The following is a 115,343-nucleotide window of genomic DNA, read 5'->3' on the forward strand; positions in this document are numbered from 1 at the left end:
CGCGCGGCGCCGCCGACAAGTCGCGCCGAGCTGCGCTCGAGCGCGAGCGTGCGCTACTCAAGACGCGGCTGCAATTGCTCGAACGCCAGGGCCAGGGCATCCGCTCGGTGATCGGCGGCGATGTCGCGAGCGACCCTGATGAGCTGGCGCGGCTGCAAGCCCAGCTCGAGGAAAACGCGTGCGAGCTGGCCGGCCTGGGGCTGCGCGAAGACGCGCTGGAGCGCGAACTCGAGCACGTGCGCGCAGTGTTCGCCCAGCCCGACCGGCATCTGTCGGTGTCGACCAGGCGCTTGAGCCTGGACCGGATGAATGTCGTGGTCGAGCCGGGTACGCCGGCGGGCACGCCAATGAGCGAGCTCGAGTTCCGGATCGCCCGCCTGCCGACCCTGCCGCCGCGGGTGCGCGCATTCTCGCTGGTGCGCTTTGCACGGACCAGCCTGCTGCCGGAAAAAAGCGTGTTCGAGGAAGCCGAGCAGTTGCTGTCGTCGGGCCTCTGGTCCTGATGCTGGGCCAATTTATAGGGAGTACATCATGGCTGGAGGCAAGGAAATACGCGACAAGATCAAGAGCGTGGAAAGCACGAGAAAGATCACCAAGGCGATGGAGATGGTCGCCACCTCCAAGATGCGCAAGGCGCAGGAGCGGATGCGCACCGCGCGTCCCTATGTGCGCAAGATCCGCAACATCACGGGACATTTGGCCGAAGCCAGTCCCGAATACAGCCATCCCTTCCTCATCCCGCACAGCGAGGCCAAGCGGGTCGGCTTCATCGTGGTCACGACCGACAAGGGCTTGTGCGGCGCCATGAACACCAATATCCTGCGCGCCGTGACGCACGCCATGCATGAACACCAGGAGCGGGGCATCGGCAGCGACCTGGTTGTCATCGGGAGCCGCGGCCTGTCGTTCATGACCCGCATCGGCGCCAGGGTGGTCGCCCACGCCGTGCAGCTGGGCGACACGCCGCACCTCGAACGGCTGCTGGGCCCGGCCAAGGTCCTGCTCGACGCCTACCAGAATGCGCAGATCGACGCCATCCACCTGTGCTATACGAAATTCATCAATTCGATGAGCCAGCAAGCCGTCATCGAGCAGCTGGTGCCGCTGGTGCCGGAGAACGTGCGGGCCGAGCGGGGCACCCATGCCTGGTACTACCTGTACGAGCCGGACCCGGCCCAGGTGATCGACGAACTGCTGGTGCGCTATGTCGAGGCGCTGATCTACCAGGCGGTCGCCGAAAGTTTCGCGTCCGAGAATTCGGCGCGCAGGATGGCGATGAAGGCGGCCAGCGACAACGCGGCCAGCATCATCGACGACCTCAAGCTGGTCTACAACAAGACCCGCCAGGCGGCGATCACGAAGGAACTTTCCGAGATCGTCTCCGGCGCGGCGGCGGTCTGAGCGAGGACATCATGGCAACTCCCACGATCCGCGTCAGCGTCGTCTCGGCCGAGGAAGGGGTGTTCGAAGGCGACGCGGAATTCGTCGCACTGCCCGGCGAGAGCGGCGAACTCGGCATCTATCCCACGCATACGCCCCTGATGACGCGGATCCGGCCGGGCGCCGTGCGCATCAAGGTGCCGGGGCAGGAGGACGAAGAGCTCGTGTTCGTCGCTGGCGGCATCCTGGAAGTCCAGCCGGACGAAGTGACGGTGCTGGCGGACACGGCCATCCGCGGGCGCGACCTGGACGAAGCGGCCGCGAATGAGGCGCGCAAGCAGGCCGAGGAAGCGCTGCGCAACCGGGACACGAAGATCGATTACGCCAAGGCGCAGTCGGAACTGGCGATCGCCATCGCGCAGATCCAGGCCTTGTCGCGGCAAAAGAAACGGCGCTGAAATGAAAGACGACCCAGCCGACAGATCGGGGCTGCCGGCCCGGGCCCGGCTGCGCGACGGCCGCACGGTGCTGCTGCGCGAGATCCGGGCCCAGGACGAAGACGAGCTGCGCGACGCCTTCCACCGGCTGTCGGCGGATTCGCGTTACGCGCGCTTCATGATGCCGGTGCGCGAACCGTCGCCCGCCATGCTGGCGGCGGCCACGCGCCCCAACCCGGAGCATGACCTGGCGCTGGACGCCGTCAGCGGGGAGGGCGGCCCGGAGCAGGACATCGTCGCCGGCGCTCGCTATGTGGGTTCGCCTGGCGTTGACACCTGCGAGTTCGCCGTCACCGTCGCCGACGACTGGCACGGACTCGGCCTGGCGCGGCGTCTGTTGGAGATGCTGATCGCGCACGCCAGGGCGCGCGGCTTTCGCTGCATCGAAGGTTATGTGCTTGCCGCGAACGCCCCGATGCGGCGGCTGGCCAGGCGGCTCGGCTTCGTCGATCGGCAGTGCGAGGACGACGCCACCTTGAGGGTGGTCAGCCTCGACCTGGCCTGAGGCCGGTGGCGCCGGTCACGCCGCGGCGGCGCGGCGCTCGGTGCGCCCGTTGGTCAGGAAGCGCTCCAGCGTTTGCTGGAACTGCATCGAAATATTGACGAAGCTGCAGCCGATCTGCACCTGCTCGCCGAGCAGGAAGGTGCGGAAGGGTCGCATCAGGCGCACTTCGAGGTCGGCCGTGATGACCAGCGCCGGCCCCAGTTCCAGCCGTACGCCGATCAGTTTCTTGCCGACGTGAAGCCCGAAACACTGCTCGGGCGTGGCGCGCATACCGACGCCGCCCTGGGAAAAATCGTAGAGAGGTAATTCATACTGGCGGCCCGACAGGCCAAAGCTGGCCGTATAGTTGGCGCCGACCGGCGTTTCCACCCGGCGCGCCGAGCGCCGGTTCAGCACCAGGCAGTGTTCCGGGAAGTCCGCCGGCACCAGATGCGGCTGGCCGGGCAGGCTCTTCCAGTCGCTTTCCAGCTCGAACTGCAGCTTGGCATTGCCGCCGATCGCGCTGACGAAGGTGGCGTGGTGAGTGACCGGCATGTCGCTGCCAGTAAAATCCAGCACGAAATGTGGCGATTCCGGGTCGACCGACTCGATCCGCACCAGGATCGGTTCCTGGATGCCGGAATAGACGGTGACCGGATCGCCGCTGAGCGCCAGGGCGGTCAGGGCTTCGCCGATGTCGAACGGATCCGACATCTGGTGTGGCGCGGCATTGCCGGGAATGCGGCTCAGTTGGTCTGATGGCTTGGGCGGGCCCTTGCGGGCAATGGCGACGGCATCGGAGACGTTCACGGCGGGGTCCTGGACGTGATTGTAAAATGCTGCTGCACGGAAGTATAACCCTCTTTGCAATCTTGTTGCAAACCGGAAATCAATCGTGCAGCATTAGCACGAATCAAACTTCCAGGTTATCGATCAGGCGGGTCGCGCCCAGTTTGGCGGCCGCCAGTACCACCAGTGGCTCACCACGTTCGAGATCTGCGCCATGCGGCGCCTGCAGGTCGATGCGCTTGCGCACGGAAACGTAGTCCGGTTTCCAACCGCGTCCGGCCAGGGAAGCCATCGCGCGCGCTTCGACGGCTTTGATGTCGCGCTCGCCGCTGCGGACGGTGTCGGCCACCGCGTTCAGCTCCCGGTACAGCACCGGCGCCTCGGCACGCTCGTCGCTTGAGAGGTAGCCATTGCGCGAGGACAGGGCCAGGCCGTCGTCGGCGCGGAAGGTCTCGGCGCCGATGATCTCGGTCGGCAGGGCGAACTGGCGCGCCATATTCCGCACGATCATCAGTTGCTGGTAATCCTTCTTGCCGAACACGGCGACGCGCGGCTGCACGCACGAGAACAGCTTGGTCACGACGGTGCACACGCCCTCGAAGAAGCCGGGGCGGAATTCGCCTTCCAGCGTATTGCCCAGGCCATCTGGCGGACGTACGCGGTATTCCTGCGGCTCGGGATACAAATCCTTCTCGGTCGGCGCGAACAGCACGTAGACGCCTTCCTTTTCCAGCTTGGCCACGTCTTCCTGGAAGGTGCGCGGGTATTTGTCGAAATCCTCGTTGGGGCCGAACTGCAGGCGGTTGACGAAGATCGAGGCGACCACCGGGTCGCCGTGGCGGCGCGCCAGGCGCATCAGCGACAGGTGGCCTTCATGCAGATTGCCCATTGTCGGCACGAAAGCAGTGCGCAGCTGGCCGCGCAACTGATCGCGCAATTCGTCAATGGAAGAAATGATTTTCATGGGTGAACAAAGGGAGAATAAAACGGCATCAAGCCGGCGAATAGGCGAGGCGCACGTAGATCGGCGCAAAAGGTTCGGCCTGAGTAATTTCGATCAGTGTTTCTTTCGCCAGTTCGAGCATGGCGACAAAGTGTACTACCACGATCGGCACCGTGTGCTGCCCGGCGAACAGGTCTCCGAACTCGACGAAGCGCTGCGATTGCAGGGTGCGCAGGATGGCCGACATATGCTCGCGCACCGACAGTTCCTGGCGTCCGATCCGGTGGTGCTGGGTCAGCTTGGCGCGGCGCAGCACGTCGAGCCAGGCGCGCTGCAAGTCCCAGGGATCGACGTCGGGCAGGGCGGTGTTCAGGCCCTGTTCCACGAATAGCTGCGGGCGCACGAAGTCCCGGCCTTCCTGTGGCACATTGCCCAGCGCTACCGCAGCGGATTTGATCTGTTCGTAGTCCAGCAGTCGGCGCACCAGCTCGGCGCGCGGGTCGCCGGCGTCCTCGACCAGGTCGTCCTGGCGCTTGGGCAGCAACATGCGGGATTTGATCTCGATCAGCATCGCAGCCATCAACAGGTATTCCGCCGCCAACTCGAGGTTGCTCTTGCGGATCTGCTCGACATATTCCAGGTATTGCAGGGTCACCTGCGCCATCGGGATGTCGAGGATGTTGAAGTTCTGCTTGCGGATCAGGTACAGCAGCAGGTCGAGCGGACCTTCGAAGGCGTCGAGGAAGATCTCGAGCGCGTCGGGCGGGATGTACAGGTCGTTCGGCAGGCGCGTCAGCGGTTCGCCATACAGGCGCGCGATCGCGGCGTCTTCCGACGCGGATGGCGCGGCATGCTGGTCGTCCACGGCGGCTTCCAGAGGAATATCTTCTCCCTCGGCCGCCCCCTGGGGCATCATGCGCGCGCCTCCGTCCTCAGACCTTGGTCTGGTACGGGTAGGCCTGCTGGCGCAGGCGCGATTCCTGGATGCGGGCCTGCTCGTCGAGCGAGACCGGCTCCTTGTCCCACAGCAGGGCGCGGCCGGCGACCTGGCCTTCGTCCAGGTGCGGGTTCTGCTTCTTGAGCTCCGAGATGAACTTGGTGTGCTCGGATTCGTACATCACGTGTTTTTTCGAGAAGATCATGATTCGCTTGAGATAAATGACGGCTGAGTGCCGGCGACGGGCAGATTCTTCTGCCACGCGCCGCCGGCGTCAAGTCTTACTTGTGCAACTCGTTCAACTGGCGGGCGATGATGTCGTGGTTGAGCCACAGTACCGGCGCGATTTTTTCCGACGCGCCATGGAACATCAACGGGCCGGCGCCTTCCAGCACCAGGCTCGACAGGTGATCGGTGATCAGCGCCTTCTTGTCCTTGTGCAGGGCGGTGATGGCTTCCGAGGTGCCTATCATGACCTCGGCCAGTTCCGGGGTGTTGTCCATCGGCCAGGCTTCGAAATTGCGGAAGGTGGCGCTGGTCGCATCGTTATTGTACCCCTCGATGGTGTCGAGCAACTGTTGCAGCGAAGTGCCTTCGCCCAGCAGCTCTTCGCAGATGCGCCACTGCTCGTCGGCCCAGGCGCCACCGCCTTCTTTCTTCAGCGCGCGCAGCAGCGGGAACAGCGACAGCTCGACGCCGACGAAGATGTCGGACGAGTTGGTGCGGATTTCCGGGCAGTTGAACACGGTCGCGAAGGTGCCATTCTTCCAGGCCGCTTCGGCGATCGACTCCAGGCGCATCTTGGCGTAGCCCTGGGTGTAGTTGGTGTAGGTCTGCCACTGGTACTCGTCGCCGATCAGGATCTCGGTGCCGTGGTAGCCGTAGGCGGTGTAGCGCACTTCGCCGCCGGCTTGCGTCACACGCTCGCGGATCGCGCTCGACGCGTCGATCAGGTACTTGAGCGTGTTGGCCGAGACTTCGTCGAAGTTCATCAGGATCAATTTGCCCAGGTCGCTGTCGAGCAGGGCGCGCGAGGACATGAAGCGCTCGCCGCGGCCTTTGTAGATGCGGTTGGCAATGGCCAGGAAGGCCTTGATCTTCGGGATGCCGCCGGCCATAGTGTGGGCGAAGAAGACGTTGGCGCCTTGCGGCACCAGCTTGTCGATCTCGGCCATCACGGTGGCGGCCGAACCGGTGAAGCGGGCGACGCCTGCCGCGCGGCAGCGCTCGATGCGTTCCCAGTCCAGCTTTTCTTCCTGCCAGTTCTTCAGGGTGATACCGGACAGCATTTCGGTCGGGTTCTGTTCGCCTTCCGGAGCGTCCATGTCGAAGCCGGCCATCAGCGGCACGTTGATGATGCGGCCGCCCAGCTTCTCTTCCGCCTCGGCCAGTTCTTCGTCGTTCAGCTTGCGCAGCGCGCCGCTGTCGTCGCGGCGGCCCACGGTGACGCCGACGATGGTCATGCCGGCGGCGCGCGCCTGGTCGATCAGGCCGTTGACATAGCCGCGGCCGAACAGTTCGCCGAACAGGACGAAGACGTCGCCCTTACGGAACACATTGGCTTCTGGGATATGGCGGAGAGGATTCAATTCGGTCATATTATTAGCTACCTATCAAAAGAGTTTGTGGCGGCGTTTTGTCATATTTAAAACATGGCATTGTACACACACGCCACACCCTCGGGAATGCTTCCCGAGGCTTGCATGAGGCCCCTCTACGACCGGCGTTGCCGGCGTCGAAAGGGCCTCGTGCCTTGCGGATTTAGCGGATACGCATGCCTGGCGTCGCGCCCGGCATCGGGTCCAGCAGATACAGTCCCGGGTTCGTTTTCTCGTCGGCTGCCGAGGCGCACAGTACCATGCCTTCGGAAACGCCGAACTTCATCTTGCGCGGCGCGAGGTTGGCGACCAGCACGGTCAGCTTGCCGATCAGGTCTTCCGGCTGGTAGGCCGACTTGATGCCCGAGAATACATTGCGGTGACGGCCTTCGCCCACGTCCAGGGTCAGGCGCAGCAGCTTGCTCGAGCCTTCGACGTGTTCGCAGTTGACGATCTTCGCCACGCGCAGGTCGATCTTGGTGAAGTCGTCGATCGAGATTTCCGGGGCCAGGGCTTCGATGTCGCTGTCGCTGGCGGCTTCCGCGGCCGGGGCTTGCGCCGCCTCAGTCTTCGCTGCCGGGGCAGGAACTGCGGCCACGGCCGGCTTGTCGAACAGGTTCTCGACCATCTTCGCATCGACGCGCTGCATCAGGTGGGCATAGGTGCCGATGGTGCGGCCGAGCATGGTTTCATAGACGGCGGCGCCATGGGTGTCGGCCCAGCTCAGTTCGGCATCGCCCAGGAATTCGGCCACGCGCGCAGCCACGTTCGGCAGCACCGGCGCCAGCATGACGGTCAGCTGGCGGAACAGGATGAGCGCCGTGGTGCACACATCGTGCAGATCCGCGGTCTTGCTCTCGTCCTTGGCCAGCAGCCATGGCTTGTATTCGTCGACGTACTGGTTGATGACGTCGGCGATTTCCATGATTTCGCGCAGGGCGCGGCCGTATTCGCGCGCCTCGAAGCCGGCGGCGATGCTGGTCTGGCGCTCGGCGCCATCCGCCATCAAGGCCTTGCAGATGGTGTCGCGGGCGGTCTGCGACAGGCTGTCGGCCAGCTTGCCGTCGAAGCGCTTGGCGATGAAGCCGGCGCAGCGGCTGGCGATATTGACGTATTTGCCGATCAGGTCGCTATTCACGCGGGCCACGAAGTCGTCGCCATTGAAGTCCAGATCTTCCACCTTGGCATTGAGCTTGAAGGCCAGGTAGTAGCGCAGCCATTCCGGGTTCATGCCCAGTTCCAGGTAGCGCAGCGGCGAAATGCCGGTGCCGCGCGACTTGGACATCTTTTCGTTGTTGACGGTCAGGTGGCCGTGCACCGCGACCTTCAGCTTGTCGATGATCGGGTGGCCCGAGAAATTCAGCATGGCCGGCCAGAACAGCAGGTGGAACGAAACGATGTCCTTGCCGATGAAGTGCAGCTGCTCGGCGTCGGGATCGTTCAGGAAGGCGTCGAAGTCCTGGCCCTGCTTGGCGAAGTAATTTTTCAGGCTGGCCAGGTAGCCGACCGGCGCGTCCAGCCACACGTAGAAGAATTTGCCCGGCGCATCCGGAATCGGGATGCCGAAGTAGGGCGCGTCGCGCGAGATGTCCCAGTCGGCCAGCTTTTCGCCTTCTTCGCCCAGCCATTCCGAGACCTTGTTGACCATCTCGGGCTGCAGGCGGCCGGGCGTGTTCAGCCATTCCTTCAGGAACTGGAAGCAGCGCGGGTCGGACAGCTTGAAGAAATACTGCTCGGACGGCTTCAGGACCGGGGTCGAGCCGGTGAATACCGAGAACGGGTTGATCAGCTCGGTCGGCTGGTAGGCGGCGCCGCACACCTCGCAGTTGTCGCCGTACTGGTCCTTGGCGTGGCAAACCGGGCATTCGCCCTTGATGTTGCGGTCGGCCAGGAACATGCCCTTGGCGGTATCGTAGAAGCGGTCGACGGTCTTGGTGACGATCAGGCCGGCGTCAACCAGCTTGCGGTAGATGCCCTGCGACAATTCGACGTTTTCCGGCGAATCGGTCGAATACCAGTTGTCGAAGGCGATATGGAAGCCGTCCAGGTATTGCGGGCGGCCGGCGGCGATCTTGGCCACGAATTCCTGCGGCGTGATGCCTTCCTTCTCGGCCGCGATCATGATCGGCGTGCCGTGGGTATCGTCGGCGCAGACGAAATGCACCTCGCGCTGCATACCATTGTCGCGCTGCATTCGCTGGAAGCGGACCCAGATGTCGGCCTGGATGTATTCCATCATGTGGCCGATATGGAAGGCAGCATTGGCGTAGGGCAGTGCGGTGGTGACGAACAGCTTGCGGGTCATGGTGTCGAAACGCTCGGGTTATATGAAAAGAAGCATTTTACCAGTGGATGGCCCTGCGCGCTCAGGGGGTATTGGCCAACTTTCGGCCCTTCGGGCCAGCTTGCAGGCCGTTTTGCGCTACACTTCGCCCCAATATCATCCGGAGAGCACCATGAGCATCACTGAGAACGACGTCAAGACCGCTTTGTCGGAAGTCATCGATCCTAACACCCAAAAAGATTTTGTCACGACCAAGTCGGTCAAGAACATCAAGATTGACGGCGCGCAAGTGACCTTCGAGCTGGAGCTGGGCTACCCGGCCGCCAGCCAGGTCGAAATGCTGCGCGGCATGGCCGCCGCCGCCGTGCTGGAACTGCCCGGCGTCGAAGGCGTCGCCATCCGCGCCTACAGCAAGATCGTGTCGCACACCGTGCAGCGCGGCATGAAGGTCATGCCGAACGTCAAGAACATCATCGCCGTCGCCTCGGGCAAGGGCGGTGTTGGCAAATCGACCACGGCCGTCAACCTGGCCCTGGCCCTGGCCGCCGAGGGCGCCAGCGTCGGCATGCTGGACGCCGACATCTACGGCCCGTCGCAGCCGATGATGCTGGGCGTGTCCGGCCGTCCGGTCAGCCATGACAACAAGAGCATGGAGCCGCTGGAAAACCACGGCATCCAGGTGTCGTCGGTCGGCTTCATGATCGATCCGGACGAACCGATGGTGTGGCGCGGCCCGATGGCCAGCGGCGCGCTGCAGCAGTTGCTCGAGCAGACCAACTGGCGCGACCTGGATTACCTGATCGTCGACATGCCGCCGGGCACCGGCGACATCCAGCTGACCCTGTCGCAGAAAGTGCCGGTCACAGGCGCCGTGATCGTCACCACCCCGCAAGACATCGCCCTGCTCGACGCGCGCAAGGGCCTCAAGATGTTCGAGAAGGTCGGCATCCCGATCCTGGGCGTGGTCGAGAACATGAGCACCCACACCTGCTCCAACTGCGGCCATACCGAAGCGATCTTCGGCCATGGCGGCGGCGAGAAGATGTGCGCCGACTTCGGCATCGATTTCCTTGGCGCGCTGCCGCTGACCATGGCGATCCGCGAACAGGCCGACGCCGGCCGTCCGACCGTGGTCGCCGACCCGGACGGCCAGGTCGCTGCCGTCTACAAGCAGATCGCCCGTAAAGTTGCGATCAAGATCGCCGAGAAGGCGAAGGACATGAGCAGCAAGTTCCCTAGCATCGTCGTCAAGAACGACTGATCGGGCAGCGGGGCCACGCCCCGCGATCCGTTAGCACTGCGCATCATACCGACGCGCGCCAGCACTTGTTGTTGGCGCGCGTCGTTCATTTCGCATCCCGAAACCGTGCCGGGCGGTCAGCTTTTTCCTGCTAACTATCTGTTTGAAAATAAAGTCGTTAGGAAATTCCCTACCTACACTCTGACCTTGAGCGAGCACCGCACAAGTGTGCAGAACGGGTATCGGGAATCACATGAAAGACGACAGCACACAGCGGTGGAGCGGGCGCTACCTGGGCCTCGCGCAGCGCTTCATCCCCGCCGCGCTGCAGCAGGATGCGGCCCAGGCGGCGCGCGCCGCCAATGTGGTGAATGCGGCGGTGATGGCGGGCACCGCCGGGCCGCTGTACGCGCTCGCCTATTGGACGCTGGGCCTGGAGACGGCCGCGGTCGAGATCCTGCTGTGCTGCGCGGTGATGCTGTCGGCGCCGCCGGTGCTGCGCCTGACCGGCAGCGTGGTGGCGGCGCGCGAAGTGTTCCTGTGCGCGCTGTTCTTCAACTTCAGCTGGCTCAGCTGGCACCTGGGCGGCATCGTCTCGCCCACCGTCAGCTGGCTGATCACGGGGCCGGTGGTGGCCATGTTCCTGGGCGGGAAGCGCTGCGCGGGCTTCTGGCTGACCATGAGCTGCGCCAGCGCCACCCTGATCTACCTGCTGGAGGCGAATGGCCTGGCCCAGCCGCTGGCGCCGCGGACCGACATGCCGCTGCTGCACCTGGTGTGCGACCTCGGCCTGTACGTCGTGGTGCTGGTGTTCGTGCTGCTGTTCGAACTGACCAAGAACGACGGCTTTTCGCGCCTGCGCCAGGCGCTGGCCACGATCAACGAACTGGCGATCCGCGACGAGCTGACCGGCATCCACAACCGCCGCTTCCTGCTCGACCTGGTGGAAAAGGAAAAGGAGCGCGCCGACCGCAATGGCAGCGAGTTCTGCCTGTGCCTGTTCGACATCGATTTCTTCAAGCGTATCAACGACACCTATGGCCATGCGGCCGGCGACACCGTGCTGCGCGCCTTCGCCCGCACGGTGCAGGACCAGCTGCGCGCGCTCGACGCCTTCGGGCGCTATGGCGGCGAAGAGTTCCTCCTGATGCTGCCGGAGACGCCGGCGGCGAGCGCGATCGCGCTGGCCGAGCGGGTACGCGGCGCGGTCGAGGGCCTGCGCTGCACGGACGGCGAACGCACGATCACCTTGACGGTGTCGGCCGGCGTGGCCGAGTACCGGCTGGGCGAGAAGGTGCCGCAAACCATCGTGCGCGCCGACCAGGCCCTGTACCTGGCCAAGTCGGGCGGGCGCAACCGTGTGCTGTGCCACGGCGAGGATGGTCCGGCCGAAGTCGCCAAGGCCCTGGCCGCGCCGGTGACGGACGCGCGTGCGCCGGTGGACGGCGCCGACGGCTTCCAGCGCGACCAGCTGACGGGCCTCTTGAACCGGCGCCTGCTGCGCGACCGGCTGCGCCATGCGATGGACCGGGCGCGCCGCAACGGCCGCCTGGTAGCGCTGCTCCTGCTGAACATCAACCGTTTCAAGGAAGTCAACGACGCCCTCGGCTACGAGGCCGGCGATGTCCTGCTGCACCAGGCCGGCGGCGCGATCCGGCGCTGCCTGCGCGACTGCGACACGGTGGCGCGCTGGGGCGGCGACGAATTCGTGGCTTTGCTGGAAGACCTGGGCAGCCAGGCCGATGCTCAGCTGGTGGCCGACAAGATCCTCGACCGCTTCACGGCGCCGTTGTCGGTTGCCGGACGCGATTGCTACGTGACGCTGGCGGTCGGGATCGCGCTCTATCCGGCGCCGGACTGCGACGTCGACGCGCTGCTCAAGCGCGCCGACATCGCGAGGCGCAGCGCCAAGGGCTGGGGCCAGAACATCGTGCGCTTCTATGCGGGCGGCGCCAATGCCGACGCCGCCGGCGCGCTGCCGCCGCCGCAGAGCGAGCGCCTGGCGCTGAAGAACGGCTTGCGCGACGCCCTGGCCCAGGGCCAGCTGTTCATCGAATACCAGCCGCAGGTCGAGCTGCGCGAGCGGCGCGTGATCGGGGTCGAGGCGCTGCTGCGCTGGCAGCATCCGGTCTACGGCCGGATCGACCCGGGCCGTTTCATTCCCCTGGCCGAGGAGACGGGGATGATCGTCCCGATCGGCGAGTGGGTGCTGCGCTGCGCCTGCCTGCAGAACCGCGCCTGGCGCGCCGCCGGCCTGCCGGAGATGAAAACCGCGGTCAACCTGTCGGCGCGCCAGCTGCGCGAGCCGGGCCTCGCCGGGCGCATGCTGGCCATCCTGGCCGAGACCGGGATGCCGCCCGCCTGTCTCGACCTCGAGATCACCGAAGGCATCCTGATCGAGGATTTGGCCGCCAATTGCGCCGTGGTGAGCCAGTTGCGGCAAGCCGGCGTGCTGGTCTCGATCGACGATTTCGGCACCGGCTATTCGAGCCTGAACTACCTGTGCGAGCTGCCGGTGGACATCCTCAAGATGGATGGCCTGTTCGTGCGCCGCCTGGGCGCCGCCAGCGGCCGCGCACGCGCCTACGCCGTCGCCGACAGCATCGTGGCCATGGCGCACCGCCTTGGCCTTCCCGTGATCGCCGAGTCGGTCGAGACGCCGGAGCAGCTGGGCGACCTGTGCGCGATGGGCGTCGATGCCGCCCAGGGCTATCTGTTCGACCGCCCCCTGGCGCCCGAACTGGTGGCGGCGCTGCTGGCGCGCCAGGGGCGCGAGTGCGCCGATGCCATGCTCGCGCCAACCCGTATTCTTGAATCCGTAACTGGAGGACGCCGTGCAGAATGAATCGATTCCCTTCGACCCCGTGCGCGACCCGGCGGCCCTGGGCGCATCCGGGGCCCTGGACGGCAACGTCGCCCAGTATGCCCAGCCGCGCGGGCCCGACCTGCTGCGCCGCGGCGGCGCGCTCGACGCCTGGGTGCTGCTCCGTGCCCGCCACGGCGTCTGGCCCTACGGCAGGGTGCTGGTCGGTGCGCCCGGCCCGCTGGCGAGCGTGGCCGACGATGGCGCGCCGCCCGCGCGCGGCATCAACTTCGCGTCCCAGGATTACCTGTCGCTGGCCGCCCATCCGGCGGTGCACGAGGCGGCGCAGAGGGCGCTGCACGACGCCGGCCCGCACAGCGCCGGTTCGGCCGTCTTGCTGGGCAATACCCGCCATTCGCAGGCGCTGGAAAGCGCGCTCGGCGAGCTGCTGGGCCTGGACCAGCTGGTGCTGTTCCCGACCGGCTGGGCGGCGGCCTTCGGCGCGATCACGGCCCTGGTGCACTCGTCCGACCACGTGGTGATCGATGCCCTGGCCCACGCCTCGCTGCGCCAGGGCGCGGCCTGCGCCACCCGCAACGTGCTGGTGCACCGCCACCTCGACTGCGACCACGTGCGCGAGCTGCTGGCGCGGATCCGTGCGATGGACGCGGCCAACGGCATCCTGGTGGTGACCGAGGGCCTGTTCAGCATGGACGCGGACAGCCCCGACCTGCCGCTGCTGCAGCACCTGTGCCGCGAATACGGCGCGACCCTGCTGGTCGACGTGGCGCACGACCTGGGCGCGCTGGGGCCGGGCGGCGGCGGGGTGGTGGCCAGCCAGCGCATGCAGGGACGGATCGACATCGTGATGGGCAGCTTTTCCAAGACCTTCGCCACCAACGGCGGCTTCGTGGCCTGCGCCCAGCAATCGGCGCGGCGCCAGCTGCAGCTGTACGCCGGGCCGCACATGTTCTCGAACGCGCTGTCGCCGATGCAGGCGGCGGTGGCATTGGAATGCCTGCGCATCGCCACATCGGGCGAGGGCGACGGGCTGCGCGCCGACCTGCTGCGCAACGCGGTCGAGCTGCGCGCGCTGCTGGCGTGTGCGGGCCTGCATTGCCTGGGCGGCCCGTCGCCGATCGTGCCGGTGTGGACCGGCCTCGAGTCGGCGGCGCGCGTCGCCGGCATGCTGCTGGCGCGCGATTCGGTGTTCGTCAATCCGGTCGAGTTTCCCGGCGTGCCGCTCGGCGCGGCGCGGCTGCGGCTGCAGCTGATGGCCCAGCACACGCCGGCCCAGCTGCGGCGCGGGGCCAGCCTGGTCGCCAATGCCTGCGGTCGCGCCGGCGCCGGCGCCTTTGCCGGCAAGTCGCCGCGCCAGGCCTACCAGGAGCGCTATCGTGGCTGAGAGCGAGCCGCTGCAGGCGGCTTTCGTCCTGCGCCAGCTGGAGCGCCACGCGCGCACCGCGCCCGAGCGCATCGCCTTCACCTTCCTGCGCGAGGACGGGCGCGAGGAATCCCTCCGCAACGGCGAGCTGGCCGCGCGAGTCGATGCGCTGGCCGGCCAACTCGCGCGCGAGGCCGCGCCGGGCGAGCGGGCGTTGCTCCTGTATCCGCCCGGCCTGGCCTTCGTGACCGCCTTCTTCGCCTGTTTGCGCGCCGGCCTGGTGGCGGTGCCGGCCCCGCTGCCGCGCCGGAGCGAAGGCGAGCGGCGCCTGCGCGCGCTGCTGGTCGACGCCGATCCGGCGCTGGCGCTGTCCTTGCGCGAGGCCGCACCCGGCCTGGCCTTCGTGATGGATGGCGGGCGTACACGCCTGCTGTGCACCGATGGGCTGCCAGGGGCGTCGGCGCAGCTGCCAGTGCCGTTGCCAACGCTTGCGCCCGACGCGCTGGCCTTCATCCAGTACACCTCCGGTTCCACCATGGCGCCGCGCGGGGTCGAGGTCGGCCATGCCAGCCTGGCGGCCAACGTCGCGATGATCCGCGCCGCCTTCGGCTTCGACGCCGACAGCGTGATGGCGAGCTGGCTGCCGCCGTTCCACGACATGGGCCTGGTGGGCAGCATCGTCACGCCGGTCAGCGTGGGCTTTCGCTCGGTCCTGATGGCGCCCGCGACCTTCCTGCGCCAGCCGCAGCGCTGGCTGGAGGCGATCCACGCCTACCGCGCCACCTGCGCCGGCGCGCCCGATTTCGCCTGGGACCTGTGCGCGCGCCGCGCCACGCCCGGCGACAAGGCCCGGCTCGACCTGTCCTGCCTGACGGTGGCCTACAACGGCGCCGAGCCGGTGCGCGCGGCCACCGTGCGCCGCCTGTTCGCGGCCTTCGCCGAGTGCGGCTTGCGTCCCGGCGCGATCTTTCCCTGCTACGGCCTGGCCGAGCACACCCTGCTGGCGGCGGGCGGTCCGCGCGGGCAGGCGCCGCGCACCTTCGCCCTCAGCCAGTCGCGGCTCGAGGCGGGCCAGGTGCGCGAGGCCGACCGCACTGACCCCGATGCGCGCGAGCTGGTGAGCTGCGGCCCGCCGGCGCCGGGCGTGGACCTGCTGGCGGTCGATCCGGACAGCTGCCGCCCGGCGGGGCCGGGCCGGGTCGGCGAGATCTGGCTGGCCGGCGCCGCGGTGGCGCGCGGCTACCGCAACGCGCCCTTCGTGGCGCAAGCCGCTTTCGAGGCCAGGCTGGCGGACGGCGCCGGGCCCTGGCTGCGCACCGGCGACCTGGGCTTCGTGCGCGACGGCGAGCTGTACATCACCGGGCGCCTGAAGGACCTGGTGATCGTCAATGGCCGCAATATCTATCCGCAGGACGTCGAGATGCTGGTGGAAGAGGTGGCCGGCTTCCTGGAACCGAACCGCTGTGCGGTGTTCGGCGTCGACGACGGTGGCCAGGAGCGGCTGGCGATCGTCCTGGAAGCCGACCGCCGCCTGGTGCGCATCGCCCGCCGCGGGCGCAGCGACGCCGCCAGCCTGGCCGAGCTCGACGCGCTGGTCGGGCGCATCCGCAGCGCGGTGGCCAGCCGCTTCGGCACCACGGTCGAACTGCTGGTGCTGGTGCGGCCCGGATCCTTCCCGCGCACCAGCAGCGGAAAGGTGCAGCGCGCGTTGTGCCGCGCGCTGGCCGCGCGCGAGGAGCTGGACGTGGTGTACGCGGCGCGCGAACTGCATCCGCGCCGCCGCAGCAGCGACGGGCGCGACCCGAGCGCGGCCGAGCAGAGCCGGCGCACGGCGGGCGAGATGCGCGACTGGCTGCGGCGCTGGGCGCCGCGCCGGCTCGATTCGCGCCTGATGGACGAGCGCCGCACGATGCCGCCGCACGTCCTGCTCGACCTGGGCAACCACGGCTTTCTCGGCATGCAGGCGCCGCTCGCCCTGGGCGGCAAGGCGCTTGCGACCGGCGACCTGCTGCGGCTGATGGAGCAGCTGGCCGCGATCGACCTGACCCTGGCGACGGCGGTCGGCGTGCACAACGGCCTGGGCTTGCGGCCGGTGCTGCGCTTCGCGCCCGAGCGCCTGCGCGCGGCCGTGGCCCCGCACCTGGCCGGCGGGCGCCAGCTGGCCGCGCTCGCGCTGACCGAGCCGGCGGCGGGCGCCAATCCGCTGGCGATGCGCACCCGCGCCCAGCGCTGCCTGGGGGGCTGGCGCCTGAACGGCGACAAGCACCTGATCGGCCTGGCCAACTGGGCCGGCTGGATCACGGTGGTGGCGCGCGCGCTCGACGAGCACGGCGTCGCGCTGGGGACGGTGGCGCTGCTGCTGCCGGACGACGCGCCGGGCCTCTCCCAGGAAGCCGAGGCGCTGACCATGGGCATGCGCGCCATGGTCCAGAACGCGCTGCGCTTCGACGACGTGTTCGTGCCCGACTCCCACGTGCTGGGCCAGCCGGGCGCCGGGATGGAGGTGGCGCGCGACGCGATGGCCTTCGCCCGGCTCGGCATCGGCGCGCTGTGCGTGGGCGGCATGAAGCGCTGCGCCCAGCTGATGCTGCGCTATGCCAGCCGGCGCGAGGTGGCGGGCGGGCGCCTGATCGACCATCCGGTGACCCTGGCGCGCCTGGATGACCTGACCGGCGCGATCGGCGCGCTCGAGGCGCTGGTGCGCGCGCTCGGCGCCCATGACGAGCAGGGCGGCGCGCATGGCGCCCATGACGGGAAAGGCGGCGCGCACGGCGCCCCGCGGGGCCTGCCGCAGGAAGCCTGCATGGCCTGCAAATGCGTGGCCTCGGAGCTGCTGTGGGAGGCGGCCGACATGCTGATGCAGCTGCTGGGCGGGCGCGGCTACCTGGAGCCGAACCTGGCGCCGCTCCTGATGCGCGACGCGCGCGTGATGCGCATCCTGGAGGGGCCGACCGAAGCGCTGTACGTGCACCTGGGCGCCGGCGCGCTGGACGGCGGTTGCCTGGCGTTCGCGTCCGACGTGCTGGACGCGCCTGACGTGGCGCAGCAGGCGCGCGCGGCGCTGCAGGATGCCGGCGCGGCCTGTCCGGCTTATGCGGCCGGCGAACTGTGCGCCTGGACCCTGCTGGTGGCGGCCTGCGGCGACGGTCCGGCTGCACCCTGGGCGCGGCGCCGCTGGTCGGCCTTGCTGGCGCAACTGAAGCAGCCCGGCGCGCCGGCGGCGCCCGCGACCCTGGCGGCGCGCATCTCCGCCTACGCCGAGGCGATCGGCACGCCGGAGCAGGAGGCGGCCGATGAGGACCGCAGGCGCGATCCCTTGCTGGCGCCGGAGTGGACGCCCGCGGCGGTGCCGGCGCCGGCCCCGCCGCAGGCACAGGTACCGGCGCAGCCACAGGCATTGGGGGAGGCCGGGGCAGATCCAGGCGATACCCGCGCGCTGGTGCGGCGCTGTCTGTTGTATGGCCTGGATGGCGGCGTCGAGACGCTGGACGACGACCAGCCCTTCGCCGAGGTGGGACTGGATTCGCTGTCGGCGATGCCGGTGGCTTTGGCCCTCGAGCGCCAGACCGGCATGGCGATCAATGCCGAACTGTTGTACGAATACCAGACGGTGGCCCAGCTGGCCGCCTATCTCGATGCGCGCAGGGCAGCCGGGAGGGCGCAGGAAGGTGCAGCCCAGGAAGGGGCGGCGGGCGGCTGACCGATGCAGCCGTGCGCAGGGCGACGGGGTAAAATACGCTCTTTTACCTGATTGCTTTCTGCCATGACCGTTCGCACCCGATTCGCTCCCAGCCCGACCGGCTACCTCCACCTGGGCGGCGCGCGCACCGCGCTGTATTCCTGGGCCTATGCCCGCCACTTCGGCGGCACCTTCATCCTGCGCATCGAGGACACCGACCTCGAACGTTCGACGCCGGAAGCGGTGCAGGCGATCCTGGACGGCATGAAGTGGCTGGGCCTGGAGCACGACGAAGGCCCGTTCTACCAGATGCAGCGCATGGACCGCTATCGCGAGGTGGTCAAGGGCATGCTGGACGCCGGCTCCGCCTATCTGTGCTACTGCTCGCCGGAAGAAGTCGAGGCGATGCGCGAGCGCATGCGCGCGGCCGGCGAAAAGCCGCGCTACGACGGCACCTGGCGGCCGGAACCGGGCAAGACCCTCCCAAGCGTGCCGGAAGGCGTCAAGCCGGTAGTGCGCTTCAAGAACCCATTGGACGGCGAAGTGACCTGGCTTGATGTGGTCAAGGGCCCGATCACGATCGGCAACAAGGAGCTGGACGACCTGGTCATCGCGCGTCCGGACGGCACCCCGACCTATAACTTCTGCGTCGCGGTCGACGACTGGGACATGAAGATCACTCACGTGCTGCGCGGCGACGACCACGTGAACAACACCCCGCGCCAGATCAACATCCTGCGCGCGCTCGGCGCCGAGCTGCCGCAGTATGGCCATCTGCCGATGATCCTGGGCGCCGACGGCCAGAAGCTGTCCAAGCGCCACGGCGCGGTGAGCGTGATGGAATACCCGGAGCAGGGCTATCTGCCGGAAGCGATGCTGAACTACCTGGCGCGCCTGGGCTGGAGCCACGGCGACGACGAACTCTTCTCGATGCAGCAGTTCACCGAGTGGTTCAACCTGGAACACCTGACCGCATCGGCGGCCCAGTTCAATCCCGAAAAGCTGGGCTGGCTGAACAATCACTATATCAAGCAGACCGACAACGAGCGCCTGGCGCAGCTGGCGCTGCCGAAGCTGGAGCGCGACGGCGCGCGCTTCGAGGGCGCCCCGGCGCTGCCGACCGTGCTGGGCCTGATGAAGGAACGCGTCAACACGATCAACGAGCTGGCCGACGCGGCGATGCTGTTCTACCGCGATCCGCAGCCGGATCCGGAATTGCTGGCCCTGCACCTGACCGACGCCGTGCGCGCCGCGCTGGCCACCTTCGCCGAGCGCTCTGCCACCGTGGAGTGGAACAAGGCGGCGCTGGCCGCCATGTTGAAGGAAGTGCTGGCCGCCCACAGCCTCAAGATGCCGCAACTGGCCATGCCGCTGCGCCTGCTGTTGACGGGCCAGCTGCAGACGCCGGCGATCGATGCGGTGCTGGAGCTGTTCGGCCGTGACGTCGTGCTGGCGCGCGTGCAGAAGGGGCTGTAAGAAGGCTTGCAGGAAGGCGTAGGGTCGGCGGCTGCGCCGCCGACGCGGTGAATGTTGGCAGCAAGATCATCCGGCCCTGTAACGGAGCCGACAACGGATGGTTGGCAGCAAGATCATCCGGCGCGATACCGGCACCGATAACGATCGCCGCGTCGGCGGGAAGCCCCGCCGACCCACCGCAAGAAAAGACGTTGAATGGCGCTGACCACAAACGCTAAAAACGGACTTTGCGAAATGCAAGGTCGTCCTATATAATGCTCGCACTTCAGCGCTGCGGGGGTATAGCTCAGCTGGGAGAGCGCTTGCATGGCATGCAAGAGGTCAGCGGTTCGATCCCGCTTACCTCCACCAACTCTGAAGTGGCAGTAAGGTAGTAGAGCAGTAAAAGCAGTAAGCGGTTGTTCCCGGTCCCTATCGTCTAGAGGCCTAGGACATCACCCTTTCACGGTGAGTACCGGGGTTCGAATCCCCGTGGGGACGCCAGGTAACTGGCAAGAATGACCGGACGAAGGCAGCGCAAGCGGCACTAGTCGAAGCAGTAACAGTGTAGTAAAATGTTGTTTTCTCGTAGGGGGTATAGCTCAGCTGGGAGAGCGCTTGCATGGCATGCAAGAGGTCAGCGGTTCGATCCCGCTTACCTCCACCACGATGGAAAACAGCAGTAGGCAGTATCGGAAGTTACTAGGGTCCCTATCGTCTAGAGGCCTAGGACATCACCCTTTCACGGTGAGTACCGGGGTTCGAATCCCCGTGGGGACGCCAAGAATTTGGCAAATGCGCCGCGCCAGCGGCGGCGCATGGCAAGGTAGTCGGTAGTTTAAGTTTTGTGCAGTTTTAGGTCCCCATCGTCTAGAGGCCTAGGACATCACCCTTTCACGGTGAGTACCGGGGTTCGAATCCCCGTGGGGACGCCAGCTTAAAACCGGAGTAGACCAACGCGCATGCGCGGAGAGGTGCTCCGGTTTTTCTATTGTGTTGGCAGTTGCGCGCCTGTATGGGCGAAGCGGTAGTAGAGTAGCAGCAGTACAGTTTTAGGTCCCCATCGTCTAGAGGCCTAGGACATCACCCTTTCACGGTGAGTACCGGGGTTCGAATCCCCGTGGGGACGCCATACCAGGTAAGCCGGAGCCGGCCGCGAGAGCGGGGCTCCGGTTTTTCTTTTTTGCGCCGTCTTTTGCTCTACCACCCTGACGGCTGCCATCTCTTGAACGGTATCACCATCCCGACGGCCGCAAGCTCACGAATGGGTATTGCATCGTTCCCGCCTGGCCGCCGCTGCCGGGTGGTCCCATGCCCAGGCGGGCGCCGTCGCCTGGTGACGCCGCAAACATCCCGGCGGGAATGCCGAAACTGGCGGCCGCACCTTGCCATGCCATGCTGGACTGCGCCATGGTCAGGCCCAGCGCCACCAGGGCGTCCGGCAAGCCATAACCGATGCGGTTCGGATCGCTCTGCGTGACGGGGCGCGCGCTCATTCGCAAGACCTGGAACAGGCGCTCGACCCGCTCAGGCGAGCGCGGCAGCGACATGGACTGGAACTCGGGCCGGTGCGCCAGCACCAGGGCGGCAAGACCGGTGACGTGGGGCGCCGCCATCGAGGTGCCGTCCCAGGCCGCGAAGTTATTGGGCGGAACGGACGACACCACGGCCACGCCCGGCGCGCAGACGTCGACCTGCGGCCCGAAGCAGCTGAACTTGGCCGTAAAGAAACCCTGCATATCGGTGTCCGGGCTGAGGGTTTCCGCATGGTAGCTATCGGGCGGGAACTCGCCGATCTTGCCGATCGCCGCCACCGCCAGCACATGCGGCGACGAAGCCGGATACTGGACGGCCGATGCCGAGTTGCCCGCGGCGGCGATGCAGGCGACGCCGGCCTGCTTGGCGCGCAAGATCTGCCGCTCCAGCGCTTCGGATGGCGATCCACCGCCCAGGCTCATGTTGACGACGTCGATTCCCTGTTCGATGCAGTATTCAAGCGCATCGATCAACTGGCTGACCTGGCCGCCGGGGAACAGCTTGCAGACGTGGATCTCGGCCTCGGGCGCGAAGCCGCGTATGCCCCAGGCCGGATCGGCGGCGGCGATCACGCCGGCGCAGTGCGAGCCGTGCCCGAGCGTATCGACGTTCCAGGTGGAGCGGTCGACTTGCTTGTTGACGACGTCGAATCCGGCATGGATCTGGTTGAGGTTGCCATGCGTGGTGGCGGCGCCGGAATCGATGACGGCGATCTTGATGCCGCGGCCGCGGAATTGCTGGGGCACCTGGTCGAGACGCATGGCGCGGGCGCCCCAGCCCATGGCGCTCTGCTGCGGCATGCCCTGCAAGGCCGGCCAATCGGCCAGCGGGCGCAGCATGACGGCATTCGGTTCGTCCAGGCTCAGGTCGGGGTCGCGCTGGTAGAGGCTCCAGTAATCGGTGCGCGGCTTGACGTACAGGCCGCTGATCGTGTGCGCGTCCGCGCCATACAGGCGCAGGCGGGCCACCCCGTCGGCGCCGGTAACCGCAGAGCTCGGCAGCGCACCGCCGAACAGCGAGACCTCGACGTCGGGCAGCGGCGCGCCATCCTTGCCGACCACGGCGAGCAGCAGCTCGGCCTGCGGTCCCCGGTAGGGCGTCAGCGAACTGACGAGGTCGGGGCGGCGGAGCATGGGGTCGAGCAGTTCGAGGTGCTGGTCGCGCTCGACCAGCAACCGGCCCTGGCCGCGCTGCAGCAGCTCGCCCGCCTTCTGGTCGGTCATGCGCGCCACCACCACGCCGTCGGCGGGCTCGCCCATGGCGGACGGGCCGAAGCCGGCCGGCGCCATGCCGCCGCGGGTGGCGATGGTGTCGACCACGTCGATGTCGGGCAGGGCGTGCAGGGCCTGCTGGACGGCCGACAGGCCCAGCGGCGCGACCCAGCTGCTGGTGCCGAAGGCGCCGGTGAGGGCCGTGCGTGGCGCGACCAGGTATTTTTTCTTGCGTTCGGCGACCGGTCGGCCGCGTGCGATGGCCGTGGCGCCATTGATGGCGCCTGCCGTGGCTGCGGTGCGCTTGACTCCTGCGCCGTCAGGAGTCGGGTTGGGCGTGTCCTGGGCTTCGCCGGCGGAGCCTTTCGTATGTTTTGGCATGGGATGTCCTTTGCCCGGGACCGCTCAGTCGGAAAGCGAGAGCGGCTGGTCCGGTTCGATCGTTAACTGGTGAAGAGTCTGTTGCCGCAGCCGCTCGGCGGTCGGGGCGTCGGTCTCGACGACGGCCGTGTGCGGCGGCCCGGAAGAGGGGCCGATAGTGTCGACCAATTGCACGCCTGGTTCAGTGCCCAGGGTCGCGAGAAACTTGGCAAGTGCGTTGTCATCGTTGGCGGCGCGCACGATGTAGCGGCCGAGCGTGGGAGGCAGGGATGCCGGCATGGCGGGACTCCTGAGCGCCGGGCTGCCGCTGGCGGATACCCGCGGCGGGCCTGCGCAAGATCGTTAGGTAATAAGCGTTAGGCAATCAGCGTCAAGCATTGCGCATCCAGCGCTCAGCGGCCGGTTCAATGCACGGTTTGCTGACCACCGTAAGGCATCTGCTGGCCACCGTACGGCATTTGCTGGCCGCCGAACTGCTGGCCCAATTGCTGCTGGCCGTACTGCTGCTGGCTGTAGGGATCGGCCCCGAGCGGCACGTAGCGGCCCAGCTGGCTGGCGACATTGCCGATCGCGGCGCCCAGGCCCTGGTTACCGAGTTGCTCGCCGATGAAGCCGCCGACCGGGCGTGCGAACTGGCTGATGGCATTGCCGATCCAGCCTTGCGGCGCGATCTGGCCACCTTGCTGGCCGCCTTGCTGGGCGACTTGCTGTTGAAGTACCGCGTGCTGCTGCTGGATTTGCTGCAGTGCCTGATGCAACTGCTGGTGCAGCGCTTGCAGTTGCTGCAGCTGGACCAGCGGCGATGCTTGCTGGCCTTGTTGCTGGCCCTGAGGGTCGGCCCCGAACGGCACATAGCGCCCGTAGCTGGAGCCTTCGCTGATGATGTTGCCCAGGGTGCGGTTGCCGGTCATATTGCCGATGAGGGCGCCGGCCGGCTTGCCGATCGTGCTGATCAGATTGCCGAAGAAGCCTTGCGGGGCGAGCTGGCCTTGCTGCTGCGCTTGCTGTTGCATCTGCTGCAATTGCTGGAGCTGCTGTAGTTGCTGCAGCTCTTGCAATTGTTGCGGGTCCAGTTGTTGCCCGCCCAGGCCGCCCGACGGATCGGCCGACAGCGGCGACAGCCGACCCAGCAAGCCGCCGGCCATTTCGCCGAAGCGACCGCCCAGGCCCGGGTTGTTGAACAGGCCGCCGATGCCGCGACCGATCAGGCCGCCCAGTGGCGCACCGAACATGCTGCCCAGCGATTGCGGTGCAAACTGCTGTGGTCCGAATTGCTGTGGTCCGAATTGCTGCGGTCCGAATTGCTGCGGTCCGAATTGCTGTGGATAGCCTGCTTGTTGATACTCGTTCATGGTAACTCCTCCAGGTAGTCGGCCGTATCGCGGCAGGCAGGAAGCGGGTTGGCGCCTGCCACGATCGGCGGTGTTCACATTGTTCGCGCCGCAAGGGAAAGGCGCGAGGCGATGGGCAGGAAGGGCTGCCATCGAGGCCGCCTTCCCTGCAGGTAGGCTGTTCGACCGGGCGTCGATGGCGAAGTTTTTGGCTCCTGGTGGTCGAGGCGCACTTCCGTTTTGGTCATTGCGATAACGCAGACGCGCGCCAGAAACGCCCAAGTTTCGTCGCGCACCGCACTGTGCTCAGGGATATTTTGTCGGATGGCGTTAGAATGGCGGCCCCTGCCACCGCCGCCTGACGGGCCCACTGATTACCCATGTTCCAGAACTCTTCCGCGCCGTCGCTGGCCATCTTTTGCAAGGTCGTCGACAACTACGGCGACATCGGCATCTGCTGGCGCCTGGCGCGCCAGTTGCGCCACGAGCACGGGGTCGCGGTCACGCTGTGGGTGGACGACCTCGCGAGTTTTCGCCGCATCTGCCCGGAAGTCGACCCGGGCGCCACGGCGCAGACGGTGCAGGGCGTCGCCGTACGCCACTGGCGCGGCCAGGACGAGGTGTATGGCGTCGGCGACATCCCCGACGTCGTCATCGAGTTCTTCGGCTGCGAGCTGCCGCCGTCCTGGGTCGCGGCGATGGCGGCGCGCACGCCGCGTCCGGTCTGGATCAACTACGAAGGCTTGACGGCCGAGGAGTGGGTCGAGGGCTGCCACCGGCTGCCGTCGATGCATCCGCGGCTGAAGCTGACCAAGCACTTCTTCTTCCCCGGCTTTAACGAGCGCACCGGCGGACTGCTGTATGAAGCCGGCCTCGACGCGCGGCGGCGCGCCTTTCAGCAGGATCCGGCCCAGGCCGCCGCCTTCCTGGCCCGCCTTGGGGTGGCGCCGGAGGAGGCGGCCCGGCGCAAGGTGTCGCTGTTCTGCTATCCCGAGGCGCCGGTCGATGCCTTGTTCGGGACCTGGCGCCGGGCGGCGCGGCCGACCCTGTGCCTGGTGCCCGAGGGCGTGGCGCGCGCCCAGGTCGAGGCCTTCCTCGGCGGCGCGGCAGTGGCCGGCGCCAGCGCCACCCGCGGCGCGCTGACGCTGAAGGTGCTGCCCTTCGTGCCGCAGGAGGACTACGACCTGCTGCTGTGGTCCTGCGACCTGAACTTCGTGCGCGGCGAGGATTCCTGGGTGCGCGCACAATGGGCGGGGCGCCCGTTCGTCTGGCACATCTATCCGCAGGACGAGCAGCTGCACCACAAGAAGCTGCGCGCCTTCCTGCAGGCCTACGCGCGGGCGCTGCCGGCGCTGGATGCCTTCATGCTCGGCTGGAACGGGGCGCGCGAGATCGGTGACTGGGCGGCCGCCTGGACGGCGCTGGAAGCCGAGCTGCCGCGTATCGCGGAGCAGGCCGAAGCCTGGCGCGAACAGGTCACCGCCCATGGCGATTTGGCGACGAAGCTGCTCGATTTCGTGCGCGAGCTGGGGCAGGCACAGGAAAACCGAGTATAATGCCCGGTTAGTTTCTAACGGATTCCGACGATCAAACGCAGGTTCCGAGGCTCTCAGTCACCAGCCCGCGATGATTTAATGCAACTATCTTTTTACGTAAAATACCTATGAAACCCGCAAAAGAAATTCGTGTTGGCAACATCATCATGGTTGATGAAAAGCCATTCATCGTGCTGCGTTCCGACGTCAACGGCTCGAGCCGCACCGGCTTCACCTACAAGTGGAAGATGAAGAATCTTCTGACCAACGCACCGCTGGAAAACGTGTTCCGCGGCGACGACAAGTTCGACGTGGTCGTGCTGGACAAGAAGCCGGTCACCTACTCGTACTTCGCCGACCCGCTGTACGTCTTCATGGACGAAGAGTACAACCAGTACGAAATCGAAGAAGAAAACCTGGGCGACGCGCTGCACTACCTGAAAGACGGTATGGAATGCGAAGCCGTGTTCTATGACGGCAAGGCCATCTCGGTCGAGCTGCCGACCATCATCGCTCGCCAGATCGTGTACTCGGAGCCGGCTGTCAAGGGCAACACCTCGGGCAACGTCCTGAAGGAAGCCAAGCTGGAGAACGCGATCGAAGCCCACCAGCACACCATCATGGTGCCGCTGTTCGTGAGCCAGGACGACACGATCGAGATCGACACCCGTACCAACGAGTACAAGAAAGTCGTGCGTAACTAAGCACTGCTGCCAAGAAACGCTGCCTCGGCAGTATTGCCGGTCAGGGTCCCGTTGCGGGACACGAACAGTATGACGCTGAGGTAAGGCCTTCACGGCCCGGTCGAGTTGTCGACCGGGCCGTTCTTCATTCGAGAGCAGGCGTTGACGTAGTCGTTCGCCAGCAATCGCGCCCCTGGCCATCTCCAGCAGTACCGGATTGCAGGCGACAGGCAGTCGTCAGCACATCAACGCCAGCAAGTGCTCGACACCCTTGATCGACGTGCGCGCCGGCCCCAGCTGCAGCGCCAGGTCGCGCCCGATGTCGCGCACGCGCCAGCTGATCTCGCGCAGTGCCAGTTCGCCTTCGAAGAGTTCCGCGGCGCTGGGCGGCGCACTTTCCGTGACTGCGATGCGCATGTCCAGGCCGGTAGCCATGAAGGCGCGCTGCACCAGCGCCAGCCGTTCGCGCGTGCGCAGCAGCAGGTCGAGGTGCTTGGGCGCGATCGCGCCGCCGCGAGCGATCTCGGCAGCCATGTCGGTCGCCTCGCTCATCCGTTCGGACAGGCGCATGATCTCGTCTTCGTCGATCCCCGTCACTTCGAGCCCGAAGTCATCGCCGCCGAGCTTGCGGCCGGCCTGCGACACCAGGGCCGAGATGGTGCGCGGATGTTCACCGCTGACGACCTTCAGCGCCATGTCGGCGCGCTGCAGGGGATTCGGCTCGTGCAGCAGGCCGGCAATCAGTTCCGCGCCCGCGACCAGCTGGCCGGCGGTGCTGCTTTGTCCCACCACCATGGCGCGCGGGTAACCGGTGCCGTTCAGGCGCTCGTGATGCTCTGCGACTGCGATCGCCACCGCTGGCGGGCAATCGCCCAGATCCTGGATCAGCAAGCGACCGATCTGTGGATGGACGATCACATGCGCCCATTCTTCAGGCGCCAGCACGTGGTTGACGCGCAGCAGCTCGGGGTCGATGTACAGCTCGCCGATATCGTGCAGCACGCCGGCCATGGCGCTGATGCGGCGCAGGTCCGGCCCCAAGCCGGCGTGCGCGGCGAATGCCAGCGCCAGCGTCGCCACTTCGGCCACGTGGCGCAGCCCAGTGGGGTCGCCGCGGTCGATCATGGTCAGCATCATCGCCAGCGGCGGGGAGAATTCGAGCGCGTCGAATTCGCGCTGCAGGGCGTCGCCGGTGATGCCCGACAGGGAGAGGATGGCGCCGAGCGCGGCCGATTCCTCGACCGCGCGCATCGCGCAACCGGCCAGCGAGCGCGCGTCGATGGCGCCATCGACGGCGATGCAGGATTCGATCGGTTTGCGCAAGCGGTGCACGATCAGTCGTTCCTGCAGCCGGCGCGATACCTGCGCGCCTTTTGCGAGCAACTTGTTACCGTGGGTATCGTAGATGTCCTCGGTAGCGGTGACGCCGACTTCTTCGGAAAGCGCCAGCACCTTGTCGAGGTAGTGTTCGTTGACGACGGCGCCGGGTCGGTGGTCGGTCATGAAGTGCCTGTTGAAAGATCGAGAGCGATCGAATGAAATTTGCTGTTTGCCATTTGGCAACTAGCCCACAAGCAATCATATAACATTTGCCAGAAAGATGCCGCACGGAAATCCTTGATATCGAATTTATATCGATCCGGAGAACCGGACGCTAGCGATGACAGCGCCAAAAAAAATGCCGTTCAGTCTTAACTGAACGGCATTACTACCCTGGCAGCGTTTTTTCTATCCTGGTGCTGTCAGCGCCGCAGCTGCGACAGGTCGCGCACCGCCCCACGGTCGGCCGAGGTCGTCAGCGCCGCATACGCCTGCAATGCCTGCGACACGTAGCGCTCGCGGTCGACCGGCTGCCACGCGTCATGGCCGCGCGCTTCCATCGCCGCGCGCCGGTGCGCCAGCTCCTCGGCAGTCACGCGCAGGTTGATGGTACGCGCCGGGATGTCGATGTCGATCAGGTCGCCTTCTTCCACCAGCCCGATGGCGCCGCCTTCCGCAGCTTCCGGCGAGGCGTGGCCGATCACCAGGCCCGACGAACCGCCCGAGAAGCGGCCGTCGGTGAACAGCGCGCAAGCCTTGCCCAGACCCTTCGACTTGATGTACGAGGTCGGGTAGAGCATCTCCTGCATGCCCGGCCCGCCTTTCGGGCCTTCGTAGCGGATGATGACCACGTCGCCCGCATGCACAGTGTCGCCGAGGATCGCTTCCACCGCCGCGTCCTGGCTCTCGAACACGCGCGCCTTGCCGGAGAACTTGAGGATGCTTTCGTCGACGCCGGCGGTCTTGACGATGCAGCCCTTCTCGGCGATGTTTCCGTACAGGACCGCCAGGCCGCCGTCCTGCGAGTAGGCGTGCGCGCGGTCGCGGATGCAGCCGCTGGCGCGGTCCAGGTCGTTCTGTTCGTAGCGTTCCGATTGCGAGAACGCCACCTGGGTCGGCACGCCGCCCGGCGCCGCGCGGAACCAGCGGTGCACCTCGGGGTCGTCGCTGCGCTTGATGTCGTATTTCTCGATCGCCGCTTGAATACTCGGGCTGTGCACGGTCGGCAGCGAGGTGTCGAGCAGGCCGGCGCGCGCCAGCTCGCCCAGGATCGCCGTGATGCCGCCGGCGCGGTGCACGTCCTCGATGTGGAATTTATCGGTCATCGGCGCGACCTTGCACAGGCAGGGCACCTGGCGCGAGATGCGGTCGATGTCGGCCATCGTGAACTCGACCTGCGCCTCGTGCGCGGCGGCCAGCAGGTGCAGCACGGTATTGGTCGAGCCGCCCATCGAGACGTCGAGCGCCATCGCGTTCTCGAACGCGGCCTTGGTGGCGATCGAGCGCGGCAGCACGGAATAATCGTCGCCCTCGTAGTGCCGTTTCGCCAGTTCGACCACCAGGCGGCCGGCGCGCAGGAACAGTTCCTTGCGGTCGGCGTGGGTGGCGACGATGGTGCCGTTGCCCGGCAAGGACAGGCCGAGCGCCTCGGTCAGGCAGTTCATGGAGTTGGCGGTGAACATGCCGGAACACGAGCCGCAGGTCGGGCAGGCCGAGCGTTCCACTTCCGCCACGTCGGCGTCGGACACGCTGGCGTCGCCGGCCTTGATCATGGCGTCGATCAGGTCGAGCTTGATCACCTTGCGCTCGTTGTTGACCACCTTGACCACCTTGCCGGCCTCCATCGGGCCGCCCGAGACGAACACGGTCGGGATGTTCAGGCGCATCGCGGCCATCAGCATGCCGGGCGTGATCTTGTCGCAGTTCGAGATGCACACCATGGCGTCGGCGCAGTGGGCATTGACCATGTACTCGACCGAGTCGGCGATCAGGTCGCGCGAGGGCAGCGAATACAGCATGCCGCCATGGCCCATGGCGATGCCGTCGTCGACCGCGATGGTATTGAATTCCTTGGCCACGCCGCCGGCCGCCTCGATCTCGCGCGCGACCAGCTGGCCCAGGTCTTTCAGGTGCACGTGGCCGGGCACGAACTGGGTGAATGAATTGACGACGGCGATGATCGGCTTGTCGAAGTCGCCATCCTTCATGCCGGTGGCGCGCCACAGCGCGCGGGCTCCGGCCATATTGCGGCCCTGGGTGGTGGTGTGCGAACGGTAGGTCGGCATGGATGCTCCTGCATATGCGAAAAACAATGATGGCATCAGGGTGAAGGCTGGGACTGGATTTGTCCAATATATGATGGTGTCGCCTGTAAGTGGTTCTGCGTATCACACAAGTGCTGCGGCGCAGGCTGTCGTGTTGCTGTGCTTGTGCTGCTATGCTATTGCTTTGTAATACATGGAGTGGCGGGGCATGGAGCGCAGGGATTTTGTACGACTGGGTTTGGCGGCCGGCGCGGCCGCGGGAACATCTGGCCTGGCAGTGGCCGCGACCGCGCAGAAGCCGGCATCCACGAGGTTCAAGCCCGACCCGATGCTCGAAGCCGGCGTGCAACTCCAGCAGCAGGCCATGCGCGCCGGCAAGCTGACGGCGCAGGCACTCGCCGCTCGTTACCTGGCCCGCATCGAGGCCGTCGACTGCGCCGGCCCGCGCCTGCGTTCGGTGATCGAGCTGAACCCCGACGCGCTCGAGATCGCCCGGGAACGCGACCGCGAGCGCAAGGCCGGCAAGCTGCGCGGCCCGCTGCACGGCATCCCGGTGCTATTGAAGGACAATATCGCCACCGGCGACAAGATGTGCACCACCGCCGGCTCGCTGGCGCTGGACGGCGTGCGCGCCGCGCGCGACGCCCACCTGGTCGCGCGGCTGCGCAGCGCCGGCGCGGTCATCCTCGGCAAGACCAATCTGTCGGAATGGGCAAATATGCGCTCGGTGCGCTCGACCAGCGGCTGGAGCGCGCGCGGCGGCCAGACCCGCAACCCGTATGCGCTCGACCGCAACACCAGCGGTTCGAGTTCCGGCTCGGCGGCGGCCATGGCGGCCAGCCTGGCCACGCTGGCGGTGGGCACCGAGACCGACGGCTCGATCGTCTCGCCCAGCTCGAGCTGCGGCATCGTCGGCATCAAGCCGACCCTGGGCCTGGTCAGCCGCGCCGGCATCATCCCGATCGCGCACTCGCAGGACACGGCCGGCCCGATGACGCGCAGCGTGGCCGACGCCGCCTTCCTGCTGGGCGCGCTGGCCGGTCCCGATCCGCAAGACGCGGTCACCGCCAAGGCGCCGCGCGTCAACTATGCCAGCTTCCTGCGCAAGGATGGCCTGCGCGGCAAGCGCCTGGGCGTGGCGCGCGACTTCTTCGGCGCCAATGAAGGGGTGAATGCCCTGATCGAAAAAGAGCTGACCCTGCTGAGGGAGCAGGGCGCGATCCTGGAGGACGTCACGATCCCCAACAGCGACAAGTATGGCGAGACCGAGCTGACGGTGCTGCTGCACGAATTCCGGCCCGACCTCGAGGCCTGGCTGGCGGCCTATGCGCCGCATGCGCCGGTCAAGACCATGGCCGACATCATCGACTTCAACGTGCGCAATGCGAAGCGGGAGATGCCTTACTTCGGCCAGGAACACCTGATCGCGGCCCAGTCGAAAGGTGGCCTGGACGCGCGCGACTACGTGAAGGCGCTGGCCAACAACCGGCGCTATGCGCGCGACAAGGGACTGGAGCAGGTGCTGCGCGACCGCAAGCTCGACGCCCTGGTCGCGCCGACCGGCGGGCCGGCCTGGCTGACCGACTACATCAACGGCGACCATTACGGCAGCAGCTTTTCGTCGCCGGCGGCGGTGGCCGGCTATCCGCACGTCACGGTGCCGGCCGGCCTGCTGCACGGGCTGCCGGTCGGCCTGTCCTTCGTCGGCAAGGCCTGGAGCGAGCCGGCGCTGATCGCCATGGCCTATGCCTATGAGCAGGCCGGCCGGCGGCGCAGGGCGCCAACCTATCCTGCACACATCAGGGTCTAGTGCTTGACCGCCTGCTTGGCCTGCGCGAACACCGGTCCCCACTGCGGGTGCCCATGTTCGCCCGGGCCGAGATCGAAGGACGGGTCGAGCTTGAACGCGCGGTCGAAAGTCTGGCGGCACAGCGCCTGGCGGCCCGTCACGCAATAGCTGAAGGCGGTGTACTTGAGGGCGGTCAGCCGTTCACGCTGGCCGGCGCCATTCATGTCGCTGCCGTTCAGGCGCCGGATCGCGCCGTCGTAGTCGCCCTTGTCGTAGAGCGCGATGCCTTCGCGCAGTGCGACGTCGTCGCGTTTCGGCGCCGGCGCGGCGGGACGGCTCGCCTGCTGCGCGCGCTGGGCGCGTGGCTTGGCGCCGTCGGCGCGCGGATGCGGCCGGGCTTTCTCCTGTCCGCCGAACATGGGGCCGAATTGGGCGCAACCCACCAATGTGGTTGCGGCCAGCGCCAGCGCGGCCAGTGTCGCCGCGCGGCTCATGGTAACGATACTCAATGTGCTGCCTCCTCGGTGAAATCAAGTTCGATCGTGCCCGCCTGGCCTTCGACCGAGTGCACGGTGACGGTGTGTTCCGGGAAGCTCGGGTTGACGATGCGGATCGTGTGCTCGCCCGGCGGCAGCGTGATGCGCCTGAGCGGCGGGCTGGCGCCGCGCGCGACGCCGTCGACGACGATCGTGCCCCAGGGTTTGACCGCCAGCGTATAGGTAGTGCCGGCGACGGCCGCCTCGGGCGGAGTGCCCCTGGGCGCGAGCTGGACGGCGGTGGGCGGCACCGCGGCATCCGGTGCGGGCGGCGGCGCGACCGGCGCGCCGGAGGCGGTTTCGTCGATCACCGGGCCTTCGAGCCGGGGAGCGGGTTCCTGGGGCAGCGCCACCAGCGGCGCCTCGGAGGCGTTGTATGGGTCTTCGAGCGCGGGCGGCACGGACAGGGCCAGCGCGTCGCTGGAGTCGGCCTGGCGCAGCAGCGCGAACAGGGCGGCCAGCGCCGCCGCCACGACCAGGGCGGCGATGCCGATCAACAGCCAGCGCCGTGGGCGTTCGGTGGTGGCAGGGGCCGCGGCAGGATCGGGCGCGGAACGGGTCTGGGGCACGTGCACGGGCGCAGGAGGGGGGAGCGGTGTGACGACCGGCTCCGTCGGCACATCGGCAGGCGCTGCCGCTTGCACGATCCCGGCGTCGTCTTCTTCCGGCGGCAATAACGCCGCAGGCGGCGGCGCGAGCACGACGATGCCCAGCAGTTCGCGCATCTGCTCGATGGTGCGCGGCCGCAGCGCCGGATCGGGCGCCAGGCAGCGGTCGATGGCCTCGATGAAGGATTCGCTATAGTCGCCGAGCGGGCGGCCGCGCAGCGGCGTGGTGGGCACGAGGTCGAGCGTTACCGCATAGTGCACCACGGCGGCCAGGTCGTGCACGTCGCGCGCCTCGATCTCGGGCAGCGCGTCGGGGTCCGGCTCTTCGTCCGAGCTGGGCAGCAGCATCGGGTCGCCCGAATCGAGGATGAGCAGGGTGTCGGGCGTGATCAGGCGGTGCGGCATGCGCATGCCATATTGCACCTCGAGCGATTGCAGCACCTGGCGCACGATGCGGCGGCACCAGGCTTCGCTGACCATTTCGTGGTTGTGCTCGACGATTTCGCGGACGGTACGGCCGTCGAGCTGCTGTGCTGCGGTGTCGGGACTTATCATGGCATCGTGCCGGACGCTGGAGCGGCGTCCGGTGAATGTTTATTTGTTGCAAATAATGCCAGAATTGCGCCAGGAATGGCGCTGTCCCGCTCAACCGTGCGCGGTAGTTACAAATGCATTGCGGGCGTTCAGACTTCCACGAAGCGCATCTTGAACCAGCGGCCCTTGATGGCGCCGAAGCCCGGTCCCGGCGCATCGCCTTGCCCCAGGCGCGCGACCGCGGCCTGCGCAATGGTGCGCTCCAGCGCGATATAGCTGTTGAACTCGCCGATATTGATCTTGCCGACCTGCTCGCGGGTCAGGCCGGCGTCGCCGGTCAGGGCGCCCAGCAGGTCGCCCGGGCGCAGCTTGGCCTTCTTGCCGCCGGCCACGCACAGGGTCACCATCGGCGCCGGCGCGGCCGGTTCCTGGTGCTCGCCCAGCGCGTCCAGGTTTTCCCAGATCGCTTCCTGGTTCTGGTATTCCTCGACCAGGCGCACCCATTTCTTTTCGTTCGGCGCCACCAGCGTGTGCGCCATGCCGCTCGCGCCGGCGCGGCCGGTGCGGCCGACGCGGTGCACGTGGACTTCGGGGTCGCGCGAGACGTCGACGTTGATCACGGTGTCGAGGTCGGCGATGTCGAGGCCGCGCGCGGCGACGTCGGTGGCCACCAGCACCGAGCAGCTGCGGTTACTGAACAGCACCAGGATCTCGTCGCGTTCCTGCTGTTCCAGTTCGCCGTACAGCGCCAGCGCCGAGAAGCCCTGCGCCTGCAGGCTGTCGGCCAGTTCGCGGCAGCGCGCCTTGGTATTGCAGAAGGCGAGGGCCGACACCGGGCGATGCGCCTTGAGCAGGCGGCCCACTGCTTCCTCGCGGCCTTCGAAACCGATCTCGTAGAAGCGCTGGTCGATCGCCTCCAGGCTGTGCTGGCCCTCGACCGTCACTTCGAGCGGGTCGCGCAGGAAGCCGGCGGTGGCGAAGCGGATATCGTCCGGGTAGGTCGCCGAGAACAGCAGGGTCTGGCGATGGACCGGCGTGGCCGAGACGATGCCCGCGATCTCGTCGTAAAAGCCCATGTCGGTCATGCGGTCGGCTTCGTCGAGCACCAGGGTCTGCACCTTCGACAGGTCGAGCGTGGCGCGGCCCAGGTGGTCGCGGATGCGGCCCGGGGTGCCGACCACGATGTGGGCGCCATGCTCGAGCGAAGCGATCTGCGGACGCATCGACACGCCGCCGGTCAGGGTCAGGATCTTGACGTTGCCGACGCCGCGCGCCAGGCGCCGCAATTCGCCCGCGACCTGGTCGGCCAGTTCGCGCGTCGGGCACAGCACCAGGCCCTGCACCGCGAACCAGGCCGGATTGAGCTTGTTCAGGATGCCGATGCCGAAGGCCGCGGTCTTGCCGCTGCCGGTCTTGGCCTGGGCGATCAGGTCGCGCCCGGCCAGCACCGACGGCAGGGTCTCGGCCTGCACTTGCGTCATGTGGTGGTAGCCGAGGGTGGCCAGGTTGGCGAGGAAACGCGGTTCGAGGGACAGCGAGGTGAACGAGTCGGATTGCATGGCTAAGCCTCCAGCCGGCAGGGCCGGGCTATTCGGGATCGGGCGCCCAGACCGGCAGGCCGGTCAGGTCGAGTTTGTCGTCGCGCTTCCAGACGGGCAGGCCGGTGGTGTCGGTTTCTTCGAGCAGGTGAAGCTGCTCTTGCTTGAGCGCGATGCGGCGCGGACGAGGGCCGGTGCGCTTGGGCGCCGGATTCTGTTCGGGATTCGAGCCAGGCAGCGGAACGAGCGGCGCGGCCGGCTCGAAGCCCGGCAGGTCGAACGTTGCGTTGTCTTTCTTGTCTCTCATCCTCTGCCTTTTGTTGCCGCAGAAAACAAAAGCCCGGCTCGTTGAGTCGGGCTTCGTATTGAATTTGGTTGCGGGGACAGGATTTGAACCTGTGACCTTCGGGTTATGAGCCCGACGAGCTGCCAGACTGCTCCACCCCGCGTCTGAGAACGATAGTATAGCGCCTTCAGCGGGTATTTGCAATCGGCGCTAGTCAGATAGCTTTCGGGTCGCCGTCCAGAACAACAGGGCGGTCAGGCTGATGGCGCTGCCCAGCACGCAGACGCCGCTCCAGCCCGCGTAGGCGTAGGCCTGGGTCGATGCGATCGCACCCAGCCCACTACCCACCGCATAGAACAACATATAGGCGCCGACCAGGCGGCTATGCGCTGCGCTGCCGTTGCGAAAGATCATGCCCTGGTTGGTGACGTGGATCGCCTGACCGCCCAAGTCGAGCAGCACGATGCCGATGACCAGCGCCCACAGGGAGACCGGCATCAGCGCCAGCGGCAGCCAGGCCAGCAGCAACAACAGCAGCGCGCCCAGCGTGACCTGCCGCTCAAGGCCGCGATCGGCCAGGCGCCCCGCATGGGTGGCGGCCAGCGCCCCGGCCGCGCCGACCAGGCCGAAGGCGCCGATGGCGGTGTGCGAGAAATTGTAGGGCGCTGCGCTCAGCGGCAGCACCAGCGCGCTCCAGAATACATTGAAGGCCGCGAACATCAGGAGGGCCAGTACGCCACGCACCTGCAACACACGGTGCCGCCGCAGCAAGTCCAGCATCGAGGCGATCAGGGCGGGATAGGACAAGTTCGTCAGGCCGCGTTCGAGCGTCGGCAGCCGGCGCCACAACAGCGCCGCGAGCAGCAGCATGGCGCCGGCCGAGCATAGATAGACGCCGCGCCAGCCTGCCACGTCGCCGATGCCGCCCGCCACCACGCGCGCCAGCAGCAGGCCGACGAAGACGCCGCCCTGGGTGGCGCCGACCACGCGCCCGCGCTCATGCTCGCCAGCGCTGCTGGCTGCGTACGCGATCAGGCCCTGGGTCATGGCGGTGCCGAGCAGTCCCGTCACCAGCATGGCCGCCAGCAGCAGCGGCGCCGACTGCACCATGCCGACGGCGGCCAGGATCGCAGCCAGCAGCAGGGCTTGCGCGAGCATCAGGCGCCGGCGCTCGAGCAGGTCGCCCAGCGGCACCACGAACAGCAGCGCCAGAGCGCAGCCGAGTTGGGTGGCGGTGACGATGCCGCCGATGGCCGCCTCGGGAATGGCGAAATCGCGCGCGACGGCGTCCAGCAGCGGCTGGGCGTAATAGACGTTGGCGACGCTCATGCCGGCGGCGGTGGCAAATAAGGAGGTACGTGCATTCGGCATTTTTTCTCAATCTGGTTGCAAATTGAAACCAGTTGAATCGTAATCAATGTGGTTTTAAAATGCAACCACTATGACGAAACGCGATGCCGCTGTTGATGATCCTTGCCCCGTAGCGCGGTCGGTCGACCTGATCGGCGACCGCTGGTCGCTCCTGATCGTGCGCGATGCCTTCGACGGAATGCGCCGATTCACCGATTTCCAGCGCAACCTGGGTGTTGCACGTAATATTCTTGCCGACCGCTTGCGGCGGCTGGTGGAGGCCGGCATCCTGGCGGTCCAGCCGAGCGCAAAGGGGGGCGTCTATCAGGAATACGTGCTCACCGCGCGCGGCGAGCAGCTATTTCCGGTCGTGGTGGCGCTCAGGCAGTGGGGAGAAGGCGAGTTGTTCGGCCCTGAAGAGGCGCATTCGGAACTGGTCGAGAAGAAGACTGGCCAGCCCTTGCGGCGCATGGCGCCGGTGGGAGAAGGCGGCAACTCGCTGGCGCCCGGCGAGACCGAGGTGCGCAAGTTGCCGCTATAAGATCGCGTTAATCAGCAGCGCGCAGGCGCCACAGCGACGTGACTTCTTTCGAACGCGCCGCATGCAGCGGATCGTCCGGATCGCTGGCGCGCGGGTGAACCGGGCGCGTGTCGTGGCGCGCCACGACTTCCAGCCCCGCATCCGCGATCCAGCCCAGCAGCTGCTCGCGGCTGCGTAAACCCAGGTGCTCGGCGAAATCCGACATGATCAGCCAGCCTTCGCCGCCGGGCTCCAGATGCTCCTTCAGTCCGCCGAGGAAGCCGCGCAGCATGCGGCTGTCCGGATCGTAGATCGCGTATTCGATCGCCGAACTCGGCTTTCCCGGCAGCCAGGGCGGATTGCAGACCACCAGCGGCGCGCGGTCTTGGGGAAACAGGTCGGCCTGGACCACCTGGACCTGGGCGGCCAGGCCGAGCCGCGCGACGTTCTCGCGCGCGCAGCCGAGCGCCCGCGCATCCATATCAGTGGCGACCACCTGCATGCCGCGGCGCGCCAGTACGGCGGACAGCACGCCGGTGCCGGCGCCGATGTCGAAGGCGACCTTGGCGCCCGCGGGCAGCGGCGCCTGCGCCACCAGCTCGACGTATTCGCCGCGCACCGGCGAGAACACGCCATACCAGGGGTGGATGCGGTCGTCGAGCGCGGCAATCTCGACGCCCTTGCGGCGCCACTCATGGGCGCCGATCACGCCCAGCAGTTCGCGCAGCGAAGCGATATAGGGTTCGGCGGTCGGGCCGTAGGCTTCCAGGCAGGCCAGGCGCGCATCCGGCGCGCGCCGGAGCGGGATGCCGTGGTCGGCCTCGAACGGGATCAATAGCATGGCCAATGTGCGCGCGCGCTGGAGCTGGGTCAGGCGGTGGCGGTGGAACGCTTCCGTCGGCGTGGCCGGCGTCTTGGGCTTGGCGCGGCGGCCGCGTTCGCCCTTGTGCTCGATGCGGCGCACCAGCGCCTGCAGCAACTGGCGCGCATTCTGGAAGTCGCCGCGCCACAGCAGGGCGGTGCCGTCCAGCGCCAGGCGATAGGCGGTGTCGGCGCTCATGGTGTCGTCGGCCAGCACCACTTTCCTGGGCGCGGGCCAGCCGCTTTCGGAGCGCCACAGCGCCGAGCGCGTCTCGCCGCCTTCCTCCCATTTGATGCGCGTCGTCATATCAGTGATGGTGATGCCAGTTGCCGTCGGTCGACTCGATATAGGACTTCACCGCGTCCGGGCTGCCGGTGGCGTGGCGCTTGACTTCGCCGCAGTCGCAGATGCCCTGGTAGGGCTGGATGTGCGAGCAGGCGGATACTTTCTGGAGGAAGACTTTGACCGGCTTCGTGCACTTGGCGCACTTGAAGGTCAGGATGCGGGCGGGCTTCATGGTTGGGTGATGATGTGAATGAAAAGAGCGGCATTTTACACCCGCCGTACCATCGCCCCCGGTGGCGACTCGGGAATTGACAAGAAAGAATCGTCAAACCTATACTCGAATGATCGCGCTAACAGTAAATGTTATAAATTGTTATTACAGCCCGCGATGCACTATAACAAACTGGAGACAAGAAAGCTCATGACACTGACAATGAAGCTGTTCCGGCGCGCGCTCGCGCCATTGGCCGCGCTATGCGCGGTGCTGGCCGCGCCCTCGGCCTGGGCGCTGGGCGAGCGCCAGTTCGTCCGTTTCGACGGGAGCCCGCAAGCGGTGGTGCTGGCAGACAAGGGCCGCGCCGCGCCCCTGCTGGTCGACCCGAACGACGATGCCGGTGTGCGGCGCGCCGTCGCCGACCTCCAGGGCGACATCGCGCTGGTCACCGGCGCCAAACCGGTCCTCGCTGACAGCGCCGGCAGCGCGCTGGATAACGTGGTCATCGTCGGCACCCTTGGCCAGAGCGCTCTGGTCGACCGCCTCGCCGCCGAGGGCAAGATCGACGCCGCCGCCATCCGCGGCAAATGGGAAGGCTTCCTGATCCAGGCCGTGGCCAACCCGATGCCGGGCGTGGCGCGCGCGCTGGTGGTGGCCGGCAGCGACCGGCGCGGCGCCATCTTCGGCGTCTACACCCTGTCGGAACAGATCGGCGTCTCGCCCTGGAAATGGTGGGCCGACGTGGTCCCGGCGCGCCAGGCGACGCTGTCCGTTGCACCCGACACCAAGGTGAGCGACGCTCCCGTGGTGCAGTACCGCGGCATCTTCCTCAACGACGAAGCGCCGGCGCTGACCAACTGGGCCAAGGAGAAGTACGGCGGCTTCAACCACCGCTTCTACGAAAAGGTATTCGAGCTCGTGCTGCGCCTGCGCGGCAACTACCTGTGGCCGGCGATGTGGCCGCCCACGGCCTTCTATGCCGACGACCCGGAAAACGGCCGCCTGGCCCACGAGATGGGCATCATCATGGGCACCTCGCACCACGAGCCGATGATGCGCGCGCACGACGAGTGGGCCCGCTTCGGCAAGGGCGCCTGGGACTACAGCAAGAATGCCAAGGGCCTGCAGGAGTTCTGGAAGCAGGGCCTGCGCAACTCGCACGGCCAGGACCGGGTGATCACGCTGGGCATGCGCGGCGACGGCGACGAGCCGATGTCCGAGGAAGACAACGTCGACCTGCTGCAGAAGATCGTGCGCGACCAGCGCGCGATGATCGAGAAGGATACCGGCAAGCCTGCGGGAGAAGTGCCGCAGGTGTGGGCGCTGTACAAGGAAGTGCAGGGCTATTACGAGAAGGGCATGCGCGTGCCGGACGACGTGCTGCTGCTCTGGTGCGACGACAACTGGGCCAATATCCGCCGCCTGCCCACGCCGGAAGAGCGTGCGCGTCCAGGCGGCGCCGGCGTCTACTACCACTTCGACTACGTGGGCGGCCCGCGTTCCTATAAATGGCTGAACGTAACGCCGATTCCGAAGATCTGGGAGCAGATGCACCTGGCCTGGCAGTACGACGCCAAGCGCATGTGGATCGTCAACGTCGGCGACCTGAAGCCGATGGAAGTGCCGATCGAGTTCTTCCTGACCTATGCCTGGAATCCTGCGGCCTGGCCGGCCGAGCGTCTGCCGGAGTACCTGCGCCTGTGGGCCACGCGCGAGTTCGGCGCCGAGCACGCGGTGGAAATCGCCGAGCTGGTCGAGGGATACACGCGCTTCAATGGCCGCCGCAAGCCCGAGCAGCTCGAACCGGGCACCTATAGCGTGCTGCATTACGACGAGGCAGGCCGTATCGCGCGCGATTATGCGGCGCTGGCCGAACGCGCGAGCAAGGTGGCGGCCAAGCTGCGCCCAGAGCAGCGCGACGCTTTCTTCCAGCTGGTGCAGTATCCGGTCGCGGCATCGGCCAATATGAACGAGCTGTACGTGGCGGCCGGCCAGAACCACCATTACGCGACGCAGTTCCGCGCCACCACCAACGACATGGCCGATCGCGTGCAGGCCCTGTACAAGAACGACGTCGAACTGGCGCGGCAATATCACGCGCTTGGCGGCGGCAAGTGGAACCACATGATGTCGCAGACCCGCTTCGGCTACGTGAACTGGGAACAGCCGCGCGCCAACGTGCTGCCGGCGGTGCACCGCATCGACGTGCCGGCCGGCGCCAATATGTCGGTGGCGGTCGAGGGCAGCGCCAAGGCCTGGGGTGCTTACGGTCTCAAGGCGCTGGACTTGCCGACCTTCGATCCCTACGCCAGAAAATCGCACTACCTCGACATTTTCAACCGCGGCAGTGCGCCGTTCGAATACCGCATCGAATCCAATCAGCCCTGGGTGGTGGTGAACCAGGCCAGCGGCAAGGTGACGGGCGAGCAGCGCGTGACCGTCGATGTGCGCTGGGACAAGGTGCCGGCCAAGCCGCAGCCGGCCGTGCTGACGATTACGGGGCCGAACGATACGCGCGTGCTGGTCAATGTGCCAGTGCGCCGCGCGGACATCCCGAAAGGCGCGAAGGGCTTCGTCGAGACCGATGGCGTGGTGTCGATCGAAGCTGGCAACTACACGCGTGCGCTGGCGCCCGAGGACCGCAGCTGGCTCAGGATTCCCGGCCATGGCCGCACGGATTCGGGTGTGACGACTCTGCCGGTCACCGCCGCGGCGCTGGACGTGAAGCAGGGCATGCGCCTGGAGTACGACGTCAACACGGTCAGCAGCGGGAGGGTAGAAGTGCAGGTGACGCTCGCGCCGACCCTCAAGTTCCAGCCGGGCGCCGGTTTCCGCTACGCCGTGTCGATCGACGACGAGGCGCCCCAGATCGTCAATGTGCATGCGGACGAGTCGGAAAAATTCTGGGAAAAGATCGTATCGGATGGTGCGGCGGTGTTCACGACCGAGCACCAGCTGACGAAACCGGGCAAGCATGTACTGAAATTCTGGGCGCTCGATCCGGGCCTGGTGGTGCAGAAGCTGGTGCTCGATGCGGGTGGCCTGAAGCCGAGCTACCTGGGTCCGCAGCAAAGCCCGCGCCTGTAAGCGTCGGGAAGCGTTAACTGAAAAGGGCAGTCCGCATTACGCGGACTGCCCTTTTTTATAGTGCTGAAGCCGAAGGATCAGGCTTTACGCATCGGCATCGCCCGCAGCGAAGCGGCAATCGCTTCGCGCATCGGCTTGGCGCGCAACTGGCTGTCGTAAGGCGTCGGACGCTGCGCCAGGCCGTCCGGACGCTTCGCGTCGGCCCAGACCTGCAGCCAGTTCACGTGGTCGGCCATGCCCCACAGCAGGAAATCGCGGCAGGTCGGGTAGCTCAGGGTCACGTCGAGGTAGTCGCGCGCCAGCGCCGCGGTGGCCGCGTCGCGCTTGGCGAAATCGGCGGGGAAGGCCTTGTCGTTGACGTCGAATTCGGTGATCAGGAGGTCCAGCCCCATGCCGGTGACCTCGTCCAGGAACTTGCGCCATTCGCGCAGGACGGCCGCGTTGGCGGGACCGGACATCATGTCGCCCGCGCTGACATGGCTTTGCAGGCCCAGGGCGTGGATCGGGGCGCCGCGCTTCTTGAGTTCGGCCAGCAGTTTCAGCACGCCGGCGCGGTGCTTGGCGTCGTCGCCGAGGCCAGGGCCCATGAAGTCGTTGTACACCAGCTGCGCCTTCGGCGCGTGCTCGTGGGCCTGGCGGAAGGCGAACTCGATCTGCTCGACGGCGCCCATGCGCTTGGTGAACACGTTCTGGATCAGGGAGCCGTCCTTGGGCGACACCGCCTCGTTGACGACGTCGTGGCTGATCGCGTCCTTCAAGTGCGTGCAGACGTTCCTGGCGTGCTCGCGCAGGATTGCTTCGGCGTGGGCGACCGGCTTGGATTGCAGGTCCAGCGCGTTCACCCAGGCAGGCAGCCACTTCGGATCCTGCCAGATCAGGGCATGGCCGCGGATCGCCATGCCTTCCTTGCGCGCCCAGGCGAACATCTCGTCGGCCGGCCCCCACTGGTAGGGGCCTGGTTTCGGTTGCAGGGCCTGCCACTTGGTCTCGTTCTCGGCGACGATCATATTGCACTCGCGCGCCATCAGCGCGCGGTAGGCCGGGTCGCGGAAACTCTTGCGGGTGTCCTGGTCTTCCAGCAAGCCGATGGCATTACCGAAGCGCATGCCTTTGGCCTTGGCCAGGTCCTTGAGGGCGGGGCCTGCGTCCTGCGCGGCCAGGGCGTGAGGGGCGAGCATGGCGCCGGCCGCCGTGCCAAGCAGTTTCAGGGTATCGCGTCGCGATGTCATCGGGTGGTGTCTCCTTTATTGTGGGTGTTATTACTGCTCTCAGTCCTGGCGATAGGGCGAGATGGTGACGATCTTGCCGTCGTCGTCGTAATGTAGCTCGGTCACCTTCACCGAACGCAGGTGGGTGACGCCGCCAGACAGGCTGCTGTCGTGATAGAAGAGATACGAGCGGCCTTCGAACTCGCAGATCGAATGGTGCGTGGTCCAGCCGATCACCGGGGTCATGATCTGGCCCTGGTAGGTGAACGGGCCGTAGGGGCTGTCGCCGGTCGCATAGCACAGCAGGTGGGTGTCGCCGGTCGAGTACGAGAAGTAGTACTTGCCATCGTGCTTGTGCAGCCACGGCGCCTCGAAGAAGCGGCGGTCGTGGTCGCCGGCCAGCAGCTCGTTGCCGTCCTGGTCGAGGATGCGCACGGCGCGCGGTTCTTCGCTCAGCTCCAGCATGTCGCCGCGCAGGCGCGCCACGCGCGGCTGCAGGGCCGGCTCGTGCGCCGCCGGTTCTTCATGATCGGGGCTGTAGAGGTTGTCGCGGTACTTCTGCAGCTGGCCGCCCCAGATGCCGCCGAAGTAGATATAGAACTCGCCATCGTCGTCGCCGAACACGGCCGGGTCGATCGAATAGCTGCCGGCGATCGGCTGCGGTTGCGCCATGAACGGGCCGGTGGGAGTGTCGCTGACCCCGACGCCGATCTGGAAGATGCCGTCCGGGCGCTTGGCCGGGAAATACAGGTAGTACTTGCCGTCCTTGCGCGCGCAGTCGGGCGCCCACATCTGGCGCGCCGCCCACGGCACGTCGCGCACGTGCAGGGCCACGCCGTGGTCGACCGCTTCGGCGCCCGGGTGGTCCATCGAGACCACGTGATAATCCTCCATCGCGAAATGGGCGCCGTCGTCGTTGAAGGGCACGCCGGCTTCGATGTCGTGCGAAGGATAGATGTAGATGCGGCCGTCGAACACGTGGGCGGACGGATCGGCGATGTAGATGTGCTCGAGCAGCGGCTCGGAGATGGCGCGTTCCTTGAGGGACTGTACTTGGTCTTTGTCGATGATTTCAGCCATGGGTGTCGTCTGGTTCGGGTTCAAATGGAATTCACTGCTGGGCGGCGAGCGCGCGGCGTTCGCCGAGTTCGCGCTCGATCTGCAGCTCGGTGTTCTTGCGGATGTCGTACGCCGCCAGGCAGCACACGGCCAGCAGGAAGGGGATGGCGGCGTACACGCTGACCGACAGGCGCACGCCATCGGCGACCTGGCCCGACTGGACGGCCTGGGCGGCATCGTAGCCATAGGCCGACAGCAGGGCCGCCACCAGCGCGCCGCCGATAGAGAGGCCCGCCTTGAGACCGAAGATCATGGCCGAGAACAGCAGGGCGGTGGCGCGGCGGTTGTTCTTCCATTCCGAGTAGTCGGCGACGTCGGCGATCATCGCCCACAGCAGCGGGATCGTGATGCCGTAGAAGAAGCCGTACAGGATCTGGGCGCCGAACACCAGGCCGATCGAGCTCGGGCCGATCCAGTAGTAGCTGAGGCGGAACACGGCCGCCAGCAGCAGGGCGGCGCCGAACACGTCGCGCTTGCCGAAGCGGTCGGCCAGCGGCTTCGAGAAGCCGATCCCGACGATCATCAGGATGATGCCGACCGCGTTGAACAGGGAAAAGCCCGAGGTGGCGGCATCTTCCGGCCAGTGGAACTCGGTCAGTCCCATCCCCGTGAGCACCGAGTTCAGGCCGTCGATGAAGCTCAGGAAGCCGACGTCGCGCAGGAAGGCCGCCAGCGCCGCCTCTTCCAGGAAGTTACGGAAGTAGAAGATGTACATGCCGCCCTTGAGCGACAGCGTGATGAACACCAGGATGGTCAGCACCAGCATCACCACCCAGGGGCGGTTGCGCAGCAGGTCGGCCACGTCTTGCTTGATGCTCGAGCGCTGGCTCGGCGCCGGCACGATGCGCTCGCGGGTGGTGAAGAAGGTGATGAGGAAGCAGATGGTGCCGGCCACCGCGAAGAACATCATCACGGTCTGGAAGCCGGCCACCTTGTCGCCGCCGCCCAGGATCAGCACCAGCGGCAGCAGCAGCACCTGGATCACCAGCTGCGCGACCAGCACCGCGACGAAGCGGTACGACGACAGGCTGTTGCGGTCGGCCATGCTGCCGGTCAGCACGCCGCTCAGGGCCGAGTACGGCAGGTTGTTGGCCGAGTACACCAGCATCAAGAGGATGTAGGTCAGCAGCGCATAGATGTACTTGCCGCGCTCGCCCAGGTCGGGCGTGCTGAAGGCCAGGATCGCCACCAGGCCGAACGGCACCGAGGTCCACAGGATCCAGGGACGGAACTTGCCCCAGCGGGTCGAGGTGCGGTCGGCGATGATGCCCATCAGCGGGTTGAAACAGGCGCCGACCAGGCCGCCGATGAAGATGATGCTGGCGGCGGCGTTCGGTGAGATCTGATAGACGTCGGTGTAGAAGAAAGCGAGGAAGGTGAGCAGGGTCTGGAAGATCAGGTTGGCGGCCAGGTCGCCCAGTGCATAGCCGATTTTTTCAGTTGTCTCCAGCGTCGGCTGCGCCTTAATAATTGTAGTCATTGTCTTGCCAATCTATGTGTTGAAAAGCAATTGCAACCGTCAACCTTCCAGCGCCAGCGGGCTGTCGCGAGAAGGCCGGGTCACGCATGTATCACGCTCGATCGATAAAAAGTTAGCGCAATCATTGTTTTCGATTGTGGATGAGATGCCATGCTGCCGTCAACCGCTTTATTGTCAGTTCGCATAGCAGTTATAAGCTTGGAGATGGATGTAAGTACGGGGCTGCGTGTTAGAATTAAATCATTAAAGTTCGCGCTAACATCGCGTTACCATCGTTCTGTCAGAGGTCGCTCCGCATGCCTACTTCCAATATCGGACTCACTACCCCAGTGGAGGCCAAGCGTGGCCCGAACATGGCCGACGTGGCGAAGCTCGCCGGGGTGTCGCCGATGACGGTCTCGCGCGTCATGAACGGCAAGTCGACCGTGCGCGCGAGCACGCGCAAGAAGGTGACGGCGGCCGCCGCGGCCCTGAACTACGCCCCGAACCCCGAGGCGCGCCTGCTGGCAGGGTCGCGCCCGATCCGCATCGGCTTCCTGTACAGCATGCCCAGCGTGCGCAGCGGCGCCTACCTCACCGAAGTCTTGCTGGGATTGCTGAACAAGGTCAGCCTGAACAACGTCCAGCTGCTGGTCGAGAAGTGCGCCGACGGCGAGCAGATCGCTCGGCACGCCCAGCGCCTGATCGACAACCAGATGGACGGCATCATCCTGCCGCCGCCGCTGGTGGACAATGCCGAGATCGTGGCGCGCATCGTCGACGCCGGCATTCCGCTGGTCCTGATCGCCTGCGGCCAGCCCGATGCGCGGGCCGGCGCGATCGGCATCGACGACCGCCAGGCCGCCTACGAGATGACGCGCCACCTGATCGAGCTGGGCCACCAGCGGATCGGCTTCATCAGCGGGCATCCCTACCAGTCGGCGAGCAGCGCCCGGCTGGAAGGCTACCAGGCCGCGATCAAGGAGTTCGGCGCCGACCCCGCGGCCGAGCTGGTGACGCAGGGGATGTTCAACTACCGTTCCGGGCTCGACGCCTCCGAGATCCTGCTGGCGCTGCACGACCGCCCGACGGCGATCTTTGCCAGCAACGACGACATGGCCGCCGCCACGGTCGCGGTGGCCCATCGCCTGGGGCTCGACGTGCCGGGCGATATCACGGTGGTCGGCTTCGACGATACCGCCCTGTCGACCACGATCTGGCCGGCGCTCACCACCGTGCGCCAGCCGACCATGGACATGGCCGAAGCGGCGATCGAATGCATCGTCCAGCGCGTGACGAACGCGCGCACCGGCTTGCCGGCCGGTCCAGAGCACACCAGGGTCGATTTCGCCATCGTGCGGCGCCAGTCCGATGCCGCGCCGCGGATCCGGCCGCCGGTGCGCATCTTTGCCTGAAAACTCTGGTCTCCTGCTTGTTTGTTTGCGCTATCATTGGCGCTACAGATTTGGTAGCCCTGCCTTTCGCAGGCCATGCCATCACCGGAGACCATCTTGAACATTTACCGCCCTGGCCGCCTGGCCATCGCCGTCCTGGCCGCGTTCGGCCTGGGCGCCTGCGCTTTCCCACCGTCTGCCCACGATAGCGGCGCCCGTCACTGGGTCGCCAGCTGGGGCACGTCCCAGATGTCTTACGGCCAAGCCGAAGCCATGCCGGCCGAGCTGTGGAAGGACGGCACCGTGCGCCAGGTCGTGCGCCTGTCGCTGGGCGGCAGCCAGGTCCGGGTCCGGATCAGCAATGCCTACGGCAGCGAGATGCTGGTCGTGAACGAGGCGAGCATCGCGCGCGCGGTGCGGTCTGGTTCATCCGAGGTGGTGGCGGGTTCGCTCCAGGGCCTGCGTTTCAACGGCAGCAGCGCGGTACGCATACCGGCGGGCGCCGAATACGTCAGCGATCCGGTCGACCTGGCGGCGGTGAGCGGCCTCGATATCGCGGTCACCATGCACCTGGCGAATGCGGCGGGCCAGCAGACCGGCCACGCCGGAGCGCGCACGACGACCTTCCTGGCGCCGGGCCGCCAGACCGCGGCCGCCAGCCTGGAGGGCGCGAAGACCGTCACCCGCTGGCACCAGCTGGCCGACATCGAAGTCAGCGCGGCGCCTGCTGCGCGGGCCGTGGTCGTGATCGGCGATTCGATCACCGACGGCTACGGCGCCACGACGGATGCCAACAACCGCTGGACCGATCACCTGGTGCAGCGCATCGCCCAGGACGGCAAGCGCCAGCTCGCCGTGATCAATGCCGGCATCGGCGGCGGCCGCCTGCTGCGCGAGGGCCTGGGCCCGAGCCTTGTCACACGCTTCGAGCGTGACGTCCTGGCGAGAAATGGCGTGAGCCATGCGGTCGTCTTCATCGGCGTCAACGACATCGGCGTGCTGCGCCGCTCGAAAGAGGACACGCCGCAGGCGATCGCGGCGATGCTGGAGGACTTGAAGCAGGCCCATTTGCAGATGATCGCGCGCGCCCATGCAAAAGGAATCTGCGTGATCGGCGCGACCATCACGCCGTTCATGGGCAGCGGCTACTATGCGCCGGCGCAGCACAACGAGGCGCTGCGCCAGGCGGTCAATGACTGGATGAGGAGCGAGAAGGCCTTCGACGGCGTGCTCGATTTCGACGGGGTGCTGCGTGACCCCGCGCGTCCGTCCTACCTTGCCAAGGACTATGACAGCGGCGACGGCCTGCATCCGTCGCATGCGGGGTATGCCGTGCTGGCAGCGGCAGTGCCGCTGCAGCAGTTCGACAGCTGCGCCTACAGCCGGCCGAGGTAGGGCCGTTCGCGGTACTCGAAATAATCGAAGTCGGCATGCAGCGCGGTGCCGGCCATGTCCTGGCAGGCCATGCCGACGAAGGCGCCCGTGAAGTTGGGCTGGCCGGGCGCGCTGGCCTCGTCCGACAGGATGCTGGCGTCGAACTGCTGCGGCAGCCACTGCCAGGGGCCGTCGTCCACGCGATAGCCGAACACCAGGCGTTCTTCATCGACCTCCACCCGCAGTTGCACCGGTACGCCGGCGGGGAGGGCGATCGGCGCCGTAAAGGCGTCCGCCTGCAAGTGGTTGGGCAGGCTGCTCATCACGCGCAGGTGCTTGCCGGTGTCGTCGTCGTGCGTGATGTACAGGTAGTGGAATTTGGAGGCGCCGTAGTAGCAGACCAGGCCAGCCTGCTGCTGGAAGTGTTCCGGCTCGAACTCGACCGAGGTCACCGCGCTGAAGCAGTGCGCCTGCTGTCGGCGCGCCACCAGCGCCTGGCGGAAGGTGCTGCCGAGGCTCTCGCGGCCGAACAGGCGTAGGTGGCCTGGCCGCGCCGTGAGGCTGAACAGTTCTTCCGGATACGGGGTGCGCAGCCACTGGAAATCGATCGGCAGCTCCGGCGCATCGAATTCGGCCCGTTCGGGCGCAGCCTTGAAACGGTGTTCGGGCATGCCGGGCGCCGGCACGTCCAGCTGCGGCATGCCTTCGCCATCGAGCGTGCGCAGCCAGCCGTCTTCTCCCCACACCACTTCCTGGATCGCGGTTTCGCGTCCCAGTGTGCAGGTGCCGCGGTTGCGCAGCGGCCGGCCGCACAGGTAGACCATATACGTGCGGCCATCCGGCGTGTCGACCAGGTCGGCGTGGCCGGCGCGCTGCAGCGCGGCGTCGGGCCGCGCACGGGTGGTCAGGACGTTGACGTCCGGATGCAGTTCGTACGGTCCGAGCAGCTCACGCGAGCGCGCCATGGTCACGCCATGGTTCCAGCCGGTGCCGCCTTCGGCGGTGAGCAGGTAGTAATAACCGTTGCGGCGGTACAGGTGCGGCGCTTCGGTCAATCCGTGTTCGGTGCCGGCGAAGATGTTCGTGCGTTTTCCAACCAGGCGCCGCTCCTCGACCGAATACTCCTGCAGCACGATGCCGGCGAAGCGCTTGCCGCCCGGGCGGTGGTCCCACAACTGGTTCAGGAAGTACTTGCGCCCGTCGTCGTCGTGGAACAGCGACGGATCGAAGCCGCTGCTGTTCATGTGGACCGGGTCGGACCACGGGCCGTCGATGCTCGGACTGGTGACCAGGTAGTTATGAAAGTCGCGCAGCGAGGCGCTGCCGCCGGCGCCGCCGGTCGAAGTGCGGCCATAGCGCTTGACGTCGGTGTAGATCAACCAGAACAGGCCATCGGCATACGTCAGGCACGGCGCCCACACGCCGCAGGAATCGGGGGCGCCGCGCATGTCGAGCTGGCTTGCGCGACTGAGCGGCCGGCCGGCCAGGCGCCAGTTGACCAGGTCGCGCGAGTGGTGGATCTGCACCCCCGGATACCATTCGAAGGTGGAGGTGGCGATGTAGTAGTCGTCGCCGACCCGCACGATGGACGGGTCGGGATTGAATCCGCGCAGGATCGGGTTGTGGATCATGTCTTTTGCATCGAAACAGGTTGGGGTTCCCGCACCAGGGTCCACAGCAGCACGGCGGCGATCAGGTCGAGCACCGCGAGGCTGACGAAGAAGGGCGTGTAGCCGACGCTGGCCAGCAGGGTGCCGATCAGCAGCGAGAAGATGAGCAGTCCAAGGTTGCCGAAGGTGCCGCACATGCCGGCCACGGTGGCGACCTCGTTGCGCCGGAACAGGTCGGACGACATGGTGATGACGGTGACCGACAGCGTCTGGTGGGCAAAGCCCGCAAGGCTGAGCAGGGCGATCGCGGCATAGGCATTGTCGACGTAGCCGACGAAGGCCACGCCCATCATCATGATGGCGCCGAGGGTGAACGCGCCGCGCCGGGCATTGATCAGGCGTACCCCGCGCTTTTGCAGGGCCAGCACCACCACCGGGCCGAACATGCAGCCCAGGTCGGCCGCCAGGAAGGGCAGCCAGGCGAACATGGCGATGTCCTTCAGCTAGAAGCCGCGCACCGTGGTCAGGTACAGCGGCACCCAGAACGCCAGCGTGCCCCAGGCCGGATCGGCCAGGAAGCGCGGCAGGGCGATGCCCCAGAAATTGCGTTTCTTGAGGATGCTGAGGACCGACGGCTTGGTGCCGTCGCCTGCCAGGTGGTCTTCCTGGCCGGCGGCGATGTGTTCGGCCTCGGCTTTCGACAAGAGGCGGTGGCGCTTTGGCGCGTCGTACAGCAGCAGCCAGGCGCACACCCACACCAGGCCCAGGGCGCCGGTGATCACGAAGGCCGATTGCCAGTTGTAGTGCAGGATGGCCCACACCACCAGCGGCGGGGCCAACATCGAGCCGAACGAGGCGCCGATATTGAACACGCCGCCCGCCAGGCCGCGCTCCTTGGCCGGGAACCATTCGGACACCGCTTTCATGCCGGCCGGGTTGGCCGAGCCTTCGGCGAAGCCGAGCAGGCCGCGCAGGATGGCCAGGGTCTGCCAGTTGGTGGCCATGCCGTGCGCCATGCAGATCAGCGACCAGGCGGTGGCGAAAATGGCGAAGCCATATTTGAGGCCGATCACGTCGAGCACGTAGCCGCACAGCGGCTGCAGCATGATCGCGCCCTGGAAGGCGGCCGTGATGTACGAGTACTCCTTGGCCGTGATGTCCAGCTCCGCCAGCAGGGTGGGGGCGGCCACCGCCAGCGAGCTGCGGGTCAGGTAGTTGACCACCGCACCCAGCATGATGAGGCTGATCATCCACCAGCGCAGCCCGCGGATGGTGCTGCCGCGGGTCCGGCCCAGGATCGCCGCGATCATCGGGTCTCCCTCATGGCTTCACCATGCTGGGACGCTTCGGATCGTAGGTGAAATCGGGCACCAGATAGCGCATCGCCATCGCATCGTCGCGCGCGCCGCCGGCCACCTTCTTGTAGAGTTCATGCGCCGCGTTGATCTGGTCCATGTCCGGCTCGATGCCCAGGCCCGGACGCTCCGGCACGGCGACCTGGCCGCCGACGATCTGCAATGGTTCCTTCGTTAGCCGTTCGCGGCCCTCCTGCCAGATCCAGTGGGTGTCGATCGCCGTGATCGTTCCCGGCGCCGCAGCCGCGCAATGGGTGAACATCGCCAGCGATACGTCGAAGTGGTTGTTCGAGTGCGAGCCCCAGGTCAGGCCCCAGTCGTGGCACAGCTGCGCCAGGCGCACCGAACCCTGCATGGTCCAGAAGTGCGGGTCGGCCAATGGGATGTCCACCGCGCCCAGCAGGTGCGAATGGGCCATCTGGCGCCAGTCGGTAGCGACCATATTGGTGGCGGTGCGAATGCCCGTGGCGCGCTTGAACTCGGCCATGATCTCGCGGCCCGAATAGCCGCCCTCGGGGCCGCACGGGTCTTCGGCATAGGCCAGCAAGTGGCCCTGGCCGCGGCAGGCGTCGATCGCCTCGCGTAGCGACCAGGCGCCGTTCGGATCGAGCGTCACGCCGGCGTCGGGGAAGCGGCGCTTGATCGCGGCGACGGCTTCCATCTCTTCCTCGGCGCGCATCACTCCGCCCTTGAGCTTGAAGTCCTTGAAACCATATTGCTCGACCGCCGCCGCGGCCATCTCGCCGATCGATTCGGCAGTGAGCGCTTCTTCGTTGCGGACCCGGTACCAGCCGTCGCGGCCGGCGTCGTCATCGTAACCGAGGTCGGTGCGGCCACGGTCGCCGATATAGAACAGATAGGCCAGCATCGGCACGTGGCTGCGCTGCTGGCCGTCGCCCAGCAGCTCGCACAGCGGTACGCCCATGAACTGGCCGAGCAGGTCGAGCAGGGCCGCCTCGACGGCCGTCACCACGTTCTCGAGGCGCAGGTTGATCTCGTGCGGCTGCTTCATCACCGCCGCTTCGGCGCTGGACGTGACCTGGTGGCTCACGCCCGAGATGGCGGCGCGCAGCCGGTTCAGGGTGCGGCGGTGGTGGGCGATCTCGGTGCCCTCCACCAGCGGCACTAGCTTTTGCAGGGCCAGCAGGATGCCGTTCGAGCCGGGCACCTCGCCCATGCCGGTGCGGCCGGCGCTGTCTTTCAACAGCACCAGGATGCGGGTGAAGTAGGGCGCATGCGCGCCGCACAGGTTGAGCAGCATGCTGTCGCGGCCGGCGACCGGGATCACCTGCATCTCCACGATGGTCGGGGTGGCGACGCGTTGAATCGGGTTCATCTATACATCTCCAGAATCATTCAGGCAAACAGGGTGACTCGCTCAAATCCCCGGGGCGTACGGGAAGCGGATCGACTTGTAGTATTCGAGCGACTGCGCGGGCTTGCGCACGCCGGCCGGCAGCGGCAGCCCGGACACGTCCTGGAAGTAGGCGAGGCTGGCGTCGCGCCACCATTGCGCCTCGACGTGCTGCTGGGCCAGGCGCTGCGCGGTATCCGCGAAGCGCTGGGCATCGACGAAGGGTTTCATGCGCTGCCACTCGGCCTGCATTGCCGCGGCTTCGGCCACGCCGTGGTCGTAGCGGGCCACCAGCTCTTCCCACAGCGTGCGGCCGGACGGCATCCGGTAATCCCACGGCAGGCGGTGGAACCAGAGCAGCAGCTCGGGCGGCGTCGTTTTCGGATCGGCGAAGCGGCGCGCCACCTCGGGCGCATACTGGGCCACGGCATTGCTGCCCTTGGCGGTGCGGTCGAAGCCGATGCCGTCGCGGCCAGCGCGGTGGTAATAGATCGGGTTCCAGTCGGCGCGTTCCAGGTTGTCGACCCAGGGCGCCGGGCCGTGGTGGTGGCTGCTGCCCATCACGTGGTTCAGGCCGAGCGGCGTCATGTAGTCGACCACGGCTTCGCGCGAACGCATCATCATGCTCACGACCGGATCCAGCAAGCGCTTGTCCGGGCTGAAGGTCTGGGCCGCCCACTCGCGTGCGATGACGCGGCTGTCCAGGCCCTGGTCCCAGGCCATGCGGCCATACATATACCAGTTGGCCTGGTCGAAGATCGAGCCGCTCCAGCTGCGGCTGCTGCCGATATTGGCCACGCCCGCGATGCCGCCGACGCGGCCCTGCTTGCCCTGGATGGTGTCGGCCACGGTCAGCTTGCGGCCCCCGATGCGGGTATCGAATTCCAGGGTCTCCTGGAACATGGGGCCGAGATAGGCCAGGTGGGTGGCGAAGCCCAGGTATTCCTTGGTGATCTGGAATTCCATGATCAGCGGCGTCTTCGGCATCGCGCCGAACATCGGGTGGGCCGGCTCGCGCGGCTGGAAGTCGATCGCGCCGTTCTTCACCTGCACCAGCACGTTGTCGTCGAACTTGCCGTCCAGCGGGATGAACTGGTCATAGCCCTCGACCGCGCGGTCATGCGCCTTGTCGGCCTTCGACTCCTCGGGCGAGGCGTACACGAAGGCGCGCCACATCACGATGCCCTTGTGCGGAGCCACGGCGCGCGCCAGCATATTGGCGCCGTCGGCGTGGTTGCGGCGATAGTCCTGCGGACCTGGCTGGCCTTCCGAATTGGCCTTGACCAGGAAGCCGCCGAAATCGGGAATGGTGCGGTAGATCTCGTCGGCCTTGTTCTTCCACCAGGCGGCGACTTCGGGGTCGAGCGGATCGGCCGTCTTCGTCTGCTTCATCTCGAGCGGGGTCGACCAGCGCACCGACAGGTAGACGCGGATGCCGTAGGGACGCAGCACGTCGGCGATGGCGGCGGCCTTGGCGATGAAGGGCGCGCCGAGCACCTCGGCCTTGGAGTTCACGTTGTTCAATACGGTGCCGTTGATGCCCAGCGAGGCATTGGCGCGCGCATAGTCGGTATAGCGCGGATCGATGATGTGCGGGAGTTCCCACCAGTTCCAGATCGACTCGCCGGCGTAGCCGCGCTCCACGCTGCGATCGAGGTTGTCCCAATGGTTCAGCACGCGCAGGGGCAGGGTGGGGCTGGAGGCCAGCGTCACCTGGTCGGCGCGGGTGCCGAGTTGCAGCTGGCGCAGCCAGGCGAAGCTGCCATACAGCAAGCCGGCGTCGGCATTGGCCGCGACCAGGGTGACGGCGACGCCGTTCAGCTTCGCGCGCCGTACCAGATAGCCTTCGTCGCCAAGCTTTTTCAACTCGTCGCGTACGGCGGACGCGGCATCCAGGCCGGTCGGCAGGTCGGCGCCGCGCGCCAGCACGATGGTATCGAGGCGCGCCTTGTCGACGATGCCGGGCGCCTTGCCCAGCATTCCCTCCAGGCCGCGTTGCAGCTCGGCGCGCGCCGCGCCCTTGGTGGGGCTGTCGGCGCCGAGCACCAGGATCGAATCGGGAACGTTGGCGCGCTGGGCGGCGGGGAGGGGTTGATAGCGCAACCACAGCTGGTAGCCGTCCTCTGCGGCGGCATGGGTCGGGATGCACAGTAGCATGCCGAAAAGAAACGCGGCCCAGAGCCGCCCGAAGAGTCGGTGCATTAGGTTGTCTCCATGTTTTTTTGAACCGGAATGTTTGTTTTGTATCATCCGGCTTCGAGAATGTTAGCGCGAACCTTTTCGTTTTGAAAGCGTTTTGTTTCTCCGCACACGGTGTGGAAGTGATTGACGGCGGTCCAGCAGCCGACTCCTCGGCAGAGCTTGATATGCATAACATTCGCGCTTTACCAACGTTCGGAATATTTTGTTGACAATCATTATTTTTGACCAGTAGACTGCGATGGTTGCGATAACATTCGTGTTAATAGAGATGTTCGTAACATGTGCTTGAAGTAAAAAAATAACGAGGAGATAAGCATGCAACAACGAGACGTCGCCGCACGTCCGGCCATGCCATCTGGCGGCCGCACACTTCACCCATCCATTCCAGTCGCGTGGTCGGCCTCGCCCGCCCCGCGCCGAGCGCATCCAGTCGGTTCGACCAACGTGACCTGCCGCTAGAGCGCGCCGGGAAGATCGCCCTGTTTGTCGTATGGGGCAGTCTTACCCACCCACCAGACAACCGTAGAAGGTTGCTTACTCAGCAGTAATTAGAAGTAGAAAAAACCATCAGGAGACATTGAATGACTCGCAATTCGAAGCAGCAGGGTGCAGCGCGCCGGCGCCAATGGGCGCTTGGCCTGACCGTCATGGCTGGCCTGGTTCACCAGGCGTATGCGCAGGACACCACCGCCACCACCACCACCGACGCCAACGCGCAGGCGAACGTGAACGTCGTGAAAGTCACCGGCTACCGCGGCAGCCTGCTGGCGTCCGCGCGCGACAAGAAGGAAGCCGTCGGCTTCCAGGACACCATCAGTTCGGAAGACATGGGTAAATTCCCGGACAAGAACATCGCGGAATCGCTCAGCCGCATTCCTGGCGTCCAGATTTCGCGCGACGTGACCGGCGAGGGCATGAACGTCCAGATCCGCGGCCTGGGCTCCAGCTTCACCAAAGTCCTGCTGAACAATGCGCAGATCGCGGTGGCGTCGTCCGGCCCGATCGATGGCGCCAGCACCAACCGCGAGATCGACCTCGACCTGCTGCCGACCGAACTGTTCACCAAGCTGACCGTCAGCAAGAGCCCGAACGCCTCGCAGCTCGAGGGTGGCGCCGCCGGCGTCGTCAACCTGCGCAGCGCACGCCCGTTCGACAAGGAAGGCACCTACGTCGTCTACAGCGCGACCGCGCAGAAGCAGGAAATCGCCAACGACGTCGGCGCACGCGGCTCGCTGCTGGCCAGCAAGACCTGGGGCGACAAATTCGGTATCCTCGGCGGCGTGTACTTCAACCGCCAGAAGGCGCGCACCACCGGCTACGAGACGGTCGGCCTGACCAATGCCAACCTGTCGGCCGCGCAGAACGGCCTGCCGTCGCGTAACAATACCGGCGGCGGCAACTGGACGATTCCCGCCACCGTGCCGGTCGGCGCGGGCGCGGGCCTCGTTCCAGGCACCCCGATCAACCAGGGCTTCCTGGAGGCCAACAACCCGGGCACGAGCATCACCGCGATCGACAATGCGCTGGTGCCTCGCCTCGGCCGCTACATGGAGTACTACGGCGACCGCGACAAGGCGTCGGCCATCATCAGCGCCGAATACCGTCCGACCGAGAACCTGCACTTCTACGTCGATACGCTGTACAGCGAAAAAGACGACGACATGCAGCGCATTGGCTACACCTGGGCAATGCGCAACGAGTTCGCCATCCCGCTCAACATGACGGTGGACCGCGCCGACTGCAACGCAGGCTGCACGGCGACCAGCGGCACCTTTGCCAACGCGCGTTCCTTCATTGAATACGGACCGCGCCGCGACAAGACCACGCTCAAGGGCATCAATCCCGGGATGACGTGGCAGATCGCCCCGACCTTGAAGCTCGAGGCGCAGGCCAACGCGACGAAGTCGGACTTCACCCACGAAGCGCCGACGGTCATGCCCATCACGCCGGCCGGCAGCGGCCTCGTGGCGACCTACGACGCCACCAACGGCGGCGTGCCGAGCATAACCTTCAACAAGGACCTGAATGACCCGTCGCAATACGTATGGGCGGGTGGTCGCGTCAATATCCAGAACGAGCTGCGCGAAACCAGCACCAAGGGCTTCCATACCGACCTGACCTGGGGCGACAACAAGCTGAACCTGAAGCTCGGCTACGCCTATGACGACATCGACCGCCGCATCCGCGGCCAGGACAACTCGGCCGCCTGGCAGGCAGCGGTGTGCGGCAACAATCCGAGCGTGTTCCTGCAGGGCCCCAACGGCGCTCCGGCCTGCGACGGCGCCAACACGCCTGGCGCGAGCGCAGCGGCGCTCTATCCCGGCTTCGGCACCGGCTACACCGCGGGACGCACCGACCAGCTGATCTACCAGGGCTCGCTGATCCCGGCCGACAAGCTGGCAAGCTACCTGGTGCCTGGCGAATACGGCCGCCTGGTCGTCGACTGGGACCGTTTCAGGAAGGATTCGAACTACGACTACTACAACTCGACGGCGCCGGATTCGACCAGTTCGTCGACCGGGGCGAGCGCGGGTTATATGCGCGAGAAAACCTCGGGCTTCTACACCGAGATCAATGGCTCGACCCTGCTCGCCAACATGCCGTTCCGGTATAACGCCGGCGTCCGGTATGTGCGCACCAAGCAGGAGGTCGGCTCGCTGAACTCGTTCGCCGACCCACGCAACGCTTCGCTCACGGCGAACGGTTCCAAGTACCCGAACGCGACCGAGTGGCAGTATGTGAACAACACCTACAACAACACGCTGCCATCCGGTACCGCCGCCCTGACGGTCGCCAACAACGTCATCGTGCGCGCCGCGGCATCGAAGAGCATGACCCGCGCCAATCCGAACTCGCTGCGTCCGGGCATCAACTTCAGCTCGGTGTCGGCCGACGTCGGCACGATCGGCAGCCCGGAACTGATGCCCTACATCTCGAAGAACCTGGACTTCGGCGTCGACTGGTACACCGGCGGCGAAGGCTATGTGAGCCTGACCGTGTTCCAGAAGAAGCTCAAGGGCTTCACGGTGATCGAGAACCGCACCTTGCCGTTCAGCGCGCTGGAGCAGTATGGCGTCACCTATGCCAACCTGATTCCGAACCAGCAGGCGGCGATCGACGCGCGCGGCGGTCCGGGCGCGGCGACCGTGGTGATGAGCCAGGAGCGCAATGCCGGCGGCATCCTGCGGATCCGCGGCCTGGAAATCGGCTGGGTCCAGCCGCTCGACAGGTTCTTGCCGATCAAGGGCTTCGGCTTCAGCGAAACCGCGACCCTGATCAACCAGTCGGCCAGCGGCGAAGGCACGAACGGCTTCGTGGCGCTGAACGTGCCGCGCAAGAGCAACAACTTCGGCGTCTACTACGAGAACCACGGCTTCATGGCGCGCTTCTCGCACACCTACCGCGAAGGCAGCCAGGCGGCCAACGGCGGCCAGAACGGCATCGCGGCGGCTGCCCTGTATGGCCGCGCCTACAAGCAGGCCGACTTCTCGTCGAGCGTGGATCTGGAGCAGGTGTTCGATCGTGAGAACTGGCCGACCATCACCTTCGATGTCGTCAACATCAACAAGGCCAAGCGGGACTCGTACTTCCAGTTCGAGAACGCGCAGTTCGGGTTCTACGATCCGGGCCGTACCTTCCAGCTGGGCCTGCGCGGCAAGTTCTGATCTGACGCTACCTGACCGGCCCGTCCTGGGCCTGCCATCCCTCGGCAGGCCCAGGAAACAGGCCATGATTGCGTTAACATTAATGTTAGAATCATGTCCGAAGGCTTCACCCCGAACCCTTTACTGCCGCCCCGAGGGGCGGCATCAGCAATCGAGGAACCCATGACTACCATCCAAGCCAATCCGCTTCCCGATGACCTCGACCGCGCGCTGCTGGTCGGCCGGGTCTGGCGCACCGGCGCCAACGAAGGTCCAGCCGTGGTCGCCGTGCGCGGCGGCCGCCTGGTCGACATCACCCGCCATGCGCCGACCGTGGCCGACCTGTTCGAACGCCGCGACCTGCTGGCCATCGCGGGCAGCGCCGAGGGCGAGGACCTTGGCGAGGTGCGCGCGCTGATGGACGCCGCGCTGCGCGGCGAGGCTGGCGAGAGCGGCATCCGCCTGCTGGCGCCATGCGACCTGCAGGCGATCAAGGCCGCTGGCGTGACGTTCGCCGTCAGCCTGCTGGAACGCGTGATCGAAGAGCAGGCCAAGGGCGACCCGTCGCGCGCCGAGGCCCTGCGCGCGCAGCTGCAGGCGACGATCGGCACCGACCTGTCGGACATCGTGCCGGGCTCCGAGGCGTCAACGCGCCTGAAGACCGAGCTGTCGGCGCGCGGCCTGTGGTCGCAGTACATGGAAGTGGGCATCGGCCCGGACGCCGAAGTCTTCACCAAGTCGCAGCCGATGTCGTCGGTCGGCCACGGCGCCGACATCGGCCTGCATCCGACCTCGCACTGGAACAATCCCGAACCCGAGATCGTGCTGGCGGTGAACAGCCGCGCCGAGATCGTCGGCGCCACCCTGGGCAACGACGTCAACCTGCGCGACATCGAAGGCCGCAGCGCCCTGTTGCTGGGCAAGGCCAAGGACAATAACGGCTCCTGCGCCATCGGCCCCTTCATCCGCCTGTTCGACGACACCTACTCGCTCGACACCCTGCGCGAGTGCGAGGTGAACATGCTGATCGAAGGCGTGGACGACGGCTTCATCCTGGAAGGCAGCAGCCGCATGCGCGAGATCAGCCGCGACCCGCTCGACCTGGTCGCCCAGACCTGCGGCGCGCACCACCAGTACCCGGACGGCTTCATGCTGTTCCTCGGCACGATGTTCTCGCCGATCAAGGACCGCGATGCCGCAGGCGGCGGCTTCACCCACCACCTGGGCGACAAGGTCGCCATCTCGACGCCATCGCTCGGCACCCTGGTCAATACCGTGCGACGCAGCGACGCGATCACGCCCTGGACCTTCGGCGTGCGCGCGCTGTACGCCAACCTGGCGCAGCGCGGCCTGCTGGTCCAGAAATAAAAAACTGCCTTTAATACGAAAAACCCCATGTCTGACATCAATCAACCAGCCTTTGTATACGCAAGTTATCCGGACCTGAACGGCAAGCGCGTCGTCATCACCGGCGGCGGCAGCGGCATCGGCGCCGAGCTGGTCACCGCCTTCGTCGGCCAGGGCGCCCGGGTCTGGTTCCTCGACATCGCCGAGGGCGCAGGACGCGCCCTGGCCGAGTCGCTGGCCAAATCGGTGGTCGACCCGACCCACGCACCACGCTTCATCCACTGCGACCTGACCGACCTCGATGCGCTCAAGCGCACCTTCGACGGCATCGTGCAGGAAGCCGGCGCCGTCGACATCCTGCTCAATAACGCGGCCAACGACGACCGTCACAGCATCGGCGACGTCACCCCGGCCTACTGGGAAAGCCGGATGAACGTCAACCTGCGCCACCAGTTCTTCTGTTCGCAGGCCGTCATTCCCGGCATGCGGGAGCAGGGCCACGGCGTGATCCAGAATTTCGGCTCGATCTCGTGGCACCTGCCGCATACCGAGCTGGCCCTGTACATGACGGCCAAGGCCGGAGTCGAGGGCATGACGCGCGCGATGGCGCGCGAGCTGGGACCGCACGGCATCCGCACCGTGGCGGTGATTCCCGGCGCGGTGCGCACCCCGCGGCAGGAAGCGCTGTGGCATACGCCGCACGAGGAAGCGCGCATCCTGAACGGCCAGTGCCTGCAGGAGCGCGTGGAGATGCAGGACGTGGCGGCGCTGTCGCTGTTCCTGGCCTCGAACAATGCGCGTCGCTGCAGCGGCCGCGAATACTTCGTCGACGCGGGCTGGTACGGCGCATGAACACCGCGCCGTACTGCCTGTGGGCGGTGGGCGCCACGCTTGGCGAAGGCGCGCTGTGGCATGGCGCGGCGGGCCAGGTGTGGTTCGTGGACATAAAGGGCCGGCGCCTGCATTGCTATGACACCCGGGACGGCGGCAAGCGCAGCTGGGACGCGCCGGGGCAGGTGAGCTTCGTGGTGCCGGTCGCGGGCGGCGGTTTCGTCTGCTCGCTGGAGGATGGCCTGTACCGCTTCCATGAGGCGAGCGGCGAATTTTCTCCCTTGCTGAAGGTCGAGGCCGACCAGCCGGGCAACCGCTTCAACGACGGCCACGTCGATGCCGCAGGCAATCTGTGGTTCGGTTCGATGGACGATGCCGAGGACCAGGCCACCGGCGCCCTGTACCGTTTCGACGGGCGCGAGGCGAGCCGCGTGGATGACGGCTACGTGATCACCAACGGCCCGGCCATCAGCCCCGACGGGCGCACGCTGTACCATACCGATACGCTGGCGCAGCGCATCTACGCCTTCGACCTGGGCGAGGACGGCCTGGTCGCGCGCAAGCGCCTGTTCACCGAATTGGCGGATGGCGGTTATCCGGACGGGATGGCGGTCGACCTTGACGGCTGCCTGTGGGTGGCCACCTTCGGCGGCTGGCGCATCGACCGCTTCGACCCGCAGGGACGCAAGGTGGGCGAGGTGCGCTTCCCGTGCGCCAACATCACCAAGCTGGCCTTCGGCGGCGACGACCTGCGCACCGTGTATGCTACGACCGCGCGCAAGGGCCTGTCCGCCGCCCAGCTCGAGGCGCAGCCGCTCGCGGGCGGGCTGTTCACCTTCCGCGCCGACGTGCCGGGACTGCCGCAGCACGCGCTGCGGCTGCAGGATCAACCATAGAATAATCGACCCAGTGAGCAACAATGTGAGCAACAACGTCAGCACTAATGTGAGCAATAAGGCCAAGCGTCGCTACCGGTCCCAGGACTGGTTCGACAATCCCGAGCGCATCGACATGACCGCGCTCTACCTCGAGCGCTTCATGAACTACGGGATCACGCCCGAGGAGTTGCGCTGCGGCAAGCCGATCATCGGCATCGCCCAGAGCGGCAGCGACATCACGCCTTGCAACCGCATCCACCTGGAGACCGTCAAGCGGGTGCGCGACGGCATCCGCGACGCCGGCGGCATTCCGATGGAATTCCCGCTGCATCCGATCTTCGAAAACTGCCGCCGCCCGACCGCGGCGCTGGACCGCAACCTGGCCTATCTGGGCCTGGTCGAGATCCTGCACGGCTATCCGATCGACGCCGTGGTGCTCACCACCGGCTGCGACAAGACCGTGCCGGCCCAGCTGATGGCCGCGGCCACGGTCGACATTCCCGCCATCGTGCTGTCGGGCGGACCGATGCTCGACGGCTGGTTCGAAGGAGAGCTGGTGGGCTCGGGCGCCGCCATCTGGAAGGCGCGCCGCCAGCTGGCGGCCGGCGCCATCGACGAGAAGAAGTTCGTCGACATCGCCACGGCGTCGGCGCCGTCCGCCGGCCACTGCAACACCATGGGCACGGCGTCCACGATGAATGCCGTGGCCGAGGCGCTCGGCATGTCGCTCACCGGCTGCTCGGCGATTCCCGCGCCTTACCGCGAGCGCGGCCAGATGGCCTACGAAACCGGCCGCCGCATCGTCGAACTGGCCAAGGACGACGTGCGTCCCTCGCAGATCATGACGCGTGAAGCCTTCCTGGATGCGATCGTGGTCAACGCCGCGATCGGCGGCTCGAGCAACGCCCAGCCGCACATCGTGGCCATGGCGCGCCATGCGGGCGTGGAGATCACGCCCGAGGACTGGATGGAATACGGCTACGACGTGCCGCTGCTGCTGAACATGCAGCCGGCCGGCAAATACCTGGGCGAGCGCTTCCACCGCGCCGGCGGCGTGCCGGCCGTGATGTGGGAGCTGGAACAGGCGGGCAAGCTGCGCTCGCAGCGTCCCACCGTCACCGGCAAGACCATGGCCGAGAACATCTACGACCGCGAGACCGACGACCGCGAGATGATCAAGCCGTTCGCCGAGCCGCTCAAGGAAACGGCGGGCTTCCTGGTCCTGAAGGGCAATCTGTTCGACTTCGCGATCATGAAGACCAGCGTGATCTCGCCGGCCTTCCGCGCGCGCTATCTCGCCAATCCGGGGCACGAGAACTGCTTCGAGTGCAAGGTGGTCGTGTTCGACGGCTCGGACGACTATCATCACCGGATCAACGATCCGAGCCTGGGCATCGACGAGTACACGATGCTGGTGATCCGCGGCGCGGGTCCGGTGGGTTGGCCCGGTTCGGCCGAGGTGGTCAATATGCAGCCACCCGACCACCTGATCAAGGAAGGCATCAACAACCTGCCGACCCTGGGCGACGGCCGCCAGTCGGGCACCTCGGACAGCCCGTCGATCCTGAACGCCTCGCCCGAGAGCGCGGCCGGCGGCAACCTGTCGCTGCTGCGCACGGGCGACGTGATCCGGGTCGACCTGAACCATGGCCGCTGCGACGTGCAGCTGTCGGACGAAGAGCTGGAAGCGCGCCGTAGCGACGCGCCGCCGGCGATCCCCGCCAGCCAGACCCCGTGGCAGGAAATCTACCGCGCCACGGTGGGCCAGCTGCACAAGGGCGCGTGCATGGAACTCGCCTTGCCGTATCGCGGCGTGGGGCATGATATGCCGCGCCACAACCACTGATCCAACCGCGCGGTCACTCCACCACGACCGCGCTGCTGCCTCCACCGGCGGGTCGCACCAGCACCTTGGTCGCGATCCGCTCGGTCATCTCCTGCACGTGCGAGATCACGCCGACCTTGCGGCCCATCGACTGCAGCGCATCCAGGGCGTCCATCGCCACCCCGAGCGTTTCGCTGTCGAGGCTGCCGAAGCCCTCGTCGATGAACAGCGATTCGACCCGCACCCGGTTCGAGGACAGCGAGGCCAGACCCAGCGCCAGCGCCAGCGACACCAGGAACGATTCGCCGCCCGACAGGGAGTTCACCGAACGCACTTCGCCGCCCATGTCCTGGTCGCGCACCATCAGCGCCAGTGACGGCATGCCCTGGTAGCTGACGCGCTCCAGGCGGTAGCGCCGGGCCAGCTGCGTCAGGTGTTCATTGGCATAGCCGAGCAGCACGTCCAGCGTGAATTGCTGGGCGTAGTTGCGGAACTTCTTGCCGTCGCTGGAGCCGATCAGCTCCGACAGCTTGCCCCAGCGCTGCTCGACCGACTGCTGGCGCTCGATCTCGGCCAGGCTCGATTCGGCCTGGCGCCGTCGCTCGTCGTCCTGCATCGCGCGCAGGCGCAGCGCGGTCGCCGCTTCGATCGACGCCTGGCGCTCGACGACCAGCGCGTCGACCATCGCCTGGATGACCTCCATCGGCTGGCCGTCCGGCGGCGCCGACTCGAGATGCGCCGCACGCTGGGCGCGCCGTTCGGCCAGGATCGTGGTGGCATTGGCGACCCCGGTCTCGATGGCGTTCAGCGCGCTGCGCTCCTGCGCCAGCCAGGCGGCGCCGACCTGCAGCAGCCGCGCCAGTTCGTCGGTATCCGCGATGTCGTCGAGGCCATCGGCCTGGCGCCGGTAGTCTTCCAGCCAGTCGGCGAGTCGCGCGCTGGCCGTGGCGCCGGACTGGTCGAGTTCCGCGATGCGCTCGATCAGCTGGGCCTGCGCGGTGCGGGCCCGGGTCTCGGCCTGGGCCGCCTCATTGGCGGCCTGCTGGCGCGCCGCGACCTGCTCGCGCGCGCCGCTCACGGCGGCGCTCAGTTCGCGTTCGACTTCGCTTGCGGCGCGCCCTTGCCACAGGGCGGCGCGCGCCGCGCGTTTGGCGCTCGACTCGGCGTCGATGCGCTCGAATTCGGCTGCCAGCCTGGCCCCCGCCGCGTCGATCTCGCCGATGCGCGCCTGGAGCGCGCCTGCTTCGACCTCCAGGGTCGCGCTCGCGGCGGCGCCGCGCGCCTGGGCCTCGGTCTGCTCGCGCCATCCGGCGGCTTCCGTGGCGCGGGCCTGGCTCCAGCCGGCCGGATCGCGGCGCCATGCCGTCTGCCAGCCGTCGCCGTGGGCGGCGGCCATGGCAGGATCGAGCTCGGCCAGCAGCGCATGCAGCTGCGTGGTTGCCGCCTGCTGGCCGGCGTCCAGTGTTTTCAGCTCGTTCTGCAGGCGGCTCGTCGTGTCGCGCTCGGCCTCGGCATTCTTGCGCAACCCGGCCAGCACCGATTGCGCGCCGTCGACGTCGCGCTGGGCCGCGTCGCGCGCGCTGGCGGCGGCGCGCCAGGCCTGTTCGCGGCGCGCCAGCGCATCGAGGGCTTCGCGCACGGCGCCTCGTTGGGCGCCGAACCAGTCGCCACGTTCCGGTTCGCCCGGCGCCTCGGCCGCCAGTGGATCGGCTTCCCAGGCATCAAGCAGGCGGGCGACGCGCAGATCGAGCGCCGTGCGGTCCTGGGACAGCGCCGCCAGGCGTTCCCGGGCGGCGGCGAGGGCGGCGCCGTGGCTCGCCTGCAGCGCGCCATTCTCGCGCACGCCCGCGCGGCAACCGTCGACTTCGGCCCGCAGGCCGGTCAACATCGCCTTCAGCGTCGCATCCTGGTGGGCGTATGGGTGTTCAAACGCGCCGCACACGGGGCAGGGATCGTCGTCGACCAGGTTCGCGCGCAGTTGCTCCACATTGGCGGCGCACGCCAGTTCGGCGGCGCTCAGCGAGCGTTCGGCCTGCGCCATCGCCGCTTCCAGTGCCGGCGCGGCGGCGCGCGCCTCCTGCAGGGCGCGTTCGGCGCCGGCCGCAGCGGTTGCTGCGCGCTCGGATTCGCGCGCGAGTCCGGCCAGCGTATCGCGCGCCGCCGACAAGTCGAGCCAGGCGCGTTCGGCCGCCGCCAGCCGTTCGCGGCGGCCTTCCAGCTGCTGGCGTTCGGCGCCGATCGCCTCGGCATCGAACTCCCCGAGCGCCGCCATCGCCGCGCGCCGGTTCGCTTCCAATGCGTCCAGACGTTCGATGGCCTGCGCCAGAGCGCTCGCCGCCTGGGTATCACGTCCGGCCGCCTGGTCGGCCGCCGTGCGGGTTGCCGCCAGCGCCGTTTTGCCGGCGGCCAGCGCGGCTTGCGCCTGGCCGGCCTGGCGCAGCAGGCGTTCCCACTGCGGCCAGCCGGTGGCCACGGCTTCGTGCCGGGACTGGGCTGCCAGCCATGCGGCGGCGCCCTCGACCAGGCCGCGTGCGCGTGCGAGTTCTTCCGACTTCGCCCCATGCTGCGCGCGCGCCTCACGGGCTTGCTGGCGCGCCGCTTCCAGCGCACTTTTTGCCTGGGCGTGGCCGGGAGCGAGCGCTTCCAGCGCCGCATCCAGGGCCTTGGCCTGGTCCAGTTGCGGGCCGGCGGCGCGCAGTTGTTCTTCGACGGCGTCGAGACGTGCGATGGCGGCGTCGACTTCGGCGTTGCTCGCGCGGCGCGCTTCGAGCGCCCCCGCCAGCTCGCCTTCCAGCTTGGCGACGGAAGAATGGGCCTGGCGCCGCTCGGCTTCCAGGCGCTGGACCTCGACCGCCAGCGGCCGCGCGGGCTGCACCGCTTCCAGCGTGGCCAGGCGCTGGCGGCGTTCGGCCGCCGCGGCACGCTCGCCGTTGGCGGCGGCGAGGGCTTCCTCGGCCTGGGCCTGGCCGCGCCCGAGCTTGTCGAGCTCCTGGTGCCAGCGCAGCTGCTGTTCCAGCAGGGTGTAGCGGCTGTCGAGCGCTTCACGTGCGGCTTCGGCGGCGCTGCGCTCGAGGTCGAGCTGGGCGCGTTCCTCCGGCGCCAGTGGCGCCACATTGGCGAGCTTGGCCTGCAGCACCTGGGTGCGCTGCTGTTCGAGCTTGTAGCGCTCGAAGGCGCGGCGCGAGATCTCGCTGTAGACCGTGGTGCCGGTCAGGGTCTCGAGCAACTCACCGCGCTCGTTCTCGTCGGTTTTCAGAAAGGCCGAGAACTCGTTCTGGGCCAGCAGCACGGCGCGCGTAAACTGCTCGAACGACAGGCCGATGCGCTGGACGATCTCCGCCGCCACCTCGGTCTTGGTGCCGCCGATCGGCACGAGTTCCGGCAGGCGGTGCAGGCTCATCTTGGCAGGCTGCAGCGCGCCGCCCGGCTTGCCGTAGGAACGGCGCACGCTCCAGCGCGCGCGATAGCGGCCGTCGTCGCTGCCGACGAAGTCGACTTCGGCCCAGGCCTCGGCCGCGCCGCGCCGCAGCAGGGTGCGCGGGTCGAGCGCCGAGACGGTGTCGCCGCCGACGTCCGGCAACTGGCTGCCGGCGCGCTTGAGCATGCGCGGGGTCGCGTCGTACAGCGCCAGGCACAGGGCGTCGAGCAGGGTGCTTTTTCCCGCGCCGGTCGGGCCGCTGATGGCGAACAGGCCGGTGGTGGCCAGCGGTCCGGATTCGAAGTCGACTGCGAATTCGCCCGCCAGCGAGGCCAGGTTCTTGCCGCTGATACGGAGAATTTTCATGGCGCGTCTCCTTCCACGGCGTGGAACAGTTCGGCGAATGACTCGATCTGTTCGGGCGGCGCCTCGTCGCCATATTTTTGCCGCCACAGGCGGCGGAAGATGTCGTCCGGCTGCAGCTGCGCCAGCTGGTCCAGGCTCAGGGCGTCGGCCTCGTCGGACGCCGCGACCAGCTTGCGCGTCGGCTCGATCTTGGCCAGCCGCACCGGCTTGCCCGCCAGGGCCGCCTCGACGCGGGCGCGCAGGCCCGGCTCGGGGCCGTCCAGCAGCACCCGCACCTCCAGATAAGGCCAGGCCTGCTGCGGCAGATCCGCGTCCAGTTCCAATGCTTCCAGCGCCGCCAGCGCCTCTTCCAGTGGCGCGGGAAGGGCCGGCACGCGCAGCAGTTGCACCGGACGCGGTACATATAGAGGTGTTACTACGGCGGGACTGGCGCCATCGAGATCGATGCGCAGCACCTGGTGCTGGTAGCCGACTTCGGAGAACGACAGCGGCAGCGGGCTGCCGCAATAGCGCACGTGTTCGAGGCCGCCGACGCGCTGGGCCAGGTGCAGGTGGCCCAGGGCCGCATAGGCGATGCCGGCGTCGAACATGCTGACCGGCAGGGCTTCGCTGCCGCCGATCACGATGCGGCGCTCGGAGTCTTCGGACGCCTGGCCCTTGGCCATATGGCAGTGGCCCATGGCGACGATGGCCTGGCCTTCGGCCGCCCGTTCGCGCGCCAGCGCATGCGCCTGGCGGTAGAGCAGGGCGGTGCCGTGCTGGTAGGGGTCGCGCACGCTGTCTTCGGCCGCTTGCTCGCCTTCGGCGGCGCGCAGGCGCGGCAGGTCGCCCGGACGCAGGAAGGGCACGGCCAGGCACCAGGCCGCCGTGTTGCCGTCGCGGTCCGAGAGCGGCACCAGCAGGCGCTCCAGGTCGATCTCGCCGTCGCCGCGGCGCAGGACGTTGCCGACCACGATCGTGCCATGGGCTTCCAGCAGCGGCGTCGGCGCTTCCAGCCGGCCGGGCGAGTCGTGGTTACCGGCGATGACCACCACCTGCAGCTGCGGCGCGCGGGTGCGCGCCTGCTGCAGGAAGCGGTACAGCTGGCGCTGGGCGCTCGAGGACGGATTGGCGGTGTCGAAGATGTCGCCCGCGATCAGGAGCACGTCGATGCGCTCCTCCACCAGCGTGTCGGCCAGCCAGTCGAGGAAGCACTGGTGTTCGTAGGTCCGGTCGTGATTGTGCAGGGTCTGGCCGAGGTGCCAGTCGGAGGTGTGCAGCAGCCGCATGAGAGACTCGAGAAAAGTGGAACGACAAATCGGCGCCTACTATAACGCAGCCGGCCGCTCGCCTGCTGGAGATTACTCCGGGCGATTGACGCGGTCTTGCCCGGACGGTCAAAATGGCCGAATGAGCGAACTCACCCTGTCGATCGGCGCCGCGCGCGCCCTGCACCTGGCGGCCCAGGGCTTGACCACGCCGCGCCGCCGCGCCAACAAGGACGACGTGCTGGCCGCGATCCGGCGCATGCGCATGCTGCAGATCGACACCATCAGCGTGGTCGCGCGCAGTCCCTACCTGGTGTTGTGGAGCCGGCTGGGAGACTACGATCCCGCCTGGCTCGACGAGCTGCTGGCCGAGGGCCACCTGTTCGAATACTGGGCCCACGAAGCCTGCTTCCTGCCGATCGAGGACTACGGCCTGTACCGACACCGCATGCTCGATCCGGAAGCGATGGGCTGGAAATATTCGGCGCGCTGGATGCGCGAGCGCGCCGACGAAGTGGCGCAGCTGGTCGAGCACATCCGCGCCAGCGGGCCGGTGCGGGCCGCCGACTTCGCGCGCCAGGACGGCAAGTCGGGCGGCTGGTGGGAATGGAAGCCCGAGAAGCGCTCGCTCGAAGTGCTGTTCACGGCCGGCGCCCTGATGATCGCGCGCCGTCACAACTTCCAGCGAGTGTACGACCTGGCCGAGCGCGTCCATCCGACCTGGCATGACGACCGCATGCCGGCGCTGGATGCTGTGCAGCGGGAATTCGCCCTGCGTACCGTGCACGCCCTCGGCCTGGCGCGCGCGGCATGGATCCCGGACTATCACCGCACGCGCCGGCCGCACGTCAATCCGGCGCAGTTGGCGGACGAAGGACTGCTCATCAAGGCCAGCGTCGAGGGCTGGCGCGACCCGGTCTACATCCATCCCGAGCAACTGGCGCTGGCGCAGCAGGCGGTGGACGGTAAGCTGGCGCCGCGCCTGACCACCGTGCTCTCGCCGTTCGACCCGGTGGTCTGGGACCGCCGCCGCGCCCTCGAGCTGTTCGACTTCGATTACCGGCTCGAGTGCTATACCCCGGCGCCGAAGCGCCGCTACGGCTATTTCACGCTGCCGATCCTGCGCCGCGGCGCCCTGGTCGGCCGCATCGACGCCAAGGCGCACCGCAAGCAGGGCGTGTTCGAACTGCGCAGCGTGGCGCTGGAGCCCGGCCTGCGTCTGAGCGCGAGCCTGGCGCGTGACGTCGCCGGGGCGGTGATCCGCTGCGCCGGCTGGCATGGCTGCCCACGGATCACGGTGGTAGGCAGCGACCCGGCCGCTTTCGGTAGCATCTTGGAAGAGTATTTTGTGGAGGAAATTAGCCCCGTCTGACCTCGCTCGCATCGTGAAATCGGGTTTGAGAAATGTCAAACCCGCCCACCTTCTTCTCTCTACACTACGAAGTTCCTGTCGGCCGGCACATAAACAAACAATAGCCGGCTACCCCTATAAAGCATCCCCGACCGTTCCAGGCGTGGACCATCCACGCGCGCCGGAGGAGCAGCCGGAGGAGCAAATTGAGAGGAGACACCATGCTGACATCAACCTATACGCTGGTCGCCTTGTCCGTCGAGCAGGCACGCACGCGGATCGAGGTGCAGGCGTTGCTCGAACGCTGGCGACCTTGCGCCTGGTGGGGCGAACCGCCCGCCATGCGCCAGTACGAACAGGCTTGCGAAGCGCTGCGCCAGGTCTGCGAGGCCTGCCACTGGCGCAAGCTCGACAAGTTCGTGCTGCCGGCGCTGCGCCGCCGCGGCGAGGATGCCGCCCGGCTGGTGGACGAGCTCGATGGGTTGAGCCGGCAGGCGCTCGAAGCGCGCCAGGCGGCGCAGGCGGCCGCCGTCGACGGCGATCCCGGCTGCCTGGCGGCTCTCGAGCGCTGCTGCGAGCTGCTGCTCGAACGCCTAGACCGCGAAGAGCGCGAGCTGCTGCCGCTGGCGCGCACCATGATCCCGGGCGAGACCTGGTTCGCCATCGCTAACCAGATGCTGGCGCATGACGCCCACCAGAGCGAGAACCGAGGTGAAACACGTGGCGACATGGGTGTGCTGCGCGGCCTGCCGCCGCCTGAGCTTTCTTCAAGGAAAAATCGGCTTTGCCATTCGTAAATTGCCGCTCGTAAACTGAGGAGGGTAGCCAGGCCGGACATGCCAATCGATACCGACGTTCTTTGCTATGATGGGAGTTTTGGAAGTGCGATTTCATCATGTTCGAATTCCTATTCAAGCGGCAGGGCGGGAAATCGGCCACGTCCGGCGACAGGCCGGAGGCCAGGCCTGCCGCGGCGAAGGCTTCCGCGGCGGCCGGCGCCAGGCCCGGCGCCGGCAAGTCGGGCAGTGTGGCGTCTTCTCCAGCACCTGCCCCTGATGCCCAGGGTGCACGTGCGGCGCTCGCCGATGCCCGCGAGCGCCAGGCCGAACGGCTCAAGCAATTAGGCGCCGACGAAGCGGCTGCCGTCGATTTCATCCTCCAATCCGAATTCTCCGAACTGCGTCTCGCCGCGGCCGAACTGGTCCACGCACGCGAGCACCTCGAGCGCGTGCACACGGCGATGCGTAACGTCGACCGCCGCGTCGCCAAGCTGGTGCAGGGCAGGCTGGATGCGATCCGCCACCACGAATCCGAGCTGCGCCGCGGCGAAGAAGCGCTGGCCCAGGCCAGGTCGCTGCTGAACGATGCCCTCCTGACCCCGAACCACGTGGCCGAGCTGGACCGCAAATGGTCGGTCATCCGCGCGCCCGAGCTGGCGCCCGACTTCGACACGGTGCGCGCCGAGCTCGGCCGCCGCCTCGAATCGCAGGTGGTGCTGCAACGCGCCATGATCGACCGCCTGGGCGTCTTGCGCGCCCTCGAGGCGGGCGGGCTGGACGCGGCGGCGCTGGCCGCGCGCCTGGCCGAACTGCAGCAGGAGCAGGAGGCGGCCCTGGTCGATCCCGGCCACGCCTCGCTGCCGCGCGCCCTGGTGGCCGAATTCGCGACCGAGCACGCGCGCCTGACGGCCGGCCTGGCGACGATCGAGCAAGACCAGGCCTCGCTGGCCGCACGCGAGGCGGCCCTGGCCGCATGGCAGGCCCAGGCCCCGGCCGAACTCAAGCAGGAAGCGCTGCGCAGGGAGTGGCAGCGCCTGCCCGCCTTGCCGGCGAACGCCGCTGGCGGCGCCCTGCAGGAGCGCTTCCACGCGCTGCTCGCGAGCCTGCCGCAGGAAACGCGCCAGTCCAAGCCGGCTCCGACGGTGAAAGAGGGCGTCAAGGACGGCGCCAAAGAAGGCGCCAGGCCGGCCGCGCGCGGCGCCGACCAGGCATTCCTCGACAATATGGATGCGCTCGAAGCCGCCTTGCAGCAGGGCTCGCTCGGCACCGCCGCCGAGCTCGACAAGGCGCTGAAGGAAGCCAAGGACAAGGGCATGCGCCTCTCTGCGCCGCAAGCCGACCGCCTGGCCCATCTGCGCGCCGAGCTCAAGCGGTTGTCGGACTGGGCGCGCTGGGGCGGCAACGTCTCGCGCGAAGAACTGATCAAGACGGTCGAATCGCTGCCGACGCAGGGCTTGGCGATGGCCGAGCTGGCCAAGAAGGTGGGCAGCATGCGCGACCGCTGGAAAGCCCTGGACAGCCTGTCCGGCCCGGCGCCGCGCAGCCTGTGGGAGCGCTTCAACGCCGCCTGCAGCGCCGCCTATGCGCCGGCCGCGGCCCACTTCAGGCAGCTGGCCGACGAACGCCACGCCAACGCGGCGCGCGGCCAGGCCCTGGTCGAGGAAGCGCAGGCCGAGATCGGGCGCCTGCAATCGGGCGAGGCCGACTGGAAACACGTGTCCGGCACCGTGCAGCGCCTGCGCACCGCCTGGAGCCACCTGGGCGCGGTCGATCGCAAGGAAAAGAAGCGCCTGGACGCGCTGTTCGCCGACGCCTTGACCACCCTGCAGCGCCCATTGGAAGACCAGCGCAAGGTCGAGATCGCGGTGCGCGAGCAGCTGATCGAAGAGGTGCGCAAGCTCGACCCGCACGAACGCCATGCCGTGGACATGCTGCGCGAGCTGCAGGCGCGCTGGCAGGAACATGCGCGCGCGCTGCCGCTCGAGCGCAAGGCCGAGCAGGCGCTGTGGCAGCGCTTCCGCGGCGCCTGCGACGCGCTGTTCGCCGCGCGCAAGGAGCAGGCGCACGCGCTTGATAGCGAGCGCCGCGCCCACGAGAGCGCCAAGGAAGCCCTGTGCGAGCGCCTGGAGGCGGCTGCGCCGGATGCCACGCCTGCCAACGTCGGCAAGCTGCTGCGCGAGGCGGCCGCCGAATGGCAGGCGATCGGCCCGGTGCCGCGCGCCCACGAGGCGCGCATCGACAGGCGCTATCACGCCGCCATCGCCAAGGTCCAGCAGCACGCCGACGCCGCCCGCCGCGCCCAGGATACGGCGCTGGCCGGGGCCGTGCGCGACAAGCTGCGCCTGGTCCAGGCGCTCGAGACGGCGCTGGCCAATCCGGCAGCGCATACCCAGGCCTCGGACTGGCGCGGGCGTTGGGACGCCATGCTGGCGCTGGACGGCGGCTACGAGCCGATCCTGCGCGCGCGCTACGACGCCGCCCTGGCGGCCCTGGAGGCGTCGGAGGGCGAACGCGCCGCCTACGTGCGCCAGATGGAAGAGAACCGTGAACGCCTGCTGAACGACTTGTTGCGCCTGGAAATCGCGGCCGGCATCGACAGCGGCCCCGAGTTCGCGCGCGAACGCCTGCGCCTGCAGGTCGAGGTGCTGCAAAGCTCCCTCAAGTCGGGCCAGAAGCCGGGCGCGCAAGCGGCCGAGCTGCGCGCGCTGCTGGCGCTGCCGGCCCTGCTCGACGTGCGCCTCGAGACCCGTATCGAACACCTGTTGTTGCGCCAGCCGAAGGACCATTCATGAACGAAGTAAGGGTGCAAAGCGGGGATTTCGACCTCGGCCAGGAAGTGGCGCGCCTGCGCGCCGGCGATGCGCGCATCGGCGCCGTGGTGTCTTTCGTCGGCACCGTGCGCGACCTGAATGACGGCGCCAGGGTCTCCGAGATGGAGCTGGAACACTATCCGGGCATGACAGAAAAATCGCTGGAAGCGATCGCCGCGCGCGCCTGCGAACGCTGGCCCCTGTACGGGACCCTGGTCATCCACCGCGTCGGCCCGCTGGCGCCGCTGGACCAGATCGTGCTGGTGGCCTGCAGCGCCGCCCATCGTGGCGACGCCTTCGCGGCCTGCGAGTTCATCATGGACTACCTCAAGACCGAGGCCCCGTTCTGGAAGAAGGAGCAGACGCCGGACGGCGCGCGCTGGGTCGATGCCCGCGTCACCGACGACACCGCGAAGGCCAGGTGGGAAGCGCCCTGAGCTTCGCCGCGATCGGCCTGGGCGCCGCGCTCGGCGCCTGGCTGCGCTGGGGCCTGGGGCTGTGGCTGGGCGGCCTGCACGGCTTCGTGCAGGTCGGGACCCTGGCGGCCAACCTGGTCGGCGGCTTTCTTGTCGGCCTGGCACTCGGCTTCTTCGCCGACCAGCCGCAGCTGGCGCCCGAGTGGCGGCTGTTCGTCATCACCGGCTTCCTGGGCGGGCTGACCACGTTTTCCAGCTTCTCGGGTGAATCGGTGCTGCTGCTCCAGCGCGGTGAGGTCGGCTGGGCGCTGGCGCATACGGCGCTGCACCTGGCCGGCTCGCTGCTGCTGTGCGCGGCCGGCTTCGCCACCTGGCGCATGCTGCGTGGCTGAACCCTCCGAACCAGCCGCGCCGATCGCGCTCGGGCGCCGCATCGATGCCGCCATCGCCCTGGTCCGGCAGGGCGCGTTCCGGGATGCGCTGGCGTCGGTGGACGATCTGCTGGACGGCGCGGCCGCCAACGTCGATGCCCTGAACCTGGCGGCCGCCTGCGCGCTGGCGCTCGGCCAGCCGCTCGAGGCCGAGCGCCGCTGGCGCCAGGCGCTGGCGCTGCAGCCCGGCCATGCGGCATGCCTCGACAATCTCCGCATCCTGCTGCAGGAGCAGGCCGACGGCCTGCAGCGGCAGGGGCGGCGCGCCGAGGCCGAGGCACGCTACCTGGCCGCCCTCGAACTGCAGCCCGACCAGCCCGAACTGCACAACAACCTGGCCGTGCTGTACGCCGGCGCCGGCCATCCCGACCCGGCCGAAGCCCATTACCGGCGCGCGCTGGACCTGCGCCCCGGCTACGCCGAGGCCTGGCACAACCTGGGCCTGCTGTACACGGCGCGGCGCCGCCTGCCGGACGCCGAGGCGGCGCTGCGCGAATACGTGGCGCTGCGGCCGCACGATCCGGAAGGCCTCAATTCGCTGGGCAATGTGTGCCAATACCTGCACCGTGTGCCGGACGCGGAGGCGCTCTACCGCCAGGCGCTGGCGCTCGCCCCGCGCAATGCCCGCACCCTGAACAACCTCGGCGCGCTGCTGCAGCGCGAAGGCCTCGCCACGCAGGCCGAGGCGTCCTACCGCCAGGCGATCGCGGCCGATCCCGACTATCCGGAAGCGCGCTGGAACCTGGGATTCCTGCTGCTGTCGCGCGGTCGCCTGGAAGAGGGCTGGCCCTGGATGGAAGCGCGCTACGATCCGGCGCTGGCGCGTCCGATCGCGACCGCGCCGCAGCTCGGCTGCCCGCAATGGCGGGGCGAGCCCCTGGCCGGCCGCAGCATCGTGGTGTGGCCTGAGCAAGGCTTCGGCGACACCGTCCAGTTCGTGCGCTATCTGCCGCTGTTGAAGGCGGCCGGCGCCGGCCGGGTCACCCTGGTATGCCAGGATGCCTTGCTGCCGCTGCTCGGCGCGGTGGCCGGCGCGGACCGGGTGCTGGGCCTGGGCGCGGCGGCGGGCCTGCCGCCGCACGATTGTTGGGTCTTTCTCCTGAGCCTGCCGCTGCATGCGCAGACCTCGCTGGCGACGATCCCGGCGGCGCTGCCCTATCTGGCGCCGGATCCGGCGCGCGCGCGGGATTGGCGCGCGCGGCTGGGACCGGACGCCGCCGGCTTGCGGGTGGGCCTGGCATGGCGCGGATTCGGCGGCCACGTCAACGACGCCAACCGATCGCTGCCCGGCGTGGACTGCCTGGCGCCGTTGCTGGCCGTGCCGGGCGTGCGCTTCTTCAGCCTGCAGCGGGGCATGGAGGCCGGCGCGGGCGAAGCGTTGCCGGTGCAGCTGGCCGACCTCGGTCCTGAGATAAACGACTTCGGCGACACCGCCGCCATCGTGTCCGCGCTCGACCTGGTGATCTGCGTCGACACCGCCGTGGCCCACGTGGCCGGCGCGCTGGGCAAGCCGTGCTGGGTGTTGCTGCCGGCTGTGCATCCGGACTGGCGCTGGATGGAAGGGCGCTTTGACACGCCCTGGTATCCCGGCGTGATGCGCCTGTATCGCCAGGCGGCGGCAGGCGACTGGGACACGGCGGTGCGCAAGGTCGCCGCTGACCTGAGCAGTTGGGTAATTTCTCACGTGAAATAATGTGTATTTTCGTGAGGAAACCTCGGGTTCGACGTCACAAACTGTGGTGAAAATGCACACTGCATGCACCAATGCGACCTTGTCGGCATTTAGTGTTGTTCAGCGGCATTGTTTCCGTTGAATAATATCGGTTTTACGGCTTTCGCCGTCTTCGCCATTAACCGATATTGCCATGAACCATATCTACCGCCTCGTCTGGAACAAGAAACGCCATATGCTGATGGCCGTCGCCGAAGTCGCCAGCACGAACGGCAAGGAAACCGGAAGCGACGCCGGCGTGCGGCGCGACGTGGCGCGGGCGGACCAGGGCTTCTCCGGCGCGCGCACCCTGCTGGCGGCGGCCGTCGCGGCGCTGTTCCCGATCCTGGCGCTGGCGCAGAACGGCGGCCCCTACGACACCCGTCACATCGCCGAGCTGACCAGGTTGACCCTGAACGATGGGGATGACTCGAACGCTCAGGCCGCCGGCTGGCATATCGACAATAACGGCGAACTCGACATCTCGGCGACGGATACCGGCACCAGCCTGCAGAGCCTGTCGGGTTCCGGCACCGTGCTGCTGGGCGAACGCCTGCTCACGCTCACCAATGCGAGCCCGGACCATGTCTTCCTGGGCAGCATCCAGGGTTCCGGCGGCCTGCTCCTGGCCGGCGGCATCGGCATGCTCGGCGGCCTCAACGAGTACGAGGGCGCCACGACGATCAACCAGGGCGCGAGCCTGGCCCTGTCCGGCTCGGGCAGCATCGCGCTCTCGAGCGGCGTGCTCAATAACGGACAGTTCGACATCTCGGCCGCCGACAAGGACGTCGGCATCCGTTCCCTGTCCGGCAGCAATTCGGGCAGTGTGGTGCTCGGCGGACGGACCCTGGTCCTGAGCGCCGCCAGCGGCCAGTATGCGGGCGCGATCACCGGCGCGGGCGGCCTGACGGTCGAGGGCGGCAACGAAGTGCTCAGCGGCGTCAACCGTTACACGGGCGCCACCACGGTCGCCGAAGGCGCTCGCCTGGCCCTGACGGGCAGCGGCAGCATCGCCGACTCGCGCGGCGCTGCCATCGACGGCACGCTCGACCTGACGATGGCGGATGGCGATACCGCACTGGGCGCGCTGTCCGGCTCCGGCGCCGTGCTGCTGGGCGGCGGCGCACTCGAGCTGACCGGCCACGGCAGCAACTTCGGCGGCCGCATCGTCGGCGATGGCGGCCTGAGCGTGAGCCAGGGCACCCATATCCTGGGCGCTGCCACTGAATACACGGGCGCGACCAGCATCGGCCCCGACGGCACCCTGGCCCTGAGCGGCAGCGGCGCCATCGCCATGTCGAGCGGCCTGTTCAACAACGGCGTGTTCGACATCTCGGCAAGCCATGACGGCGCCCAGGTCAAGAATATGGTGGGCAATGGCGCGGTCTGGCTGGGCGGCAAGACGCTGACCTTGACCAATGCTGGCGGACAATTTGACGGCAGCATACACGGCTCGGGCGGCCTGGCGATCGCCGGCGGCTATGCGACCCTGACCGCAGCCCAGCACTATACCGGCGATACCACGATCGCGCAGCAGGCCGTGCTGTCGCTGACCGAGCAGGCCAGCCTTGCCGCGTCGCGCGAAGTGGCGGTCGACGGCACCCTCTACTTTGCCCAGCCAGGCCTGGATACCCGGCTGCAGTCGCTGTCCGGCTCGGGCACGGTGATCCTGAATGACGACAGCTTGGTGTTGACCTCCGCCCACAGCCGTTTCGACGGCGCCATCCAGGGCGCGGCGGGGCTGGCGGTGGCGAATGGCACCCAGACCCTGAACGGCGAGAACGGGTACAACGGCGTAACCCGGATCGACGACGGCGCCGGGCTGGCGCTGGGCAGTTCCGGCAGCATCGCCTTCTCGAGCGACGTGGTGGCCGATGGCCGGTTCGACGTCTCGCAGGCCAGCAACGGCGCGCAGATCACGACCCTGTCCGGCTCGGGCGCGGTATTGCTGGGCGGCCAGGTCCTGACCTTGACCCAAGCCAGCGGCAATTTCTCGGGCAGCATCCAGGGCTCGGGCGGCCTGGCCATCGCCGCCGGCCATGAAATCCTCAGCGGCGCCAATACCTATAGCGGCGACACGGTGCTGGCGCAAGGCGCCCGCCTGACGCTGGAAGGCGAGGGCAGCATCGCCAACAGCCGCCTGGTGCTCGACGGTAACCGCTTCGACATCGCCGCCACCGATGGCGGCGCCGCCGTCAAGAGCCTGTCCGGCTCGGGCTCGGTGATCCTGGGCGACCAGACGCTGACCATCACCGGCGCCGGCGACACCTTCACCGGCAATATCCGTGGCTCGGGCGGCCTGGCCATCACCGGCGGCGCCCAGGTGCTGGATACCCACCTGAGCGTGTTCCGCGGCGCGACCACGATCGCGAGCGGCGCCACCCTGGGCCTGGCCGGCCAGGGCAGCGGCGGCCTGGCGATGTCGAGCGGCGTGCTGGTCAACGGCACGCTCGACATCGCGGCCATGGAGACGGGCGCGGAAATCCGGACGCTGTCCGGCGCCGGCGCCGTCAACCTGGGCAGCAAGACCCTGACCCTGACGAATGCCAGCGGTCATTTCTCGGGCACGATCGCCGGTTCGGGCGGCCTGGAACTGGCGGCCGGCCGTGAAATCCTGAGCGGAAAAAATACCTATAGCGGCGACACCAGCATCGCGCGCGGCGCGACCCTGGCGCTGGCGGGAAACGGCAGCATCGCCAACAGCCGCGTCACCGGCGACGGCACGCTCGACATCGCGGCCAGCAATGGCGGCGCCGCCATCAAGAGCCTGGGTGGCTCAGGTGCCGTGCTGCTGGGCAGCCAGACCCTGACCCTGACCGGGGCCGGCGACACCTTCAGCGGCCGCATCGACGGCGCGGGCGGCCTTACCGTCGCCGGCGGCAGCGCGGTGCTGGCGGGCGACAACCGCTACACCGGCGCCACCAGGATCGGCGCCGGCGCCAGCCTGGCCCTGTCGGGTGGCAGCAATCTTGCCTCGTCGAGCGGCGTGCACGCCGACGGCACCTTCGACGTCAGCCGCGCGGACAGCGCCCAGATCAAGACGCTGTCCGGCGCCGGCGCAGTCCGTCTCGGCAACAATACTCTGCGCCTGAGCAATGCCAGCGGCACCTTCACCGGCGTCATCGGCGGCAACGGCGGCCTCGAGGTGGCGGCCGGCACCGAAACCCTGGGCGGCGCCAATACCTACCGCGGCGCCACCACCATCGGCCGCCAGGCCACGCTTGCGCTCTCCGGCAACGGCAGCATCGCCGACAGCCGGGTCGACGTCGCCGGCGCCTTCGATGTCTCGCGCAGCAACGGCAAGGCCGCGGTCAAGAGCCTGGCGGGCGCCGGCACCGTGCGGTTGGGCACGCAGACCCTGACCCTGACCGAGGCCGCGGATAGTTTCGGCGGCAATATCACCGGCGCCGGCGGCGTCAAGCTGGCGGGCGGCAAGCTGGGCTTCACCAGCGCCCAGGACTATACCGGCGCCACCGACATCGCCAAGGGGGCTACCCTGGCCCTGACGGGCAGGGGCGGCATCGCCGGCAGCGCGGTCGGCGTGGAGGGCGTGTTCGACGTCTCCGGCGCGACCGGCAAGGTCGCGATCGCTGGCCTGGGCGGCGCCGGCTCGGTCTTGCTCGGGGCGAACGACCTGAGCGTGACGCGGGCCAGCGGTTCCTTCAGCGGCATTCTCGCCGGCAACGGCGGCCTGAACCTCGACGGCGGCAAGCTGGCCCTGGTCGGCAACAACACCTACACCGGCAAGACCGTGGTCGCCAACGCCACCCTGCGCACGCTGGCCGACGCCAACCTGGGCCTGGGCCGCAGTGCGCTCGAACTGCGCGACGGCGCCTGGCAGACCGGCGCCGACATGACCCACACCCGCGGCCTGCTGCTGGCCGGACGCGGCACGGTCGACGTCGACGCCGCGACCACGCTGGTCGAGACCGGCAAGGTGGACGGCAGCGGCAAGCTGGTCAAGGATGGCGCCGGCACCCTGATCCTGCGCGGCACGCTGGCCAACGGCGGCGGCCTGCAAGTGAGCGGCGGCACCCTGGCCCTTGGGGCGGACAACAGCTACACGGGCGGCACCACGATCGGTTCCGGCGCCACCCTGCGCATCGACCGCGACGCCAACCTGGGCGCGGCCGGCAGCGGCCTGTTGCTCGACGGCGGCCGTCTGCAGACCACCGGCACGCTCGACTCGGCGCGCGGCATCGAGGTCACGGCGAAGAACGGCGTGATCGATACCGAAGGCGCCGACAGCGTCGTGACGCTGGACGGCAATATCAGCGGCGCCGGCCGCATCGTCAAGGACGGCGAAGGCACCCTGGTGCTGGCCGGCGACAACGCCGGCGGCCGTCTCGCCGCGAACCGGCCGGGCGACGGCTGGACCGGCGGCCTGACCATCAATTCGGGCCTGGTGAAGGTGACCAACTCCTGGGGGCTGGGCTGGGGCAGCGTGATGACCTTCAATTCGGGCACCATCCATGCCACGGTCGACATCCTGACCGGCCAGGACATCAATATGGGCCGCAAGACCGACATCAACGTCGATGCCGGCACCACCACCACGCTGGCGGGCGACCTGATCTCGACCGGCGCCGGCGACGGCTGCTTCAACAAGACCGGCCTGGGCACCCTGAACGTGACCGGCGCGGCGCGCATCGACGCCACCTGCGTCCTCGAGGGCAAGCTGCTGGCCAACGGCGTCTTCGCCAGCAAGGTGATGGTCGCCAAGGGCGCCACGCTGGGCGGCGCCGGCACGCTGCAGGGCGACGTGACCGTCCACGGCACCCTGTCGCCGGGTAACTCGCCGGGCATGCTGAGCGCCGATTCGAACATCACGATGGCTGCCGGCAGCACCTACAAGCAGGACATCGGCGGCGCCCGGCAGGCCGGCATGAACACGCCGATCGGGGCGGCCGGCCATTACTCCTTCCTGCACGTGGTCAACGGCAAGCGCTTCACGATCGAGTCCGGCGCCACGCTGGCGCCGGCGCTGAAGAACCTGTACACGCCCGGCCAGGCCGGCTACGGCTCGGCCCAGTTCGTGCCCGAGCTCGGCCAGAACTTCCTGATCCTGACCGCCGACGGCGGCATCGACGGCCGTTTCGACACCCTGGCGCAGCCGGAAGGCCTGGGCGCCAATACGCGCCTGGCGGCCTTCTACGACCATGGCGGCAACAACAGCATCGAGCTGAAAGTGCTGCCGGCCTCGTACGCCACCTGGGCCGGGGACGCGAGCGCCAACGCCCGTTCGGTGGGCGCCGCGCTCGACCGCATCGTCGACCTCGACCAGGCCGGCAAGGGCAGCGCCGCCCAGACCAGCCTGAGCTACCAGACCGGTTCGCGCAACGCGCAGCAGCTCGGCGGCGTGCTGCAGGGCCTGGCGGGCGAGGTGCACGGCGCGCTGGCGGCGGCCCTGCCGCAGGCCAACTGGGAACTGCAGCGCACCCTGCTGCAGCGCTCCGACAGCCAGGACGGGCGCGCGCTGTGGATCGACCTCGGCGCCGGCCGCGCCAAGTGGAAGGGCGGCGACGTCGCCTCGGATTTCGATGCCGACCGCGTGCAGGTCACGGTCGGCTTCGACCTGCTGAAAGAGCGCGATGTGCGCCTGGGCTTCGGCGCCAGCCACGCCAGCACCGACCTCGATGCGCTGGCCGGCAATGGCAAGCTGCGCCAGAACAAGGTGTTCGCCTATGGCGAGGCGGCCGCGGGCAAGGTCGTGTTCGACCTGCAGGGCAGCTATGGCCGCGACAAGACCGAAAGCCGGCGCGCCGATCCGCTCGACCCGGCGGCCGGCCTGGCCACGCGCGGCAGCGGCAACAGCGCGCTTCTGGGCGTCGGCGCCAGCCTGCCGACGCTGCTCGGGGGCGCCAGCTTCGCGCCGTTCGCCCGGGTGACGCTCCAGCGCGTCGAGCGCGATGCGTTGGCAGAAAGCCCGGCTTCGGTAGCGGCGCTGGCGCTGGACGAGTGGTCGGCCAACGGCGCCCGTGCGGTACTGGGCCTGTCCGGCGCGTCGCGCAATCTCGATCCGCTGCTGGCCTCGACCTGGCGCTTCAAGCTCGGCGCCGGCGTCGACGGCGGTGAACTGCTGCGTCCGGTACTCGGCGCCACCCTGGCCGGCGAGCGCATCGCGGTCGGCGCGCCGGACGTGGGCCGCGGTTTCGTGCAGGGCGGCGTCACCGGCACGGTCCAGCTCAGGAAGGGGGCCTATCTCTACTTCGGCGTGAGCGGCGAAGCACGCAGCGATTACCACACCGTGGGCGGCAACGCCGGCCTGCGCGGCGTGTTCTGATCGCCGCCGGGGCAGTACCTGCTAGACTGGACGCCATGCTCGAAGGACTGCCCCATTTCTGGATCAACCGCGCCGCCGACGAAGGGCGGCGCCTGCTGGCGCGCGAGGCTTTCGAGCGCGCCGGCGTCGTTCACGCACGCATCGAGGCGGTCACGCCCGACACTTTGCCCACGGTGAAGGTGCGCGAGCCGTTCGCCAACTCACTGTCCGAGCTGGCGATCGTCGCCTCGCACCTGCGCGCGGCCGGGGCCGCGCTCGATGCGGGCGCCGCGGCCACGGTGATCATGGAAGACGACGTGCGCGCCCACCACCGCTACGACGGCGCGGCGCTGCTGGCGTCGGCGCCCCCCGACTGGGAAATCCTGCAACTGCACGTCAGCCATGCGTCGGTGATCGGCGAGCTGGGCGAGCTGTACCTGCGCCACGGCATCCTGTGGCATGAATGGGAGCCGAGCTGCTACTCGGCCGGCGCCTGGGTCGCGCGGCGCGGCGCGCTGGCGTCGCTGCTGGCGCGCTACAGCCCGGACGGGGTCGGGCTCGACCTGTCCGGCGTGCACGCCTGGGGCAAGCTGGTGGCCGACCACCTGCTGTACCGGCGCACCGTCTGCTACACGGCGACGGTGCCGTACTTCTTCAACGACATCGCGCTCGACTCGACCCATGCGCCGCAGCGCGACGCCACCCACCATCGTCCCGGGGCGCTGGCGGCGCAGGGACTCAGGCAGCGCATCCTCGCCGCCAGGGGCGTTTACCCGTTCGCGCTGGACCGGCCATGAACGGCGCCAGCCACGACGTCGCGGTGGTGATCGTCACGACGTGCCGCCTGTCGCTGGCGCGCGCCGTGCGCTCGGTCTACGGCCAGCGCATCGACGGGCGCATCCAGATCCTGGTCGGCGTCGATTGCGACCCGCACGGACGGCTCGATGCCCTGCTGGCGCGGCTGGCGCCGGAATGTCCGCCGCACGTCACGCTCAGCCTGATCGACCTGGGTTACTCGACCTCGCGCCGCCATGGGGGCGTGCACGCCTCGTTCTACGGCGGCTCGCTGCGCTCGGCCCTGACACTGCTGGCTGACAGCCGGATCGTGGTCTATCTCGACGACGACGACTGGTTCAGGGACGACCATTGCGCCCTGGTGCTGGCCGCGATCGAGGGCAAGAAATGGGCTTTCTCTTATTCTGTGTACGCCGATGGCAATACCGGCCAGGAGTTGTGCGTGGACGAGATCGAGAGCGTGGGCGTGGGCCGCGGCATCTATGCCGAGCGTTTCGGCGGCTTCGTGCGGCCCAGCGCTCTGGCGATCGACAAGCTGCAGCTGCTGCACCTGGTGCACCTGTGGTCATGCGCCGCGTTCGCGACCGGCGACGGCGAGGACCGGCTGGTGTTCGAACAGCTGCGCCACGAGCCGCATGGCTGCACCGGCGTGGCCAGCGTGTGCGTGGCGCTCGATCCGAACGACGCGCTGCATGCGCGGCGGCTGGAATTCATGCGCACGCGCGGGGTGGCGTATGACGGCGCCGACAAGGTCGAGTCGAGCCGCTAGCGCCGGCCGGCGCCAGGTTCAGGCTTGCGCAGCGGTGCCGGCAATGACCACCCGGTTACGCCCATCCTTCTTGGCTGCGTACAGGGCGCGGTCGGCCGCCTGCAGCGGATCGGCTTCCTGCTCGCCATCTCCGTTCCATTGAGCGACGCCGAACGAGGCCGAGATGCCCGAGATCGTCGCGCCCTGGTGCTGGATGACCATCTCGGCCAGGGTCTGGCGTATCGACTCGGCGCACTTAGCCGCTTCTTCCGCGCCGCAATCGGGCAACATCAGCACCAGTTCCTCGCCGCCGTAGCGGCAGGCCACGTCGCTGGCGCGCACCCGTTGCAATAGAATACGGCTGGCCGCCTGCAGCACGAGATCGCCGCCATCGTGGCCGTACGTATCGTTGATGCGCTTGAAGTGATCGAGGTCGATCATCACCACCGAACAGACGCTGCGGCTGCGCTGGGTGCGCGCCAGTTCGCGCTTGAGCGACTCGTCGAAGAAGCGCCGGTTGTACAGGCCGGTCAGCGGATCGACGGTCGACTGGTAGCGCAGCGTATGGCGCAGCGAAACATTGCTGATCGCCAGGCTGAGCTGTTCGGCCAGCGAGACGATGTGTGCGTTGTCGCCCGGGCTTGCGTCGTGCCGGTCGCCGGCGATCACCAGGATGCCAATCACGTCGCCCTGGGAAATCATCGGCACGCAGGTCTGGGCCTCATGGTCACTGTGCCAGGTGGCGCCATGGTCGCAGCACAGATCGTGTTCTCTGCTGGCTCGATGGACCTTGCCCAGGCGCAGGGCCCAGCATTCGCCTGGCGCCACCGTGGGCGGCGCATCCTCCATCAGGCCCCAGCTTGCCTTCAGTTCAAGCACGTCACGCGAATTACGGTATAGATAGACCGCGCCAGATGCGCCAGGCAACAGTTTGCGCAGGAATACCGGTAAAACCCGCTCGAGCTCGGGCGGTGTCTTCACGCTGTCGAGCGCCTGCAGCATGTCGGCGGTAATCGCCAGGCGCTCGGCGCGTATGGCGGCCTGTTGCGCCAGCTGGGCGTTGTTCTCCGCTAGTAATGTGGACTGGCGCGCCGATTCCGCCTGCTCGTTCAGGCTCCTGGTCACGATGTAGATGGTTGCAAAAATCAGCACGACGCTGGCCAGGCTGGCGCCGATGCCCAGCGCCGAGTTGTAGCGCAGGGTGGCTGTCAGCTCGTCGCGCAAACTATTGCGGTGGTCGGCCAGCGCCTTTTGCTGGCGGCCGAGCAGGGTGCGCAGCTCGTCCATGAGGATCTTGCCGCGCTGGCTGGCCACCATGTCCATTGCCGCCTTGGCCTTTCCGGCTTTCTTCAGGCGGATGGTCTGGTCCATTTCCGAGACCTTTGCCTTGCTCAGTTCGACGATACGCGCCACCAGCGCGCGCTCCGCCTCCGAACCGGCGTGCCGCTGCAGATGCTCGAGCGCGGCGGGTATGCCCGCCACGCCGGCATTGTACGGGGCCAGGAAACTCTCGTCGCTGCCGATCAGGAAGCCGCGCTGACCGGTCTCGGCATCCTGCAGCAATGTCAGCATGAGACCGTAGGCACGTTCCTTGGCAGCCTCGTCCTTGAGCGCCTCAAGGGTGGCGTTTGCCTGGGAACTGCTGAGGATGGGCAGCGTGGCAAGACAGGCAAGGATGACGATGATGAGGGTGCCGAAAATCTTCAGGCTGGCGTCGAGTCGCGAAAACATGCTGCTAGGAAATAATGAGTTTGACGGATGATAGCCCGGGACGGGCGCGGCCAGTGCGGGGAACAGGCGGCCACATTCGCTTCAGTTCGGACAATCGGCGCGTGGAGGCGTCGCCAGCGCCGCCGCGTAGGCCGCATGCGGTCCATGAGCTCCCAGCGCCGCCAACGCCGTCTCGTATCCCGTTTGCGCCTGCTCGAAACTGGCCGCCGCCCAGATCGCCGCGAAGTGCCCTGCGTTCCAGGTATTTGCGCCCGTCTGCACATAGGTATAGGCCCACGGCGCATCGAGCAGCAGCACCCGCCCGCGCAGCAGCATGGCGTGCATGACGGCGGTGTCCTCGCCGCGCGCCAGCGCCGGGTAGGACGGCACGCTGGCGCGCCGCGCCAGCATCGAGCCTTCCCATTCGCGTGCGCCGGACACGCCCAGCCGGCGCTCTCCCGGCGCCCACAGCAGCCAGCGCTGCAGGAACATGGCGTCGGCACCCAGCGCCAGCAAGGCCTGCATCCCCAACGCGATGCGGTCGGGGTGGTACAGGTCGTCGTCGTCCCACTGGCAGATCCAGTCGCCGCGCGCGGACGCCAGGGACAGGTTGCGCAGCTCGCCCAGGCTGGTCGCCGGTGTGGCGGGGTAGACCAGCCGGATGCGCTCGTCGCCGAGCTGGCGGCAATAGGCTTCGATCGCGGTGCCGGGGCCGTCGCACACCAGCACCAGTTCGCGCGCGGCCCAGCCCTGGGCGCGGAAGCAGTCGACCGCGAAGCGCGCCGGGAACAGGCGGCCGCGGGTCACCATCAGGCACGACACCAGCGGCTGCGCGCCGGGCCAGGCCAGCTGCTGCAGCACGCCTTGCGCCACCTGCACACCGTCCTGGCCCAGCTTGAAGCCGGCGCCGCGACCGGGGGCGGGCAGGAAGTCGGCCAGGCTCATGGCGCGGCTCCCGGCAGGTAGGGCTGCGCCAGCAGCGCATAGGTCGAGGCGCCGGCGCGTACCCAGTCCTCGGTCAGCAGGCCGGCGTGGAAGCTGGTGAAGTCGGTGCGCGCGGCGTCCCACCACAGGTGGCTGCACAGGTGCAGGCTGACCACGTCGCGCAGGTCGGGATCGACCCGCTCGAACAGGTTGCGCATGCCGTCCGGCGTCCACGGATGGCGGTAGAAGTACTGGCGCGGCACCACGTGCACCAGGTCCGGGTGCGCCTCCCACAGGCGCGTGGCGAGCTGACAGGAGTGGCTGGTCCACTTGCCGTCGAAGGCGGCGTGGGAGTCGTGCAGCCAGCGCGCGATGAAGGGCGCGCCGGGACGGGCCGCGATCAGTGCGTTGCACAGCGACGGGCGCAGGATGCCGCGTTCGTCGGGCAGGGCGCCTTCGTCGCCCAGCACGCATTCGTAGTCATGCAGGTGGTCCGGCATCGGCGCCACGAACAGGGTGTCGATGTCGGCGTAGACGCCGCCATGTTCGGCCAGCACGCGCAGGCGGATGAAGTCGGCCTCGTGGGCATAGCTCCAGCCGGCGGCGGCGATCATGCGGCCTTCGCCGGACTGCTGATAGGCGGCTTGCGGCAGCGCTTCGCGCCTCACCTTGTGCAGCACCAGGTGCGGCTTGATGCGGTCCCACAGCGGTCCCCACGGCTCGTGGTCGTGGTGGAACCAGATCGCATGGCCGGGATTGAGCCGGCGGCACGATTCGAGGCACAGGTAGTGCGCCAGGTGGAATGGTTCGTCCTGCACGCGCAGGCCGAACACGAAGTGGAAGATGCGCGGGATCATGGCTGGCCCTCCAGGACGCCGATCGCGCGGGAGAACTGGCGCATGACGGTTCCCTCGGCGTAGCGGTTGGCGATGGTCTCGCTCAGGCGCCGGGCATCGGGATCGGGCGCATCGCCGTGGATGAAGCGGTAGCGCATCTTGGCGCGCGCATCCGCCACGTCGGCCACCGCCCAGCGCTGGTTGGGCGTGTAGGTGGTGCCGGGCCAGTCGATCGCTTCCAGGCGGCCCCCGACCAGGCCCGGATGGTCGCGCCCGAGGTAGTCGAGGGGACCGCTCCAGCCCGTCATCAGGACCGGACGCCCGAGGGCGGCGGCCTCGAAGGCGCCCATGCCCCAGCCTTCGGCGCGGCTCAGGGACACATAGGTGTCGCCGATGCCGTGCACGCAGTCGATCCAGCTGCCATCGAGGCCGTCGCCGGCCAGCACGCCGATGCGCGGGAGTTGCGCGCGAGGGCTGCGCGCGGCGAAGGCGCGGATGGTTTCCTGCACCAGCTCGCGCGAGGTCTTGCCCTGTTCGTGGGGCAGCGGGAAATGCACCGGCCGGGTCGAGGTCTTGATGCACAGGGCGACTGCTTCGTCGGCCGTGAACTCGGCGAGGAAGGCTTCGACGAGGCGCGGCAAGTCCTTGCGCAGCATCCAGGCGCCGATCGTGTAGAACACGTGGTCGTCAGACCGGAAGCCGAGCTGCTCGCGCAGCCCGGCGCGGCTGGCCGGCGTGACGTCGTCGACGGCGTGGCGCCGGATGTGCGGCACCACGTGCACCGGCACGGTCACGCCGCCGGCGCGAAACGCCTCGGCATTGAAGGTCGACGGCACCAGCACCGCCTCGAACCGGTTCAGTATCGCCGGCCAGTGGGCCGGGATGCGGTCGGCCTCCCAGGTGCAGTAGGCATAGTTGCGCTTGCCCGGCTCCAGGCAGGCTTCCAGGTATTCGGGCACCAGGTGGGCGACCATGATCTCGCAGTCGCGCGGTGCTGCGCAGCGCGCGAGGACGGCGGGCAGGTCGCGCAGGCTCGGGTCGGCGCTCGCCGCGCGCATGCATTCGAGGAGCTCCGGCGCCATGCCCGGTTCCCAGAACTGCAGGCCTTGCGGGCCCCAGAATACAGGCTGCCACTGTACGTCGTAACCCAGGTTGAGCAGGCCGCGCAGGTAGGCCAGGCCGGACAGGCCGTAGCCGGTGGTGTCGCCGTAGGAGACATATTTGATGGTCATGCGGTTTCCTGATGCTGGCGCTCGACGCGCAGGCCGGCGATGCGCAGCAGCCCCGCGCCGGCGCTGAAGATGCCGATCACGATGTCCTTGCGGCTGGTGGCCACGTCGAGGTCGAGCGCCGGTGTCGCCGCGCCGCCGTTGAGGCAATGCTCGGCGCGCGCCAGCGGCAAGCCGGAGCCGTTCTCCAGCGCCACCAGGGTCAGCGCGGCGCCTGCTGCCGCATCGTCCAGTTCCAGCAGCACCCGGTAGCGGCCCGCCGCGAACGGGATCGGCAGGTGGCACAGCGCCACCGTGTCGAGCGCACCGTCGCCCCTGGCCGGCGCGCCTTGGTAGACCAGGCGGCCGCCGTCGAGCTTTGCCGCGGTGCGGGCATGCTGCGCCAGGTAATCGGCGCCGACCAATACCGGATAATCGGCGGCATAGGTCAGGCGGGCATAATAAAAATCGTTGTAGTCGTTGACGCCGCGCTCCAGCCCCAGTTCCGCCAGCCCGGCGGCGCGCTTGGTGCGGTAGCCGATCAGGCGTCCGTCGGTGGCGTCGAGGAAGGCCAGCGACTCGGTATCGTTGCGCTGGGCCAGGTTGCTCACCTCGCCCAGGTGGATCTGGTCCGGTTCGCAGTGCAGGGCAATCGCCTTGCCCAGCAGCACCGGACCCGTGGGGCACAGCGAGGAAGCGCCGCGGTAGCGGCTGCGGCAGTTGGCCACGATCATCCGGATCGCCGCCGCCAGGGCCGGCGCGCCCGCCGGCGCGGCCAGGATGGTGTTGCTCACGATCCAGGGCGCAACCACGGCGCGGTCGCGGAACACGATCAGCTTGCCCGATTCCAGCGGCAGCGGGGCATGGAAGAACACCGACAGGTCGGCATACAGCCCGCCGAACTCGTGCAGCAGGCACAGGCGCGCCAGGTCGGCGCGGTAGGCATAGGGCAGCAGCTGGTCGTAGGCCCAGGCGACGTCGGCCTCCATATGGGTGCGCAGGAAATCGCGGATGGCTTCCTGGCCGTACAAACGGTGCGGCAGGCCCGGGTGGTGCTCGCGCAGCGACGCGAGATTGCGTGCGATGGCGGGCGGCAGCGCCTGGTCGGCATGGGCCTGGTCGGCGATGAGGATGCTGAATAGATTCATTGGCGGAGACGAAAACGCGTGCTCGCATTGTACGGGATGACGGAGAGCCTGCGGCATCTTGAAAAGGCCCTCACTCATCCCTATCTTGCTCTCAAGCTAATAACAACCTCTAGGGAGCAACACCATGCGGCAAGATAAATTGACGACCAAGCTCCAGGAAGCCCTGGCGGATGCCCAGAGCCTGGCGGTCGGCAACGATAACCAATACATCGAATCGATTCACCTTCTGCTCGCCCTGCTGAACCAGGACGACGGCAGCGCGCGCTCGCTGCTGCAGCGCGCCGGTGTCAACGTCGGCGCGCTGACCAATGCGCTCAAGCTGGCGCTGGAGCGCCAGCCGAAGGTCACCGGCGCCGGCGGCAACGTCCAGGCCGGGCGCGACCTGATGGCCTTGCTGAACCTGTCCGACCGCGAGGCGCAAAAGCGCGGCGACCAGTTCCTGTCGTCCGAGATGGTGCTGCTGGCGCTGTCCGACGATAAGTCCGACGCCGGCCGCCTGGCGCGCGAGAACGGCCTGGCCCGCAAATCGCTGGAGTCGGCTATTTCAGCCGTGCGCGGCGGCGAAGCGGTGAATTCGCCCGAGGCGGAAGGCCAGCGCGAAGCCCTCAAGAAGTACACGCTCGACCTGACCGAGCGCGCCCGCGCCGGCAAGCTCGACCCGGTGATCGGCCGCGACGACGAGATCCGCCGCGCGATCCAGGTGCTGCAGCGGCGCAGCAAGAACAACCCGGTGCTGATCGGCGAACCGGGCGTCGGCAAGACCGCCATCGTCGAGGGCCTGGCCCAGCGCATCGTCAACGGTGAAGTACCCGATTCGCTCAAGGGCAAGCGTGTGCTGTCGCTCGACATGGCGGCGCTGCTGGCCGGCGCCAAGTTCCGCGGCGAGTTCGAAGAACGCCTGAAGGCCGTGCTCAAGGAGCTGGCGCAGGACGAAGGCCAGACCATCGTCTTCATCGACGAGATCCACACCATGGTCGGCGCCGGCAAGGCCGAAGGCGCGATGGACGCCGGCAATATGCTGAAACCCGCGCTGGCGCGCGGCGAGCTGCACTGCGTCGGCGCGACCACGCTCGACGAGTACCGCAAGTACGTCGAGAAGGACGCCGCCCTCGAGCGCCGCTTCCAGAAGATCATCGTCGACGAGCCGAGCGTGGAGGCGACCATCGCCATCCTGCGCGGCCTGCAGGAGAAGTACGAGCTGCACCACCAGGTGGACATCACCGACCCGGCGATCATCGCCGCGGCCGAGCTGTCGCACAGGTATATCACCGACCGCTTCCTGCCCGACAAGGCGATCGACCTGATCGACGAGGCGGCGGCCAAGATCAAGATCGAGATCGATTCCAAGCCCGAAGTCATGGACCGCCTCGAGCGCCGCATGATCCAGCTGAAGATCGAGCGCGAAGCCGTGCGCCGCGAGACCGACGAAGCCTCGCAGCGACGCCTGGAACTGCTGGGCGACGAGATCGCGCGCCTGGAGCGCGAGTACAACGACTACGAAGAAGTGCTGAAGGCCGAGAAGGCGGCGGTGCAGGGCACCACCCATATCCGGGAAGAGATCGAGCGCATCCGCTTCCAGATGGACGAGGCCAAGCGCCAGAGCAACTGGCAGAAGGTCTCGGAGCTGCAGTATGGCCGCCTGCCGGAGCTGGAGGCGCAGCTGCGCCAGGCCGAGGAAGCCACGGCCCGCGCCGAAGCCGATAACGTGAAACCGAAGCTGCTGCGCACCCAGGTGGGCGCCGAGGAGATCGCCGAAGTGGTCTCGCGCGCGACCGGCATCCCGGTGGCGCGCATGATGCAGGGCGAGCGCGACAAGCTGCTGCACATCGAGGACGAGCTGCACAAGCGCGTGGTGGGCCAGGACGAGGCGATCGAGGCGGTGTCGGATGCGATCCGGCGCTCGCGCGCCGGCCTGTCGGACCCGAACCGTCCCTACGGCTCCTTCATGTTCCTGGGCCCGACCGGGGTCGGCAAGACCGAGCTCTGCAAAGCGCTGGCGGGCTTCCTGTTCGATACCCAGGACGCGCTGATCCGCATCGACATGAGCGAGTTCATGGAGAAGCATTCGGTGGCCCGCCTGATCGGCGCGCCGCCGGGCTACGTCGGCTACGAGGAGGGCGGTTACCTCACCGAGGCCGTGCGCCGCAAACCCTACAGCGTGATCCTGCTGGACGAGATCGAGAAGGCGCACCCGGACGTGTTCAACGTGCTGCTGCAGGCGCTGGACGACGGCCGCATGACCGATGGCCAGGGCCGCACCGTGGACTTCAAGAACACGGTGATCGTGATGACCTCGAACCTCGGGTCGCACCGGATCCAGTCGATGGACACGGACGAACCCGCCGTGGTGAAGATGGCCGTGATGGCCGAGGTGCGCGGCCACTTCCGTCCCGAGTTCATCAACCGGATCGACGAGATCGTGGTGTTCCATGCGCTCGACGAGAAGAATATCGGCGCCATCGCCCGCATCCAGCTGCACAACCTGGAAGCGCGCCTGGCCAAGATGGAGATGACGCTCGATATCGACGAAGAGTCGCTGCAGAAGATCGCGGAGGCTGGCTACGATCCGGTGTATGGTGCGCGCCCGCTCAAGCGCGCGATCCAGCAGCAGATCGAAAATCCGCTGTCCAAGGCCATCCTGGCCGGCCGCTTCGGGCCGAAGGACACGATCCCGGTGCGGGTGCGCCATGGCGAACTGGCGTTCGGCGAGGAGGCGGTCGACCTGGCCAAGTAACGCAACCTTTGTTGCGGGGGCGAGGGGCGCGGCATCCTGCCGCGCCCCTCGTTATTTTCCACGATGCGAAATGATCGTCCTGCGATGTGGAATATGCAGCAAATCCGCCGGCGGGTTTGTTCTCATGCTGAGAAATTTTGTTTCACATTGTGGTTCTTTATTGGTAAGTAGTTGAAATAAAAGTAAATTATTTTACTGTTCTGTCTTATATAAGAGTGATTGTGCTGCGCACAAACCGGGCTAAGATGGTGTCAACGGATTCGCACCTACCTTCAACTTCAGGAGAGCATCATGACCAGCCGTGAACAGCAAATCGCCGAACTGCAGCAGGAATGGGACAGCAACCCGCGCTGGAAAGGCGTGGTCCGCAACTACACCGCGGCCGACGTCGTCCGCCTGCGCGGCTCCCTCCCGATCGAGCATACCCTGGCCAAACGCGGCGCCGATAAGCTGTGGCAGCTGGTGCACGACGAGCCCTACGTCAACGCCCTTGGCGCCCTGACCGGCAACCAGGCCATGCAGCAGGTGAAGGCCGGACTGAAGGCGATCTACCTGTCGGGCTGGCAGGTGGCGGGCGACGCCAATGCCGCCGGCGAGATGTATCCCGACCAGTCGCTGTATCCGGCCAACTCGGTGCCGCTGGTCGTGCGCCGCATCAACAACACTTTCCAGCGCGCCGACCAGATCCAGTGGTCCGAGGGCAAGGACGACATCGATTACTTCGCGCCGATCGTGGCCGATGCCGAAGCCGGTTTCGGCGGCGTGCTCAATGCCTACGAGCTCATGAAGTCGATGATCGAGGCGGGCGCCGCCGGCGTGCACTTCGAAGACCAACTGGCCTCGGTCAAGAAATGCGGCCACATGGGCGGCAAGGTGCTGGTGCCCACCCGCGAGGCGGTCGAGAAACTCAACGCCGCGCGCCTGGCGGCCGACGTGATGGGCACCTCGACCCTGGTCATCGCCCGCACCGATGCCGAAGCCGCCGACCTGCTGACCTCGGACGTCGACGCCAACGACAAGGAATTCTGCACCGGCGAGCGCACGGTGGAGGGCTTCTTCCGCGTCAAGCCGGGCATCGAGCAGGCGATCTCGCGCGGCCTGGCCTATGCGCCGTATGCCGACCTGGTGTGGTGCGAGACCGGCAAGCCCGACCTCGAGTTCGCGCGCCGCTTCGCCGACGCCATCCATGCGAAATTCCCGGGCAAGATGCTGGCCTATAATTGCTCGCCCTCGTTCAACTGGAAAAAGAACCTGGACGACGCCACCATCGCCAAGTTCCAGAAAGAGCTGGGCGCCATGGGCTATAAATTCCAGTTCATCACCCTGGCTGGCTTCCATGCGCTCAACTACGGCATGTTCAATCTCGCCCACGGCTATGCCCGCAGCGGCATGTCGGCCTTCGTCGAGCTGCAAGAGGCCGAATTCGCGGCTGCCGAGAAGGGCTTCACCGCCGTCAAGCACCAGCGCGAAGTCGGCACCGGCTACTTCGACGCCGTGACCCAGGCCATCCAGCAGGGCCAGAGTTCGACCACCGCATTGCATGGCTCGACGGAGGATGAACAGTTCTTCGAAGATAAGAAAGTCGCCTGATTTTTTTACAATCTCCCGCGCTGTTTTTCTTGCCAAGCCGCAGCCCCGCAAGGGCTGCGGCTTTTTGCGTGGCGCAATGCATTCCCAGCCGCAGTCGGTTGTAGTGGATAATGGCGCCTAATTCTGCCGCCAACTTTCTCGCGGCAAACCTCTTTTAGGAATTCCAGCTTATGTTGAGCTACCGCCACGCCTTCCACGCGGGTAACCACGCCGATGTCCTCAAGCATTTCGTCCAGGTGCAGCTGCACCTGTACATGAACCAGAAGGATGCAGCCTATACCTATATCGACACCCACTCGGGCGCCGGCGTGTATGCGCTCGACAGTTTCCAGGCGACCAAGACCGCCGAGTTCGATACCGGCATCGGCCCGCTGTGGAACTGCACCGACGTCCCGGCCCCGCTGAAGGAATATCTCGACCTCATCAAGGGCATGAATCCGAGCGGCAAGATGCGCTACTACCCGGGTTCGCCCTGGGTGGCCGAGCAGATGTCGCGCGAGCAGGATCGCCTGCGCCTGTTCGAGTTGCACCCGGCCGATTGCAAGATCCTGGCCGATAACTTCCGCAAGCTCGACGCCCACAAGGCGGAGCAGGGCGAGCGCTCGCGCGGCCGCCGCGTGATCATCGAGCATGGCGACGGCTTCCATAGCATGAAGGCGCTGCTGCCGCCGCCGTCGCGCCGCGCGCTGGTGCTGATCGATCCGCCCTACGAGATCAAGGATGACTACAAGCGCGTGCGCGATGCGCTCGAAGAAGCGCTGGCCAAGTTCCCGAGCGGCATCTATGCGATCTGGTATCCGGTGCTGCAGCGCATGGAGTCGCGCCAGTTCGCCGACCGCCTCAAGCGCCTGCCGGCCAAGGAATGGCTCAACGTCACCCTGACCACCAACACCCCGACCCCGGACGGCACCGGCCTGCACAGCAGCGGCATGTTCATCCTGAATCCGCCGTACACGCTGGAGCCGATCCTGCGCGAAGTCATGCCCTATCTGGTGCGCGTGCTGGGCAAGGATGCCGGCGCGCGCTTCACGATCGAAAAGGGCACGCAGGTGACCGGCGCCGCCGCCGGCCGCCTGGCGGGCGACGCGCCACGGGCGCCGGTGGGCAATGCGCGCCGCGCCAGCCCGCTGTCGGGCAAGGGCAGCCTGCGCCTGCCGGGCCAGAGCATGCCGCGCGCCGACGAAGCGCCGGCCGCCCCCGCCAAGCCGGCGCGCGCCGGTGGCCCACGCACTGCCGCGCCACGCGATGGCGTGCCACGCGGCAACGCGTCGCGCAGCCGTGCCGATGCGGCCGCGGGCCCGCGTGACGGCGCACCGCGCACCGCGCGGAGCAGCGCTGCCCGGCCGACCGCGCCGAGCGCGCCGCGCAACGGACGAACCCGCCAGGGCGGTGGCGGTCGCGGCTGATTCGAACATCGTTCGATTCGATGTCGAAATGCTAAGATTAGCATTTTTGTAGTATAGTCGGCGTAGGTGGGTGGCGCGTGCCGTCCACCGGGCGCGGCGCGCTGCCGTGACTGTTTCCAGGAGTATTTTTCGATGCACGCCGATGCAACGGCAGCGGTCTCCGTGCCGTCCGATGATTTCTTTCTTGCGCGTCAGCCCATCCTCGGGCGCGACCAGCATCTGGTGGCGTTCGAGCTGCTGTTCCGTGCGGCCGGCGAGGACGACGACGCCAAGCTGACCGACGGCGCGGCGGCGACCGCCGCCGTCATCTCGCATGCATCCCAGCTCGGCATGGAGCAGGTGGTGGGCGAGCAGCTTGCCTTCGTCAACGTCGACGAAGTGGTGTTGATGAGCGATTTCGTGCGCTTCCTGCCATCCCATAAGGTGATCCTGGAAATCCTCGAGACGGTGAAGCCGACGCCGGAATTGCTGGCGCGCGTGGCCGAGCTCAAGGAGCTGGGCTTCAAGTTCGCGGTCGATGACGTGGTCGAGCACTCGAGCGAGCTCGACAAGCTGGTGCAGCTGGTCGACATCATCAAGGTCGACGTCAAGGGCGTCGCGCCGAACGAGCTGGCGCAGCTGGTCGAATCGCTGCGCGGCACCGGCAAGCGCCTGCTGGCCGAGAAGGTCGAGACCATCGACGAGTTCAAGCTGTGCATGGAACTCGGCTTCGAATATTTCCAGGGCTATTATTTCGCGCGTCCCGTGATCCTCAGCGGACGCAAGATCACGCCGTCCGAGATCACCATCCTGCGCCTGCTGGAACTGGTCAACTCGAACGCCGACAGCCAGGCGATCGAGACCGCCGTCAAGCGCGACGCCCTGATCAGCCTCAACCTGCTGCGCCTGGTGAACAGCCGCGCGGTGCCGGGGCCGCGCATCGAGTCGCTGTCGCAGGCCCTGGTCCAGCTCGGCCGGCGCCAGCTGGGGCGCTGGCTGCAGATCCTGCTCTACACGGCGGCCGGCGCCCGGGTCGAGCTCAAGTCGCCGCTGCTGCAACTGGCCACGACGCGCGGCAAGCTGCTCGAACTGATGACGCTGCGCGTACGGCCGGGCGATACCGCCAGCGCCGACCGCGCCTTCACGGTCGGCATCATGTCGCTGGCCGAAGCCTTGTTCTCGGTGCCAATGGCCGACATCCTGGCCCACGTCGACATCGCGCACGACGTGCGCGAGGCGCTGCTCGAGCGCGAAGGCGATTTCGGCACCATGCTGCGCATCGCCGAGCTGCTCGAGGCGGCCGAGGGTGGCGGCAAGCTGGCCTGCGCGCTCAAGAAGATCGGCCTGACGGTGGCCGAGGTGCGCGAGATCGAGCTGGCGGCGTTCGACTGGGTGCGCGAGCTGACCAACGACGCCCCACCGCCACTGCAGTAGCCACTCCATCGTCATTGGTGACATTCCGTGAGCGTGTAGCGCCGCGCCTGGCGCTACAGTCATGGGATGAGTGTCGCCATCCTTTTCCTGGCCGCCGCCGCGGCCATCGCTTCAGTCCACGATTCCGCCGATCAGGATCGCATCCGGCAGGCGATGAAGTTCGATCTCTACGCCTGCGCGCGTCCTGACTATCCGCCTGCCGCGCTGGCGCAAAGGGCCGGGGGACAGTCGACGCTGGACATCCAGATCGATGCCGGGGGCAAGGTCGCTGACGCCCGGGTCGCGGTGTCCAGCGGCAGGGCCGATCTGGACGCGGCGGCGCTGGCCGGCATCCGCAAATGCGCCTTCCATGCGCTGAACACGCTGGGCAAGCCGCCAGGCACGCGGTTCGGGGCGCAGTTCATCTGGCAGCCGGGCGAACCGCCGCGGGCGCTCGATCCGGCGCTGGTCATGCGTACCCGGCGACTGGCGGAACAGGGCGATCCCGCTGCCCAGAACACCCTTGGCACCTGGTATGAGCAGGGGCGCTTCGTCGAAAAAGACCTGGCGCAGGCCGCGGCCTTGTATCGCCTGGCAGCGCACGGCGGCAACAGGTATGCGCAAAACAATCTCGGGGTGCTGCTCAACCGTGGCGCCGGCGTGGCGCGCGATCGCCGCCAGGCGGTTTTCTGGTATGCCAAGGCAGCCGAACAGGGGCATGGGTGGGCCCAGGCCAACCTGTCCTGGGCCTATCAGCATGGCAGCGCCGGCGAGCGGGATATGAAGCAGGCGCGCGAGTGGCTGACCCGGTCGGCCGAAGGCGGACTGGCCGCCGCCCAGGTGCGGCTCGGCCTGATGATGCTCGAGCGGGCGGTCTATGCCGAAGCGCGGGCGCCGGGTGCAGAATGGTTCGCACACGCGGCCGTGGCGAACGATCCTGCCGGCCTCTATTACCTTGGGCGAAGTTACGAGCTGGGCGTCGGCAACGAGCCGGATGACGTGCTGGCCGCCGCCCTGTATCGGCGCGCGCTCGGGCGCAGCGGCGGGCGCGCCGAAACGGCGCTGGCGACATTGATCGAGGATGGCCGGGCGCAGGCCGAGACGCCGGACGAAGTGCTTACGCTGTACGAGACCGCCATGCGCTCACGCGACGGCGGCGCCTTCTATCGTTACGGTCTCGTGCTGGAGCGGCGCGGCGATCATGCGCTGGCGGCCGCGCTGTTCCGGCATGGACAGCGCCTGGGTGACTGCCGGGCGGCCATCCGGGCCATTCAGACTCGTGTCGGGGTGACGCTTGAAGCAGGCGGCGTATCGCCGCGCACCATCCGGCCGGTATCGGTGGAGCAGTGCGGGGGCTCGCTCGAGCCCCGGCCGCAGGGTTGGCGCGAGCTTTACTGACCCAGGAACAGGAATACGGTCGGCTTCTTGTGGAAGTCCGGCCCTTTATTGGCCGCCAGCGCCGCCTTCCACTTGGCGGCCGTCAGGGTGCGCACCGACTCGGTGGGGAGCGACAGGTCGGTCGCGACGCAGATCAGGGTGCCGGGTTGGCAGGCAGTCGCCAGCGCTTCGAGCATGGCGCCGTTGCGATACGGCGTCTCGATCAGCAGCTGGGTCTGGCGCTCGGCGCGCGAACGTTTCTCCAGCTCGACGATGCGCTTGGTGCGCTGCGCCGCGTCGGTCGGCAGGTAGCCATTGAAGGCGAAGCTCTGGCCATTCAGCCCGCTGGCCATCACGGCCAGCAGCAGCGAAGACGGCCCCACCAGCGGACGCACCGCGATGCCGTGCTGGTGGGCCAGGCGCACCAGGTCGGCGCCAGGGTCGGCCACGGCCGGCACGCCGGCTTCCGACACCAGGCCCGCATCGCGGCCCGCCAGCAATGGCGCCAGCAGTTGCGCCAGCGCCGCCGGCGGCGTGTTCACGTTCAGTTCGGCGATCTCGATTTCCTGCAGCGGCTTGGCCAGCGGGTGATCGATCGCGATCAGTTTCAGAAAGGCGCGCGCGGTCTTGGCGTTTTCCGCCACGAAGTAATCGAGCTTGCTGGTCAGCGCCTGCACCTGGGTCGGGAGCAGGGCGTTCAGGGAGCCTGGAGTGGCGTCGGTCGGGCCGAGGGTGTTCGGAATCAGGTACAGGGTGCCGGGCATGATGGAATGAAGTAATGAATCAGGCGCCAAAAAACGGGACGCCGGCCTTGCGCAGCATCCCGGTCAGGGCGATCAGCGGCAGGCCGGTGAGGGCGGTGGGGTCGTTCGACTGGATGCTTTCGAGCAGGGCGATGCCCAGCCCTTCGTTCTTGGCGCTGCCGGCGCAGTCATACGGCTGCTCGATGCGCAGGTAGGCGTCGAGTTCATGGTCGGGCAGGTCGCGGAAGGCGACGCGCACCTGCACATTCTCGATCTGGGCCGCCTGGTCCGGGTCCGGCACGCGGCCATCCCACAGGCATAGAGCGGTGTGGAACACGACTTCGCGTCCGCGCATCAGCTGCAACTGGGCCAGGGCGCGTGGATGGTCGCCGGGCTTGCCGATCTGCAGTCCATCCAGGGTAGCCACCTGGTCGGAGCCGATCACCAGCGCGCCGGGGTGCAGGGTTGCTACGGCCTGCGCCTTCGCACGCGCCAGGCGCAGGGCGGTGGCTTGCGGCGTTTCGCCGTCCAGCGGAGTCTCGTCGATGTCGGGCGCGACGGCCTCGAAGGGCAGGCCAAGGCGCTGCAACAGTTCGCGGCGGTAGGCGGAACTCGAGGCGAGGATGAGCGAGGGCATTGGTTTCATGGCGCAGTTGATGAGGATACGACGCGGAAATGCGACGGTTTTTTGACGCTGGCGCGAAAAGCCTGCTATTATCGCAGGTTTTCCGGGGTAACTTTCTAAATGAGCGCTTTTGTCATCGACGCCTTCGAGTTTTGCAAGAACGACGGCCATCGTGAAGGCTCTACGCCCCTGGTCGAGATGACCCGTCTCGCCGCCGAGAGCACGGACAAGAGCGGCGATATCCGCTGGTCCATCCAGGGCGGCCAGACCCGTCAGGGTTATCCTTCGCTGACCCTCGCGGTCGCCGGGCATGTGAAGCTGGTGTGCCAGCGTTGCCTGCAGCCTATGGATTACGAGATCGATTCGTCGACCATGCTGGTGCTGGGCGAGAACGACGAGGATGCCGACGCGATCGAGGAAATCCTCGACGACGAAAGCATCGACGTGATCGTCGGCAGCCGCACTTGCGACATCCGCGAGTTGCTCGAGGACGAGGCCCTGCTGGCCTTGCCGCAGTCGCCACGGCATGACGTTTGTCCGGATACGGGCTTGCTCGATAGCCTGAAAACCGATAAAGTGTCGCCTTTCGCCGCCCTCAAGAACCTGAAGGCGGATTAAGAAGAAGTAATAGCAAGAACAATCAGCAGCACAGGATTCGCAGTACGGTGGCGGCAGCGTAGAAACAATGTCGTCCAAATTCTGCAAAAAACGTGTCAAACGCGTGCAATCGAGTATGGCATTCGCGGTAGTTGTAGCAGCGTTCAACATGTCGGCAGTCCTCAAGGCTTGCCGCCGAGATACTCGACTTGCATCCTTTTTGCATATCGAATGTGTTAAAATTTTAGAACTTTGTACTAGGAGTTATCATGGCAGTTCAACAGAATAAGAAATCCCCATCGAAGCGCGGCATGCACCGTTCGCACGATTTCCTGACCGCCCCTAACCTGGCAGTCGAGCCGACCACCGGCGAAACCCACCTGCGTCACCACATTTCGCCAAACGGCTTCTACCGTGGTCGCAAGGTCCTGAAGACCAAGAACGACGAGTAATCGACGTTCTGGCTTTTAGCATCATGAAAGCGGCGCAACGTATGTTATCTGCGTGGCGCCGCTTTTTCTTTGGCATCTGCTCAGTAACCGGCTGCATCCTGGGAGTCCGTCCCGACGCTCCTGGCACCGTCATGTTGAACAGCCTGGATCCCGTGCGCATGTGCGCCACGCCCCGATCCCCTCTGGCCGCCCGTCCTGTGTGAGCCGCGGCATCTCCAACAAATGACAATTAAAATATCCATTGACTGCATGGGCGGCGATCACGGCCCCTCAGTTACCATTCCGGCAGCCATCTCCTTTCTCAAAAAGCAAGCTGACGCCGAGCTCGTGCTCGTGGGCGTCGAAGATGTGCTGCGCGCAGAACTCAAGAAGCATCACGCGGACAACAACCCGCGCCTGACCGTCAAGCACGCCTCCGAAGTCGTGACGATGGAAGACCCGGTCGAAGTGGCCCTGCGCCGCAAGAAGGATTCGTCGATGCGCGTCGCGATCGAGGCCGTCAAGGACGGCAGCGCCCACGCCTGCGTCTCGGCCGGCAATACCGGCGCCCTGATGGCCGTCTCGCGCTATGTGCTCAAGACCATGGCCGGCGTCGATCGCCCGGCGATCTGCTCGATCATGCCGAACCAGAAGGGCGGCCCGACCTATATCCTCGACCTCGGCGCCAACGTCGACTGCGAGCCCGACCACCTGCACCAGTTCGCCATCATGGGCTCCGTGCTGTGCTCGGCGATCGAAGGCATCCCGCGTCCGACCATCGGCCTGCTCAACGTCGGCACCGAAGAGATCAAGGGCAACGAGGCGGTGAAAGCCACCGGCGTGCTGCTGCGCGCCGACGCCGAACGTGGCAAACTGAACTTTTTCGGCAATGTCGAAGGCAATGACATCTTCAAGGGCACGGTCGACGTCGTCGTGTGCGACGGTTTCGTCGGCAACGTCATGCTCAAGGCGATCGAAGGCCTGTCGCGCTTCATGAAGACGACGTTCAAGGAAAGCGTCATGTCGATGCTGGGCGCGCTCTTCGCGCGCAAGGCGCTCAAGAAGCTCAATCCGGAACGCTACAACGGCGCCGGCCTGCTGGGCCTGAAAGGCCTGGTCTTCAAGAGCCACGGCGGCGCCAATGCGTATGCCTTCGAGTGGGCGATCAAGCGCGCCTACGATGCCGCGCACAATAATGTGCAGGAGCACCTGTCGGCCCTGATCGCCGAACTGATGCCGAGCCCCCCGGTAACGGCTGCGGCGACCGCGGCCGCGGTTGCGCCGACATCGGCGCCCGTGCAGGACGGCCAGCGCCAGGCACAATAACCCAGCAGGATGGTGAAGCAATGACCATGTATAGCAAAATCACCGGCACCGGCAGCTACCTGCCAGCCAACCGCGTCAGCAACGAACAGCTGGCGGCTCAACTCGCCGAGAAAGGCGTCGAAACCTCGCACGAGTGGATCGTCACCCGCAGCGGCATCGAGGCGCGCCACTACGCCGCGGCCGACGAACTGTCGTCCGACCTGGCCGTGCACGCCGCCCGGAAGGCGCTCGAGATGGCCGGCAAGACCCCGGCCGACGTCGACCTGGTGATCGTCGCCAGTTCCACCCCCGATTTCCACGGCAGCTTCCCGAGCACGGCCTGCATCGTCCAGCAAAAGCTGGGCATGGCCAACGGCAGCGCCGCCTTCGACGTGGCCGCCGTCTGCAGCGGCTTCGTGTACGCGGTCTCGACCGCCGACGCCTTCATCCGCGCCGGCAACCACAAGCGGGTGCTGGTGATCGGCGCCGAAGTGTTCTCGCGCATCGTCGACTTCAACGACCGCACCACCTGCGTGCTGTTCGGCGACGGAGCCGGCGCCGTGCTGCTCGAAGCCTCGAACGAGCCGGGCATCCTCGGCGCCAAGTTGCATGCCGACGGCAGTCATGCCGACATCCTGTCGATCCCGGGCAACCTGGCCAATGGCGCGGTCGCCGGCAGCGGCTTCCTGCACATGGACGGTCCGGCGGTGTTCAAGCTGGCGGTGTCGGTGCTCGAAAAAGTCGCGTATGAGGTGCTGGATCACGCCGGCGTGTCCGCCGATCAGGTCGACTGGTTGGTGCCGCACCAGGCGAACATCCGCATCATGAACGGCACCGCCAAGAAGCTCGGCCTGCCGCTCGAGAAGATGGTCGTCACCGTCAACGAGCACGGCAATACCTCGGCCGCCTCGATCCCGCTGGCGCTCGACCAGGCGGTGCGCGACGGCCGCATCAAGCCGGGCCAGAACGTCCTGATGGAAGGCGTGGGCGGCGGCTTTACCTGGGGCGCGGTGCTGGCGCGCATGTAAGCGCCGGGACTAGCCTCCAAGAACAACAAAACTACGGAAAACAACGATGAGCAAATTCGCATTCCTGTTCACCGGACAAGGCGCCCAGGCAGTGGGCATGCTGAACGGCTTCGCCGGTAACCCGGTCGTCGATCAAACGGTGCAAGAAGCGTCCGATGTCTTGGGCTTCGACCTCAAGCGCCTGATCGCCGAAGGTCCGAAGGAAGACCTGGACCTGACCACCAATACCCAGCCGGTCATGCTGACCGCCGCGGTCGCCGTCTACCGCGCCTGGATCGCGGCCGGCGGCCCGGTGCCGAACGTGGTCGCGGGCCATAGCCTGGGCGAATATTCGGCCCTGGTCGCGGCCGGCGTGATCCCGTTCGCCGACGCCGTGCCGCTGGTGCGCTTCCGCGCGCAATCGATGCAGGACGCGGTGCCGGTCGGGCAGGGCGGCATGGCCGTCATCCTCGGCCTGCAGGCCGACGACGTGCGCGCCGTATGCATTGAGGCAGCGCAAGGCGAAGTGGTGGAAGCCGTGAACTTCAACGAGCCAACCCAGATCGTGATCGCCGGCCATACCGCCGCCGTCGAGCGCGCCTGCGAGATCGCCAAGGCCAAGGGCGCCAAGCGCGCCATGAAATTGTCGGTGTCGGCGCCATTCCACTCGTCGCTCCTGAAACCGGCCTCCGACCGCCTGCGTACCTATATGGCGGAGCTGAAGTTTGCCGCTCCGCAAATTGACGTCATCAACAACGTCGACGTCGCCGTGCTGAACGATCCCGAGCAGATCAAGGACGCGCTGGTGCGCCAGGCCGCCGGTCCTGTCCGCTGGGTCGAGACCATGCAGAAGATGGCGGCTGACGGCGTGACCCAGGTCATCGAATGCGCACCGAGCAAGACCCTGATCGGCATGGCCAAGCGCATCGACGCCAACCTCGTCGGTGAAGCGCTGGTCGACCAGGCTGCGCTGGAGCGCGTGCTGGCATCGTTCAAGCCGGCTTGATGCCTCTGAACCAAGAATAAAGGAAACCTATGAATCTGCAGAACCAAGTCGCCCTCGTCACCGGCGCATCGCGCGGCATCGGCAAGGCCATCGCGCTGGAACTGGCGCGCCAGGGCGCCAAGGTCGTCGGCACCGCCACCAGCGAATCGGGCGCCCAGGCGATATCAAGCTACCTGGCCGAATTCGGCGGCAAGGGCGTGGTCCTGAACGTGCTCGACGCGGCCCGCTGCGCGGAAGTCGTCGACGAAGTGCAGAAGGGCTATGGCAGCCTGTCGATCCTGGTCAATAATGCCGGCATCACCCAGGACAACCTGGCCATGCGCATGAAGGACGACGAGTTCGACAACGTGATCGCCACCAATCTCACCGCCGTCGGCCGCCTGTCGCGCCTGGTGCTGCGCGGCATGATGAAGGCCAAGGCTGGCCGCATCATCAGCATCACCTCGGTGGTCGGCGCGGCCGGCAACCCGGGCCAGATGAACTATGCCGCCGCCAAGGCCGGCGTGGCCGGCATGACCCGTGCGCTGGCCCGCGAGATCGGCAGCCGCAACATCACCGTCAACTGCGTGGCCCCTGGTTTCATCGACACCGACATGACCAAGGCGCTGGGCGAAGGCCAGCACGAGGCCCTGCTGACCCAGATTCCGCTGGGCCGCCTGGGCCAGCCGGAAGACATCGCCCATGCGGTGGCCTTCCTGGCCGGGCCGACGGCCGCCTACATCACGGGCACGGAGCTGCACGTGAATGGCGGCATGTACATGAATTAATCAGTAAAGTAATAAATAAATAAAGACCGCGTTCCAATCGGTCCCGGCGAGCCGGTCCCGATTGGAACGCAATCCGGACTTTTAGCAGGACTTTCCGGCGAAATAGCCGCAGTCGCCGAAAATAGTTTTTCGGGTCGCAAACCTGATAAAATGCGCGCACTTTCCGCAACACATACCTTAATGGAGCCAAAACATGTCGGATATCGAACAACGCGTTAAAAAAATCGTCGCTGAGCAACTGGGCGTTGCCGAAGCAGACATCAAAATCGATTCCTCGTTCGTTGACGACCTCGGTGCTGACTCGCTGGACACCGTTGAACTGGTGATGGCACTGGAAGACGAGTTCGAAATGGAAATCCCTGACGAGCAGGCTGAGAAGATCACCACCGTCAAGCAAGCCATCGACTACGCAACCGCGCACGTCAAGGCCTAAGTAGTCGCTTTACAGTTTTTGGGAGAATCGCTTGAGTCGTTCACGCAACCGCCGTGTCGTCGTCACCGGCCTGGGCTGCATCTCACCGATCGGTAACACCGTTGCCGAGACCTGGGATGCGGCACTGGCCGGCAAGTCGGGCATTGCCAACATCACCAAGTTTGATGCAGCGCCATTCACGACCCACTTCGCTGGTGAGGTCAAGAACTTCAACGTCGAAGACTACCTGCCGGGCAAGGAAGGCCGCCACATGGATACGTTTATCCATTTCGGCATGGCAGCCGGCATCCAGGCCCTGCAGGATTCGGGCCTGGAAGTCACCGAAGAGAACGCGGACCGCATCGGCGTGGTGATCGGTTCGGGCATCGGCGGCCTGCCGATGATCGAAGCGACCAAGGAAGAATACGCGAACCGCGGCGCACGCCGTATCTCGCCGTTCTTCGTGCCGGCATCGATCATCAACATGATCTCGGGCGATCTCTCGATCAAGTTCGGCCTGCGCGGTCCGAACCTGTCCATCGTCACCGCCTGCACCACCGGCCTGCACAGCATCGGCGCGGCAGCGCGCCTGATCGAGTACGGCGATGCCGACGTGATGATCGCGGGCGGCGCCGAATCGACCGTGTCGCCGCTGGGCCTGGGCGGTTTCGCCTCGGCGCGCGCGCTGTCGACCCGCAACGACGATCCGGCCACCGCCTCGCGTCCATGGGACCGCGACCGCGACGGCTTCGTGTTGGGCGAGGGCGCCGGTGTCATGGTGCTCGAAGAATACGAACACGCCGTTGCGCGTGGCGCCAAGATCTATGCTGAAGTCATCGGCTTCGGCATGAGCGCGGACGCCTACCACATCACCTCGCCGGTCGAGGACGGTGCTGGCGCGGCGCGTTGCATGGTCAATGCGTTCAACAACGCCGGCATCAACGTCGACCAGGTGCAGTACGTCAATGCGCACGGCACCTCGACCCCGCTGGGCGACAAGGCTGAAGTGCAGGGCATCAAGCGCGTGTTCGGCGACCATGCCAGGAACCTGGTCGTGAACTCGACCAAGTCGATGACCGGTCACCTGCTCGGTGGCGCCGGCGGCCTGGAATCGGTGTTCACCGTGCTGGCGATCCACAACCAGGTGTCGCCACCGACGATCAACATCTTCAACCAGGATCCGGAGTGCGACCTGGACTTCTGCGCCAACACGGCGCGCGAGATGCAGATCGACTACGCGGTGAAGAACTCCTTCGGTTTCGGCGGCACCAACGGTACGCTGATCTTCGCCAAGGTCTGAACCACTTCGCCCCATCCCGGTCTAATGGGATGGGCGCTTCCAACAGCCCGGCCTGTCGCCCGTTCGTGGTGGCCGGCCGGTGCTGGCGGTAGAGGATTTTTTCTCCGGATATTCCTCCGCCCGCCATCCTGCCCATCGGCAGGCCATTCCCTCGATTCATCCATTGCTTCATGTCGCTTGCGGTGTCCGCCGTCATCGCGCCGTCGCGTCGCCTGCGCTGCCTGCTCGCCGCCTTCTGCGCGTCCCTGTGCGCGGCCGCCCTGGTCGTGGGCCTGCTGCTGCCTGAACGCTTCGCATTCGGCGGCGCTGTCGCATGCGCGCCGCTGCTGGCCGCGCTGTCGCTGGCCCGCCGCCTCACACATTCCACGGCGATTTTGCACTCAATTGCAACGGTGCGCCGGATTGATATTTCTGGAGTTGGGCAGCTACGCCTGACGGTACAACAGGAGTTGGGGAAAGGCGGGCCGGCCGCCGGGATTCCGGAGCCTGGCTCAGCCATGACGCTGCTGCCCGGCGCCACGGTCTGGCCTTGCTGCATCTTGCTGAGCCTGCGCGCCGAGGACGGCGCGACCTGGCCGCTGGTGCTGCTGCCAGACGCCGTGGGCGCCGGTCAATACCGCGCGCTGGCGGTGGCCGTACGTGCGCTGGCCAATGGCGCTGCAACAATACCGATACAAAACAGTGTGAACTTATTGCAGGGGGCCAACTCTTAAGGATGTACCGATTGTCGCTGGCGCGAACAAATCGGTGCCTCCTCGCGAGAGGGTCGCCAATGGGGCATGGTCCGTGACGACAGAACGCGAGTGTGATCAGTTGCTGGTAGAGCGCGTCCAGGCCGGGGACCAGGGGGCTTTTGATTTGCTTGTCTCCAAGTACCAGCGTCGCCTGATGCGCCTGGTGTCGCGTCTCGTCCACGATCCGGCCGAAGCCGAAGACGTGGTGCAAGAGACCTTCATCAAAGCATACCGGGCCCTGCGCCATTTTCGCGGGGATTCGGCTTTTTATACGTGGCTTTATCGAATAGGAATCAACACTGCCAAGAACTTTCTAGTCACCCAGGGGAGGCGCGCACCGACCTCGACCGAGACGGATGCCGAACGCGCCGAAGGCTTCGATGATGCAGACAGCTTGCGCGATATTAATACACCTGAATCCATGCTCGCGAGTAAGCAGATTGCCCACACAGTCAACGCGGCCATGGAAGCATTGCCGCTTGAACTGCGAACGGCGATCGTCTTGCGCGAAATCGAAGGACTCAGCTATGAGGAAATCTCCGAAGTGATGGCCTGTCCAATAGGTACGGTGCGCAGCCGGATTTTCCGGGCGCGCGAAGTCATTGCCGAGAAATTACGCCCTTTACTCGATTTCCCGGTTGACAAACGTCGGTAGGTAGCGGGATCGTACGAACACAGCACATATTGAACACTACCGGCGTCGATGGAACCACCGATGGACACCAATAGAAAACTCCGCGAGCAGATCTCTGCCCTGAAAGATGGCGCCTTGCCTGACGCCGACCTGGAGCTGGCATTGGCCGCGCTGCAGGGCAGCGACGGCCGCCAGGCCTGGGATCTGTATCACCTGATTGGCGACACGCTGCGCGAGACGGCCGCGCCGGCGCTGTCACCCGAATTCCGCGCGCGCCTGGCCGAACGCCTCGCAGGCGAGCCGCCGCCGCTGCGCCGCGCGGGCGTCACGGCCGAGTCCACTGGCCTGGCGGCGGTGCTCGCCAAGACCGCTTCTTCCTGACATCCGGGTCGGCCATCCTTATTCCAGGCTTAAATTTCATCTCTCCTCCGTCGGACGTAGGCGATACGCGGCTGGCATGGCGCGACAAAGCGCATAATTTGGCTTACCATTCAGTCAATCTTAGCCATTCGATAGCGAATCCATGACCAGTAAAACTGCCAGCCTGCTCCTGTCGGCCCTGCTCGTGTCCGGCGCCACGGCATTCATTCAACCCGTCCACGCCGCTGCCCCCGTCCCCACCCCGAACGTCTCCGGCCTGCCCGACTTCACCGACGTGATCGACAAGGTGGGGCCGGCCGTCGTCAATATCCGCACCACCGAGCGCGTGCGCACCCGCGGCGGCGCCCCGGGCGAGGAAGAGATGCAGGAATTCCTGCGCCGCTTCTTCGGCGGCCAGATGGTGCCGCGCGGCGGCGGCCGGCGCGGCCCGCAGCCACAGGAAGAAGAACGCGAAGTGCAGCGCGGCGTGGGCTCCGGCTTCATCATCTCGGCCGACGGCTTCGTGCTGACCAATGCCCACGTGGTCGAGGGCGCCGACGAGGTCACCGTCACCTTGAGCGACCGCCGTGAATTCAAGGCCAAGGTGCTGGGCGCCGACCGCCGCTCCGACGTCGCGGTCCTGAAGCTGGCGGCGACCAATCTGCCTTACCTGCGCACTGGCGACTCGAGCAAGATCCGGGTCGGCGAGTGGGTGCTGGCCATCGGTTCGCCGTTCGGTCTCGAAAATACCGTGACCGCCGGCATCATCTCGGCCAAGTCGCGCGATACCGGCGAATACCTGCCATTGATCCAGAGCGACGTGGCGGTCAATCCCGGCAACTCGGGCGGCCCCCTGATCAATCTGCGCGGCGAAGTCATCGGCATCAACTCGCAGATCGCGACCTTATCGGGCGCCTATAACGGCATCTCGTTCGCGGTGCCGATCGACGAGGTCATCCGCGTGTCCGACCAGCTCAAGGCCACCGGCAAGGTCACCCGTGGCCGCCTGGGCGTGCAGATCAGCGAAGTCACGCGCGACGTGGCCGAATCGCTGGGCCTGGGCAAGGCGCGCGGCGCCGAAGTCTCGATGGTCGAACCGGGCGGCCCGGCCGAGAAAGCGGGCATCAAGGTCGGCGACATCATCCTGGCCTTCAACAAGCAGCCGATCGAGTCGACCACCGACCTGCCGCGCCTGGTGGGCGCCTCCAAGGTCGGCAGCCGCGCCAGCGTCACCGTCTGGCGCCGCGGCGCCCAGGTCGAGGTGCCGGTCACCATCGTCGAGCTGCAAGAGGAGCGTCCGACCCAGGGCCGCCAGCAGCCGAAGAAGCCGGCGCCGGGCGTCGCCCCGGATGCGCTGGGCCTGCAGCTGTCGAACATCCCGGCCGCCGACCGCAAGGAGCTGGGCATCGACCACGGCCTCCTGGTCGAAGAGTCGCAGGGCCCGGCCGCCAGCGCCGGCATCCAGCCGGGCGACTTGGTCCTGCAGTGGAACAATACGCCGATCACCAGCGTCGAGCAGTTCAAGGGCTTGCTGGCCAAGCACGACAAGTCGAAGGCGGTGGCCCTGCTGGTGCAGCGCGAGGACACCACGCAGTACATCACGCTCAAGCCGCGCCAGTGACAGCAGGGCAGGGCGGGGCGCCGCGATTTACGCTGTACTCGCGCAGCTGGTGCCACCTGTGCGAGGACATGCTGGCGGCGCTGCGCGCACTCGAGCCGCCCGGGCAGCCGTTCGACGTCGCCGTCCTGGACGTCGATGCCGACCCGGCGCTGGTGGCGCGGTTCGACGAGCTGGTGCCGGTGCTGTATGGCGACCCGGCCCAGCCGGAGCTGTGCCACTACTTCCTGGACGAGGTGGCCGTGCGGTCCTACCTGGCCCGGCACACGTCCTGAGCGTCACTCTGGAAACCGGCCTTTCTGCCTCGAAATCCGGTAAAATGCCGGGTCGGAGCGGTGATTACCTACCTTCCAAAGAATTTCCTGCTTTGCCAAGGCGCTCGCCTGGGGACCGGCACGGCCCCCGACGCAGCGCTTTTTCGTATTGCGCAGCCGATTCGTGCTGCACGGCAGTACGCCTTATATCGTCGTAGTCGCCGCCTTTCGCGGCCTTTTTGGTTTTGAGCTTTGTTAATGAACAACATACGTAACTTCTCCATCATCGCCCACATCGACCATGGCAAATCGACCCTGGCCGACCGCATCATCCAGTTGTGCGGCGGCCTGTCGGACCGCGAAATGGACGCCCAGGTGCTCGATTCGATGGACCTGGAACGCGAGCGCGGCATCACCATCAAGGCCCAGACCGCGGCGCTGCAGTACAAGGCGCGCGACGGCCAGGTCTACAACCTGAACCTGATCGACACCCCGGGCCACGTCGACTTCTCGTACGAAGTCAGCCGCTCGCTGTCGGCCTGCGAAGGCGCGCTGCTGGTGGTCGACGCCTCGCAGGGCGTGGAAGCGCAGACGGTCGCCAACTGCTATACCGCGCTCGACCTGGGCGTGGAAGTGGTGCCGATCCTGAACAAGATCGACTTGCCGCACGCCGACCCGGACAACGCCAAGAAAGAAATCGAGGACGTGATCGGCATCGACGCGTCCGACGCCACCGTGTGCTCGGCCAAGACCGGCCTGGGCGTGGAAGACGTGCTGGAAACCCTGATCGCCAAAGTGCCGCCGCCGAAGGGCGATCCGGATGCGCCGCTGCAGGCCCTGATCGTCGACTCCTGGTATGACCCGTACGTCGGCGTCGTGATGCTGGTGCGCGTCGTCAACGGCACCTTGCGTCCGAAAGACAAGATCCGCCTGATGGCCACCGAGTCGGTGAACCTGGTGGAAAACATCGGCGTGTTCACCCCGCGTTCGGTGTCGCTGCCGCAACTGACCGCCGGCCAAGTGGGCTTCATCATCGCCGGCATCAAGGAACTGACCGCCGCCCGTGTGGGCGACACCGTCACCCTGGCCAGCCGTCCGGCGCCGGAGCCGCTGCCGGGCTTCAAGGAAGTGCAGCCGCAGGTGTTCGCCGGCCTGTTCCCGGTCGAGGCGAACCAGTACGACGCGCTGCGCGACTCGCTGGAAAAGCTGAAACTGAACGACGCCGCCCTGATGTACGAGCCGGAAGTCTCGCAGGCGCTGGGCTTCGGCTTCCGCTGCGGCTTCCTGGGCCTGCTGCACATGGAGATCGTGCAGGAGCGCCTGGAGCGCGAGTTCGACATGGACCTGATCACGACGGCGCCGACCGTGGTGTACGAGGTCGAGATGAAGGACGGCAGCATCATCCGCGTCGACAATCCATCGAAGATGCCGGAACCTTCCAAGATCAACGAAGTGCGCGAACCGATCGTCGACGTCAACCTGTACATGCCGCAAGAGTACGTCGGTTCGGTGATGACCCTGTGTAACGGCAAGCGCGGCATCCAGATGGACATGGCCTACCATGGCCGCCAGGTGAAGCTGCACTACGAGATCCCGATGGCCGAGATCGTGCTGGACTTCTTCGACCGCCTGAAATCGACCTCGCGCGGCTATGCCTCGATGGACTACGAGTTCAAGGAAAACCGTGCGGCCGACGTGGTCAAGGTCGACATGCTGATCAACAGCGAAAAGGTCGACGCCCTGGCCATCATCGTCCACCGCGCCAACGCGCCGTATCGCGGACGCCAGGTGGCGGCCAAGATGCGCGAACTGATCCCGCGCCAGATGTTCGACGTCGCGATCCAGGCCGCCATCGGCGCCACCATCATCTCGCGCGAAAACGTCAAGGCGCTGCGCAAGAACGTCCTGGCCAAGTGCTATGGCGGCGATATTTCTCGTAAGAAAAAGCTGCTGGAGAAGCAAAAGGCCGGCAAGAAGCGCATGAAGCAGGTCGGCTCGGTGGAAATTCCACAAGAAGCCTTCCTGGCCATTCTCCAGGTGGAAGATAAATAATGAACCTGCAACCCATCCTGGGCAATTTTGCCCTGATCCTGTTCGTCGCCATGGTGATCACGGGCATCATCTGGTGCCTGGACACATTCTATCTGGCGAAACAACGGCGCCGCGCCGCCGATGCCGCCCTGCGCGAGTACGATACGCGCAACGCCAAGCTGGTCGCGGATGGGATCAAGGTCGACCATAACGGCAACCGCGCGGCGATCGAACAGGCTCACCTGCGCCAGCCGACCTGGATCGAGTATTCGGGCAGTTTCTTCCCGGTGATCGCGCTGGTGTTCATCCTCCGCTCCTTCCTGTGGGAGCCGTTCAAGATCCCGTCGTCGTCGATGGTGCCGACCCTGCTGGTGGGTGACTTCATCCTGGTGAACAAGTACACCTATGGCATCCGCCTTCCGATCGTTAACAAAAAAATCATCCAGATCAATGATCCCCAGCGCGGCGATGTAATGGTGTTCAAGTATCCAAAAGACATGAACCAGGATTACATCAAGCGCGTCATCGGCGTGCCGGGTGATAAAATCACCTACGAGGACAAGCGCCTGACGGTCAACGGCAAGCCGGTCGAGTATACGGCGCTGGACGACTACCTGGACGACCAGCATCCGATCTACCACAAGCAGTTCGTCGAGAAACTGCCGAGCCCGGGCGGCCTGACCCAGCACCGCATCCTGAACACGGCCGACAAGCGCAATATCGACCTGGGCAGCGTGGACAATTTCCCGCTGCGCGAAAACTGCGAATACACCTACGACAAGTTCACCTGCGTGGTGCCGGAAGGGCAGTATTTCATGATGGGCGATAATCGCGACAATAGCGCGGACAGCCGTTACTGGGGTTTCGTGCCTGACCGTAATATCGTCGGCAAGGCCTTCGTGGTCTGGATGAACTTCAGCAATCCGAAACGTGTCGGCGGTATCCAATAACAAGGGGCGCGCATGGATCGCAGGAAACTGTTGAACAAACAAGGCGGTATTTCCCTGTCCGGCCTGATCGGGGCGCTGGCCGTCATCGGCGTGGCCGGCATCTTCGCCATGCGCATGGTCCCGGCCTATATCGAGTACAACGCGATCAAGACCGCGATCGTCCAGGTCAAGGACGCCGGCGGCAGCATCCGCGAGATGCAGCAAGCGTTCAACCGCCGCACCAGCGTCAACGACGTCGAGGCCGTACGCGGCCAGGACCTGGTCTTTACCCGCGACGGTGAAGACATGCAGATCAGCTTTGCCTACGAAAAGCGGCTGCCGCTGATGGGCAACGTCAGCCTGCTGATCGACTTCGCCGGCACCACCGACCCGAGCGGCGTGGTGGCCGAGGCCGACAGCGCCGCCCGTTAATAGAAACACCGTGGCCCGCCCGGCCACGCACACGACAACAACAATGAATCTTCAGTTATTGCAAACGCGCTTGGGGTATACGTTCCGGGAAATCGGGCTGCTGCAGCAAGCCCTGACCCACCGTAGCCATAGCAGTCTGCATAACGAGCGCCTGGAATTCCTGGGCGATTCGGTCCTCAACTGCGTCGTCGCTTCGGTGCTGTACGAACGTTTCGGCACGCTCGACGAGGGCGACCTGTCGCGCCTGCGCGCCAACCTCGTCAAGCAGCAGGCACTGTTCGAGATCGCCCAGAAGCTTGACCTGTCGCAATTCCTGCGCCTGGGCGAGGGCGAACTCAAGTCCGGCGGTTTCCGCCGGCCCTCGATCCTGGCCGACACCCTGGAAGCGCTGCTCGGCGCGATCTTCCTCGACGGCGGCTTCGACAGCGCGCGCGACACGATCCGCGCCTTTTATATTCCGCTGCTGGAGACGGTCGACCCGGCCACGCTCGGCAAGGACGCCAAGACCCTGCTGCAGGAATTCCTGCAGGCCAAGCGCATTCCGCTGCCGACCTATAATGTGGTGGCCACCCACGGCGCCGCCCACAGCCAGGAATTCGAAGTCGAATGCCTGGTGCCGAAGCTGAGCGTGCAGGTATTCGGCCGCGGCGGCAGTCGCCGCGCGGCCGAGCAGGCCGCCGCCAGCCTGGCGCTCGAAGCGGCCCAGAAGGCGCTGACCAAGACGCCGGGCGCGCGCAAGCCACGCCAGCGCTCGCCCCAGTTGAAGCTGGCCGGCATCGGTACCAATCAGGGCGAAACCACATCGGCCGCCCAGGCAGAACAACCAGGAACAGAAAAAGCATGAACGCCACTCCAGAGCATGTCAGCTGCGGCAACTTCCGTTGTGGCTATATCGCCATCGTCGGCCGCCCGAACGTCGGCAAGTCGACCCTGATGAACGTTTTGATCGGCGCCAAGGTGTCGATCACGTCGCGCAAGGCCCAGACCACGCGCCACCGCATCACCGGCATCCAGACCCGCGACGACGCGCAATACATCTACGTCGATACCCCAGGCTTCCAGACCCGCCACGCCAACGCGCTGAACAAGACGCTGAACAAGACCGTCTCGAACACGCTGACGTCGTCGGACGCGATCCTGTTCCTGGTCGAAGCCGGCACCTTCGGCCCGGCCGACCAGCAGGTGCTGGACATGCTGCCAAAAAATGTCCCGGTGATCCTGGTCATCAACAAATCGGACCGCGTGAAGGACAAGGCGGTCCTGATGCCGTTCGCGCAAAAGATCTCGGCGCTGTTCAACTTCGCCGCTATCGTGCCGGTCTCGGCCAAGCTGCGCTTCCAGGTCGATGCGCTGGAAACCGAGATCAAGCGCCATCTGCCGGAAAATCCGCCCGTCTTCGGGCCGGACGACATCACCGACCGCAGCGAGAAATTCCTGGCGGCCGAGATCGTGCGCGAAAAAGTGTTCCGCCTGCTGGGCGACGAACTGCCGTACACCAGCACCGTCCTGATCGAACAGTTCGAACAGGAAGGCAATCTGCGTCGCATCTTCGCTGCGATCCTGGTCGAGCGCGATACCCATAAATCGATGATCATCGGTAACAAGGGTGCGCGCCTGAAAGAGATTTCCACCCAATCGCGCCTCGACATGGAGAAGCTGTTCGGCGGGCCGATTTACCTGGAAATCTGGGTCAAGGTCAAATCCGGCTGGGCCGACAACGAAGCGGGCCTGCGCGCTTACGGTTACGAGTAAGGGCGAGGGACGCAAGCCACGCGCATGTCCAGCCACGATCAATTTATCGACGATGAGACCACGCCGGCCGCCGGCAAGCGCCCGCGCGCGCCGGCGCGCGACAATCGCATCGTCGGCCAGCCCGGCTTCGTGCTGCACAGCTATCCCTACAAAGAAACCAGCCTCATCATCGACATGTTCACCCGCGACCATGGCCGGGTGGGGGTGGTGGCGAAGGGCGCCAAGCGCCCGTTCTCCAAGCTGCGCGGCGTGCTGCAGACCTTCCAGCCCCTGAGCGTGTCATGGAGCGGCAAGTCCGAGTTGCGCACCCTGATCGATGCCGAATGGGTGGGCGGCATGCTGCCGCTGGAACGCACGGCGCTGCTGTGCGGCTTCTACCTGAACGAACTGCTCGTCAAATTGCTGGCGCGCGACGACCGCCATCCGGCCCTGTTCGATCACTACGTCTCGACCCTGAACCAGCTCGCCCATGGCGAGCCGGCGCAAATTGTCTTGCGAAAATTCGAAAGAGCCTTACTTAAGGAAACGGGCGTCGCAGCCGATCTCGGCCGCTGCACGAGCAGCCGCGACCGGGTCGAGCCTGGGCGCGACTATGTCGTCGATCCGGAGCGCGGCGCACGCGCGGCGGGCGCCGGTGAAGTCTGGCCCGTCGTTTTGGGCAAGACCCTGCTGGATATGGAGCGCGAGGACTATACTGATCCGGCGACCCAGGCGCAGAGCAAGCAACTGATGCGCTTCCTGCTGGCGCACCACCTGGGCGGCCAGCCGCTCAATACGCGCCAGATTTTGATCGATTTGATGCAA

Annotated in this window: 89 protein-coding genes and 7 tRNA genes (2 of these 96 cut by a window edge); 60 read left to right on the plus strand and 36 right to left on the minus strand. The window is 66.9% G+C overall.

Features of this window, described 5'->3' with window-relative positions; translation table 11 throughout:
* The 4 genes in view from J3U95_RS06825 to J3U95_RS06840 are tightly spaced (at most 28 nt apart) and all read left to right on the plus strand, a layout consistent with a single transcriptional unit that may run on beyond the window.
* Positions 1-503: the end of a hypothetical protein gene (locus J3U95_RS06825; RefSeq protein WP_229519679.1), read on the plus strand. Its footprint begins 541 nt before the window's first position; only the last 503 of its 1,044 coding nucleotides appear in the window; the start codon falls outside the window, past its left edge; it ends in the stop codon at positions 501-503.
* A 28-nt stretch (positions 504-531) separates the two neighbouring features.
* The gene (gene atpG / locus J3U95_RS06830) at positions 532-1,401 is read left to right on the plus strand and encodes a F0F1 ATP synthase subunit gamma (protein ID WP_208277878.1); all 870 of its coding nucleotides are present in this window, start codon (positions 532-534) and stop codon (positions 1,399-1,401) included.
* 11 nt (positions 1,402-1,412) lie between these two features.
* Positions 1,413-1,838 carry a F0F1 ATP synthase subunit epsilon gene (locus tag J3U95_RS06835; RefSeq protein ID WP_208277879.1) on the plus strand — a complete coding sequence of 142 codons (426 nt, stop codon included), beginning with the start codon at positions 1,413-1,415 and terminating at the stop codon, positions 1,836-1,838.
* 1 nt (position 1,839) lies between these two features.
* A complete protein-coding gene (locus J3U95_RS06840; protein ID WP_208277880.1) occupies positions 1,840-2,382 on the plus strand; it encodes a GNAT family N-acetyltransferase in 543 nt (180 codons plus the stop codon).
* Between the two features lie 15 nt (positions 2,383-2,397).
* Here J3U95_RS06840 and J3U95_RS06845 read toward each other — a convergent pair whose 3' ends face one another.
* The 6 genes from J3U95_RS06845 to metG all read right to left on the minus strand — a co-directional run bounded on the left by J3U95_RS06845 (position 2,398) and on the right by metG (position 8,933).
* On the minus strand, positions 2,398-3,171 hold the full coding sequence (locus J3U95_RS06845; RefSeq protein ID WP_208277881.1) for a flagellar brake protein: 774 nt from the start codon (positions 3,169-3,171) through the stop codon (positions 2,398-2,400).
* 103 nt (positions 3,172-3,274) lie between these two features.
* A complete protein-coding gene (panC, locus tag J3U95_RS06850; RefSeq protein WP_208277882.1) occupies positions 3,275-4,114 on the minus strand; it encodes a pantoate--beta-alanine ligase in 840 nt (279 codons plus the stop codon).
* 28 nt (positions 4,115-4,142) lie between these two features.
* A complete protein-coding gene (locus J3U95_RS06855) occupies positions 4,143-5,009 on the minus strand; it encodes a segregation and condensation protein A (protein ID WP_208277883.1) in 867 nt (288 codons plus the stop codon).
* Positions 5,010-5,025: 16 nt separating this feature from the next.
* Entirely contained in the window at positions 5,026-5,235 is a 210-nt protein-coding gene (locus tag J3U95_RS06860) for a DUF3460 family protein (protein ID WP_208277884.1), read from the minus strand.
* Positions 5,236-5,311: 76 nt separating this feature from the next.
* Entirely contained in the window at positions 5,312-6,628 is a 1,317-nt protein-coding gene (locus tag J3U95_RS06865; protein WP_208277885.1) for an enoyl ACP reductase FabMG family protein, read from the minus strand.
* A 163-nt stretch (positions 6,629-6,791) separates the two neighbouring features.
* On the minus strand, positions 6,792-8,933 hold the full coding sequence (metG, locus tag J3U95_RS06870) for a methionine--tRNA ligase (protein ID WP_208277886.1): 2,142 nt from the start codon (positions 8,931-8,933) through the stop codon (positions 6,792-6,794).
* Between the two features lie 151 nt (positions 8,934-9,084).
* On the opposite strand from metG, the gene apbC reads away from it, so the two are divergent.
* The 11 genes from apbC (at position 9,085) to J3U95_RS06925 (ending at position 20,605) form a co-directional block, all read left to right on the plus strand.
* On the plus strand, positions 9,085-10,173 hold the full coding sequence (apbC, locus tag J3U95_RS06875) for an iron-sulfur cluster carrier protein ApbC (protein WP_208277887.1): 1,089 nt from the start codon (positions 9,085-9,087) through the stop codon (positions 10,171-10,173).
* Between the two features lie 232 nt (positions 10,174-10,405).
* Positions 10,406-12,997, plus strand: coding sequence for a diguanylate cyclase domain-containing protein (locus tag J3U95_RS06880; RefSeq protein ID WP_208277888.1), 2,592 nt, complete (start codon positions 10,406-10,408; stop codon positions 12,995-12,997).
* A complete protein-coding gene (locus tag J3U95_RS06885; protein ID WP_208277889.1) occupies positions 12,987-14,360 on the plus strand; it encodes an aminotransferase class I/II-fold pyridoxal phosphate-dependent enzyme in 1,374 nt (457 codons plus the stop codon). The genes J3U95_RS06880 and J3U95_RS06885 overlap by 11 nt, the downstream gene beginning before the upstream one ends.
* Positions 14,353-18,039 (plus strand): AMP-binding protein, encoded by a 3,687-nt coding sequence (locus J3U95_RS06890; RefSeq protein ID WP_208277890.1) that lies wholly within the window; start codon positions 14,353-14,355, stop codon positions 18,037-18,039. Before J3U95_RS06885 ends, J3U95_RS06890 begins: the two co-directional genes overlap by 8 nt.
* A 63-nt stretch (positions 18,040-18,102) precedes the next feature.
* The gene (gene gltX, locus J3U95_RS06895; RefSeq protein ID WP_208277891.1) at positions 18,103-19,494 is read left to right on the plus strand and encodes a glutamate--tRNA ligase; all 1,392 of its coding nucleotides are present in this window, start codon (positions 18,103-18,105) and stop codon (positions 19,492-19,494) included.
* Between the two features lie 275 nt (positions 19,495-19,769).
* A tRNA-Ala gene (locus J3U95_RS06900) sits at positions 19,770-19,845 on the plus strand.
* Between the two features lie 56 nt (positions 19,846-19,901).
* Positions 19,902-19,977: transfer RNA gene (locus tag J3U95_RS06905), tRNA-Glu, on the plus strand.
* An 87-nt stretch (positions 19,978-20,064) separates the two neighbouring features.
* Positions 20,065-20,140 (plus strand) — tRNA-Ala (locus tag J3U95_RS06910).
* A gap of 40 nt (positions 20,141-20,180) precedes the next feature.
* Positions 20,181-20,256 (plus strand) — tRNA-Glu (locus J3U95_RS06915).
* Positions 20,257-20,332: 76 nt separating this feature from the next.
* Positions 20,333-20,408 (plus strand) — tRNA-Glu (locus tag J3U95_RS06920).
* 121 nt (positions 20,409-20,529) lie between these two features.
* Positions 20,530-20,605 (plus strand) — tRNA-Glu (locus J3U95_RS06925).
* Positions 20,606-20,708: 103 nt separating this feature from the next.
* Here the strand turns inward: J3U95_RS06925 and J3U95_RS06930 are convergent.
* The 3 genes from J3U95_RS06930 to J3U95_RS06940 all read right to left on the minus strand — a co-directional run bounded on the left by J3U95_RS06930 (position 20,709) and on the right by J3U95_RS06940 (position 23,953).
* Complete coding sequence (locus tag J3U95_RS06930) at positions 20,709-22,601, minus strand: S8 family serine peptidase (protein ID WP_208277892.1); 1,893 nt, start codon at positions 22,599-22,601, stop codon at positions 20,709-20,711.
* A 24-nt stretch (positions 22,602-22,625) separates the two neighbouring features.
* Positions 22,626-22,880 carry a hypothetical protein gene (locus J3U95_RS06935; protein WP_208277893.1) on the minus strand — a complete coding sequence of 85 codons (255 nt, stop codon included), beginning with the start codon at positions 22,878-22,880 and terminating at the stop codon, positions 22,626-22,628.
* 125 nt (positions 22,881-23,005) lie between these two features.
* Positions 23,006-23,953 (minus strand): hypothetical protein, encoded by a 948-nt coding sequence (locus J3U95_RS06940; protein ID WP_208277894.1) that lies wholly within the window; start codon positions 23,951-23,953, stop codon positions 23,006-23,008.
* A 359-nt stretch (positions 23,954-24,312) separates the two neighbouring features.
* Between J3U95_RS06940 and earP the strand changes: the two genes are divergently transcribed.
* Entirely contained in the window at positions 24,313-25,488 is a 1,176-nt protein-coding gene (gene earP, locus J3U95_RS06945; protein ID WP_208277895.1) for an elongation factor P maturation arginine rhamnosyltransferase EarP, read from the plus strand.
* A gap of 107 nt (positions 25,489-25,595) precedes the next feature.
* Positions 25,596-26,171, plus strand: coding sequence for an elongation factor P (locus J3U95_RS06950; protein WP_005666727.1), 576 nt, complete (start codon positions 25,596-25,598; stop codon positions 26,169-26,171).
* Between the two features lie 216 nt (positions 26,172-26,387).
* On the opposite strand, the gene J3U95_RS06955 is transcribed toward J3U95_RS06950, so the two are convergent.
* Together J3U95_RS06955 and ilvD are read right to left on the minus strand one after the other, a co-directional pair.
* Positions 26,388-27,653 (minus strand): HD-GYP domain-containing protein, encoded by a 1,266-nt coding sequence (locus J3U95_RS06955; RefSeq protein ID WP_208277896.1) that lies wholly within the window; start codon positions 27,651-27,653, stop codon positions 26,388-26,390.
* A gap of 239 nt (positions 27,654-27,892) precedes the next feature.
* The gene (gene ilvD, locus J3U95_RS06960) at positions 27,893-29,755 is read right to left on the minus strand and encodes a dihydroxy-acid dehydratase (protein WP_208277897.1); all 1,863 of its coding nucleotides are present in this window, start codon (positions 29,753-29,755) and stop codon (positions 27,893-27,895) included.
* Positions 29,756-29,942: 187 nt separating this feature from the next.
* Between ilvD and J3U95_RS06965 the strand changes: the two genes are divergently transcribed.
* On the plus strand, positions 29,943-31,544 hold the full coding sequence (locus tag J3U95_RS06965; protein ID WP_208277898.1) for an amidase: 1,602 nt from the start codon (positions 29,943-29,945) through the stop codon (positions 31,542-31,544).
* Here the strand turns inward: J3U95_RS06965 and J3U95_RS06970 are convergent.
* The 6 genes from J3U95_RS06970 to J3U95_RS06995 form a co-directional block, all read right to left on the minus strand.
* Positions 31,541-32,032 carry a TssQ family T6SS-associated lipoprotein gene (locus J3U95_RS06970; protein ID WP_208277899.1) on the minus strand — a complete coding sequence of 164 codons (492 nt, stop codon included), beginning with the start codon at positions 32,030-32,032 and terminating at the stop codon, positions 31,541-31,543. The genes J3U95_RS06965 and J3U95_RS06970 overlap by 4 nt on opposite strands.
* Positions 32,029-33,222, minus strand: coding sequence for a serine/threonine-protein kinase (locus J3U95_RS06975; protein WP_208277900.1), 1,194 nt, complete (start codon positions 33,220-33,222; stop codon positions 32,029-32,031). Before J3U95_RS06975 ends, J3U95_RS06970 begins: the two co-directional genes overlap by 4 nt.
* A 128-nt stretch (positions 33,223-33,350) precedes the next feature.
* The gene (gene dbpA, locus J3U95_RS06980) at positions 33,351-34,760 is read right to left on the minus strand and encodes an ATP-dependent RNA helicase DbpA (RefSeq protein WP_208277901.1); all 1,410 of its coding nucleotides are present in this window, start codon (positions 34,758-34,760) and stop codon (positions 33,351-33,353) included.
* Between the two features lie 28 nt (positions 34,761-34,788).
* Entirely contained in the window at positions 34,789-35,046 is a 258-nt protein-coding gene (locus tag J3U95_RS06985; RefSeq protein WP_208277902.1) for a hypothetical protein, read from the minus strand.
* A gap of 65 nt (positions 35,047-35,111) precedes the next feature.
* A tRNA-Met gene (locus J3U95_RS06990) sits at positions 35,112-35,188 on the minus strand.
* Positions 35,189-35,235: 47 nt separating this feature from the next.
* On the minus strand, positions 35,236-36,396 hold the full coding sequence (locus J3U95_RS06995) for an MFS transporter (RefSeq protein ID WP_208277903.1): 1,161 nt from the start codon (positions 36,394-36,396) through the stop codon (positions 35,236-35,238).
* A gap of 70 nt (positions 36,397-36,466) precedes the next feature.
* Here J3U95_RS06995 and J3U95_RS07000 point away from each other — a divergent pair, with 70 nt between their 5' ends.
* Complete coding sequence (locus tag J3U95_RS07000) at positions 36,467-36,916, plus strand: winged helix-turn-helix transcriptional regulator (RefSeq protein ID WP_208277904.1); 450 nt, start codon at positions 36,467-36,469, stop codon at positions 36,914-36,916.
* 7 nt (positions 36,917-36,923) lie between these two features.
* Here the strand turns inward: J3U95_RS07000 and J3U95_RS07005 are convergent, their stop codons facing one another.
* Both J3U95_RS07005 and J3U95_RS07010 read right to left on the minus strand, forming a co-directional pair.
* Positions 36,924-38,063, minus strand: coding sequence for a methyltransferase (locus J3U95_RS07005; RefSeq protein WP_208277905.1), 1,140 nt, complete (start codon positions 38,061-38,063; stop codon positions 36,924-36,926).
* A gap of 1 nt (position 38,064) precedes the next feature.
* Complete coding sequence (locus J3U95_RS07010; protein WP_208277906.1) at positions 38,065-38,274, minus strand: hypothetical protein; 210 nt, start codon at positions 38,272-38,274, stop codon at positions 38,065-38,067.
* A 189-nt stretch (positions 38,275-38,463) separates the two neighbouring features.
* Here J3U95_RS07010 and J3U95_RS07015 point away from each other — a divergent pair, with 189 nt between their 5' ends.
* Positions 38,464-41,343 (plus strand): glycosyl hydrolase 115 family protein, encoded by a 2,880-nt coding sequence (locus J3U95_RS07015; RefSeq protein ID WP_208277907.1) that lies wholly within the window; start codon positions 38,464-38,466, stop codon positions 41,341-41,343.
* Between the two features lie 77 nt (positions 41,344-41,420).
* Here J3U95_RS07015 and J3U95_RS07020 read toward each other — a convergent pair whose 3' ends face one another.
* Genes J3U95_RS07020 through J3U95_RS07030 form a run of 3 tightly spaced genes read right to left on the minus strand, consistent with a single transcriptional unit; the run spans position 41,421 to position 45,150 of the window.
* A complete protein-coding gene (locus J3U95_RS07020; protein ID WP_208277908.1) occupies positions 41,421-42,572 on the minus strand; it encodes an endo-1,4-beta-xylanase in 1,152 nt (383 codons plus the stop codon).
* A gap of 39 nt (positions 42,573-42,611) precedes the next feature.
* Positions 42,612-43,631 (minus strand): glycoside hydrolase family 43 protein, encoded by a 1,020-nt coding sequence (locus tag J3U95_RS07025; RefSeq protein WP_208277909.1) that lies wholly within the window; start codon positions 43,629-43,631, stop codon positions 42,612-42,614.
* Between the two features lie 31 nt (positions 43,632-43,662).
* A complete protein-coding gene (locus J3U95_RS07030) occupies positions 43,663-45,150 on the minus strand; it encodes an MFS transporter (RefSeq protein WP_208277910.1) in 1,488 nt (495 codons plus the stop codon).
* Positions 45,151-45,446: 296 nt separating this feature from the next.
* Between J3U95_RS07030 and J3U95_RS07035 the strand changes: the two genes are divergently transcribed.
* Positions 45,447-46,544, plus strand: a complete 1,098-nt coding sequence (locus J3U95_RS07035; protein WP_208277911.1) for a LacI family DNA-binding transcriptional regulator — start codon at positions 45,447-45,449, stop codon at positions 46,542-46,544.
* A gap of 96 nt (positions 46,545-46,640) precedes the next feature.
* On the plus strand, positions 46,641-47,918 hold the full coding sequence (locus tag J3U95_RS07040) for an SGNH/GDSL hydrolase family protein (protein ID WP_208277912.1): 1,278 nt from the start codon (positions 46,641-46,643) through the stop codon (positions 47,916-47,918).
* Here the strand turns inward: J3U95_RS07040 and J3U95_RS07045 are convergent.
* From J3U95_RS07045 to J3U95_RS07060, 5 genes are read right to left on the minus strand one after another with little or no spacing between them, the layout of a single operon-like run.
* Positions 47,900-49,528 (minus strand): glycoside hydrolase family 43 protein, encoded by a 1,629-nt coding sequence (locus tag J3U95_RS07045; RefSeq protein WP_208277913.1) that lies wholly within the window; start codon positions 49,526-49,528, stop codon positions 47,900-47,902. The two genes, J3U95_RS07040 and J3U95_RS07045, sit on opposite strands and share 19 nt — an antisense overlap.
* Positions 49,525-49,995: an MFS transporter gene (locus J3U95_RS28610; RefSeq protein ID WP_307728350.1), complete on the minus strand. Its 471-nt coding sequence runs from the start codon at positions 49,993-49,995 to the stop codon at positions 49,525-49,527. Before J3U95_RS28610 ends, J3U95_RS07045 begins: the two co-directional genes overlap by 4 nt.
* Positions 49,996-50,010: 15 nt before the next feature.
* Positions 50,011-50,817 (minus strand): MFS transporter, encoded by an 807-nt coding sequence (locus J3U95_RS28615; RefSeq protein ID WP_307728351.1) that lies wholly within the window; start codon positions 50,815-50,817, stop codon positions 50,011-50,013.
* A 10-nt stretch (positions 50,818-50,827) separates the two neighbouring features.
* Positions 50,828-52,198 carry an enolase C-terminal domain-like protein gene (locus tag J3U95_RS07055; protein ID WP_208277914.1) on the minus strand — a complete coding sequence of 457 codons (1,371 nt, stop codon included), beginning with the start codon at positions 52,196-52,198 and terminating at the stop codon, positions 50,828-50,830.
* A gap of 42 nt (positions 52,199-52,240) precedes the next feature.
* Positions 52,241-54,418, minus strand: a complete 2,178-nt coding sequence (locus J3U95_RS07060; protein ID WP_208277915.1) for an alpha-glucuronidase family glycosyl hydrolase — start codon at positions 54,416-54,418, stop codon at positions 52,241-52,243.
* Between the two features lie 581 nt (positions 54,419-54,999).
* On the opposite strand from J3U95_RS07060, the gene J3U95_RS07065 reads away from it, so the two are divergent.
* The 5 genes from J3U95_RS07065 (at position 55,000) to J3U95_RS07085 (ending at position 62,964) form a co-directional block, all read left to right on the plus strand.
* Positions 55,000-58,083 carry a TonB-dependent receptor gene (locus J3U95_RS07065; RefSeq protein WP_208277916.1) on the plus strand — a complete coding sequence of 1,028 codons (3,084 nt, stop codon included), beginning with the start codon at positions 55,000-55,002 and terminating at the stop codon, positions 58,081-58,083.
* Positions 58,084-58,245: 162 nt separating this feature from the next.
* Complete coding sequence (locus tag J3U95_RS07070; RefSeq protein WP_208277917.1) at positions 58,246-59,430, plus strand: fumarylacetoacetate hydrolase family protein; 1,185 nt, start codon at positions 58,246-58,248, stop codon at positions 59,428-59,430.
* A gap of 27 nt (positions 59,431-59,457) precedes the next feature.
* Positions 59,458-60,261, plus strand: a complete 804-nt coding sequence (xylB, locus tag J3U95_RS07075) for a D-xylose 1-dehydrogenase (protein ID WP_208277918.1) — start codon at positions 59,458-59,460, stop codon at positions 60,259-60,261.
* On the plus strand, positions 60,258-61,136 hold the full coding sequence (locus J3U95_RS07080; RefSeq protein ID WP_208277919.1) for an SMP-30/gluconolactonase/LRE family protein: 879 nt from the start codon (positions 60,258-60,260) through the stop codon (positions 61,134-61,136). The genes xylB and J3U95_RS07080 overlap by 4 nt, the downstream gene beginning before the upstream one ends.
* A gap of 49 nt (positions 61,137-61,185) precedes the next feature.
* Complete coding sequence (locus J3U95_RS07085; RefSeq protein WP_208277920.1) at positions 61,186-62,964, plus strand: IlvD/Edd family dehydratase; 1,779 nt, start codon at positions 61,186-61,188, stop codon at positions 62,962-62,964.
* Positions 62,965-62,977: 13 nt separating this feature from the next.
* Here the strand turns inward: J3U95_RS07085 and J3U95_RS07090 are convergent, their stop codons facing one another.
* Both J3U95_RS07090 and J3U95_RS07095 read right to left on the minus strand, forming a co-directional pair.
* Complete coding sequence (locus J3U95_RS07090) at positions 62,978-66,727, minus strand: AAA family ATPase (RefSeq protein ID WP_208277921.1); 3,750 nt, start codon at positions 66,725-66,727, stop codon at positions 62,978-62,980.
* Positions 66,724-67,995: an exonuclease SbcCD subunit D C-terminal domain-containing protein gene (locus J3U95_RS07095; RefSeq protein ID WP_208277922.1), complete on the minus strand. Its 1,272-nt coding sequence runs from the start codon at positions 67,993-67,995 to the stop codon at positions 66,724-66,726. The genes J3U95_RS07090 and J3U95_RS07095 overlap by 4 nt, the downstream gene beginning before the upstream one ends.
* Positions 67,996-68,116: 121 nt before the next feature.
* Here J3U95_RS07095 and J3U95_RS07100 point away from each other — a divergent pair, with 121 nt between their 5' ends.
* The 9 genes from J3U95_RS07100 (at position 68,117) to J3U95_RS07140 (ending at position 83,298) form a co-directional block, all read left to right on the plus strand.
* Positions 68,117-69,346, plus strand: coding sequence for a winged helix-turn-helix domain-containing protein (locus tag J3U95_RS07100; protein ID WP_208277923.1), 1,230 nt, complete (start codon positions 68,117-68,119; stop codon positions 69,344-69,346).
* 200 nt (positions 69,347-69,546) lie between these two features.
* Positions 69,547-70,122 carry a hypothetical protein gene (locus J3U95_RS07105; RefSeq protein ID WP_208277924.1) on the plus strand — a complete coding sequence of 192 codons (576 nt, stop codon included), beginning with the start codon at positions 69,547-69,549 and terminating at the stop codon, positions 70,120-70,122.
* 98 nt (positions 70,123-70,220) lie between these two features.
* Complete coding sequence (locus J3U95_RS28505) at positions 70,221-72,896, plus strand: DUF349 domain-containing protein (protein ID WP_208277925.1); 2,676 nt, start codon at positions 70,221-70,223, stop codon at positions 72,894-72,896.
* Positions 72,893-73,351, plus strand: a complete 459-nt coding sequence (locus tag J3U95_RS07115) for a molybdenum cofactor biosynthesis protein MoaE (protein ID WP_208277926.1) — start codon at positions 72,893-72,895, stop codon at positions 73,349-73,351. The genes J3U95_RS28505 and J3U95_RS07115 overlap by 4 nt, the downstream gene beginning before the upstream one ends.
* The gene (gene crcB, locus J3U95_RS07120; protein WP_370662045.1) at positions 73,336-73,722 is read left to right on the plus strand and encodes a fluoride efflux transporter CrcB; all 387 of its coding nucleotides are present in this window, start codon (positions 73,336-73,338) and stop codon (positions 73,720-73,722) included. The genes J3U95_RS07115 and crcB overlap by 16 nt, the downstream gene beginning before the upstream one ends.
* On the plus strand, positions 73,715-75,454 hold the full coding sequence (locus J3U95_RS07125; RefSeq protein WP_208277927.1) for a tetratricopeptide repeat protein: 1,740 nt from the start codon (positions 73,715-73,717) through the stop codon (positions 75,452-75,454). Before crcB ends, J3U95_RS07125 begins: the two co-directional genes overlap by 8 nt.
* 172 nt (positions 75,455-75,626) lie before the next feature.
* Positions 75,627-81,755: an autotransporter-associated beta strand repeat-containing protein gene (locus J3U95_RS07130; protein ID WP_208277928.1), complete on the plus strand. Its 6,129-nt coding sequence runs from the start codon at positions 75,627-75,629 to the stop codon at positions 81,753-81,755.
* A 35-nt stretch (positions 81,756-81,790) separates the two neighbouring features.
* Positions 81,791-82,531 (plus strand): glycosyltransferase family protein, encoded by a 741-nt coding sequence (locus J3U95_RS07135; protein WP_208277929.1) that lies wholly within the window; start codon positions 81,791-81,793, stop codon positions 82,529-82,531.
* Complete coding sequence (locus tag J3U95_RS07140; protein ID WP_208277930.1) at positions 82,528-83,298, plus strand: hypothetical protein; 771 nt, start codon at positions 82,528-82,530, stop codon at positions 83,296-83,298. Before J3U95_RS07135 ends, J3U95_RS07140 begins: the two co-directional genes overlap by 4 nt.
* An 18-nt stretch (positions 83,299-83,316) precedes the next feature.
* Here the strand turns inward: J3U95_RS07140 and J3U95_RS07145 are convergent, their stop codons facing one another.
* The 5 genes from J3U95_RS07145 to J3U95_RS07165 all read right to left on the minus strand — a co-directional run bounded on the left by J3U95_RS07145 (position 83,317) and on the right by J3U95_RS07165 (position 89,103).
* On the minus strand, positions 83,317-85,008 hold the full coding sequence (locus J3U95_RS07145; protein WP_208277931.1) for a diguanylate cyclase: 1,692 nt from the start codon (positions 85,006-85,008) through the stop codon (positions 83,317-83,319).
* Positions 85,009-85,089: 81 nt separating this feature from the next.
* Entirely contained in the window at positions 85,090-85,932 is an 843-nt protein-coding gene (locus J3U95_RS07150; RefSeq protein WP_208277932.1) for a glycosyltransferase family 2 protein, read from the minus strand.
* On the minus strand, positions 85,929-86,768 hold the full coding sequence (locus J3U95_RS07155; protein ID WP_208277933.1) for a glycosyltransferase family 32 protein: 840 nt from the start codon (positions 86,766-86,768) through the stop codon (positions 85,929-85,931). Before J3U95_RS07155 ends, J3U95_RS07150 begins: the two co-directional genes overlap by 4 nt.
* A complete protein-coding gene (locus J3U95_RS07160; RefSeq protein ID WP_208277934.1) occupies positions 86,765-87,979 on the minus strand; it encodes a glycosyltransferase family protein in 1,215 nt (404 codons plus the stop codon). Before J3U95_RS07160 ends, J3U95_RS07155 begins: the two co-directional genes overlap by 4 nt.
* Positions 87,976-89,103, minus strand: coding sequence for a glycosyltransferase family 32 protein (locus J3U95_RS07165; protein ID WP_208277935.1), 1,128 nt, complete (start codon positions 89,101-89,103; stop codon positions 87,976-87,978). Before J3U95_RS07165 ends, J3U95_RS07160 begins: the two co-directional genes overlap by 4 nt.
* Positions 89,104-89,227: 124 nt before the next feature.
* On the opposite strand from J3U95_RS07165, the gene clpB reads away from it, so the two are divergent.
* The 5 genes from clpB to J3U95_RS07190 all read left to right on the plus strand — a co-directional run bounded on the left by clpB (position 89,228) and on the right by J3U95_RS07190 (position 97,623).
* Positions 89,228-91,837: an ATP-dependent chaperone ClpB gene (clpB, locus tag J3U95_RS07170; protein WP_208277936.1), complete on the plus strand. Its 2,610-nt coding sequence runs from the start codon at positions 89,228-89,230 to the stop codon at positions 91,835-91,837.
* Positions 91,838-92,128: 291 nt separating this feature from the next.
* Positions 92,129-93,427 carry an isocitrate lyase gene (aceA, locus tag J3U95_RS07175; RefSeq protein ID WP_208277937.1) on the plus strand — a complete coding sequence of 433 codons (1,299 nt, stop codon included), beginning with the start codon at positions 92,129-92,131 and terminating at the stop codon, positions 93,425-93,427.
* 170 nt (positions 93,428-93,597) lie between these two features.
* Complete coding sequence (locus tag J3U95_RS07180; protein ID WP_208277938.1) at positions 93,598-94,833, plus strand: 23S rRNA (adenine(2030)-N(6))-methyltransferase RlmJ; 1,236 nt, start codon at positions 93,598-93,600, stop codon at positions 94,831-94,833.
* Between the two features lie 132 nt (positions 94,834-94,965).
* A complete protein-coding gene (locus J3U95_RS07185) occupies positions 94,966-96,246 on the plus strand; it encodes an EAL and HDOD domain-containing protein (protein ID WP_208277939.1) in 1,281 nt (426 codons plus the stop codon).
* A 66-nt stretch (positions 96,247-96,312) separates the two neighbouring features.
* The gene (locus tag J3U95_RS07190; RefSeq protein ID WP_208277940.1) at positions 96,313-97,623 is read left to right on the plus strand and encodes a tetratricopeptide repeat protein; all 1,311 of its coding nucleotides are present in this window, start codon (positions 96,313-96,315) and stop codon (positions 97,621-97,623) included.
* Here J3U95_RS07190 and J3U95_RS07195 read toward each other — a convergent pair.
* Both J3U95_RS07195 and J3U95_RS07200 read right to left on the minus strand, forming a co-directional pair.
* The gene (locus J3U95_RS07195) at positions 97,617-98,366 is read right to left on the minus strand and encodes an SAM-dependent methyltransferase (protein WP_208277941.1); all 750 of its coding nucleotides are present in this window, start codon (positions 98,364-98,366) and stop codon (positions 97,617-97,619) included. The genes J3U95_RS07190 and J3U95_RS07195 overlap by 7 nt on opposite strands.
* A gap of 19 nt (positions 98,367-98,385) precedes the next feature.
* Positions 98,386-98,982, minus strand: a complete 597-nt coding sequence (locus J3U95_RS07200) for a Maf-like protein (RefSeq protein WP_208277942.1) — start codon at positions 98,980-98,982, stop codon at positions 98,386-98,388.
* 108 nt (positions 98,983-99,090) lie between these two features.
* Between J3U95_RS07200 and J3U95_RS07205 the strand changes: the two genes are divergently transcribed.
* The 19 genes from J3U95_RS07205 to recO all read left to right on the plus strand — a co-directional run.
* Positions 99,091-99,588, plus strand: coding sequence for a YceD family protein (locus tag J3U95_RS07205; RefSeq protein ID WP_208277943.1), 498 nt, complete (start codon positions 99,091-99,093; stop codon positions 99,586-99,588).
* 248 nt (positions 99,589-99,836) lie between these two features.
* A complete protein-coding gene (rpmF, locus tag J3U95_RS07210; protein WP_005666806.1) occupies positions 99,837-100,019 on the plus strand; it encodes a 50S ribosomal protein L32 in 183 nt (60 codons plus the stop codon).
* 222 nt (positions 100,020-100,241) lie between these two features.
* Entirely contained in the window at positions 100,242-101,324 is a 1,083-nt protein-coding gene (gene plsX / locus J3U95_RS07215; protein ID WP_208277944.1) for a phosphate acyltransferase PlsX, read from the plus strand.
* 20 nt (positions 101,325-101,344) lie between these two features.
* Positions 101,345-102,331, plus strand: a complete 987-nt coding sequence (locus J3U95_RS07220) for a beta-ketoacyl-ACP synthase III (RefSeq protein ID WP_307728352.1) — start codon at positions 101,345-101,347, stop codon at positions 102,329-102,331.
* A 46-nt stretch (positions 102,332-102,377) separates the two neighbouring features.
* Positions 102,378-103,316, plus strand: a complete 939-nt coding sequence (gene fabD / locus J3U95_RS07225) for an ACP S-malonyltransferase (protein ID WP_208277946.1) — start codon at positions 102,378-102,380, stop codon at positions 103,314-103,316.
* A gap of 29 nt (positions 103,317-103,345) precedes the next feature.
* Positions 103,346-104,083 (plus strand): 3-oxoacyl-ACP reductase FabG, encoded by a 738-nt coding sequence (gene fabG, locus J3U95_RS07230; RefSeq protein ID WP_208277947.1) that lies wholly within the window; start codon positions 103,346-103,348, stop codon positions 104,081-104,083.
* 193 nt (positions 104,084-104,276) lie between these two features.
* Entirely contained in the window at positions 104,277-104,516 is a 240-nt protein-coding gene (gene acpP / locus J3U95_RS07235) for an acyl carrier protein (protein WP_005666812.1), read from the plus strand.
* 31 nt (positions 104,517-104,547) lie between these two features.
* Positions 104,548-105,795: a beta-ketoacyl-ACP synthase II gene (gene fabF, locus J3U95_RS07240; RefSeq protein ID WP_208277948.1), complete on the plus strand. Its 1,248-nt coding sequence runs from the start codon at positions 104,548-104,550 to the stop codon at positions 105,793-105,795.
* A 170-nt stretch (positions 105,796-105,965) separates the two neighbouring features.
* Positions 105,966-106,508, plus strand: a complete 543-nt coding sequence (locus J3U95_RS07245) for a protein YgfX (protein WP_208277949.1) — start codon at positions 105,966-105,968, stop codon at positions 106,506-106,508.
* Between the two features lie 73 nt (positions 106,509-106,581).
* Entirely contained in the window at positions 106,582-107,184 is a 603-nt protein-coding gene (rpoE, locus tag J3U95_RS07250) for an RNA polymerase sigma factor RpoE (protein ID WP_040776532.1), read from the plus strand.
* 60 nt (positions 107,185-107,244) lie between these two features.
* Positions 107,245-107,544, plus strand: coding sequence for a sigma-E factor negative regulatory protein (locus J3U95_RS07255; RefSeq protein ID WP_208277950.1), 300 nt, complete (start codon positions 107,245-107,247; stop codon positions 107,542-107,544).
* A 142-nt stretch (positions 107,545-107,686) separates the two neighbouring features.
* A complete protein-coding gene (locus J3U95_RS07260; protein ID WP_208277951.1) occupies positions 107,687-109,144 on the plus strand; it encodes a DegQ family serine endoprotease in 1,458 nt (485 codons plus the stop codon).
* Positions 109,141-109,416, plus strand: a complete 276-nt coding sequence (locus J3U95_RS07265) for a glutaredoxin family protein (RefSeq protein ID WP_208277952.1) — start codon at positions 109,141-109,143, stop codon at positions 109,414-109,416. Before J3U95_RS07260 ends, J3U95_RS07265 begins: the two co-directional genes overlap by 4 nt.
* A gap of 237 nt (positions 109,417-109,653) precedes the next feature.
* On the plus strand, positions 109,654-111,447 hold the full coding sequence (gene lepA / locus J3U95_RS07270; RefSeq protein WP_005666820.1) for a translation elongation factor 4: 1,794 nt from the start codon (positions 109,654-109,656) through the stop codon (positions 111,445-111,447).
* Positions 111,447-112,376 (plus strand): signal peptidase I, encoded by a 930-nt coding sequence (gene lepB, locus J3U95_RS07275; RefSeq protein WP_208277953.1) that lies wholly within the window; start codon positions 111,447-111,449, stop codon positions 112,374-112,376. The genes lepA and lepB overlap by 1 nt, the downstream gene beginning before the upstream one ends.
* 30 nt (positions 112,377-112,406) lie before the next feature.
* A complete protein-coding gene (locus J3U95_RS07280) occupies positions 112,407-112,787 on the plus strand; it encodes a DUF4845 domain-containing protein (protein WP_229519680.1) in 381 nt (126 codons plus the stop codon).
* A gap of 70 nt (positions 112,788-112,857) precedes the next feature.
* The gene (gene rnc / locus J3U95_RS07285; RefSeq protein ID WP_229519681.1) at positions 112,858-113,631 is read left to right on the plus strand and encodes a ribonuclease III; all 774 of its coding nucleotides are present in this window, start codon (positions 112,858-112,860) and stop codon (positions 113,629-113,631) included.
* Positions 113,628-114,539 carry a GTPase Era gene (gene era / locus J3U95_RS07290; RefSeq protein ID WP_208277956.1) on the plus strand — a complete coding sequence of 304 codons (912 nt, stop codon included), beginning with the start codon at positions 113,628-113,630 and terminating at the stop codon, positions 114,537-114,539. The genes rnc and era overlap by 4 nt, the downstream gene beginning before the upstream one ends.
* Positions 114,540-114,563: 24 nt before the next feature.
* Positions 114,564-115,343, plus strand: partial view of a DNA repair protein RecO gene (recO, locus tag J3U95_RS07295; protein ID WP_208277957.1) — the 5' portion only. The gene runs 6 nt beyond the window's last position; the window shows 780 of its 786 coding nt (coding positions 1-780); the start codon lies at positions 114,564-114,566; the stop codon falls past the right edge of the window.

It is taken from the genome of Massilia oculi (genome assembly GCF_017582745.1).
Lineage (GTDB): Bacteria > Pseudomonadota > Gammaproteobacteria > Burkholderiales > Burkholderiaceae_D > Telluria > Telluria oculi_A.

Excerpts from the sequence above, each read along its gene's own strand:
- atpG (WP_208277878.1), top strand. The coding sequence starts at position 532 with ATGGCTGGAGGCAAGGAAATACGCGACAAGATCAAGAGCGTGGAAAGC.
- J3U95_RS06835 (WP_208277879.1), top strand. The coding sequence starts at position 1,413 with ATGGCAACTCCCACGATCCGCGTCAGCGTCGTCTCGGCCGAGGAAGGG.
- J3U95_RS06840 (WP_208277880.1), top strand. The coding sequence starts at position 1,840 with ATGAAAGACGACCCAGCCGACAGATCGGGGCTGCCGGCCCGGGCCCGG.
- panC (WP_208277882.1), bottom strand. The coding sequence starts at position 4,114 with ATGAAAATCATTTCTTCCATTGACGAATTGCGCGATCAGTTGCGCGGC.
- J3U95_RS06855 (WP_208277883.1), bottom strand. The coding sequence starts at position 5,009 with ATGATGCCCCAGGGGGCGGCCGAGGGAGAAGATATTCCTCTGGAAGCC.
- J3U95_RS06860 (WP_208277884.1), bottom strand. The coding sequence starts at position 5,235 with ATGATCTTCTCGAAAAAACACGTGATGTACGAATCCGAGCACACCAAG.
- J3U95_RS06865 (WP_208277885.1), bottom strand. The coding sequence starts at position 6,628 with ATGACCGAATTGAATCCTCTCCGCCATATCCCAGAAGCCAATGTGTTC.
- metG (WP_208277886.1), bottom strand. The coding sequence starts at position 8,933 with ATGACCCGCAAGCTGTTCGTCACCACCGCACTGCCCTACGCCAATGCT.
- apbC (WP_208277887.1), top strand. The coding sequence starts at position 9,085 with ATGAGCATCACTGAGAACGACGTCAAGACCGCTTTGTCGGAAGTCATC.
- J3U95_RS06880 (WP_208277888.1), top strand. The coding sequence starts at position 10,406 with ATGAAAGACGACAGCACACAGCGGTGGAGCGGGCGCTACCTGGGCCTC.
- gltX (WP_208277891.1), top strand. The coding sequence starts at position 18,103 with ATGACCGTTCGCACCCGATTCGCTCCCAGCCCGACCGGCTACCTCCAC.
- J3U95_RS06930 (WP_208277892.1), bottom strand. The coding sequence starts at position 22,601 with ATGCCAAAACATACGAAAGGCTCCGCCGGCGAAGCCCAGGACACGCCC.
- J3U95_RS06935 (WP_208277893.1), bottom strand. The coding sequence starts at position 22,880 with ATGCCGGCATCCCTGCCTCCCACGCTCGGCCGCTACATCGTGCGCGCC.
- J3U95_RS06940 (WP_208277894.1), bottom strand. The coding sequence starts at position 23,953 with ATGAACGAGTATCAACAAGCAGGCTATCCACAGCAATTCGGACCGCAG.
- earP (WP_208277895.1), top strand. The coding sequence starts at position 24,313 with ATGTTCCAGAACTCTTCCGCGCCGTCGCTGGCCATCTTTTGCAAGGTC.
- J3U95_RS06950 (WP_005666727.1), top strand. The coding sequence starts at position 25,596 with ATGAAACCCGCAAAAGAAATTCGTGTTGGCAACATCATCATGGTTGAT.
- J3U95_RS06955 (WP_208277896.1), bottom strand. The coding sequence starts at position 27,653 with ATGACCGACCACCGACCCGGCGCCGTCGTCAACGAACACTACCTCGAC.
- ilvD (WP_208277897.1), bottom strand. The coding sequence starts at position 29,755 with ATGCCGACCTACCGTTCGCACACCACCACCCAGGGCCGCAATATGGCC.
- J3U95_RS06965 (WP_208277898.1), top strand. The coding sequence starts at position 29,943 with ATGGAGCGCAGGGATTTTGTACGACTGGGTTTGGCGGCCGGCGCGGCC.
- J3U95_RS06975 (WP_208277900.1), bottom strand. The coding sequence starts at position 33,222 with ATGATAAGTCCCGACACCGCAGCACAGCAGCTCGACGGCCGTACCGTC.
- dbpA (WP_208277901.1), bottom strand. The coding sequence starts at position 34,760 with ATGCAATCCGACTCGTTCACCTCGCTGTCCCTCGAACCGCGTTTCCTC.
- J3U95_RS06985 (WP_208277902.1), bottom strand. The coding sequence starts at position 35,046 with ATGAGAGACAAGAAAGACAACGCAACGTTCGACCTGCCGGGCTTCGAG.
- J3U95_RS06995 (WP_208277903.1), bottom strand. The coding sequence starts at position 36,396 with ATGCCGAATGCACGTACCTCCTTATTTGCCACCGCCGCCGGCATGAGC.
- J3U95_RS07000 (WP_208277904.1), top strand. The coding sequence starts at position 36,467 with ATGACGAAACGCGATGCCGCTGTTGATGATCCTTGCCCCGTAGCGCGG.
- J3U95_RS07005 (WP_208277905.1), bottom strand. The coding sequence starts at position 38,063 with ATGACGACGCGCATCAAATGGGAGGAAGGCGGCGAGACGCGCTCGGCG.
- J3U95_RS07010 (WP_208277906.1), bottom strand. The coding sequence starts at position 38,274 with ATGAAGCCCGCCCGCATCCTGACCTTCAAGTGCGCCAAGTGCACGAAG.
- J3U95_RS07015 (WP_208277907.1), top strand. The coding sequence starts at position 38,464 with ATGACACTGACAATGAAGCTGTTCCGGCGCGCGCTCGCGCCATTGGCC.
- J3U95_RS07020 (WP_208277908.1), bottom strand. The coding sequence starts at position 42,572 with ATGACATCGCGACGCGATACCCTGAAACTGCTTGGCACGGCGGCCGGC.
- J3U95_RS07025 (WP_208277909.1), bottom strand. The coding sequence starts at position 43,631 with ATGGCTGAAATCATCGACAAAGACCAAGTACAGTCCCTCAAGGAACGC.
- J3U95_RS07030 (WP_208277910.1), bottom strand. The coding sequence starts at position 45,150 with ATGACTACAATTATTAAGGCGCAGCCGACGCTGGAGACAACTGAAAAA.
- J3U95_RS07035 (WP_208277911.1), top strand. The coding sequence starts at position 45,447 with ATGCCTACTTCCAATATCGGACTCACTACCCCAGTGGAGGCCAAGCGT.
- J3U95_RS07045 (WP_208277913.1), bottom strand. The coding sequence starts at position 49,528 with ATGATCCACAACCCGATCCTGCGCGGATTCAATCCCGACCCGTCCATC.
- J3U95_RS28610 (WP_307728350.1), bottom strand. The coding sequence starts at position 49,995 with ATGTTCGCCTGGCTGCCCTTCCTGGCGGCCGACCTGGGCTGCATGTTC.
- J3U95_RS28615 (WP_307728351.1), bottom strand. The coding sequence starts at position 50,817 with ATGATCGCGGCGATCCTGGGCCGGACCCGCGGCAGCACCATCCGCGGG.
- J3U95_RS07055 (WP_208277914.1), bottom strand. The coding sequence starts at position 52,198 with ATGAACCCGATTCAACGCGTCGCCACCCCGACCATCGTGGAGATGCAG.
- J3U95_RS07060 (WP_208277915.1), bottom strand. The coding sequence starts at position 54,418 with ATGCACCGACTCTTCGGGCGGCTCTGGGCCGCGTTTCTTTTCGGCATG.
- J3U95_RS07065 (WP_208277916.1), top strand. The coding sequence starts at position 55,000 with ATGACTCGCAATTCGAAGCAGCAGGGTGCAGCGCGCCGGCGCCAATGG.
- J3U95_RS07070 (WP_208277917.1), top strand. The coding sequence starts at position 58,246 with ATGACTACCATCCAAGCCAATCCGCTTCCCGATGACCTCGACCGCGCG.
- xylB (WP_208277918.1), top strand. The coding sequence starts at position 59,458 with ATGTCTGACATCAATCAACCAGCCTTTGTATACGCAAGTTATCCGGAC.
- J3U95_RS07080 (WP_208277919.1), top strand. The coding sequence starts at position 60,258 with ATGAACACCGCGCCGTACTGCCTGTGGGCGGTGGGCGCCACGCTTGGC.
- J3U95_RS07090 (WP_208277921.1), bottom strand. The coding sequence starts at position 66,727 with ATGAAAATTCTCCGTATCAGCGGCAAGAACCTGGCCTCGCTGGCGGGC.
- J3U95_RS07095 (WP_208277922.1), bottom strand. The coding sequence starts at position 67,995 with ATGCGGCTGCTGCACACCTCCGACTGGCACCTCGGCCAGACCCTGCAC.
- J3U95_RS07100 (WP_208277923.1), top strand. The coding sequence starts at position 68,117 with ATGAGCGAACTCACCCTGTCGATCGGCGCCGCGCGCGCCCTGCACCTG.
- J3U95_RS07105 (WP_208277924.1), top strand. The coding sequence starts at position 69,547 with ATGCTGACATCAACCTATACGCTGGTCGCCTTGTCCGTCGAGCAGGCA.
- J3U95_RS28505 (WP_208277925.1), top strand. The coding sequence starts at position 70,221 with ATGTTCGAATTCCTATTCAAGCGGCAGGGCGGGAAATCGGCCACGTCC.
- J3U95_RS07115 (WP_208277926.1), top strand. The coding sequence starts at position 72,893 with ATGAACGAAGTAAGGGTGCAAAGCGGGGATTTCGACCTCGGCCAGGAA.
- J3U95_RS07130 (WP_208277928.1), top strand. The coding sequence starts at position 75,627 with ATGAACCATATCTACCGCCTCGTCTGGAACAAGAAACGCCATATGCTG.
- J3U95_RS07135 (WP_208277929.1), top strand. The coding sequence starts at position 81,791 with ATGCTCGAAGGACTGCCCCATTTCTGGATCAACCGCGCCGCCGACGAA.
- J3U95_RS07140 (WP_208277930.1), top strand. The coding sequence starts at position 82,528 with ATGAACGGCGCCAGCCACGACGTCGCGGTGGTGATCGTCACGACGTGC.
- J3U95_RS07145 (WP_208277931.1), bottom strand. The coding sequence starts at position 85,008 with ATGTTTTCGCGACTCGACGCCAGCCTGAAGATTTTCGGCACCCTCATC.
- J3U95_RS07150 (WP_208277932.1), bottom strand. The coding sequence starts at position 85,932 with ATGAGCCTGGCCGACTTCCTGCCCGCCCCCGGTCGCGGCGCCGGCTTC.
- J3U95_RS07155 (WP_208277933.1), bottom strand. The coding sequence starts at position 86,768 with ATGATCCCGCGCATCTTCCACTTCGTGTTCGGCCTGCGCGTGCAGGAC.
- J3U95_RS07160 (WP_208277934.1), bottom strand. The coding sequence starts at position 87,979 with ATGACCATCAAATATGTCTCCTACGGCGACACCACCGGCTACGGCCTG.
- J3U95_RS07165 (WP_208277935.1), bottom strand. The coding sequence starts at position 89,103 with ATGAATCTATTCAGCATCCTCATCGCCGACCAGGCCCATGCCGACCAG.
- clpB (WP_208277936.1), top strand. The coding sequence starts at position 89,228 with ATGCGGCAAGATAAATTGACGACCAAGCTCCAGGAAGCCCTGGCGGAT.
- aceA (WP_208277937.1), top strand. The coding sequence starts at position 92,129 with ATGACCAGCCGTGAACAGCAAATCGCCGAACTGCAGCAGGAATGGGAC.
- J3U95_RS07180 (WP_208277938.1), top strand. The coding sequence starts at position 93,598 with ATGTTGAGCTACCGCCACGCCTTCCACGCGGGTAACCACGCCGATGTC.
- J3U95_RS07185 (WP_208277939.1), top strand. The coding sequence starts at position 94,966 with ATGCACGCCGATGCAACGGCAGCGGTCTCCGTGCCGTCCGATGATTTC.
- J3U95_RS07190 (WP_208277940.1), top strand. The coding sequence starts at position 96,313 with ATGAGTGTCGCCATCCTTTTCCTGGCCGCCGCCGCGGCCATCGCTTCA.
- J3U95_RS07195 (WP_208277941.1), bottom strand. The coding sequence starts at position 98,366 with ATGCCCGGCACCCTGTACCTGATTCCGAACACCCTCGGCCCGACCGAC.
- J3U95_RS07200 (WP_208277942.1), bottom strand. The coding sequence starts at position 98,982 with ATGCCCTCGCTCATCCTCGCCTCGAGTTCCGCCTACCGCCGCGAACTG.
- J3U95_RS07205 (WP_208277943.1), top strand. The coding sequence starts at position 99,091 with ATGAGCGCTTTTGTCATCGACGCCTTCGAGTTTTGCAAGAACGACGGC.
- rpmF (WP_005666806.1), top strand. The coding sequence starts at position 99,837 with ATGGCAGTTCAACAGAATAAGAAATCCCCATCGAAGCGCGGCATGCAC.
- plsX (WP_208277944.1), top strand. The coding sequence starts at position 100,242 with ATGACAATTAAAATATCCATTGACTGCATGGGCGGCGATCACGGCCCC.
- J3U95_RS07220 (WP_307728352.1), top strand. The coding sequence starts at position 101,345 with ATGACCATGTATAGCAAAATCACCGGCACCGGCAGCTACCTGCCAGCC.
- fabD (WP_208277946.1), top strand. The coding sequence starts at position 102,378 with ATGAGCAAATTCGCATTCCTGTTCACCGGACAAGGCGCCCAGGCAGTG.
- fabG (WP_208277947.1), top strand. The coding sequence starts at position 103,346 with ATGAATCTGCAGAACCAAGTCGCCCTCGTCACCGGCGCATCGCGCGGC.
- acpP (WP_005666812.1), top strand. The coding sequence starts at position 104,277 with ATGTCGGATATCGAACAACGCGTTAAAAAAATCGTCGCTGAGCAACTG.
- J3U95_RS07245 (WP_208277949.1), top strand. The coding sequence starts at position 105,966 with ATGTCGCTTGCGGTGTCCGCCGTCATCGCGCCGTCGCGTCGCCTGCGC.
- J3U95_RS07255 (WP_208277950.1), top strand. The coding sequence starts at position 107,245 with ATGGACACCAATAGAAAACTCCGCGAGCAGATCTCTGCCCTGAAAGAT.
- J3U95_RS07260 (WP_208277951.1), top strand. The coding sequence starts at position 107,687 with ATGACCAGTAAAACTGCCAGCCTGCTCCTGTCGGCCCTGCTCGTGTCC.
- lepA (WP_005666820.1), top strand. The coding sequence starts at position 109,654 with ATGAACAACATACGTAACTTCTCCATCATCGCCCACATCGACCATGGC.
- lepB (WP_208277953.1), top strand. The coding sequence starts at position 111,447 with ATGAACCTGCAACCCATCCTGGGCAATTTTGCCCTGATCCTGTTCGTC.
- era (WP_208277956.1), top strand. The coding sequence starts at position 113,628 with ATGAACGCCACTCCAGAGCATGTCAGCTGCGGCAACTTCCGTTGTGGC.